Genomic DNA, 115343 nt, shown 5'->3' on the forward strand with positions numbered 1-115343 from the left:
TTATAAAGGATAGCATAATCACAATAGACGCTATGGGTACACAAAAAAAGATAGTCGAAAAAATAATAGGAAAAGAAGCAGATTATGTACTCTCATTAAAAGGGAATCAAGGTAATTTTAATGAAGAAGTAAAAAGTTATTTTGAAGATGCAATTGAATCCAATTTTAGAGATTACCCAGTAAGTAGAAAAACAACTCTAGAAAAAGGTCATGGAAGAATTGAAAAAAGAGAGTATTATCAGACAAACGATATAGAATGGTATGTAGAAAAAGACAAATGGAAAAACTTATCAAGCATAGGTATGGTAAGGCGCACAGTGACCACAAAAGGAAAAGAAAGCGTAGAAGTGAGCTATTTCATATCCAGTTTAAAAACACCAGAAGAAGGACCATGTGAAGTGTTTGCAAAGGCCGTGAGATCACATTGGGGTGTAGAAAGTTGTCATTGGATACTTGATGTTGTTTTTAGAGAAGATCATAGCCGAGTAAGAATGAATAACGGTGCTGCAAATCAATCCATGTTGAAGAAGATAGCCATGAATATTTTAAAACAAGAGACCATCACGAAAAAGAAGACCAGTTTAAAGTTGAAGCGTTATAAAGCATCAATAGATGAGTCTTTTCTAACGAAAGTAGTATCTGAGCTGTAGAAAAAAGGCTGAGTTATACCATTCGTAGGGTAAGTCGGCTGTAGTGATACAAACGGTTTATTAGTTGTGCCCTCAAAACTGTAAAAAGGATTGAGCTCTGCATTAAAACATAAGTCATGCCACATAATCCAATAGCGCAATGCTATTTTTTTAAGACTTTGAATAAAAGCCTTGATTATGGTAGATTTTCATGCGATAGCCGTGGAGGGAATGGACTAAACGCTTTACAAATCATAGAAAAAGGGATATAATTTAATCAGATAATAGATCTCGTGAGTTGAACACGTACCCACTTCAACCGACCGTTTGCCTTTTGGCATGAAATGATATATCATCCCGCTAGTGATTGTATATCATGAGGACCTGCAGTGAATATGAAGTTAAGGATTCACAACTAGCTCAAATGGTAATTTATGCACCTACTTTTTTAAGAGTAGGTGCATTTTTATATGGGGTATATGATGGCCAAATTTGATGAAGTGATTTCAGAATACAATAGACTAATAAAGTCAAGATGCGAGTTTCTATTAGATGATGGTACATTAATCAATCTTGTGTTTGAAGAGAAAAATTTGCCACACTTATTAGGTTTTCAGTATCTTAGTGACGCACATACAGTTTTTAGAGTGTTCAACGATAAGAACGATCGGAGTGTTATTGCTGAAAACATTATGTCGAAAATAATAACTGAAAATGTATCATATGAGCAGCTGACTGCGCTGAATAAGGTTGATGGGGATGTCAGAAGAAGGATCGAAGAATTTTCATATACAAATATTATCGGACTTCTTCGAGGGATTACAACTTTTAAATTTATATATGAGCCTAAGCGTCAAATAAGTAATAAAGCAAGATTCGTATTCATTGAGCATAGAGATGAATTATTTATACATCTTTATATAGGATATGATAAACTTCAAAAAAATTATTTTCCACTTTCGTTTCAGCCTTCAAAGAGGAAAGAAGTGAGTCTCGAGAGAAAGCCTCATTACATTATTAAAACCACTATTTATCACGACAAGGAAAACGGAGTTGAGATAGAGGTATTGGATCATGTGGTCATGCGACCTGTAATTAGAGATTTATCTGAAGGTGTAAAAAAATACAAATCAATAAATGATCTATTGTATAAAAAAATTTCTGATGGACAAGAGACATCAAAATTTCTTAATGAAGTTAATGAGTGCTTTAGATTTATTGAACGAAAATATAATGAATTAAGCACGTTGATTAATTTAGATGAATTTTTGATGCGGAGAAGCAATGCTAAAATGAAAAGTTTTTTTGATGATTACCGAGATAAATTTTGTAAACATTAAGATGTGGATTATTGACTCCATTTTGACTCCATTTAAAATAAGAGTCAAAAAAACTAGTGCAAATAGCGATAAATTTGGTATGAAAAACAAGATAAAATCAATAAAAAACCCCGATGAACAAAGTAACCTAGTCGAATGGGAGTGATATAGTAAAACCCTAAAAGCCCTACAAATACAAGGTTTGTAGGGCTTATTTTTTGTTAAGTGTACCAGAAGTGTACCACTACTTTTCGGTACTACTCATATAAATCATTCAACCTAGATTCTCGGCCTTTCATGACGAGGCCGGAATCGATACATTTAGCGCTTCGTAAATCACCTCTTGCTTTGTAAGAATTTCTTCAACTCTTAACGAACGACCAGGTGACTCAAAGCATTCAATCACATCAAGTTTATCTAGTAGTTGCTTATAAATATCTGGAAAACAGGTGCGTAAATCCGCGGTAAGTCCTAATTCTTCAGAAAAAGCTTCAACCCTTCTGATTCTCGTCATGAGTTTCGAGAATCTAGCTTGCATAGAAGACATCGAGTACCATCGAGACTGTAAATTAAAACGAAGTGAAATTTCGCTCATTCAAAATATTAACAGCCTAGAGGAAGAAGTTGTCAGGTGGCGTTATGCATTAATCCAATATTTACCCACCAAAGAAGCCGATGAACTTCGTTCAGATATCTTCTCAAATCTAACTGGTGGTATTGATTGTGATGAAGCATACCAATTTTATGTCGAAAAAATGTGCGGTGGTCACAATCCAATGGATGATGAGGAACATTTTAATAAAACGCTTCGACTACGGGATGGCAGAGATGACACGACAATAACTCTATAGAACAAATAATACTAACAACTGCATGCTGTTCGGAAAGCCTGTACTGGATTTCCGGAAGGCGTGCACTGTTTTACCGAAAAGCATGCACTATTTAAACAGTATATTCAATCATTTGAAAAATATATTCAAAGAAGGTGAACTCAATGAAGCAGTGGTTATTTCCAAAATGGAAAGAACCACTATGCACGGTGCAATGCCCGAAAAAACACAAACGAAAGAAACTAATTATTATAATCCTGATGCCATTATCTCAGTGGGTTACCGTGTAAATTCGAGAAGAGCTACAAATTTTCGAATTTGGGCGACAGGCATTTTAAAAGAATATATGACCAAAGGCTTTGCCATGGATGACGAACGTCTAAAGCAAAGCAAAACAGTATTTGGAAAAGACTATTTCAAAGAATTATTAGAACGCGTCAGATCAATTCGTGCCAGCGAGCGTCGAATGTGGCAGCAGATTACAGATATTTTCGCTGAATGCAGTACCGACCAAAAAAATGATTGTATTTGAGCTCGGAATTGAATAAAAACAATTGATTTGGGTATAAAAATAGTATTGTTATAACCCTTGAGGAGATGTCCCCCACTTCTCAAAGTGGGGGTTCATATTCCTAATTCAGTGGGAGTCCAAACGCCCACTGAATGCAATCCGATAGGATTGTGCAAGTGTTACGAAGGTAGCGAAGCGGACTGAGTATACGCTTTGATTTAAACATGTATTAATGCTCGTAGGGCGTATTAATATATATTAAAATTATAAAAGAACAAAGGGGTAAAGCAAAAAAAGCAGAAGGAGGTTTAAACGCTCATGTTTAAAAAAATCAAGAAGATTAAAAGCAAAATTTTATGGGGAACGCTTCCAATTGTAGTGATGGCATTTTTAGTGATGGCGATTATTGTTTCATTAAATGCGAACCGTGTGATCTCCAGTGAAGTCATGAAAAAAGTAGAGACTCAAGCCGAGCTCGCCAATAAGAAGATCGTATCACATCTTACGGCAAACCAAAAATTGCCAATTGGGCTATCTAAAACGGTTGAAGCGATGGGCATTAAGCAGGAGAATAAAAGCGCCTACATTGAGTTGGTTAAAAAAATGCCTTTAACAAATGTGGATACACTTGGAACAGGTATTTTTATGGCACAAAAGTACGATGGCAACTATTTTGCACCTTATGCTTACAAAAATAGTGGCGAGATTACCTACACCGAAGATTACTTCGTGGATAATACAAACGAAGGGTGGTACGTTGTAGCGGACACTGAACAGGCTGTCGCTTGGACAGATCCCTATTTTGATCCTATCTCTGGCATCACAATGGTTACAGCTGCATCACCGATCAGGGATCATAGCAAAAAACTTATAGGGGTAGCTACTGCAGATATGGAGATTACAAGTATTCAAGAATTTGTTGCGGAAACTCAAGTGGGCAATGAAGGCTATGCCATTTTGATTACAAGTGCAGGGGCATATCTCAGTAAGGGCACAGAATCCATAGTGGCGAATGAAGAGGGCATTTTTCCGAGTGTTTTAGAAGATCAAAATGAATCATTGGCATCACTTGGAAAAGAAGCTGTCAGTAAGGGCAATGGATCCGGTACATTTACAGATGAAAAAGGTAAGAATTTTGTCTATTACTCCAAAATAGAGGAAACGGGCTGGATTGTTTTGCTCTCCATTCCAGAAAGAGAAATCATTGCACCGATAATGTCCCTCGTATTAAAAATCGCTATAGTAACTGTAATCGCAATCATTGCATTAATTTTGTTTTTGGTTTTTATCGCTAAAAACATCACAAAACCTTTGAATCCACTCAAAGAAGAAATTTTATCGATTTCAAAAGGTGATTTTACAAGGGCTATAAATATAAATTCTAATGACGAAATTGGTGAGATTTCTAAAGCTGTAAACCATATGGTCATTGAACTTAGAGCCACTATGAACGATATTTTATCGACATCTTCAACGGTTGCATCAACTGCAGAAGAACTGGAAGCCTCTGCGACTCAAAACGGACAAGCTGTTGAACAAGTTGCCACAGCTGCCACTGAAATATCGGGATCTAATTTTGAAATCGCAAAGGTCACTCAAGAGCTTGATGGCGCCATTGGCATAGTGCGTGAACTCGCTCAAAATATTTTAAGTCAAATGAATACGGTAACCTCTTCTTTATCACAGGTGAACAAGGAATCCAATGAGAGTCAAAAATCCGTTGAACAACTGATCGCAGTGATGAATGAAATCTTTAAAGAGGTGAGCAGTTTATCGGTTGTAATGGATAACTTATCTGATAAATCCAATCAAATTGATTCGATTGTAGAGACGATTCAAGGCATTTCCACACAGACGAATCTACTGGCATTAAATGCCTCTATTGAAGCGGCCAGAGCAGGAGAAGCTGGAAGAGGTTTTGCAGTTGTAGCGGATGAGATTCGTAAATTGGCAGAGCAATCCTCAACATCTGCAGATCATATTGCAGGCATCATATCAGAGGTAAGTCTTGTGACAAAATCAGCAAATGAATCCTCAACAGCCGTTGTAGCATCTATAGGAAATGGCAAAGATGTTTTAGCATCCGTCGGGGAAGCCTTTTCAAGAATTGTATTGAGTATCTCAGAAATTGATGGTCTCGTACATGATGCGGATAGCTTGGCTAAAAAAATCAGTTTTAATTCAGACAATGCCAACAATTCTGCGTCTAGATTGACTAAAATAACAGATTTATCAGCAGAAGAAGCGGCTTCTATAGCGGCGGCTACAGAGGAACAGCTTGCATCTGTGGAGGAATCCACGGCTGCAACAACTGGACTTGCACAACTTGCGGAAGAACTGCAAACTAAGATCAGAGCATTTAAGTTGTAAAACAAAACCCTTAGAAAATTTTTAAAATGAAATTTTCTAAGGGTTTTTAAGCGTATCCTTTTATTTTTCGCTTGGCTTGGCGTCAGAACAGGGAACGTGTTTTGTATAGTACACTTCTCCCCATGTGCACATACAACTGATAATGGGCATAAGTGTTTTGCCGGCTTCTGTTAATTTTTGGATACTATGATACAAATAAGTGCGTACTTGCTTTAGTGGAATTCAATGTATACAATAATAGCATAAGTCACTAACAGACACAAGAAAGATGAGGAGCATAAAATTTATGAAGGTAATCGCAATTAACGGAAGCCCTAAAAAAGAAGGTAATACTTATCACGCTATCCAATTAGTAGCAGAGGAGCTCAAAAATGAAAATATTGAGGTGGAGATTATCCACGTGGGCAATCAAGTGATTAGAGGATGCTTGGCATGTAATGCTTGTATGAAAAACAAAGATGGAAAATGTATTATTGATAATGATCCTGTAAATGAAGTGATTCAAAAAATGAAAGAAGCGGATGGCATTCTTTTAGGTTCACCCGTTCATTATGCCGCAGTTAGTGGTACAATGAAATCGTTTTTAGACAGAGCCTTTTATGCGGGCTCAGGTCTCTTTAGACATAAAGTGGGCGCTGCAGTGGTGGCCGTAAGGCGTTCTGGGGGTGTTCCAACATTTAATCAACTGAATAATTTTATCAACTATGCTGAAATGGCAATGCCTTCTTCTAATTATTGGAACGTGATCCATGGGGGTGCACCCGGTGAAGTGTTGCAGGATGAAGAGGGCAAACAAATTATGAGAGTTCTTGGAAAGAACATGGCTTGGCTCATGAAAACCATTGAGAATGGAAAACAAGCCATTCCTGCACCTGAAAGAGAGCCTAAGACTTATATGAGTTTCATTAGAAAATAGACATCGTAAGTTGTTATTTTAAGAATCCCCCTACACATAGACTCTTCAAAAAGTAAAAAGGGCTATGTGTAGGGGGATTTTTGAATGTGATTGTGTTTTTTTAGAATACGAACTGGATCATCAACATATAGCTGGCAGTACCGACACCTATACTGAGTAAGTTGTTGCGCTTCCAAAGGTGTAATCCCGCTACTATAAATACTGCGATAAATTCTGGGACAAACGTACTAACCGCTGCAAATTGGACGTTTTTTAAGCAGTAGACCACTAAAATTGCAATGACAGATGAGGGTAAAACTTTCCCAAGGTATCTGACAACCGCTGGAGGTTGCTGATGTCTACCAAAGAGTGCAAAGGGAAATACCCTTGTCAAAAATGTAAAGAGGGCTATAGTGCTAATGATACCAATATCTCGGATTAAATTCATGACGATGCCTCCTCTTTGGATTGTATTGGTTTTCTAAAAAGAAGGATTAAACCAATGGTAAAAATGAGTGAAGGTAAGATGAAACTGCTAGCACCAAAGAATATGAGCGCAATAACACCACAGAAAATGCCAATGAGTGCTGGTATATGAACAGTGGCAGATCGCCATTGCTCTATAAAAATCACCACAAAAAGAGCCGTCATGGCAAAGTCAATACCCGTGGTATTAAAGAAAATCATCTCACCAAGGAGTCCGCCCAGCACTGAGCCAACGACCCAATAAGACTGGTTGAGGCTGGCGATGGCAAAAAAAACTTTATCTTCTTGTAAATCTGATGGAATTTGTGTACCGCATAAAAGAGAATAAGTTTCGTCTGTTAAAGAGAAAATCATATAGGGATATGCTTTGCCCATATGCTTGAATTTTTCGATAAAGGATAGGCCATAGAATATATGTCTGCTGTTGATGGAAAGTGTCATCAAAATAATGGATAGAAAGCTCGTGGAAGTCCCTAAAAAACTGATGAGTACAAATTGCATAGAGCCAGCGAATACAAAAGTGCTGATAAAAAAGGACCAGATAAAGTTGTAGCCAGCTCTTTGCAATAAAAGGCCAAATGCGATGCCTAAAAAAAGATACCCAAATAAAACGGGAATGGTTTTTATAAAAGCAAAGCGTAATGTTTTGTTCATGGATGAATCCTCCTAAAAAATACGATTGTATTCAAAGTAGTCTTGTTAATGGATCACTTTACTTTTTACATTTCGAACGATATAATGATATAAAATGAACGATAAAAAAACGACGTGATATAATAATACAATTTGTACATTATATTGTCAATAGGAGGGCTGAAAATTGATTCCAATGAATTTAACGATTGCAGGAAATATTAAAAAACGGAGAGAAGCATTAAAACTGAGCATGGAGGAACTTGCAAGATTAAGTGGTGTGAGCAAAAGCATGTTGGCACAGATAGAAAGAGGTGAAGGTAATCCAACGATTACAACGCTTTGGAAGATTGCAAATGGTATGAAAGTGCCTTTTGACGCGCTCACAGTGAGACCCAAATGCGATTTTGAGATTATAAAGACATCCGAGTTAGAACCAATCCTTGAGGATAATGGTCATGTGAGGAATTATTCGATTTTTCCAGATGATGAAAATCGAAAATTTGCGATCTACTATGTAGAAATTGACCGAGGTGCATATTGGAATTCAGAAGCACATCTTAGAGGCTCCTCTGAATTTGTCACGGTACATAGAGGGCAGTTAACCATACGCTCATTAGAGGATGAATATACAGTGCGTCAAGGGGAGAGTATCCGGTTTAGGTCTGATGTGCCACATTCTTATCATAATTCGGGTGAATCAGAAGTGCTGGTTCACATGGTGCTGTATCAGTATTGAAATAGATGAAGGCACTTTGCATCAATCTGTTTAAGGCATTTAAAATAGTGGTAGAAATAGGTTATTAAGAATTGGGATACTATTTTTGAGTCTATTTAGAGGTCTAACATGGAAGAAAAAAAATCAATACGCCAAATTATCTATCACGAGTATGTAAAATTCGCACTGCTTCCTATTGTAATTGTGGCATTTATTCTCATGCTTATGTACTTTGTTATCATTTACTATGTTGAAGGCCTCCTTAAGGAGACGCTTTTAGAAGAAGCCAAATTCAACATAACAGAAGTTACCTCAAGGGAAGTTAAAAATATCAACTTGATGATTGAGCAGATTATGGCATATGCCGAGATTATACAAAATGAGAATGAAAGATTGTTTACAACGCCAGAGGCTTTTGGACTGACAAATGGCATGCCCCTATTCGATGTAGCGGAAAATGGTGTCACTTATAAAACGATAGACAATGGCGGTGCGTCTGTTTGGTACTCTAATTTAACCCCTATGAATGATGTAACACTTAATAAGGCGATTAAAACAGAGGCGATGGATCCGATTTTCAAAAATATATTGGAGGCAGATGATAAGATTGTAGGGATTTACTTCAATTCATATGATTCGATGAATCGATACTACCCCTTTTTAGAGGCTGTTTACAATGTGTTTGAGCCCAATATGGATATTCCTAACTTCAATTTCTATTATTTAGCAGATGAGCATCATAACAAATCACGTAAACCTGTTTGGACGGATGTCTATCTTGATCCTGCTGGGCAAGGGTGGATGGCATCCTGTATCGTACCTATTTATAATCATGAGCATTTTTTAGAAGGTGTTACAGGAATTGATATCACCATTGAGAGTATAGTAAACAATATTTTAGACTTGAAATTACCATGGGGCGCTTCGGCCTTTTTAGTAGCGCCAAATGGGGTTATTTTAGCGATGCCAGAAACAGTAGAGGATATCTTTGAAATTAAAGAACTCAGAAATCAAGTCTATAGTGAAACCATTAAACAGGATACTCTAAAACCAGAAATTTTCAACTTATTCAAAAATAAAGACCCTCAGATTGCATTTCAAATTGAGACTTTTTTTAATTCAGGAAGTGAAATTGGTGATTTTGAAGTGAGTGGCAAGTCCTATTTCTTAACCAAATCTATTATCTCAGAAACGGGATGGTCACTTCTTGTTTTAGTGGATAAGAGTATTATTCAAGAGCCTGTAGTGGCAATTGATAAAGTTGGCAAGCAATTAGGTGTGACGGCCTTTATAATTATGTTTTTATTTTACATGGTATTTTTATCTTATCTGCTTTTTAAGACAAAGAGGGTGGCGAATAACATTTCAGGTCCAATTATTCACGTAGCAGATAAGACAAGCGAGATGATCTATAATTTGCAAAGTGTCAACTTTGAGAGTGAAGACACAGAGATCAAGGAAATTTATTTGCTCAATGAAAATTTCAATACCATGGCAAAGGCATTATCGGATGCCTATAATGAGCTTGAAAATAAAGTAAAACAGCGCACGATGGAGCTCACTAAAATGTATGATAACCTTCAAGAGGTCAATGAAGAGCTGAAAAGTGCAAATCTTCAGTTGATCCATCAAGAAAAAATGGCTTCTATAGGACAACTCGCTGCTGGTGTTGCGCATGAAATCAATAATCCAATGGGATTTATCATAAGTAACATTGCCCTATTGCAAGAGTATATTGCCAAACTCATTAAATACATGAAATCAATGGAAATAGCCTTTGATCGGTTCGAGAATACGGCAATCACTCAAGAAATCATATCGGTGATAAAAGCAGATATGAGTGCACTTAAAAAAAAGCTAGAGATCGAGTATATTCAAAACGATGTTGACGATTTGCTCGTGGAGACGCTTGAAGGCACAAACCGCGTTAAAACCATTGTCCATGAGTTGAGAGTTTTTTCCAGAAGTGAAGCAGAAAAAACGTTGGCAGATATGAATATTGCTCTTGATAATGTGATCAATATGATCTGGAGTGAACTGAAGTACAAAGTAGAAATTATCAAGGACTATGGTGAAATTTCGCTTACTTATTGTCATGTGGATCAACTCAAGCAAGTTTTCATCAATATACTGCTGAATGCAGCACATGCGATTCAAGAAAATGGCACAATTACTTTAAAAACTTATGAGCAAGAGCAAAAAATTATAATCGTGATATCGGATACCGGAAAAGGCATCCCAGACCTTATCATCTCAAAAATATTTGATCCTTTTTTCACAACAAAAGAAACGGGTGAAGGCACTGGACTTGGATTGAGTATTTCTTATGAAATTATAAAATCGCATGAAGGTTCTATATCTGTAGTCAGCAAAGAAGGTGAAGGTACCACTTTTACATTGTCTTTTCCTATTGTAACGGTTGAAAATCAAAAGAATCCGAAATCGTAAAAACCGCGAATTTAAATCTTCGCGGTTTTTTTTTTAGACATATGAGTGTCATTGTCTATTGAATAATAGTTGTTAAAAAAAGTACAATGTATACTATAGGTATATACTAAAGACGGAGGTAGATCTGAATGGAAAAGTATAAAGTACTTGAAATCAAAGAGAGCGTTTTTGAAGACAATAATCATCAGGCCAATTTACTTAGAACACATCTAAAGAAAGATAAGACCTTTCTGCTCAATTTGATGTCTTCACCGGGATCAGGTAAAACAACTACTGTTCTCAGAACAATTGAAGCGCTTCATGCAGAAATGAAAATTGGCGTTTTAGAAGCGGATATAGATTCAGATGTAGATGCAAACACAGTATTCAAAACAGGGACTAAAGTCATTCAGCTACACACAGGTGGCATGTGTCATTTAGATGCGGATATGACAAAGCAAGGCCTTGAAGGCCTAGGCACAGATGATGTGGATTTTGTTATTCTCGAAAATGTGGGCAATCTGGTTTGTCCAGCAGAATTTGACACAGGAGCTTCTAAAAATGCCATGATCTTAAGCGTTCCAGAAGGTGATGATAAGCCTTTAAAATACCCTTTGATGTTCACCATTGCAGATGTGCTTTTGGTCAATAAAATGGATACGATAGGCATTTTCGATTTTGATCTTGAAGCGGTTAAAGCACGTGCTCAGAAGCTCAATCCCAATATCAAAGTGATTCCGATTGTGGCGAAAACTGGTGAAGGTATGGCAGAGTGGACAGAGTGGCTCAGAAATGAAGTAAACTCTTGGAATGAAAAATAGAATTTCAAATGAAAGCAAGGGGGCATTTGTATGGCGAAGAAAAAGGTACTACAGCTTGCCAATAAGATCGCAGCGGGAATAACAGGTGGCGTCATAAAGGTAAGGGAAACGGACCCAGAGTATAAAATTTTAGAGGCTGTGACAACCGATGAAATGGCAGAAATTGCACTACATCTCGAAATCAGAAAACCAAAGCATATCAAAGAAATCGCAAAACTTTGTGGGAAGCCAGAAAAGGAAGTAGAAGCTGTTTTAGTTAAAATGGCTATAGATGGCTCCGTTAAATCCGAAGTAGAAGAGGGTGAAACCTTATATTTTCTCGAACTCTTTGTACCAGGCGTCATGGAGTACATGGTTGCCAACAGAGAAAATGTTCAAAAACACCCTGTTATCGGAGAAAGTTTCGAAGCGTACACCCGAAAAATGGGTAAGTTAATGGCGGGAAACCTGCCTGTTGGCCTTGGTGTCATGAGGGTAATACCAATCGAAAGTGCTATTGAAGGCGATACCAGAAGAGCATCCTATGAAGAAATTTCTTATTTGCTCAATAAGCATGATCTGTTTTCTGTTGCAGACTGTTCTTGTCGAACTTCCATGCGTATTATAGGCGAAGGCTGTGGTCATACAGTAGAAGAAATGTGCATACAGCTTGGGCCAGCAGCCGATTATTACATCAGAACAGGTAAAGGGCGCGAAATTACAAGAGAAGAAGCCATTGCCATTTGTCAAAATGCAGAAAAAGAAGGGCTTGTACACCAAATTCCAAATCTTTCTGGTCCTGGAAAAGCACTTGCGATCTGTAACTGCTGTGGTTGTTCTTGTTTTGGACTTAGAAATACGACTTTCTATAACAATCCTGATTTTTCAAGATCAAACTATGTGGTTAAAGTAGACCAAGATAAATGTGTGGCTTGTGGCGCTTGTGTGGAAAATTGCCAAGCCAATGCGCTTGTTTTAGGACAGAATCTATGTACCAATACACCATTACCACCAAAACCCGTAAAAGATATCCCCTATGATACAAAATGGGGTGAAGATAAATGGAACTATGATTATAGAAATCGAAAAATCGTAGAGGATACTGGAACGAGCCCTTGTAAAGCAGAATGTCCAGCTCATATTGCAGTTCAAGGTTATATCAAAATGGCTTCTCAAGGCCGTTATAAAGACGCACTTGAATTGATTAAAAAAGAAAATCCATTCCCAGCGGTTTGTGGTCGTATTTGTCCTAGGAACTGTGAATCTGCATGTACACGATCTGATTTAGATGAGCCACTGGCAGTAGATGAAATCAAAAAGTTTATTGCGGATCAAGATTTAAATGAAGCACATCGTTTTATTCCTGAGCAAAGAGCCATGAGACCTGAAAAAATAGCTGTAATCGGTGCAGGACCAGCGGGACTATCCTGCGCATATTTCTTAGCATTAGACGGTTACCAAGTCACTGTCTTTGAAAAACAAACGAAACTTGGTGGCATGCTCACTTTAGGGATTCCGTCTTTTAGACTTGGCAAAGAAGTTGTCAATGCTGAAATAGAGGTTTTAAGAGAAATGGGTGTCCAGTTTAAAACAGGTATGGAGATCGGAAAAGACATCACGATTCCGAAGTTAAGAGAAAAAGGGTTTAACGCTTTCTATCTTGCAATCGGGGCACAAAGCGGTAGATATCTCGGCCTTGAAGGCGAACATGCTAAAGGGGTCATTACAGGCGTTGAGTTTTTAAGAAATGTAAGTTTAGATGAGGCTTCAAAATTATCGGGACCAGCCATTGTCATCGGTGGGGGTAATGTTGCCATAGACGTGGCGAGAACGGCCACAAGAATGGGCGCTGCTCAAGTGGATTTATTCTGTTTGGAAAGCAGATCAGAAATGCCTGCACTTGAAGAAGAAATAGAAGAAGCTTTGTCAGAGGACATCGTGATTAACAATTCATGGGGGCCAAAACGCATCATTCATGAAAATGGTGTGGTAAAAGGCGTGGAATTCCAAAGATGTTTAAGTGTTAAAGACAGTGATGGCAAATTCAATCCCAAGTTTGACGAAAGTGAAACCCAAATGGTGATGGCAAATCACGTGTTGATTTCGGTTGGACAAGGTATGGATTGGGGGAACTTAATGGCGGATACTCAAATGCAATTAAATCCAAATAAGACGCTTAAAGTAGAACCTTTGACTTATCAAACCGGTGAAGCCGATATATTTGCAGGTGGGGATGCGGTTACTGGACCTAAATTTGCAATAGATGCCATCGCTTTAGGTAAACAAGGGGCAGTTTCGATCCATAGATATGTCCATGGTGACAACATTACAATTGGTAGAGAAAAAGAGTATCGAGCACTAGACAAAGCGAACTTGGATATGAAGGGTTATGATCTTTTGCCAAGACAAAAAACAATCCATGTTGAAGGTCAAAAATCTAAAGAGACTTTTGTAGACCTCAGAACAACCTTTACTGAGGCACAAGTTCAAAAGGAAACAGAGAGATGTTTAGGTTGTGGTGCAGTTGTAGCGGATGAATATCAATGTGTAGGTTGTGGCGTCTGTACTACTAAATGTAAGTTTGAAGCGATTACACTTGAAAGAAGATATGATAGCCCAGGTGTTGAATTTAGCGAGATGAAGTCCACTGTAATCAAACATGCAGTAAAACGACAAGGCCGAATTGCCGTTAAAAATGTCAAAAATATGTTTTCTGGTAAAAATTAAAATCTCGAGCATTCGAAATGACTCGAAGTTAAATATAAGGAGTGTTATCACTTGCATGAGATCGGTGTTGTCATAGAGGTTATTAAAAAGGTTGAACAGTTTGCAAAGCAAAATCAGGTGACTAAAATTGATACTTTAGTTTTACAAATCGGTGAATTGTCATCTATGATTCCAAGATATGTGGAAGCGTGTTATCCGGCAGCCATTGAGGGCACAATCTTAGAAGAAACTAAGTTGAGAATTGAAATCATGCCGGCAAACGCACTTTGTAAAAATTGCAAAAAGGTCTTTAATATCGTCGAGCACAATAAAATTTGCCCAAATTGTAATGGCGAAGACTTCGATTTGCTCAGCGGAAGGGAATTTATGATTAAAGAGATCATTGCTTGTTAAAGAATAGGAACCAGTGCCTACTATGCAATAGCGCCCTTTATTGGCGTTCTGATCTCTTGGATAGTGCTTCACGAGGGCATCACAGAGCGGTTTGTGTTTGCCCTAGTCCTGATGATAATAGGGACTTATTTTGCAGTCTCTGAAGATCACAGACATGTACATGTACACTCGAGAGAGACACATGAACATAGACATCAACACGATGATGACCATCATAGCCATCATCATGAGGAGGCTATATTAGGAGCGCATTCACATATTCATACCCATGAGGAGAAGGCGCATAAACATCCTCATTTACCAGATTTACACCATAGACATTCTCATTAAAAAAAGCACGGACAAATGAAATTTTAAATTTATTTGTCCGTGCCCTTTTTTATTCAGAAAGTGCCGAAGCTGACTGATAGACTGCTTCTTTGGATTCAGCAGTTAGCATCTTTTCAATGAGCAATGCCCCGATTAAAAATACCGTTAAATTCGTGGTGATGTGTAAAACGGTAAACAGTCCCCCAAAGGAGGTGTATTCAAACATGACCATAGGCAGCTTAGCAGTGGACCAAACCCCGAGAAAAAACATGACGTAAGATAGGCGAGCGCGTTTTTTTAGAAGAATTGCTGCCACAGGGAAGGCTGCATAAAGTGGTCCCGCAGCGAAAGAGCCTAAAAGGAAAGCTATGACAAGACCTTTTATCCCCGAATTTTCGCCCATGTATTTGATCATGATTTCTTTTGGCACCCAGACATCTAAGAGGCCGATTAAGAGCAGAATAGGGGGGAGCACCCCGAACATCGTCAAAAAGTTGGAGAGCGTCAGTTGATTTGCATTTGTGCCAAGTGAGGGCAATGTCATATTGATCACCGTGAGGATTAGTATTGTTAAAATGGCCCATTTGTATTTTTTTGTAAAAATTATAATATTTGAATTCATAAGAGTGCCCTCCAGATGACAAACACAAAGGCAGAAGATGCCACAAGTGCTGTGAGATTTCTAATAAGTGCAGTTTTCTTTCCAAAATACTTAATTTCCAGTCCAAGTGACATAAAACCAACCGCCATTAAGCTAGAGATAAAAGCTGCAATCTGTGGATAACCAGCCCCATGCGCTAATAAATTGGCGCCTAATGGAAATGCTACAAAACTCGGCATAAACGCCACAGAACCAATCCCTAATCCTATGAGGACACCTAAAAAACCCGATTTTTCTCCGAGTATTGAACTCACGGTTTCAGGACTTAAAAGGGATAAAACAATGCCGATGCCAATCATCATTGGGATGATGGAAGGTAAAAGTTTTTTAAAAGAATTAAAACCAATTTTAAAGGCTTTTTTTGTTTTTTGAGGACTTTTAATAAATGAAATAATCATTAAGAAAGTCACAACTGAATAGATTATTATACTTGTCATTGACGTCCCCCCACTTCATGGTAAGTCTTTAAAAAATACTCCATATTTTTAATGCGCATTTGAATATCTTCACAGAATTGATCTAAAGCTTTAAAACCTTCATCGGTAATGGTATAGAAGCGTTTTGCAACACCACTTTCTATGTCTTCTGTATAAGAGGTTACAAATCCACTGGATTCTAAACTGCTCAGTGCACGGTAGACAGCAGCGCTATCCAGCTTACAAATCGGAAGGTTTTCTTTGAGTTGATGTAATATCTGTAGGCCGTAGTTTGGACCTTTAGAGAGTTCTAGAAGGACAAAAGCGGGCGCGTGTCTACCTGGTTTTCCTTTCATAATATAAAGCCTCCTTTTTATATATGTAGTTGACATATATGCTAACTACATAATACAAATATAAAATGGGTTTGTCAAATCTTTTTTTATAGATCATAGGATAGAGGGGGGCGTGCAAAACTAGATTTTGACACTTTAAATGTTTCTGTTTAAATAAATAAGGGTATCAAATAAAACTCGAATTTGATAAAATAGAAGCAGTTGAGCACTATTTACAGCAGAAGAGGAGATCGATATGTCAGAAAGCAAAAGTAAGCGATTTATGGCGCTTTGGAAAAACAACTTAGGTCTAAAAATAATGATGAGTTGCCTTATTATTGGATTAGTAGTCGTTATGACTTTGCTCTTATTTCTCATGAAAGAGATCAAAGCCATGAATTCAGAAATCGGATACATAAAAGGGAGTGTAACGAGTATCAGTGGCAATTTCAATGCTCAGTCCCAGAGTTTTTTAAATGAATTATCCGATACTTTAGATTCAGAAGCGAGCTTAATCGCATCTTATGAGGTAACAGCAGAGACTTACAAAACGGAGAACAATCAATTGCCACTTAGGATTAGTCTCATTCCAAAGGCAGATTATGAGGATTTAGCAATTGAAATTAAAGTGATTGGGTTAAAGACATACACTCAAATGGCTGCTCTAAATAAAGGCATTTATGTCGCTAAAATACCAATTGATATCATTGAGCAAGATTTAAAGTTTATAGTGAAGTTTACACATTCTGAATATATAAACAATGAAGAACTGGATGTCTACGGTGATATCCTCCAGACTTTTTTAATGCGGACGGATGCAGAGGCAAATCTCACCTTTACCAAGCGGGATTCGGATTTAGAGATATCGGGTGAAGTGATTTCGATCTATGACCCAAAATATACGCATGACCGTAATTATGTAGCCAGTCTGCAATGTTACCCTGTGAGTGGACAAGTTGTGATTAAAGTGAATGGTCAAGAGGTCATTAATAACGCTATTTTACTAGACACTGATCTTCAAAATGGCGAATATTCAAATTGTAGCGTTTATACCCAGACTAACGAGGTTATAAAAAACTATAAAGCGGGTGACCAAATTGAAATTGTCAGTGTTCTTGTGGATAATTATGGCAATGAATACACGCATGTGACCCATAAATACCCAGAGTAAGGTGTTGTAGTTGACACATGAATTGAAAAAGGACCAAAGTAAATCTTATGCGATTTGCTTTGGTCCTTTTTTTCAACATTGAAAGTCTTGCGAAACACTTATATAATGTTGATAATTAAGAAAATTACATTTATGTGATGTTGATTTTAGGGAGGTATGAAATGGGGTTACTGCTTCAACGCTTATTAATTGTGCTCAATGACGAGGACTACAATTCAACGCCGTATTATATTGCAATGACAATGCTGAACAATTTCTATTTGATCAATGAGTTGACCATTAGTGAGTTGGCTAAACTGTGTAACGTTTCCAAATCGACCATTTCCAAATTTATCAGAGAAATTGGCTTTGAGGATTACACAGATTTTCGCGTGGCAGCGCCCTTTATAGAAAATCGCTATAAAAATGAGCTGAATTACAATACCAATGTGATGGGCTACATGAATGAGCATGGCTTGGAGGGCTATTTTGAGGCAATCATTGGCGATATTAAAGACTACAGGCATGACATGGATATGGATAAGATCGATGAACTGGCTAAAGATTTGGTGAAATATAAAATTGTAGCTTCTTTTGGTCTTATGTATTCGGAGTCAGCGGCTATAGATTTTCAGACAAAACTGGCTTATAATAAAAAATTTATCATTACCAAATTAAGTGATGTTAAACAAGATGAATTCATCGAAAATGCAGGTGAAGATACACTGATCATCATTTTTACGAATTCGGGAAATTACATTAAAAAATATCAAATTACAGAAGGCAATTTAGAAAAGAGCGTTTTCGATCGGACAAAGGCAAAAGTTGTGGTGATCACATCCAATAAGGCGATGGCGCAAGATCCACGTGTTGACCTGTGCATTTTATTCAAGCATACTGCTAAAATGCAAACACATCCCATTATGTTCCAGATTGTGAGTGATTTAATTGTGCATAGATATAGACTGTACTCTAAAGACAATGAATGCCTCTAACCCCCATCCTTAAAGCATATCATTATTTTTGGTATTTTCAGAATAGTTTCCAAAAAACGAAATATCAAGCGCTTCAAAAGCACCGTGATAAAATGAACTCAAGTCAAAAAAATCGTTTTGGGAGGAGTTGGGTCATTGTGAAAAAGAATTATGAGGCGTTATCAAAACAGATTATTGAAAACGTGGGTGGGATCAATAATATTATAAGTTTGTATCACTGTGTGACGCGATTGAGATTTAAATTGAAAGAGGATTCAAAAGCAAATAAGGCAGCGCTTGAAAAGATTGAAGGGGTACTTTCAGTGGTTGAAGGGAATGGTCAGTATCAGGTGGTTATTGGAAATGCTGTTTCAGATGTCTACGAAACCATCATGGGCATGTATCCAATCAAAGGAGAACAAGAATCAACAGGAGCTGCACTAGAAGCACCTACAGGCAATGTGCTGACGCGATTGTTTAATACGATGTCCTCGATTTTTAATCCAATTATCATTGCACTTGCTGGTGCAGGTATGATTAAGGCTTTATTAGTGGTCTTTACAACTTATGGGTTACTAGACAACACAACCAGTACTTTTAAGATATTATCAGCAGCAGGCAACAGTGTTTTTTATTTTTTACCTTTATTTTTAGCCATCAGTGCAGCAAAAGCTTTCGGTGTGAATCCGTATATTTCACTGGCGATTGTGGCGGCACTCATTGAACCTAATTTCATGGGATTGATTGAAAATACAGGTGACGTGGTGAGCTTTTTAGGGATACCCGTTGTGTTGATGAAGTATACGGGGACTGTTATTCCTGCGATCTTATCGATCTATGTCTATTCGAAATTAGAGAGACAACTTAAGAAATTTATACCTAAGAGTATTGAGTTGTTTGCACTTTCTTTGGTGTCTTTGCTTATTATGGTGCCGCTAACCGTTCTTGTGATCGGTCCGATTGGTGTAACACTTGGTAATGGACTGGGTGATTTGATTAATTTTGTAAGTCAAAAGAGTGGTCTTTTGGCAGGATTGATTATCGGTGCAGGTTGGACTTACCTCGTGATCATGGGCATTCATTGGGGCGTTGTTCCGATTATGGTTAACAACTTGGCAAACTATGGCTATGATGTGATAAGACCTATGATTGCTGCAGCTACGTTTGCCAGTGCAGGCGTAGCATTAGGCGTATTCCTCAGAAGTAAGCGAAAAGAAAATAAAGCATTTGCATTGTCTTCTATGTTACCTGCACTTTTAGGTGGCATCACTGAACCCATTGTTTATGGTCTATCCATAAAGTATAGAAAACCACTGATTGCGCAGACGATTGCAGGTGGTATTGCTGGGGCCTTCATGGCGGCGATGAAAACAAAGGCGATTGTGTATGTCTTTCCTGCGTTAACCACGCTGCCTGCTTTTTTCGGTGACACGTTTGGTTATTATTGCATCGGTATTTTTATGGCATTTTCGATTTCAGCAGCACTGACTTATATTCTTGGATTTGATGAAGAGGGTGAAGCTGTAGAAACTGAAGATTTGATGTTGAGTATGAGTGCCTGTATCAACGGCGAAATGATACCTTTGGAACAAGTTAATGATCCTGTCTTTTCATCTAAAGGGATGGGCGATGGCGTGGCTTTCATTCCAAGTGAAGGCATTCTGTATGCACCTGCTGATGCTGTGGTAGAAATGATATTTCCCACTTTACATGCGATCGGTTTAAAAACTTCAGGCGGTGCGGAGTTACTGATGCATATCGGCATAAACACTGTAGATCTTAAAGGTGAAGGCTTTACAACGACTTTAAAACAAGGCGATTCTGTTAAAAGAGGACAGGTTTTAATTGAATTTGACTTGAAAAATATAATTGAAAAGGGCTATGACCCAACGACAGTACTCTGTGTGACCAACATGGATCAAGTCAATAAAATAGAACCTATAATCCAAAAAAATATCACAAAGAATGACACCGTGCTAAACGTAGTCATGGAAGGAGCATAAGCATGAACGCGTTTCAACCTGATTTTTTATGGGGTGGTGCGATTGCCGCAAATCAGGCCGAGGGTGCTTTTAAAGAAGATGGAAAAGGACTGAGTATCGCGGATATTTTACCCGTGGGCAAGCATCGGTTTGACAACCTAAATCTAGAGATTCAGGAGGACGTCTACTACCCGAGTCATGAGGCTATTGATTTTTATCATACGTATAGAGCAGACATTAAGTTATTGGCTGGAATGGGCCTTAAATGTTTTAGAACTTCCATTGCATGGAGCCGTATATTTCCAAATGGAGATGATGCAGTTCCCAATGAAGCGGGTCTAAAATTCTATGATGATTTGTTTGATACCTTGCGATTTTATGACATGGAACCGATCATAACCATTTCACATTTCGAGACGCCCCTCAATCTCGTTAAAGCCTATGGCGGTTGGAAAAATAGAAAGTTGATTGATTTCTATGAAAAGTATTGTGAAGTTATTTTCAAGCGCTATCAAGGTAAAGTGAAATACTGGATGACCTTCAACGAGATCAACCATGCCCATACCTTGCCCTTTCTTGCAGCGGCTATTGTCGTTAAAGAAGATGAGCATAAACTTACAGATGTCTATCAGGCAAGTCATAACATGCTCGTGGCAAGTGCAAAGGCGGTTATTTTAAGTCGCACGATAAATCCCGATTTTAAAATAGGCTGTATGCTATCGTTAAGTCCGATCTATCCTGCGAGTACGAAACCCAATGATGTTTTTTCATCTTATGAACTCAGAAGGCGCTCGCTTTTTTACAGTGATGTTCAGTTGAGAGGTCAATACCCTTCTTACTTTGATAGAATTCGCAAAGAAAATGAGATTGAGCTCGAAATTGGCGATGAAGATATGGCGCTTTTGAAAAGAGGGACTTGCGATTATTTAGGGTTTAGCTATTATCGAAGTTCATTACACGAGGACGGCATGCGAATTCTAGGCAATACAGGGGGCCTTATGGGCAAGAAGAATCCCTATCTAAAAGAGACAAAATGGGGATGGCCAATTGATCCCATTGGTCTGAGATATGTTTGTAATGAACTCTACGATCGCTATCAAAAACCCCTTTTTATAGTTGAAAATGGACTAGGTGCAAGAGATGAACTCGATCCTGAGGGTGGGATCATAGATCCAGAGCGTATGCAGTACTTAAAAGATCATGTGATCATGATGAACGAAGCCATCCGTGATGGTGTTGAAATATGGGGTTACACATGGTGGGGACCGATTGATATTGTCTCTGCGGGAACCGGTGAAATGGAAAAAAGATATGGTTTTGTCTATGTGGACAAACAGAATGATGGGCGTGGTGATCGGAAAAGGCTCATCAAAGAGAGTTATTATTATTACAAGCAAATTATCGAATCCAATGGCCAAAAACTTGATTTTGCAGAATTTGTTTGAAAATTCAGATTATTTCAAGTGTATAGTGATATAATGTATAAAGAGGATTTATTCAAAATTGGACTTATATTTTGAATAAATCCTTTTTATATTATAGGGGGTTAGAGTAATCGTGGATCGATGTGATTTAAACTGAGAAATGGGTATTTATAAGGATGTAAGTAATTATAGTTAGGCAGGTGATCTCATGGATGACAAATCAATAGAAAAAGTTTTAAAGCATATTTTAGAGATTGATGATAAAACTGAATCCGAAGTTCAGCGCATTAAATTAGAAATATTAGAGAGAGAGAAACAACTTAAAAACATTAAAAGAGATATTGAAGAAAATTCTAATAAGTTAAAGACTCAGCAAAGTAAAAAACTGCAGGATCTCATTATGGATGAAGCAAACCGTGAGAAAATAAAGATAGAAATGGCATGTTCTGAAGAACTTGAAAAAATGGACGCTTTATTTGAAGCAAAAAAAGAGTTGATGGTCAAAAAAGCGATCCAAAGGCTTTCTTTGGAAAAAGGGGGCGCATAATGTATAAAGTGAGAACACATGCGGCTTCAAATGCTAAATCTAAGGCCATATTAGGGCGTTTGCTAAAAGAGGCAGATTATCTCGAGTTATTGAAGCTTGAAAAGGTTGAGGAAGTCATTGAATATCTTAAGAGATATACGCATTACTCAGAGGTATTTTCTGATATCGGCATGAGCATAGGGGATCATGAAGTTGTCATCAAAAAATATTTTTTTAATACTTATGAAAAACTTTATCACTTTTATATGGATGCGTACCGCAATTTTTTTAAAGCGATGTTTTGCCGATATGAAGTGGAAAATTTAAAGTTGTTTATTAGGGTTTTATCCAGAAATGAACCCTTAAGTGATCTTAGAGCATCTCTTATTTATTCTGAACTCTATTCAAATTTAAATTATGATCAACTTGAAAAGGCTGTTAATATGCAAGACCTTTTGGATATGATTGGGCATACGATTTATTATGAACCCTTGGTTGTTTTTTTAGAAGAAGATTCTGAACATATGATATTTCATATGGAAATGGTTTTAGATCGGTGCTATTTTAGTCAATTAAGAAGTTCTATTGAAGCCTTAAAAAGTGAAGATCGAGAGCTTATGCTAGAACTTTTGGGGATCAATGTCGATATTTTGAACGTTCAATGGATTTATAGAGGCCGACAATTTTTTGACATTTCATCAGAAGAATTGTTTAACTTCACTTTAGAAGGTGGTCGCAGATATGATTATAAGATATTGAAAGAGCTTTGCTATATGGGTTTTGATGCTTTCAGAAGTTATATATTGGGCGGTGATTACAGTGATATTTTCCAAGATCGTGAGTATATGATGGAACGTGCCATGGAGAGACATTTGTTTTATCGATTAGATGAATATATCAAATCAACGAAGCTCTCAATTGCACTACCTGTGGTCTTACTCTTCAAATTTGAATACGAAATGAGAGATTTATTTACCCTCATGGAAGGCAAAAAATATCAGTTTGAAAACCTCAAAGACCTATTGATCAGAGAACTGGGGAGGGCATGATAGTGGCTATAAAAAAACTTGCCATGGCTAATATTGTCTGTCATAGAGAAGGCCTTGATGAGCTGCTTCGAGACATGATTTTACTCGAGAAGTCCGAGTTCATTGATACATTTCTTGAAATTAATGAAGGCGAATTTAGCATAGGGATATCAGAAGAACACGCAGATGAGATCTTAGATATGGAGGATATCGTATCTCTTAAAGAAAACAAAGAGATTAAACAGTATATTCAAAAGCTTGAGGTAACCTTAAAGGGCATGCAGTATACACCTAAACTTCATAAAAACCATATGAAGGGGTCGCATCACTTTGAAGTGATCAAAGCAGAAATTGATGATCTCAGTTGCAAATTTGAAAACTTAACTGAGGAAGTGAGTCATATAACAGCGCGGCTAAAATCCTTGGATGAGATTCAGTATATTGAACGCTTAAAAAACATTGATGTCGATATTGGAAGACTTATCAAAATGAATTATTTCACCATGAAATTTGGTTATTTAACACGTGAGAAAGCACGAAAAATTTCACAGAATCAGGAGAATATTAAGGCGATTGTCCTTCATATAGGCACTCATGATGAAAAAGAATTTTATATTATACTCTCACCCAAAAGTTTGGATATTGAAATTGGCCGAATTTTAAGAAGTACAAATTTTATGGAAATTGTGATTGACGAATCTTATTGGGGCACGCCTAAAGAAATGTTGGAAAAGATTGACCTTGATACGCAAAGGTATAAGGAAAGGCTTAAAGAAATTCAAGAGACGACAAAGAAAGACATTGAGGCGCACAGTGAAAGTATGGATCGACTTTATTCAAAGCTCATCATGGAGCGTAAAATTGATCAAGTGCGTGTTAAAGTGGGGGTGACCCAAAGTTTTGCCTACATCTCTGCATGGATTCCAGAAAGTAAGCTGGATCATTATAATAAAGCATTTACGCAACATCAAGATACTTTAGTGGCCTATAAAAAGGCGGATGAAGTGTCTGTGACGATACCTGTTCCAACAAGAATAGAGAATAACTCTTTTTTTAGGCCATTTGAGATGCTCGTGAACATGTACGGCGTGCCCTCTCATGATGAAATCGATCCCACTGTTTTTTTCGGCATTGCATACATGTTCCTTTTTGGAGCAATGTTTGGAGATTTTGGACAGGGGTTCCTCATTACACTTGCGGGGTGGTTTTTACAGAAAAAAGTGAACCCACAGTTTTGTGGCATATTGATGCGCATTGGTATGGGGTCTATGATCTTTGGCATTTTTTATGATTCCTTTTTTGGCTATGAACACGTGATTTCGACGTTAATCCCACTTAATATTTATTTAAGACCCATGGACAATATCAATCTGATTCTTTTTTTAGCTATTTTAGCAGGTCTTGTACTGGTTTATATCAGTTACGGGTATAGTGTGGTCAATAAGTACAGAGCAGGTGACCTAGAAGAAGGCGCTTTTGGGAGAAATGGTATAAATGGGATCGTCCTATTATCATCTGTGCTTTTGCTTGTCTATAAGCAAGTTGCAAATGTGGCATGGATACCGATTTTTCCAATCAGTTTGGTCATTCTACTCTGTGTGGTTCTTTTGGTGATCAAACACCCTTTAGCTTCATGGATTCAGAAGAAGGAACACTTATATGAAGAGCCCCCTGGTGAATATTATATTGAAAGTGGTTTTAATCTCTTTGAAACTTTTTTAAGTCTACTCAGTAATAGCGCTTCGTTTATCAGAGTTGGCGCATTTGCACTTAATCATGTGGGGTTATTTATTGCTTTTCATACACTTGCAGATATGACTGGGACTCTTGGAGGCAATGTGATCATGTTCATCATAGGTAACGTGATTATCATCGGACTGGAAGGCTTAGTCGTCTTTATTCAAGGGCTTAGATTGTTTTATTATGAGCTGTTCAGTAAATACTATACGGGCGAAGGTGTGTTATTTGCACCAGATAAAATATAGGAGGATTATTTTATGTTATTTGTAATGATATTGGTGTTGATTATTATAGCAACTATAGGACTTGGTTTTTATTACTATTTTCAACCTTCAATTGAAACGGCAAATCAAAAATTAAAAGTAGCGCTTAGTATAAATGTTATAGCCTATGGCTCTGCGTTGATTTGTGGCACGGTCTTTGTGTTTTCAGGTGCATCCTATGCAGGGGTTCAAGCCACTGCAGCAACGACGACTCAAATTACCGCCGCAACTAATAATTCAGCTGGACTCGGTTATATTGCAGCTGCCATTTCCACAGGACTTGCCACAATAGGGGCGGGATATGCAGTTGGTAGCGTGGGTTCGTCAGCACTTGGTGCCGTTTCAGAAAATCCTAAGATTTTGGGAAAGACACTCATCTTTGTAGGGCTTGCTGAGGGGATTGCCATTTATGGATTGATCATTTCAATCTTGATTTTAGGGAGACTCTAATGAAATCGTATTGTCTTTGTGAAAAAATTGAAACTTTAACCGCCATGAGACTCGGGGGTGTAGAGGGTGAACTCGTGCATTCTAGTGAAGAGGTCATAGAGACTATTGAAGCGCTTTTAGCGGATCGATCCATAGGTCTTATTATGATTTCAGAGCATATTTACAACCAACATAAAGATTATATTATGGATAAAAAATTATTTAGAATGGATACTCTGATCATTCAAATTCCTGAACCAGAAGGTTTAAAAGACAAAGCTTATATTATGAATTATATCAAGCATTCCATCGGTATTAAACTGTAAAGAGGGTGATATTATCATTACAATAGAAACGAAAATGGAACTTTTTTCAAAAATGGTAATGGAAAAAAATCTATCGGAGGATAAAGCGACTTTAGAAGCTCTGAATTTAAAGTATGCCAAAGTTTTAGATGATATGGAGCAGAAATGTTCAAAGGAACGTGATACCTATTTGGAGCACGTCAAGAATAAGGCAAAAGATCAAGAGAGAAGATTACTTTCTAAAGCGCACTCTGAATCACAAAAAAAGGTGCTCATTAAGAAGAATGCACTCTTAATAAAACTCAAAAATGAAATTGTAGAAGCGATTGAAGCGTTTGCGATAACAGAAGCGTACGAAGCTTATTTTCATGAGAGATTTGAACGCGCGTTATCACCACATCAAAATGATGATAATTTAGTTGTGGGTTTAAAGGCGAGAGACTTAGCCTATGTGCCTTATGAAATGAAAACGATTATTGACGATGGTATTATCGGCGGATTTTATATGATTAAGAATGGCAAAATAAAATATGATTACACACTGAATTCCGAAGTGGATGAGATAGAAGAGTATCTCGGATGCATGATCAACGCACTTTTTAACCCATCACAGGAGGCGTGCAGTGAAACCAAATGAAGGTAAAATTATCTATGTAAATGGGCCTGTCATCAAAGGGACTCAAATGGAAAGATTTAAAATGAGAGAAATGGTTCTAGTGGGTGAAAACAAGCTCATTGCTGAAGTGATTGGGCTCAATGATTCCATTGGCACTGTACAGGTCTATGAAGAGACTGAAGGCCTCGAATTAGGCGCAAAAATTTATGGACTGGGCACGCCACTATCTTTAAAACTTGGACCCGGACTAATAGGCAATATTTTTGATGGCATTGGCAGACCGCTCATAAGGATCAATGAAATGAGCCCAAATTTTATGCCGCTTGGTATTGGGCTACTTTCTATAGATCTTAATAAAGTGTGGTCTGTGAAGATGCAGGTTAAAGAGGGGGACAAAGCCAAAGGTGGTGAAGTCTTTGCTCAAATAGAGGAATCGGGGCTTATTATTCACAAGGTTATGATACCAACAACGCTAAAGGGTACCGTTGTTGAAGTCGTAGGTGATGGTGATTATAATCTCGAAACGACACTTATCAAGATTGAAACAGATAAAGGCGAGGTCATGCCTGTGAAAATGTATCAGGAATGGCCCGTTAGGAAGCAGAGACCCATTGAGAAGAGGCTTAAAATATCGAAACCACTGATCACAGGACAACGTATCTTTGATATGTTTTTCCCCATAGCAAAAGGCGGTACTGCAGCAATTCCTGGTGGATTTGGCACAGGCAAAACGATGACGCAACATCAACTTGCCAAGTGGTCTGATGCGGACATCATCATCTACATTGGATGTGGCGAACGCGGTAATGAAATGACAGATGTCCTAGAGGAATTCCCTAAATTGATTGATCCCAAATCGGGTAAGGCTATTATGGAGCGTACGATTTTAATTGCCAATACTTCCAATATGCCTGTTGCAGCTAGAGAAGCCAGTATTTATACTGGGATTACCATGGCAGAATATTTTAGAGATATGGGATACCATGTGGCGATTATGGCGGATTCAACCTCTAGATGGGCCGAGGCACTTAGAGAGATCAGTGGTAGACTTGAAGAAATGCCTGCGGAAGAAGGCTATCCAGCTTATCTATCTCATCGCCTTGCTGAGTTTTATGAAAGGGCAGGCTATGTAAAGACGTTAGGCGGCGAAGAGGGTTCTATCACAATAATAGGCGCTATTTCCCCAGCAGGGGGTGATTTTTCTGAACCAGTTACAGAAAATACCAAGCGGTTCGTCAATGCTTTTTTAGCACTTGATCGGAAACTTGCTTATGCAAGACATTATCCTGCAATCAATTGGCTCAGCAGTTACAGTGGCTACCTTAAAATGCTTGGAGATTGGTATGCTGATAACGTGGATGAAGATGCGATTCTTCTGAGAAGCCAAGTGATGAAACTCTTGCAAGAGGAGAGCAAACTGCTGGATATCGTTCAGCTGGTGGGTGAGGATGTGTTGCCAGACTCACAAAGACTTGTGCTTGAAATTGCACGAATTGTTAAAACTGGGTTTTTACAGCAAAATGCGTTTCACAAGGAAGATGCGTTTGTCCCAATTGAGAAACAATATCTGATGCTCAAAACCATGTGGCATCTTTATGAAAGAGCCTTGGGGTGTGCTGAAAAGGGAATTCCGATGTCAAAGATTAGAGATACTGAACTCTTTGAAAAAATCACAAAGATGAAGTACAATATCCCGAATAACCAATTAGAAGGTATACAGACAATCAATAAAGAACTCGAGGATTATTATGATGCGTTGTTAGCGTCATATAATTAGGTGATGAAATGTTAAAAGAATATTTAAAAATAGACCGAATAGAAGGGCCTCTTATTTTTCTGAAGGGGATAAAAGAAGCCAAGTATGGTGAAATGATTGAAATAAGGCTTGAAAATGAAGATAGACTTGGGAAAGTGATCAAGATCGAAGAAAATTATGTGGTTGCGCAGGTTTTCGAAGGCACATCAGGATTGAGTACAGTCAATGCATCTGTGCATTTTACAGGAGAGCCGTTAAGTCTAAATTTCTCAAAAGATATTCTGGGGAGAATGTTCAATGGCGTTGGAAATCCCATCGATGGTGGGGGCCCAATCTATGCCAACAAAAAGTACAATGTCAATTCAAGACCGATTAATCCGGTGGCGAGAAGATACCCGAGAAATTATATTGAAACTGGAATTTCTACGATTGATGTACTCTGTACTTTAATCAGAGGCCAGAAGTTGCCGATTTTCTCTGGCAATGGGCTTCCACATAAAGAACTTGCGGCTCAAATCGTCAGTCAAGCCAGAATCAGTTCAGAGACCGATGAAAAATTTGCAATTTGTTTTGTGGCTATTGGTATTACAAGAGATGACGGTGCCTATTTTATTGAGAGGTTTGAAGAGAGTGGTACGATTAATAACGTCGTCATGTTTATGAATTATGCAGATGATCCTGTAACGGAAAGACTGAGCATTCCCAAATGTGCATTAACAGCGGCTGAGTACTTGGCTTTTGAAGAAGAAATGCATATTCTTGTGGTGATGACCGATATGACCAATTATTGTGAGGCGCTGCGAGAAATTGCCACGGCTAAGGAAGAGGTTCCAAGTCGTAAAGGCTACCCTGGGTATCTGTATTCAGATTTAGCCTTTATTTATGAACGTGCAGGTATGTTAAAAGATAGAAATGGGTCTATTACCTTTTTGCCGATCTTGACCATGCCAAATGATGATATTACGCACCCAATTCCTGATTTAACAGGCTATATTACTGAAGGTCAGATCGTGCTTTCAAGGGATTTATCCAACAAAGATGTCAGACCGCCTGTGAACATAATGCCTTCTCTTTCGAGATTGATGAAGGATGGGATTGGTGAAGGTCACACAAGGGCAGATCACCCTGATTTGGCCAATCAGTTGTTTTCATCCTTTTCAAAAGTACTTGATATCAGATCGCTTGCTCAAATTATTGGTGAATCCGATTTATCGGAGATGGATAAGCATTATATAGAATACGGTAGGCAATTTGAAGCACAATTCGTCAATCAAGGCTTTTCAGAGAGAAGAACGATGGAAGAAAGCTTAGATTTGGGGTGGAAGATACTTTCCATTCTACCGCCTGAGGCATTGGATCGACTAGATGAAGAGACCATTCGAAAGTATTATGGGAGATAAGTTATGGAAAAATTAACGCCCACAAAAGCCAATTTGATGAAATCCAAATCCATGTTAAATTTCTCAAAGCAAGGGTATCAGCTACTCGACAAAAAACGCAGTGTGCTCATTAGAGAAATGATGTCTATGATAGAGGAAGTTGAGCATCTTCAAGTGGACATAGACACTGTTTTTAAAGAGGTCTATGAGACCCTTCAGCATGCCAATATGACCATGGGGGCTCATGCTGTAAGAGAGACGGCGCTTTCGATTCCCAAAGATGAAAACATAATGATTTTAAATAAGAGTATTATGAATGTAGAGATTCCCACTATAAAACGAGATCAGAAGTCTTCTAAGCCTTACTATGGCTTTTATAGGACAAATTCTGCTATAGATATCACTGTGGTTAAGATGCGAGAGGTCCAAGAACTGGTTTACCGTTTGGCTGAGGTAGAAAATGCGGTGTTTCGCTTAGCCATCGAAATTAGGAAGACAAGCAAAAGAGCCAACGCGCTGGATAAAATTCAAATCCCTAAATACGTTGAGCTGACTAAGTGGATCGAAGAATCTCTGGAAGAGAAGGAACGCGAAGATTTTTTCAGACTCAAACGCATCAAGGGTAAGAAATTTTAAAGGGGTTCTCCTGCTGTGATCAAAGTTTTATGTGTTGTCAGTAAAAGACTTTGGATGACAAGTGCAATCCCAGTGGCAATTAAGAGCCATTCAATCTGAATATAGTCAGATAGGGGACCGAATATAAGCATAGACAGTGGCATGACTGAACTTGAAATCATGCCAAAGACACCGAAAACTCTTCCCATATAGGCCTCTTCGACTTTTTCTTGAAGTATAACCGTGGAAGGCGTGTTGAAAAAAGGTAAACTTAACCCGCAGACGGCCATAAAACCGATATAAATTGGAAAGTGTGTGACGAGTCCAAAGGCGATTGTACATATGCCCATTATAAAACCAGATAGAGCCATGGTGTAAACTCGATTTTTAAAGGCACCTAAAGTCGCTAAAACTGCGCCCCCAATCATCATTCCAGAAGAAAAGGCAATCTCTATAGAGGTAAGCCTCCAAACTTCATCACCGAAGGTCCTCGCGACTTGAAGTGGTGTCAAAAAAGCAACTGGCGTGATCAAGCAAAACAATATGGCAAAATAAACGAAAAATTTAACTAAAAAAGCATGATTGCGAATATAGGCTAGCCCTTCTTTGAGATCGTGAAAATAATTGAGTTTTTCAGGTAATTTGCCCTCCATATGGGATTTGACTTTCATTGTAGACAATACAGATATGCCTAGAATTGCAGTGACCACATCGATTAAAAAGATGTATTGAATTTTATAAAAGGTTAAAAGCGCACCGCTGACCATGGGTGAAATAAATAAGACAGCAGATTGTATCGTGGTACTGATACTGTTCACACGCATGAGTTTATCAGCGGGTACAAATTGAGGTAAAAAGGCTCCCACTGCTGGTGTTTGAACGGCTGTACCAACAGCTCTGATCGCAGAAACGATGAATAAGAGTTCAATTCGGTCATAGCCAAGGAAGAACAATACGGCTAAAATCGCCGTAGAGCTGGCAATCAGCGCGTCACTGAGTATAATAAGACGCTTTCGATCGAAGCGATCTGCCCAGACCCCACCAAAAGGAGACAGGAAGAATATGGGTAAAAAACCACATATGATGGATATTGTCATCATCAGTCCAGATTTTGTCGTGAGGGTGATGTACCACATGATGGCGTATTGAACAAGCGAAGAACCAAATAGAGAAATGATTTGGCTCGATAAAAAAAGAAAAGCTTCTTTTTTCCAGTTTTTATGCATAAAGCCTCCTAAAGCAACTTGAAGATTTTGTTGTACAGAGCAGTGAATTTATAAATGGATTTTTTAAAAGAAACGTCCTAAGATTATTTTATAGGGATTGTAGAGTAAAGTCCATATGAACGACAATATCTTATAAAAAAAAGCATGACAATTTTTTTTATTTTTATAAAAGCAAAAAAAACTTGACTTAATGAAACCGGTTTCCTAAAATGAAAATAGAGTATAGGAGGTGTTCTTATCCAAAAAAAAGAGAAGACTTTGATTTTTAATCAAAGGTTAATGGGTTATTTAGAAGCACTAAAAAGGAAATATGACATACTATATCCTGAGTGTGAGGCAGCGTTTAATGATTTAATGCATATGATGCAGGCCAGTTTTATGGCGAGGAATGACATCTATATTGAAAAAGATTCAGGCGCAACAGATTGGATTGCTTCGGGGGAAACAGTGGGCATGATGCTCTATGTAGACTTGTTTTCGGAGAATCTTAAGCACTTAAAGACACATGTAGATCACTTTAGCAATTTAGGGATTAGCTTGATTCATTTGATGCCAATACTCATGCCTAGAGAAGGCGAAAATGATGGTGGCTATGCGGTAAAAAATTATCGCGCAATAGATCCTAGAGTAGGCAATCTAGAAGACTTTAAAGCTGTGGTATCAGAATTTCATCAAAAGGGCATTAAAATTTGCTTGGATTATGTGATTAATCACACTGCAAATGATCACGAGTGGGCAGTTAAAGCTTTAATGGGAGAGGAAAAATATCAAGATTATTATTTAATGTACGATGACAGTGCGATTCCAAATGCGTTTGAATCTGCGCTTGGAGAAGTCTTTCCAACGATAGCACCAGGTAATTTCACTTTTAATGAAGACATTCAAAAGTATGTCATGACGACGTTTTATCCTTATCAGTGGGATCTAAACTATAAAAATCCCAGAGTTTTTCATGAAATGGTATCCAATCTGCTTTTCTTAGCCAATATTGGGGTGGACATGATTCGCCTAGATGCAATTCCATATATTTGGAAAACCCTGGGAACTGATTGCAGAAACTTACCGGAAGTGCACGTCATACTCAGTCTTTTCAGAGACATTATCAGCGTATGTGCACCTTCTACAGCGCTGTTAGGAGAGGCCATTGTTTCACCAAATGTCATTGTGAGGTATTTTGGTAAGGAAGAGCGCTTGGAGTGTCATTCTCTCTATAATGCTTCCTATATGGTTGAAATTTGGAACAGTATCGCCACTAGAGATGCCAGACATATGGCGTTAATGCCCCAATATGATCTGCCACAAAAAAGTGTCTGGATCAATTACGCGAGATGCCATGATGATATTGGTTGGGGACTTGATGAAAGCAAAATTAGAAATTTAGGATTTGAGCCGCAAGCGCATAAAAATTTTCTCATCGATTTTTACTTGGGTTCACTAGACGGTAGTTTTTCAATAGGGGAGCTTTATGAATACAATCCAGAAAAACAAGATGCTCGAAATTCGGGTACACTTGCCAGTCTAGCAGGCTTAGAAAAAGCAATCGAATCCTCTGACCGATATCAAGTTGAACTCGCTCATAAGCGCATCTTACTGATACATGCTCTAATCTTGTTGAGGAAAGGGATCCCAATGCTTTATGCTGGAGACGAGATGGGTCAACTCAATGATTACGCCTATAAGCATGATCCCAAAAAAATGAAGGATTCCAGATGGCTTCATCGTGGTCGATTTGATTGGTCAAAATCATCCCCAGTATTTGATGCTATAAAAGAGTTGATTGATTTCAGAAAAAAAGCCTATGGACAGAAATACATCGTTGAGGACCAACCGCTTTTGATTGGAAATCAACATGTGCTCTTGATCCAACAGATTATAAAAGAGGAATCTGAGGACTATCTTTTACTTTTTAACATGACCGAAGATCGCCAATGGGTCTATACAACTGATTTGAAGCGTTATGGCTATCATGGTGTTTGGATTGATCTGCTACAGGGCAAGCAACTTTCTTTTGAAGAAGAGAAAATTCTTCTTGGACCGTATGAATTTTTGGTGATCCAAAAAAATATTTTAAAAAAATGAAAAAAAGGCTTGTAAATATGAAACCGGTTTCCTATAATATAATTAACAGATTATTCTTTCAATAATTTGGGTATAGGTGTAATGTTGGTGATGTTAATGAAATTATCAACATAGACAAGTACTATTAAAACAAATTCCTAAAGGGGGAACGAACATGAAGAAGAGTTTAGCGTTAATTTTAGTTTTAGTTTTAGCATTGGCAATGTTGTCAGGATGTTCTCAATCTACATCTAAAAGTGAACAAACCGTCGTTATCTATCAAAACAAAGTCGAAATTGGAGAACAATTATCAGCTTTTGCAGCAGCCTATACAGAAGAAACGGGTGTTAAAGTCACTATTAAAACTTCTGGAGGAGATACACCTTATGCTGAGAACTTAAAGGCAGAGTTTCAGTCAGATCGTCAACCTGATATTTTTGTAATTGAAGGTATGGGCGGTTACAACACTTGGGCATCTAAGCTTGCACCTTTTGAAGGGGATGAGTGGATAGATCTTACTTCACTAGAGTTTGCAGTAGATGGAAAAGTATACGGTTTCCCAGTGGCTGTAGAAGCTTGGGGCATGGCTTACAACAAGGATTTACTAGGTAAAGCAGGCGTAGATCCAGCGACTTTAAATTCTCAAGAAGGTTACAAAGCTGCATTTGAAAAAATTGATGCAATGAAAGCTGAACTTGGCATTGACTCTGTTGTGGCAATGGCAGCTGGTCCAGATATGAGATGGGTTACAGGCCTTCATAACTTTAATGGATACTTATCTGCAGGTTTAGAATATGGAGATACAACTGTACTGGATAAAATGCTCAAAGGTGAACCCGATATGACACGTTTAACAGAATATGCGGATTGGGTAGAATTATTATTTAATTACTCATCTGAATCTGTTCTAATAACGGGTAACTACGATTCACAAGTGGGTCAATTTGCAACTGGAAAATCCGTATTTATTCATCAAGGGAACTGGATTGATCCTTGGTTAATGGACAATGGCGTGACATTCCCTATGGCATTTGCACCGCATGCATCTGTTAAAGGTGAATTTGATGGCATCTTCATTGGTGCACCTTCTTTCTATGTTATTAACAACGAAAGTCAAAATCAACAAGCTGCACGTGATTTCTTAAATTACATGGCTACAAATGAAAAAGGCCATAATTACATGGTTAATGAAGCAAAAATGGTACCCGCGTTTACAAATGTAAAATTGACACCATCGACACCGCTTTCTGCAAACGTTTCGGAATGGCTTGCAAAAGGCACGGCGTATACTTGGTTACAAAATGATATGCCAGATGGTTTTGGTATGGGCACAATAGCGCCATTATATGAAAGCTTCGGAAAAGGCGATATCAATAAGCAACAATTTATTGATCAATTAGCAGGTAAAATTATAGAACTTAAGTAATGTATCACGGCAATGAGAGTTGTTAAATTAAAATGGGGTGTTTGACAACACCCCATTTTAATAAATTGGCATAAACTTGATATTAAGTGAGAAGGGGATAATATGAAGAAACAGAAAAATGACAAATTAGTCTTTTGGTTGTTTCTTGCACCTGCTTTGATTTCGTTTTTAGTGGTGGTAATCATACCGTTCATTATGGGGCTTTATTATTCTATGACGGACTGGACCGCTATTGCAGGGGTGAAACCAACCTGGGTAGGGCTTGAAAATTATAAAGCAATGTTCTCTGATACATCTTTTAGGTATTCATTCATGAGAACGTTTCTATTTACATTGCTGAGTGTAGTCTCAATCAATGTGGTTGCACTGACATTTGCATTTTTAGTAACAAGAGAGATCCGGTTTAAAAATCTTTATCGTGCAGGCTTTTTTATCCCAAATTTAATTGGGGGTTTAGTACTCGGATATATTTGGCAGTTTATCTTTAAAAGCGTTGTCCCTTCTGTGGGTGCACTCTTAGGGATTGAAGCCATTGAGAATTTGTTGATATTGGCAGATCCAAACTGGACATTATTTGGTCTGATTTTAGCATTTACATGGCAATATGCAGGTTATATTATGATGATTTATGTAGCGGCACTGCTCAATGTACCTCAAGAGCTTTTGGAAGCCAGCGATATTGATGGTGCAAACTTCTGGCAAAAACTTGTGAACATTACGATTCCAATGATTGCTCAAGCTTTTACAATTACATCGTTCTTGACACTTGTCAATTCATTTAAGCAGTTTGATATCATCTTGGCACTCACAAATGGTGGACCAACTGCTATGTATAAAGATCAAGTGGTAAACTCGACTGAGCTTTTAGCGCTCAATATTTACAACGTCGCTTTTAAGTACAACAACATGGCCGAAGGTCAGGCGAGAGCGATTATCTTCTTCCTTGTGCTTTCAATCATTTCTATAGGACAGGTTTACTATAATAAGAAGAAGGAGGTTGAAATGTAATGAAGAAAAAGAAAACAATTACAACCATCGTTTTACAGATCATTACAATTACGTTTTTCCTCTTGACCTTGTTTCCTTTTTTCATAGTTGTGATCAACTCTGCAAAGGCATCTCTTGAGATCATCACAGATCCAATTGCATTTCCAGCGCATTGGGGACAAATTTTTATAAACATCAAAACGATTTGGAGTAGCCCAAGCATCCGGTATGCCTCCAGTGTCTATGCATCTGTGCTCATAACGGTTTTATCTTTGATTTCAATCGCAGTATTTTCTGCAATGGCAGCATGGGTTCTCGTGAGAACAAAAACGAGAATGTCGACTTTTATTTTCTTATTGTTTATTTGCGGTCTTATTATTCCGTTTCAAGTGGTTATGTTTCCGCTTGTAGCGCTGTTTAGAGTCATCAATGAAACCATTGGTATCAACATGCTCAGAACATATCATGGGATGATATTCGCCTATATTGGTTTTGGGGCACCACTTGCAGTTTTTATGTTCCATGGGTTTATCAAGTCTATTCCTGTGGAACTGGAGGAAGCGGCCCTTATTGATGGTTGTTCTAAACCTCAAATTTTCTTTAAGATTATAATGCCGATATTAAAACCGATTTTTGTAACGATTTGTATATTAAATGCCATTTGGATTTGGAATGATTTCCTTTTACCATCACTCATTTTAGGCGTGGGTCAAGATATTCAGACGATTCCACTTGCTATTAGGGCATTTGCAGGCTCATTCGTTAAAAAGTGGGATTTGATCATGACCGCTGTTTTAATGGCCGCATTCCCGATTGTTGTAGGGTTTATTATCGGTCAAAAGCACATCATCAAAGGGATGGTTGCGGGTTCTATCAAATAGAATTCAACCTGTGGTATACGCTTTGATTCAATTAACCATGGCAGAATTCTGTCATGGTTAATTTTTGAGTGTGCAATAAGGGATATCGGTTTTATCAGGTGACTTACAATAAAAGGGAGGCATATGGAGATGTGGAAATTTGAAAAGAGAACATACAAACCCGAAGCACAAATGCTTGATGAGAGTTTATTCATGGTAGGCAATGGCTACATAGGCGTTAGAGGGTGTTTTGAAGAGGGCTATCCAGGGGGCGAAACCATAAGAGGCACTTATATCAATGGCCTTTATGATAGAGTGCCCATGATACATGCGGAGATGGCTTATGGATTTCCAACCGTTCAAGATAAACAGCCCCGTTTGATCGATACTCAGACTTGTGTGGTCTATCTTGATGGCGAACCCGTAAGCCTCATCGCAGGCCGTTATAAGGCTTATTTGAGAAGCGTAGATTACCTGAAAGGGGAAACGCTTAGAAGTTATACTTTTGTTACAAGATCAGGCAAAGAAGCGCAGTTGTGCTTTAAACGATTGGCATCATTTGTAGAAAAAAATGTTTTAGTCTATAGCATTGAAGTAGAATACGAGGGTCTAATAGAGCTTGTGAGCATCTGTGATACCAACATTGAAAATTACAGTAACCCTAATGATCCAAGAACAGGACAAAGTCACACCAAATTGATGAAACTCATGGCACTCTCTTATAATGGAAGTGATGTCCATGCGATGATGCAGACGCAAAATACAGAAATAAAACAAGCCACTGCGATTCGTCACAAAGTAAAGTCTGTTTGTGAAAATGAGATGACACACGTTTCAAAGGAACACTTCATAGAAACACATATCAAAGGCAAGAATCAGGTGACATTAGACAAGGTCTGTTTGTTCACAGACAGCTTAAGAGCTGAAAATATTGATGCGGATGTAAGACGGCTTTTGAGTCGTTTAGAGGATGAGCACGATTATGAGTATTTTTCAAAGCGTCAGAGCGCTTACTTAAGTGAATTTTGGGATAAAACAGGGATTGAAATTGAGGGTGCACCTGCAGATCAAATGGCAATTCGGTACATGCAATATCAATTGCTTCAATCTGTGGGGACGGATTTCAATGCCAATATTTCAGCCAAAGGTTTGTCTGGTGAAGGTTATGAGGGCCATTATTTTTGGGATACTGAAATCTATGTACTGCCAGTGATGCTTTTTAATCAACCAGAACGCGCGAAAACACTGTTAAAGTATAGACATCATATATTGCCTCAAGCTAGACTTCGCGCTCAGGAACTTGGTCATCATAAAGGTGCTGCCTATGCGTGGCGTACGATATCTGGAATAGAGTGCTCGGGTTACTTTCCTGCGGGAACGGCGCAATATCATATCAATGCAGATATAGCTTATGCCTTTATTCAATACTATTTATATACAGGTGATTTAGATTTTATGGCATCTGCAGGCGCAGAAGTCCTCTTTGAAACGGCTCGAATTTGGCTTGAGATTGGTCACTTTTATCAGGGCACATTTCAAATTCATAATGTCACTGGACCAGATGAATACACAGCAATCGTCAATAACAACTACTATACCAATGCCATGGCGAAATATCACTTGATGTGGGCGTGCACATTTTATAATCTATTTAAAAATTCAACGGATGCAAACCTTTCTGCGCAAACGGAAGCTCTTTTTGAAAGCATTCAGCTCACTGATGATGAAGTGCAAATGATGCAAAAGGCATCTGATCAGATGTACTTTGAGTTTGACGGAGATTTACAGTTATACGCTCAAGACGATTCCTTTTTAAGCAAGCCAAGATGGCCTTTTGAAACGGCAGATCCCACTAAAAGACCTTTGCTGTTATATTACCATCCGCTGACGATTTATAGGCATCAAGTGCTTAAACAAGCGGATACTGTGTTAGCCCATTTTTTACTGGAAGAATATGCTGATAAACAGGCTATCAAGAATGCCTTTAATTTTTATGAGGGCTTAACCACACATGATTCCTCGCTTTCAAGTTGTATTTATGGCATTGTGGCCTCCAAATGTGGTTTTGACCAAAAAGCTTATGCTTATTTTAAAGAATCTATCGTCCTTGATCTTGAAGATACACATCACAACACGAAAGATGGACTCCATATGGCCAATATGGCTGGAAGCCTTTTAGGGGTTATTGCAGGATTTGCAGGTCTTAAAATCACTGAAAATGGCATTGCGCTTAAACCACATCTACCAAAGCAGTGGCAAAGTCTTAAATTTAAAATTGAATTTAAAGGACGCTTAATTGCCTTTGAGTTGAGCCATGATCAGTTGGATTGTCAACTTTTAAAAGGGAATCCTATAAGCATTGAGCTTCAGGATCAGTTAAAACTGCTCAGGTCAAATTCAGTACCTTACAAGGGCATTGTATTTGACTTAGACGGGGTTTTAACCGAGACCAGTCATGCACACTATTTAGCGTGGAAAGCACTCGCAGAAGCTTTAAATTTCAGTGTGCCTGACACCCTTGAAGATCAAGTAAGAGGCATCTCAAGGCGAGCAGCCCTTGATCTGGTACTGGCATATTCGGAAGATGCTTCAAAATATACTGAAGCAGAAAAAGAAGCCTTTGCCACAAAGAAAAATGAGATTTATCTTGAAAAAATAGCGGACTATACGGCACGTGATTTATGTGAGGGCGCAAATGAACTCCTCTCCTTCTTAAAGCAGAAGGGCTTTAAAATTGCACTTGCTTCTGCAAGTCGAAATGCACCTTTCTTGATCCAAGCAATGGGCATTGAAAGTTATTTTGATGTGGTAGTGAATCCTTTGGAGATTGAGCAAGGGAAACCAGCGCCGGATATTTTTTTAAAGGCATGTGAACTCATAGCCTTAAAGCCCGATGCGTGTATTGGGATTGAGGATGCCTATGCAGGTATTGAGAGCATAAAATCAGCAGGGCTATTGCCCATTGGGATTGGTAATGCTGAAATGCTTTACAACAGTGATATCGTTTTAAAAAATTTGAAAATGCTTCTAGAACTGTTGAAATAAGTATACCTCGGGGACGCCGAATAAATAAAGATTGTATAGTGGTTCATAGAAACATATAATTAAGGTTACAAGTGTACCATTTGAGAGGAGAACCATTATGAATAAAAGTGAAAATTTCACTGTGAACCATTTAAATCTTCAAAAAGGATTATATGTTTCTAAAATGATGAAGTTGGGCGAAGAATCGCTGACATTCTTTGATTTAAGAATGAAATTACCCAATAGAGAGAAGATGAGTGTCAATGGTATTCATACCATTGAACATTTAATGAATGCTTTTTTTTCAACCGATAAAGAAATAGGCGCGCAATTTGTCTACTTTGGTTCAAGGGGTAGCCTTACAGGGATGACTTTGATCCTTCAAGGGACTTATACTGCGAAAGAAATGTTGCCTCATGTAAAACGCGCTTATGAATATGTGGCTTCGTTTAGAGGTGACGTGATCAAAGTCAATAAAACAGAATGTGGCAATCATGAACTTCATAGCTTGACAGATGCGAGACAAGAAGCTGAGGACTATCTCAAGATTCTTAAAAAAGCGGATGACAGCGTTCTCAATTACCCAGTTCTATAAAGGTATCCTTATAAAGCACTCTATAAAGCACTCTTTCAATTCGATTTTAAAATCTTATTGATCAGAGTGCTTTTTTGCAGCCTTAATGTAAAGCTGATGAGGGCAATAAAAAAAATTGACATATATATCACAACGTGATATATTGAACTTAGATGTATCACGTCGTGATATATAAGGAGACGAAAATGTTAGCACATATGATCGACAAATATATACCTATGACTGAGACGGCTTATCTGATTTTGCTTGCGCTTTTTAATGAAAACCATGGATATGGGGTTATTTTAGAGGTGGAAAAAATGACACAGGGCAGAATTCGGATAGGACCTGGGACCATTTATGGCACATTGTCAAAAATGGAGGAAGATGGTTTGATTGTGGCAATTAGAGCAGAAAATAGAAGGAAAATTTATAAGCAAACCCAGATGGCTGCTGAACTCATGCAAGTGGAGATTAAGCGAATAGGGGAATTGTACCAATATGGTCTTGAGTGGAGGTTGAAAAATGAACAATTATAAAACACAGTTTTTTTTATGGTGGGGCTGGAATTGCGAACCCTTTGAAAATCATCTGGAGTCTATGGCATCAAAAGGATGGATTCTAGAAAGAAGTATGCTTGGACATACACGTCTATTTTTTAAAAGAGCAGAACCCTCAAAAATAAGATATTGTGTCGACTATCAAAATGACATTAATTTATCAGGTGAATACCGTCATATTATGGAGGATGACCAATGGCAGCTTATTAACAAGTTAAGCGGGTGGTATCTATGGCAGAAAAGCTATGAGACTCAGCGTCCCTCTATCTTTACGGATAAGCAATCTCTGATAGAGCGGAACAATAGATTGCTTAAGTTTGCGATCATCATTGCGTCAGCTCAGATACCACTGGCAATAATTGTCCTTTCAAATGCAATGCAATGGGCGCACCAGATCGGTTTTTTAGTCTATTGTTTTTACGGCTTGTTTTTTGGCTTAATGGGGTACAGCATTTATAGCCTTATAAAGCAAAATAGAATTTTAAAAGGATAAATCATAAAAGCGTAAAAATAACATAGTGGAAGGTTTTTTGTTAGTTTACATTTTTAGTGGCCAAATCGGAATTTATTCGATTGCCCCTTAGGTGAGCTCTTATGGGTCAAGTGATTTCTTTTATAGTTTTAGCCGATTTGTGCATAAAAGGTCTCCAAAACGGATAAATCAAAATTGTAAAAAGTGAAAGCAAAGTCAAAAAGAAGGTAAACGGCACATATTGAACCGCTGAAATCCCCGTGAGTTGCTTGATGACTAATCCATTGACATTCCACGGGATCAGCCCTACCACATTCAGCCCTACATTGGCTATGGCCATGACTAAAAGTGATCGTGGGACTTGAAATGCATCGTATTTGTCTTTTAGATATTTTCCAGTGATCATGGCAGTCATTGCTTGAGAACAGGTAATCATGGAGAGCACCAGTCCTAAAAGTGCTGTATTTCGAATGAGCTGCGCTTCTGTTTTAACATTTTTCATAAAAGGTTCTATAATCACATCAATGAGTAGATCAGCCTCTAAAATGCCGTTTAAGCATGCACTGAGCAGGATGACTAAAAGCACATTGACCATGCTGAAAAGGCCAGTGGTTTTAAGCATGGAACCTAGGATGAGATGATCCGTATGATAGCCATAGAGCATATAGTCGACGAGCTCCCTAGTGGCAGCACCTTTCGCATATAACAAAAAGGCAGATGTAATGGCAACTAAGGTAAGTACTCTGTTGATAGGCACTTTAAAAATCAACAGTAATATCATCATGATCAGTGGCAAGAGCAAATAGAACTTGATGCCAAATACAGTGGCAATAACCGTATTTTGAATAAGCATTTGAGCATCTATTATAAACGGTTTTCCCATCATGTAAAAAATAATCAAAGTGATGACATATGGGATGATGGAACTCTTTAATAAAAGCGGCATGTTTTTTCTGAAATCGGTATGCGTTACCGAAGAGGCAAGGTGTAATCCTGACGCCAGCGGAGATGTACGATCTCCAAAATAAGCACCTGAAAGCAATGCCCCTGTAAGTAATGGCAAAGCGATATCCATTTGAAAAGCCAAACTCATAAAAAGAGGAATCAAAATAGTGAGTGTACCAATGGCCGTTCCAAGGAGCATGGAAAGCAATGTGGCAAGCACAAATGCTGCTAAGAGCAGATTTTGGCCGATCATCATTTCTGAAAAGTGAACGATGAATGTGGGGAGAGCCCCACACCCCATCATAAGTGGTAAGGTAATACTGATTAGGAAAAGGAGTATGACTGTTTTTCTAATGGCAATTAAATTGTGCAATACAAGTTCTGGCACATCCGCTTTATGCGTACTGAGCGTGTAAGCTAAGATAACCGTTGACAATATGGCAAAATAAAGGGGGACATCTAGTGAAATGGCAAGTGTAACACTTATGATGAGGCCTGAAATTACGATATAGGCTTTTCTCTTTTTTTTAGGTTCTATAAGGGTCATTGAAATACTCCGAAGTTATGTCATCCATATCATGGTACTGAAATCGATCTGAAAAGTCAATGAAACCTTAAAAAACTCATGAATTATTTAAAACGTTTTTTGAGTTCAGCTTCGAGTTCGCTGATATCAATATTTTGATTTGCCAAGAGCACAAGACTATGATAGAAGAGATCAGCCATTTCATAGAGCAGTTCCTCTTTAGAATTTTTGGCCCCAATGATGACTTCAGCACTTTCTTCGCCCACTTTTTTTAGAATTTTATCGATGCCTTTCTCAAAGAGGTAGTTGGTATAACTGCCTTCTACGGGATTTGCTTTACGGTCTTCTATGACTGTCATCAATTGAGTGAAGACATTTTTATCTTCCGGCATTTGGTTAAAGCAAGAATAACTTCCCGTATGACAGGCTGGCCCAGCTTCATCGACCCTCATTAAAAGGGTATCATTGTCACAGTCGTATCTTAAATCCACAAGCGCTTGTTTATTGCCAGAGGTTTCACCTTTAAACCAGAGCGATTGTCTGCTTCTGGAATAAAAATGGGTATATCCAGTTGTGATGGTTTTCTCTAAGGCTTCTGCGTTGACATAAGCAAGCATGAGCACAACACTTGTTTGAGCGGATTGAACGATGGCTGGAATGAGCTTTGCATCAAAAAGAGGTGCAAAATAACTTCGGACTGGGATGCCCTCACGCTGGAGTTCAAATTTAACTTCTGGGATGCTGACCTTTTTAGAGTGAAAGATACTCGCCGCTAAACCCGCAGATATAGTGGTTTCTTTAAAGAGCTTGACGAAGTCCATTTTGTCACCAGCACCACCAGAGGCGATGATTGGAACAGTGACTTTAGATTCAATACTTTTTAAAAGGGGCAGATCGAAGCCCTTTTTACTGCCATCTGCGTCAATAGAGTTGATGCAGAGTTCTCCTGCACCGAGCTGAATGCCCTCTAAAATCCAATCTATAGCCGTTCTACCTGTATTCGTCCTCCCGCCGTGAGTGAAGACAATATAGTCATCGGCCACTTTTTTGATGTCCACTGAGAGCACGACGCATTGTGCGCCATATTTTAGGCTTGCTTCCTTAATCAAATGAGGGTTCAAAAAGGCCTGTGTGTTAATGGAAACTTTATCAGCACCTGATTTTAATAGGGCATCAAAGTCGTCTATGGATTTTACGCCGCCACCCACTGTGAAGGGAATATTAATAGTCTTAGCGATCTCTGAAACAAGGTTTAAGAAAGGGCCTCGATCTTCTGTGGAAGCCATAATATCATAGAAGATGAGCTCATCTGCACCTGTGTCGCTGTAGTATTTGGCGATTTCAAGTGGGTCTGCGATGGTGATGACGTTTTCGAATTGCTGGCCTTTGACGACTTTGCCGTCTTTAATGTCTAAACAGGGGATTATTCTCTTTGCTAACATAGGGGACCTCCTACAGCCTGTACAGCTTCTGAAAAAGTGAATTTCTGCTCGTAAAAGGCTTTGCCGATGATCACAGAAGGCACGCCAATGGATTTGAGAATTTTTAAATCTTCAAGCGAACTCACCCCACCAGAGGCTATAATTTCAGCTGTCGTTAAATTTTTAATCGATTTATAGGTATTGATATCAGGACCCGTGAGCATACCGTCTCTAGAAATATTAGTGACGAGCAGCGATTGACATCCGATCTCTGAAATGGTTTTAATAAAGGTGTTTAGGCTTGTCTTGCTCTCTTGTTGCCAACCTTCGGTCATTACATAGTCATTTTTAAAGTCTATCGCGCAGACGATTTGGGACTTGTAGCGCTCTAAGATGTCTTTGAAAGTATCAAAATCTTTAAGGGCAAGGGAACCGATGACGATGCGATTAACACCACATGCCACAAGGGTCTCAACATCTTTTAGTGATCTGATGCCACCGCCAAATTGGATATTTAAAGCGGTTTCTTTAGCGATTTCTTTTAGATTTGAAAGGTTGACAAATTCACCGTTGAGGGAGCCGTCAAGATCGACGATGTGTATGTCCTTTGCACCTTGTGATTCCCAAAATTTAGCGGCGTCTAGAGGGTTGTCATAATAGACCTTCTTTTGATTAAAATCACCTTGGGTCAACCGAACGCATTTTGAGCCGCTGATGTCAATGGCTGGAAAAATTCTCATAGAGCCTCCTGAGTTAATTTATAAAATTGCTTGATGAGTTTGGCACCCAGTGCACTGCTTTTTTCTGGGTGAAATTGCATGCCGTAGACATTGCCTCTACCGACGATTGCGGGGACCTTGCTCTTTTCATAATCCACATAGGCATAGACGTATTGGGGATCAAGTGGCGCGAGATATGAGTGTACAAAGTAAGCGTATCCCTCTATGTTTGCAAAGGGTGACTTGGCAGTATGCACTAAGTTATTCCAGCCCATATGTGGAATCGTAGAAACGGCATCCTTATCAAAGAGATCAATGGTGCCAGGGATTAACCCCAAACCTTGCCATGTGCCATTTTCCAAACTTTTTTCATAGAGGAGCTGCATGCCGAGACAGATGCCGAGGACTGGAATTTTCATGTCGACCGCTTCTATAAGTGTTTGGTCCAGACCAAGTGTTTTAAGCGCTTTCATCGCATCTTCAAAGGCACCAACCCCGGGTAAGATGATATGAGTTGCCGTTAAAATTGCTTTGGGATCAGCAGAAAGCTTTGTGTCAGGATCTATCTTACGAAAGGCATTTAATACATTAAAGATGTTACCTACGCCATAGTCGATAATAATTGTCATTATAAAACTCCTTTCGTTGAGGGGAGTGAATCACTTGTAACCATCAGTGCGCGTCTGAGCGTAATGGCGGTGCCTTTGAAAATAGCTTCAAGCATGTGATGTGTATTTTTACCTGCCAGTGTTGTAATGTGGAGTGCCATTTTAGCATTTTGTAAAAAAGCTGTCATAAATTCTAGACACCATTCTGTTTCAAAACCACTTGTAACATTACTTGGGAAAGTTGCATCAAAAGCCAAATAGCTTCTCCCCGAGAGATCGATGGCGATTCTGACGAGTGTTTCATCCATGGGGATCAGACTATCTGCAAAGCGTTCAATGCCTGTTTTATCAGGAAGGCTGTCATTAAAAGCCTTTCCCAGGAGGATACCAACATCTTCGATGATATGATGCGGATCATCACCCGTCACTGTGAGTGTGAGATTAAACCGGCCATGCTTTGCAAACTGTTCAAGCATATGTGTGAAAAAAGGAATAGGGGTTTTAATTTCGTATTGACCTTTCCCATAGGGTTCAAATTCAAGTTCAACTTGGGTTTCAAATGTCTTTCTGCTGAGTTTCATTGACCAGCCGCCCTTTCTAAATTTAATGCAGTTTCTATACAACTTAGAACTTGGTTAATTTCAAATTCAGTGCCCACAGTGATTCTAAAATAATAATCAAGATAATCTTTTTGAAAGTATCTGATTTTGATATTTTTTGATGCGAATGATTCTAAAAAAGAGGTTTTTGAGATGCGCGTTGCATTGAGTTTTAGCCAGACAAAATTACTGTAGGAGTCAAACACTTCGAGGTCTTTATATTGTTTGAGCGCTGCAACCAGTTTGTCTCTCATTTCAATAATCTGAAGTCGGTTATTGTCTATCGTTGCTTTAAAGTCAGCTTTCAAAAGTGCGATTCCAAGAGACTGAGATAAATTGCTAATCGTATAAGGGTATTTGCAATTATAAAGTTTGGCCATATTGGTTTCGTTTGAGAGGCCAAATCCGATTCTGAGCCCTGCAAGTCCACAAGCTTTAGAAAGCGTTTTGAGAACGATCAAGTTGGGCAGTTCATCGATCATTTTGAGCATGGAATAATCCATAAAGTCATCGCATATAAATTCGCCATAGGCTTCATCAATGACCACATAGGCATCTGTAGATTTGACGATTTCAATAAGTGTCTTAGGCTCTATGAGCGCACCTGTGGGATTATTGGGATTGCAGATGAAGATAAGTTTTGGCTTTAATATGTTGATGTAATCCATAAAGTCCGTTGGATTCAAGTTATAATACCGCTCGGGCTGATAACGTCTAAACTCGCAATTGTAAATGGAAGCCATAATCTCATACATGACAAATGATGGATCTATCGAAAGGACGATGTCTTTTGGCGTCGTGAAGGCTTTGTAGATGAGATCCAGAACTTCATCTGAGCCATTACCTGCGATGATTTGGCACTGCGACGTGCCAATATAAGCACTATAAGCTTCAATGAGTTCGGTGGCATCTGCATCGGGATATCGATTGAGCGCTTGAAGATCGATTTCAGCGCGTAATTTTTCGATTTGTATATCGGATAGTGGATAAGCAAGTTCATTTGCATCTAGTTTAATCATATTTTGAAGCGTGTTCATAAGTCACCTCACCTATTTAATTGGGTAATCACAGCATCAATTTGAGCTTGATTAAATTTATAGCTGGATTTATTGGCAATGAGCACCGGATTAATGGTCAGAATATCTTTGATGATAGAAAGGCCATTTTCCCTTAGTGTTGTGCCCGTCTCTACGATGTCAAAGATCACATCTGAAAGATTGAGAATCGGTGCAAGCTCCACGGAGCCGTTTAAGTAGATTGTTTTACATAGTGGAAAGTACTGTTTGCATATATTAGGGTATTTGGTGGCGATGGTCATGGGCGCCTCTAAGTTGATATTTTGATCAAATCCAGCGATGGAGAGTGTGCACTTTGAAAAGGGGAACTCAAGGAGTTCATAAAAAGATTCTCCAGATTCCAAAATGACATCTCTGCCAACCACGCCTATATCGGCTACGCCGTTAGCCACATAGGTGGGGACGTCCACGGGTTTTACCATGATCATTTTGATATTGCCAACTTGTACAATCAGTTTTCTGGAAGTCATGGCTTCTTCGGCATCAAAGGCTTTTAAAAAAGCTTCTGCAATACGGCCTTTAGAAAGTGCAAAGGTGATAGATTCCATTGGGACCTCCTCTTAGTGAATGCTTTTATTGGTATCTGCGACGGTTAAATATTGATCAAATGTTGCATAAGGCATTTTCTGCACATTGTCTTTTCGGATATCGATGACCTTAGCGGAGACTTCACCAAAGACGATGACTTTTTCAAAATGCTCTTTCGTGGCAAGGTCGATGGCCTCTTTTTCAGTTTCATAAGTTCTGAGATTGACTTCAAATCCCTTTTGACGATAGTACTCTGCATATTGAATGCCTTTTGCGGTGAGCTCAGTTTCAAGTAGTAGTAGACTATTTTTGCGTGTCATTTTTTTTACCTCCGTATAATTCATTAATAGATCTAGTGTGAGTGCAAAGCCAGCTGCACAATTCGCTTTTCCAAATTCGGTACTGAGTTGATCATATCTGCCCCCGTTTAACACTTCAGAGGGGCAATTCTTGATGAAGCCCTTGAGCACAAGGCCATTATAATATTTGAGTTCTGGTTTTAAAGTGAAATCCAGTTGCGTGTATTCTAAAAGCTCATATGATTTTAAGAGTATGCTGCGAGCTGTAATTTGATCTAGTAGGGTATTCAGTTTTGATTTTAGTGATTGATCCTCAAAAGTAATTTGTTCGATTAATTGCTTTGCATTTTCTAAAACAATTTCTGTGGGACCAAATAATTTAAAAAGAGATTTTAAGAGGTTCCAGGTCTCATCAGTTGTGTTTTGAAAGAGCGTGAGTTCTTTTAAGGTCATCATATTTTTAGAAGGCAATGCTTTTATGAGGGTTTGTTTTTGCTCTGAGTCAAAAGGCATACTCTCAAGCAGTGTTTCCAAGAAATTCACGTCACCGATATCAAGCATGACTTTATCGGTAAAAAGTCTAAGTGATTTTACAGCCAAGACGATGATTTCAAGATCGTGAAGCAATGTGTCTTTTCCAAATGTTTCAACACCGATCTGTGTTTCTTCTGTGAGCTGTCGATGACCCCATTTGTAAGTGGGGGCATAGTAGCATATCTTTTGCTCAATATTAGATGCCGACGAGAGTCTGAGCATTTTCATGACAGATACTGTTGGATCGTTTTGTAGATAAAAAATTTCACCGGATTGATCCATGAATTTGACTTGTGTATGGCTTGGATAGCGTTTTTCGAGTTCGGAAATCGAAGCAAGTGACTCACAGGCTGGAATAGAGACTTGGCGATAGCCGTACTTTGCATATAACTTCATGAGTAAAGCTTGCATAGCGTATTTGTTTTGGTTGATGATTAACAAATTTGATTTCATATAGACCTCCGTGGGTTCGGTAACAATTCATATTAGGTGTATTTTTAACCTTGCAAAATTTTGTATAAAAAAGAGCCATATAGGGCTAGCCTATATGACTCTCGTTATATTTTCGATCATCAACAGGTAAGCCCAATTCAGTAGAGAATAACGAATAGGGCTTTACCTTCGATGATATTAATGCATCGGATGATAAATCCCTGACCTGTGATGATGATGAAATTGTGAAGATAAAAATGTATAATTATTCATGGCGTGAACCTCTTTTCTTGTATTGTTCACTATATTACTGGGTTTTTCACATGTTGTCAATAGGTTTTTGAGAATTTTTATTCAAAGTGTGACATTTTCTTAAAAGTTCTGACTTTTGAGTTTTTTTAAATATTAATGAAATGATCTTTAGAATATCGAAACTTCTCTGTTATAATAAGTTGAATATAGAGCTTTTATTACGAATTGAAAGTGGGGGAATAGAGATGATTCATCAAAAATGGGGCTTATTTATTGCGCTCGTTTTTATAGCGAGTATTGTCACTTGTCTAAGCCTTGGCGTTACATTGCTTTATGGATTTATTGTGACTTTGGCAGTTACAAGTGCTCTGCTAAAAGCAAAAGGGGTAAGAATTAAGGAGACACTTTCTTATGCGCTAGAAGGTATCGGACATGCTAAGACGATTTATTTTGTGGTTTTTATGATCGGCATCAATGTTGCCCTATGGATTGCTTCAGGGATTGTCCCTTCTATGATTTATTATGGATTTTCAATTGTCAATCATGTCAATTTTATTCTATTTGCCTTTCTAGTGACTGCTGTTTTCGCCCTTTTTATAGGCACAGGTCTTGGTACGCTAAGTACCATTGGCGTTGCTATATTTTCTTTGGGACTCAGCGCAGGGATGCCGAAAGCATTTTTATTAGGCGTTATTCTATCGGGTGCTTATGTGGCGGATCGACTCTCACCTATTTCTGCTCTGGTCAATTTTACTATAGAAACGGTAGGCGTGAGTTTTAAAGTCTATTTTGTAAAAACACTAAAACAGATGTTGCCCGCTATGGTTTTAACGGGCGTGATCTATCTCGTCATGAGCTTGAATATTGAATCCACTTTGACGGATGCGGCAATTTCAGGATACAAATCCGTTCTTTCAGAGTCATTTATCATATCTGGGTGGTTCTTTATTGTGCCTGTGGGTGTGCTCGCGCTGTCCTTAATTGGGTTTAAATCCAACCTTACTTTGGGATTTGGTGTTATATCGAGCATACTCATTGCAGCTTTGGTACAACATGTTTCTCTGCCAACACTTATGGGGTTTATGTACAACGGCTTTCATACAGACATTCAAGTGGATTTGATCAAATCACTTCAAATTGGCGGTGGGAAGTCCATGATAGAGGTCGTCTTTATTATCATGGGGGGAATAGCCATGAGTACGATCTTTGAAAAATGTGGTTGGATCAAACCGCTCATCAACTTTGTGACTCAGAATTCTAAGACCAAAACAGCACTCTATTTGAGAACGAGTTTAATGAGTATAGGACTGGATGCTTTAACCTGTGACCAGACGGTGGGCATCATCATTCCAGGTCGAAATTTGAAAGAGGCCTTTATAGAGCATAACCTGGATGCGGGTGACTTAGCGGCTTTAATCGCCAATTCGGGAACGGCGCTTGCACCACTGATGCCTTGGAATGTCAATGCGATTATCATATTGGCCATCACGGGTGTACCCGCAGTTGAATTTGCACCCTTTATGATCTTTAATTTTATGACAATCGTATGGATATTGATGCATACTTTTTTAAAGGAAAATGTCGAGAGGATCAAGGTGAAACCTCAACAGAATTAGTTAAAACCAGTCTGTGAAGTTTGATGAACCGATTTTGAATAAAATTTATAAGAGGCCCTAGGCGAAAAAAATTTTCTCCTAATGGCCTTTTTTTATCGCCAATAAACTGGAGTAGAATAAATGGCATGCAGAAAGTGTTAAAAATTATTTAAGGCCAAGTTAAGTTATTACAAATTAATTAACAATTTATAAAGAAATCAGCTGTAACATTGACTTTATAAGGGCTTCGCCCTATACTGAGACTATCAAATAGTTTGATTGTCAAATTAATATATTAAAAATAGTTTTAAGAAAAGAGGCAATTTATGGATTCAAAAAAAGACATTCTCAATACACTTTTGGTGGAGCTTTTTAACAATATCATGACCATTGAAGAGAAAGTGCTTCACAGTGATAAATTTGATGATTTGTCTTTAACAGAATTTCATGTGATTGCTGCGATTGGGGTTGAAAATATGCTTAAAATGTCAGATATTGCCTCAAAATTAGGGGTGACCGTAGGCACACTGACGATAGCCATCAACAATTTACTCAAAAAAGAGTATGTGGTCAGATCACGCAGTGAAACAGATCGAAGAGTGGTCTATGTGACGTTAACGGATAAAGGGCATGCGGCATACGATCATCATGAAACCTTTCATCAAGAGATGATTGAATTTGTACTCAATACACTGAACGAGACTGAAAGTGAGGTTTTAACGAAATCACTTTTTAAAATTATTCGATATTTCAAAACGAAATATGAATCGTAAAAGGTGCACAAATTGTAATTCTAGAGAAAAGAGGGAAGAATATGAAAATCACATTAGTGACAGATAGTACTTGCGATTTAACGCCAAAAGAACTTGCAGATCAAGGCATTTTATTCGCATCGCTGAAAGTCCTTTTTAAAGATGCTGAATACATTGATAAAATTAATTTAGATACAGCCACTTTTTATGAAAAGCTGAAAGTTTCTCCAGAATTGCCAACGACATCACAAGTGAATCCAAATGAGTTTTATGATATTTTCAGTGCAGAGCTTGAAAAGGGCAATGAGGTTCTAGGCATCTTTATTTCAAGTGAGCTCAGTGGTACTTTTAATTCCGCTCAAATTGCCAAAGAGATGATCAATAGTGATAAAATTCACCTTGTGGACAGTCGAACCACCAGTTTTTCGCTTGCTTTGATCCTTTTAAGAGTGAATCAATGGATTAAAGAGGAAAAATCGATGGAAATCATCCAAGTAGAGCTTCAACAACTTGTTGAAAAGGCTCAATTATATGGGACATTAGAGACGCTTGAAAATTTAAGAAAAGGTGGACGCCTATCTTCAGGGACCGCTATGATTGGCAAGATGCTCAATCTGAAACCCATTATAGAAGTTAAAAATGGTGTCGTTGAAATGGCGAATAAAGTAAGAGGATCACGCAAGGGCATGGCATGGATGATCGAACAATTAAAAAAAGATTATCCAGATGGCATTATAGAGGATATCGCCATAGCACATGCTCATGATCTTAAAAAGTTAGCGGATATTAAAGCCCTTATACTTGAAGAATTCAGTGTTCAAAGGCTATATGAAGTGGAGATTGGACCCGTTGTGGGCACACATACTGGAGAAGGCGTTGTGGGAATTGCTTATTTTAGAAAGTGAATTGTTTAAATTATGAGTAAAAATAGATTAATACAAGAATATATGAGTGAAGTGCGTCCTTTTCAGACTGTAGATCAGCTCATTAAAAACTATAAGAATAAAATGGATATAATTGACATAAAAGAATCTGACTTATCAAAGTTCGAAGAATTTCATTTTAAGTTTCTAAGACTCAACTATGAACATAAATACAATATAGATCCTATGGAAGTCCATTTTCAGTTTTTCTTGGTTCAGAAGAATGAAAAAAGCAAGCCATATTACGACTTGATGGAAAATGAGCTTGAGAGAATTATTGTGGTAATTGAGCAGAGAGTCAATCTAGTTATGTCAAATAGTCGAGAATTGTCATTAGATTTAAAAATCGAAAGAGGTATAGAAGCGCAATATGTTGAAAAAGAAACCATAGAACTGCTTGAATATTTAGTGAGCTTTGATTTGCGAAAGCAATTGTGAATGTGAAGTAGACTCCTAAAAAAAAAATCGGTATACATTTTTGTATACCGATTTTTTTAGGAAAAGGTAACAGAAAATCTGATTAGGATCTAGTTGAGTAAAATATACGATCTTATTTCCGGATTGCCACTTTTTTTATGTTGTGATTAAGTGTAAATACCACGTCGTCACCATGAAGAAGGACAGAATCGCCAATGTGATTTGATTGAAGCTGAGTTCCATTTTTTTAAGTTTCGCAAAGAGCGGATTCTTTTTCACAAGAGCGATATAAGTTAAATAACTTACCCCATAAGTGAGCAAATACTTTGGCCATTTAAGCAGTTGAGAGAAAAAGTTATAGTGTGTGTCAAACGTCGTGAGCGTCTTGAACAGGTAATCACCAGCTATACCGAGAAGAATACAGCTTAGAGCCATAACGCTGAGTGCTATTATAGAATTGTAGGGCAATATTTTTTTGATGATAGGCGATGGCAAAGAGGGCGATTGTTGACTAGAGTCCATAAAAAGCACATGCCAAAATTTGATAAAGGACATCATGGTCCCCATATTGATTACTATGAATAAGATTTCAGCCCATAGTCCCGAAAACCCTTTCATGATAAAGTACTTTGAATAGCCACCACTAAAAAAGGGTGCGCCTGTGATGCTGAGTACAGCAACGATCATGATGAGTGAAAGAAATCTAGAACGCTTAAAGAGACCGTTCATTGCTCGAATATCACGTGTGTGATAAGTCTCAATGAGCAAACCTGCGATCAAGAAGAGCAAGGTCTTAAAAATACCATGAGCGACAATATGGTAGAGCCCACCATGGTAAGAGTCTACTTGTTTAGAACTGAGCCCAATCATCATAAGGCCTATTTGTGAAACAGAATGGTAGGCTAAAATCAGCTTGATATCCGTTTGGGACAGTGCGAATAAAAAACCTGCAATTGCGGTTAAAAAGCCAATCGCAATAAAGAAATCAGATAACATAAAAACATCACTAAACATAAAGGAAACTCTAATGTAGAGATAAATGCCTATTTTTACAAAGATACCAGATAATACACCAGAGACAATCGAAGGTGCACTCGCAGTACCATGTGCCTTAGGTAGCCAACTGAAAAGGGGTAATAGGGCCGCTTTTAAACTGATCCCCGTGATCATAAGTGCAAAGGGAAGGATGAGACTGCGCTTAGAAGCAAGCATTTTTATTGAAGTGGAAACACTATCAAAATCAAGTGCGCCAGTATATTTATAAAGATAACCGATACCTAATAAAAAGAAGGTCATGGCAATCATATTGACCATGAGATAGATCATACCATCATACATGGATTGACTGTCTTTTTTATACATAATGAGAATACTCACCACCACAGTGGCCACTTCTATTAAGATGTAGACGTTGAAAAAATCAGTAGACAAAAAGACGCCATTGATAAGGCCTTGCAAGCTTAAGAATAAAAAGAAAAAGAGTTTATTCATATAAGACTTATGCAGATTAAAGAGGATCATAAATCCAAATAGAAAATTATTGAGGAGTAACATCATAGCAGAAAGTGCGTCGACTTCAATTTTCATACCTATTGGAAATGCAAACCCCGAAAGCAACTGAACAGAAGCCGCCGTATTGGTAAGTATAAAATTTACAGAAATACCAATTAAGACAGCTTCTAAGACGAGCGTTGCCTTCATCAAAAATTTACATTGACAGATGTAGAAAAAAAGACCAATGAGAATAGGTCCAAGTACAAGAAATATCATCTAAGACCTCCCCGTTTGTTTTTAACCTTGTTCCAGTTGGTAGACCCGTATTTATGATAGAGCGAGATAAACATGGTAAGGCTAACAGCAGTGACTGAAATGCCCACCACAATGGCCGTTATCATAAGTGCTTGAGGGATAGGGTCTGCAACCGGTACTGTGATTTGATTGCCAATAGGCGGTACGCGTCCAACATCGTTGTTGATCGTTAGAAAAAACAAGATGATGGCTGCCTGAATAATACTAAGACCCATTATTGTCTTGACGATATTGCGTCTAGAGGCAAGCGCGTAAATGCCAATCATAAATAAGATAAGGCTCACATTTTCGCCATTGATTAAATCGAGAAGTTTTTCAAGAGTCATAGAGTCACCTAGTTTCATAGAATACAAATCTGATAAAGATGATGGACAGACCGCAAGCGACTTTGATGCTGATCAGGAGATTCATCAATATGAGATAATAGAGATTAAAAGTTGGCAATTGTAAATGGATAAAAGTCAGTAGAAAACCTAATGGAAATAAAAATATAAAAAATAATGTGATTTTTTCAAGTGTTCGAATCTTTTTGAGGGGTGTCTCTAAACTGGGATCAATCAAATATTTGAGAATGAGTACAGAGGCGATAATAGCGCCCCCTTGAAAGCCACCACCAGGGGTTACATGACCGTTGAGCACGATATAGAGTCCAAATAACAGCACAAAGGGATAGGTGATGGTCAATGTCTTTGAGATTAAAAAAGAGTGATCATTCATCGAGTTCATCTCCTTCATGAATAGATAGATAGACAACGCCTATGATGCTGAATAAGAGCATGAGTGCTTCAAATAGAGTGTCATAGTAACGATAACTTAAGTAAATAGAGGTTACAATATTGGTGGCGCCTGTGTCCCTGTAGGCGTTTTGAATATAGTGATTTGAAATGTCGTAGGGGACTTGATCGGATGTCGCCGTTAAAAGAGCCATCATGATAAAGCCAGTTAAACACAAGAGTGCAATCCCTTTTCTTCTCATTCAATCACCTCTTCCACTTGAATGAATTCAATGGGCACTTTAAAATGGAGTTCTCTATCAAAAAAGGAAATGAGAGAGTCCATTTTATAGTTTTCAGGATGACCCCAAATTTTGATGTTTGTGGGTTCATTTTGAACGATCAAGGCGTATGGATGATGTTCTATAATAGTTTTAGTCGCATCAACCGTATAGATAATCTGAGGTTCAAGTTCTTGCTTAGCACAGTATTTATCTAACAGTTTTTTAAATTGTAGGTGTTCAGCAGTAAGATGGGATTGATCTTCAAACTCAGCCTCAGAAAGGCAGTAATAGACAGTGAAGATCTTATACTTTTGAAGTGCAACCAGATAGAGAATTGTGGAAAGTGTGCTGCCGATGATGGCCTCGGCAATGGCAACGTCGGGAGCGTTGTAGAGGAGATAGATAAAGGAAATGGTCAAAGAAAACGCACCTAAGTAGACGACTGCGTGTCGCATTTTCTGAGTTTGAACAGTCATTATCGCGAGGATGACCAAGACGATCAAAGAGAGTTTTAGCATAGAATCACTCCTTCTTTATTTTGAAGCCACTGTTGTATGCGGAACGCGTAATGGCATGTGTAATGAGTGGATTTACAATCAGCACCAGAAAGATGATAAAACAAACCTTTAATGAAAAAAAGGAAAAGCCATGTCTGATGATCACACCTGCTAAGAGCAAGATAAAACCAGCAGTATCCACATTTGATCCAATTAATATGCGTGTATAAAAATTTTTAAAGCGGTATAAACCCAATATGCCAAACCCTATAAAGAAAAGACCGCCACTCATGAAAATTAATGCAATAATTTCTCTCATCTAGAATCTTCCTTTCCTCTGAACATAAATGGATAAAAATATAATGCCAACAAACCCCAAAAGGGCATAGACAATAGCTAAGTCGAGATACATAGAAATCCCTTTATAACTGGCATAGAGGACGATGAGCGCTAGGAGCTTTGAGGCAACCATATTGAGACCAAGCAATCGATCCCATAGGGAAGGGCCCAGTAAAATTCTTAATAAGCTTAAAGTGAGTAGTAAAATCAATAGTATGATGATTGTTAACATAGAAGGCTCCTTTATCTATTCAAAAAACGTTCAAATCTGCCTTTAATCATGTTGCCAGCGATGACCGTATTTTTACTTTTAGCGTTAAGCCAAAGGACCTTTAAGGTATGACCTTCAAGGTCTATCGTCACAGTACCTGGGGTCAAAGTAATTGAATTTGCCAATATGCACTTTTGCGTATTGCTTTTAAGGTCAGTGTGTATTTCGACGATATCAGGATTAATCTGTAAGGTTATAATTTGGTGAATAGTGACAAATGCATTGGCATAAATCTCATAGAGTAAAATGAAAAAATAAATTAAAAGCTTGAATGCATTGAAATCTATGATTTGATAGAAATCATCTTTAAGCAGATATTTTTCGGTGAAAAAGATGACTAGAACACTGAAGATCAGTCCTGTAATAAGAGTCATTAAATGAACATTTTCAAAGAGTGCAATCCAAAATAATGTCATCAGTAAATAGAATTGGCCATAAAAGAAAGCCTTGTTGTTCATGTGTTCACCCCCTCTATATAAATTGAGACTCGAATTGTTATATTTCTATTATTTTACCCTTGTTCATGTGTAATAAATCACAAATTGTGTTGTCTATAATAAAAGCCCTCCTACAAGCACAAGGGGGGCTAGTTTAGTGCTATTTAGTTAAATATAAAGTGACCAGCTTCATGGTGTTCTCCATGGCTTCATAATGCGTTCGTTCCATACCATGAGACGCGTGGACACCGGGACCGATGAGTGCACCTTTAATGTTATGCCCTGCATGCAAAGCAGCCCCTACATCCGAGCCATAGTAAGGATAGATATCAACCGCATATTTTAACTTGTTTTCTTTGGCGAGCTGGATGAGTTCTGAAGTCATTTGGTAGTCATACGGACCACCAGAATCCTTCGCACAAATGGATACATCGTATTCAGTACATGTTAAGTCGTCCCCAATACATCCCATGTCAACGGCTAATAATTCAGAAATATCCTCTGGAATGAATGAAGCACCATGTCCCACTTCTTCATAGTTTGAAATTAAAATTTTAGTTTTGTATTTGGGTTTAATGCCATTACGCGATAAATACTGCATAACACCAAATAGGATTGCCACAGAACCTTTATCATCGATGAAACGCGATTTTAAAAAGTCGTTTATAAGTGTTGTTTTAGGATCGATACAGATAAAATCGCCAACACCTATACCAAGCGCAAGCACATCTTCTTTATTTTTAACCTGTTCATCAAGGCGAATTTCCATAGTATCAGGTGTTCTGGCAAGCGTAGAAGCTTCTTTGTAAACATGTGCGGCAGGTGCAGTACTCAAAAATGTACCGTGATAAACTTTGCCATCGCGTGTATGAATCCTACAGTATTCGCTATCTAATGTCGGTACAATGGGACCACCTACTAGAGTGAATTTTAAGGTCCCTTGGCTGGTGATACTTCTGACCATGGCACCAAGCGTGTCCACATGTGCGGCGAGACCTACAGTCTTCATATGATCATCACCTTCAATTGTGATGATGCCACCACCCTTGTGCGTAAGTTCGAAATCATAGCCTAATGCTTCAGCCCAACCACCAACAGTGTTCATAATACTATGTGTAAAACCGCTTGGACTATCCGTATTTAGGAGGGCTACAGCTTTTTCTAGAACATAGTTTTTATTAAATGTCATCGTCATAATGTACCTCTCTCTTATCTTGTTCTACAAATGTGATTTGAATATCTAAATTGTATCATTTTAAAACCGATTGTGCTAGATATTCATCTATTGAAGCTAAAATAGAGTCCAGTGTTTTTTGATCCAGCATTCCAGGATAGGCATATAAATACTCAGCATTAGGACCTAAAAAAACAGTTGTAGGAAAGCCAGTAACACTGAATTGACCTGCAAGAGATTGATCTTCATCAAGGTAAACATTGAGTGAAAGGCCTTTTTCATCTAGATATTTTTGGATGGTATCCGTGTCTTCGCCAACATTTATAGCTAAAACCTGATATTTGTCATCTTGGCTCAATGCTTCAATGAGAGGCATTTCTTGATCGCAGAAATGGCACCAAGTTGCCCAAAAATTGATGACGACGATTTTGTCTTTAAAATCATAGAGTTGAGCAGTTGTCCCATCTAAGTTTTTGAGTTCAAAGTCTTCCCAAATGTAGGGTTCTTGCTGCGCACTAGAAGATTCTGTAGCGCTATCGGAATCTTGAGGGGCTTCATTCGTGTTACTGGATTCAATTTCATCGGTGGAAGCAGTTGTCGCTGGAGTCCCCTCAGAGGGTTCTTCCACTTGGATCGGCGTTTCAATTTCAGAATTTGAGCAAGCTGTTATGAGCAGTAAAGCAAATAAGAATGTTAAAACCAATATTTTTCTGGACATAGGAGATCCCCTTTCTTTAAAGCAAATAATTAACCAAACTGCCAAGTTTCCCTGTTGTCATCAATATGCCTAAAAGAATCATAATGACGCCAGCCACGCGATTAATCGCTTGAGAATGTTGGCTGAGTTTCTGAGTGTATTTTTCAACGGTGCCGATAAAGAGTGCTGTGATTATAAAGGGAATGGCCATGCCCATAGAGTAAATCCCTAAAAGTTTGGCGCCATCGGCAACATTACGGCTCAAAGCTGCTGTAGAAGCTAAAATTGCACCTAAAATTGGGCCAAAGCAAGGTGTCCAACCAAAAGCAAATGCCATGCCTATGCCTATAGAGGTAAAAAAGTTCATTTTACCCTGTGCTTTAGATTTTCTATAATCCTTGCTGAGTAAGGGCATTTTAAACATCCCCATAAGGTATAGTCCAAAAAATGCAATCAATACCCCACTGATCCTCGCCAGTAAGACCTTATGGGTGGCAAAAATCTTGCCAAGTGCGCTTGCAGAGATGCCAAGGAGCATGAAGACGATTGTAAAGCCTATGATAAAACCAAAAGTTCTGAACAAGATCAGTTTACGCTTTTGGGATAGGGTCGGCGCATCATATGCACCTGCCATATACATGATGTAAGCTGGAATAAGGGGGAGCAGACATGGTGAAAAAAAAGAAGCCACACCTGCAGAAAATGCGGTCCAATAGGAAACTTGTAAAAACATAAATACACCTCGATTCTAAATGAGAACGTTCTCATTTAGTATAAACTAAATGAGAAGACTTTTCAATTACGTTATTCTTTTCACAGTTTAAAAAAATAATTATGGGGTAAAAACATGATATTACTGGAAATTAACGCAAGAATACAGTAAAATGTTGAGTAGGTATAACAGTAATACTATAATGTTTTCAATGGGGTGCGATCTATGGGCGAATATCGGATTACGAGACGAGGTAAATGGGCGATTGGTATTGTTGCCGCGCTTGGGTTGATAGCTCTAATAAAGGGTTCTATATTTTTAGCGTTATTTGGACTGTTGTTCAGCACGTTCTTGTTGGCAGTCAGCATATATGAAATCTTTATCAATAAGTAAAGCATCCTTTTCTTCGGATGCTTTTTTTTTATAAAGTGTGCTTTGAAATAATATCCACATCGCCATCTTCGGAGATGACTACTGTAAGACAATCTGAATAGCTTTGATTGTGGGAAATGGTCTCTACGTATCTAATGGCAGAATTGTATCGGGCGCCTCTTGACGGGTCACCTTTTTCAGTTGCCACGCCGTCTAAGATTACGCCAATGCCGTGACAGAACCCCTCAACATCCACTAAGACAGCACCATCAATACTGGTAATTGATTTGATGGTGGAAACGTTTAGGAAGGTTGCATTGATAATGAAACCTTGATTTCTTAGTCTAAAAGCCTCACTACGTGCATTTTTGGAAATGACGATGATGGTGCCTTTGACTTGTTTTAAAGCTTCTAAGATCAACTTGTATAGGTTGAGAATTTTTTTGGTTTCAATTTCTGGAAATACTTTTTTGAACTCATAACTGAAATTGAAATAGCTGATTTTCGGTTTTGGAATATAGACTTCCTCATTGGTTACTTGCATCAATTTGTTATTATTGTGATTTAATTGCCAAGAGTAGTAGGTGTTAAATTCAATGATGAAGTAATGTCTTGCTTTATCAAGATGATAGGATTCTTCAGTGAATTGAATGACACTGTAGATGTATTCCCCATCTGACAAGAGATAGATATCTTTTTTTGAAAGTTCTAAAATTTTACGTATATGCCTAAAACTAGACAGTGGCAATCGATCCTCAAAAGTCAGTAAGAGTTTTATGTGCGAGGAATCCACTACACTGGAGAGCGAATCTTGTTTTAGGAGTAAAATTTTACCATTGCTAAATGCTTTTTCATAACTTAAGGAGGATATTTTACTAAACTTATCAAACGGATTGGAGATGGATTCATCATTTAGGATGCTATTCATAAGCGTTTTTCCAGCATCTTTGAGGAGATCATTAATCCCCTTCGGAGTCATTTCTCGATCCCCGATAAAATTAGTGGCGCATTGATTAACATATTTTGTGACCTCAGATATGATGGCTTCTATGATGGATTTCGTTTGAACATCAATATCGTCTGTCATCTTATAATAAGAATCTAATATTTTACGATCAAATTTATAGGCATAAGCAAAAATAGTATTGTTAAAAACAAAAATATCTGAATAAAAAACAGCACTACTTTCCGAAAAAGATTTTGAAATATGGAGATCCATGAGGTTCTGTAAGAATTTCTTGCGTTGGTAAAGGGTTTCTAGAGTTTCAATCGTAGTGGGTATGCCGATAATATCATTGGCAAATCTCATGTTGATGAGGTCGTTGGCGATATCAAACGAAACCAAATAAAAATCTGGAACCAGTTCAGTGTCTATTTTTTTAAATAGGGTTTGTAAAAATTGATCTAGAAGCTCAGATAATTCATGAACTGTTTTTATCAACATAAGGATCACCTCTTTTTCGACTTATTAGATATATACCTCAAAAATCCATTTTTAAATAAATTTACGCATTTTTATACGCACAAATTTGTGTATAAAAAAAAATGCTAAAGTAAACTTTAGCATTCAAGGAATGACTGTTCAACCGGTATATTTAACTGTAACATAGGGATTTACAGAGGGAGGTACAGCTAAATAGACCATTACTGTTGTTCGTCATAGTAATTTTAACATATTTATATGACTGGTTTCAAGAAAGTAATTTATAAATCTTTAAATCCTTAAAAAATTAGTTGTGAGATTTATTTATGCTAGGGTATACTTATTATGATGTGATGGGTTGACATAACCGATCAAAAGGAGATTGGAGTGCCTAATGAATAGTTTATTGCTTGTATCCAACGACGAAGTGTTTGGAATAAAATTCAATAATAGACTTAGCCATGATGTATACGATTTATCGATGACGTCAACCTTTGAAGAAGCTAAGGTACAACTGGCTCAAAAAGATTATAGAATGGTGCTGGTTGATTTATCCGATGAAAATGAAATTGAAGTCTTATTGAGTTTTCTAAAGCTCAAGTATCCAAAAGTGATTAGACTTGCAGTGATGAATGCCTCCACTTCTATGGACTACTATATGCCAAAACAGCAAAATAGTGCTCAAATGAGTTGGAAGAAAAACATTGATCATGAAGAATTGTTTATTATTATTGATAAAGTGATTGCTATTGATGAGCAGGTGAAAAACAGTGAACTGGTTAATCTGGTCTCAAATTTTAAACATTTACCCACGGTGCCAGAAATTTATCACCAGTTGAATCTCTTAATTCAAGAAAATGCCTCTGTTGAAGAAATTGCGCTTAAGCTTGAAGAAGATCCTGCGGTGACTTCAAATATTTTAAAAATGGCGAATTCGGCGTTCTACAATGCCAAGACGGGGTCTATAAGACAAGCCATTATGTATATTGGTTTGATTAACGTTAAGAATATTATCTTGACCAATGCGGTATTTGGAAATGATGGATTACCCCCTAAAACTAGGCAACTTCACTGGGAACATGTCAGCTTGACGAACAAAATCTTAAATGCTATGTATTTTGAACTGCTGGGGAAGAAACTCAACAATAACATTTCTTCAGTGGGTTTACTGCATGATATCGGCAGTATTGTGCTCATGAGCAATTTTCCAAGAGAATTCAACAAAATAGTGGAAATCGTCAACAGTCAAGAAGGGGTTAATATCAATTCAGTGGAAAAAGAAATGATCGGATTTAATCATGAGGAGCTTGGTGGCCATTTACTCGATTTATGGGGATTGCCTTTTCCAATCATTGAAGCTGCGTTATACCACCATGAGCCCTTTTGTGATCAAGTCATCAACAAAGAACTTGTAATCAGCATGCACATTGCGAACTATTATGCATGGAAGTATATGAATAATAACCATTATCAGCAGAACCTCGATGCAAAAGCGTTTTCCGAACTGGGCATAACTCAAAAAATGTTTGATGTTTTTTTTGAAAATTTAAAGCGAAAGCTATAGGCGTGCGCTGTAAAATTTGATATGATTAGTATGAATAAAATGTGGAAGCTAGCAGGAATGTTGGCTTTTTCTATGAGAAGGGAGACATAAATGTCTAAAGTATTAGTAAAAGTAAACGGTAGAGAAATTACAGAAAATGATTTAAATGCATTTTTTGCAACATTAGGACAACAAGTACAAGGACAATTCCAAGGAGAACAAGGCATGGGACGTCTTTTAGATGAGCTCGTTTATCAAGAGTTGTTCTATGCTGAAGCGGTAGAGACAGATGTGGAAAATAGTCCTGCTTTTAAAGCGGAATTAGATAAAATGAAAGAAAGCTTATTAAAGCAATTTAACATTAAAACTTTAATTGATAGTGTTGAAGTAAGTGAAGCGGAAGCAAAAGCTTTTTATGAAGCAAATCCACACTATTTTGAATCGCCAGAACAAGTACAAGCTTCACATATCTTAGTAGATACAGAAGCAGAAGCTCAGAAGATCAAGACTGAAATCGATGGTGGGTTAAATTTTGAAGAAGCAGCGTCTAAATACTCATCTTGTCCGTCAAGTGAAAAAGGTGGCGACTTAGGCTTTTTCCAAAAAGGACAAATGGTACCAGAATTTGAAGCTGTGGCTTTTGAACTCGATGAAAATGTGGTTTCTGAACCGGTTCAAACACAATTTGGATATCACATAATCGTGAAAAAAGCATCTCAAGCAGGTGGCGTACAGGCATTGCCTATGGTCATTAACCAAATTATGCAGCAATTATTAATTCAAAAACAAAATGAAGCTTATCTTTCAAAAGTTGAAGCTTTAAAATCGAAATATACAATTGAAAAATTCTAGTTTGTCTTAATAAGAAAGGGTGTTAATGTGTTTGTTAAAGATTTAAAGATTGGTGAAGATGTCACCGCATTTTATCTCATCAAAGCTAAAAATGTAAAAACTTCAAGTGCAAATAAACCCTACATTGACTTTACCTTTCAAGACATTAGTGGTGAAGTGAATGGTAAACTTTGGGATGTCAAAGGGGATATTGAAAGTCTTTACAATCCTGGAGAAGTTGTTAAAGTACATGCAAGTGTGACTCAATGGCAATCTTCAGTACAGCTTAAAGTGATTAAAATTAGAACTTTACAAGAGGATGATCAAGTCGATTACAGTCAATTTATTCCCACTGCACCCATTGATGCTGAAACGATGTACAATGAAATTCTATTCTTTGTCAATAAAATGAGTACTAAAGATATTAAAAAGCTTGTATTGGCACTGCTTGAAGAATATAAACCCAAATTGATGTATTATCCAGCAGCAAAATCCAATCATCATGCGATTAAGGCAGGTCTTTTGTATCATATTTTAAGGATGCTCCGCTCTGGTGATGTTCTATGTGACATCTATAAGAATCTAAACAGGGATTTGGTTTTTGCAGGTGTTATATTGCATGATATTGAAAAAATGAATGAAATGGATGCGAATGAAGTGGGTGTTGTGGGCGAATATACCATGGAAGGTCAACTTTTGGGCCATATTATCATGGGTATTAAGAAAATAGAGCAAAAATCCGTAGAACTTAAAATTGATCGTGAAATTTCACTTTTGATACAGCACATGATTCTTTCTCACCATTATGAAGCCGAGTATGGAAGTCCTAAAAAACCCTTGATTCCAGAGGGCGAATTACTTCACTATCTGGATATGATCGATGCAAGGATGTATGACATGAACAAGGCGCTCCGAGATTTAGAGGAAGGTCAGTTTACGGATCCGATTTTTGTACTCGATAGGAGAAGACTTTACAAATCCTCTCTAAGTCAATCTGATATATCGTAGAGGTTCCTCAACGATTGAATTTTGACACTCTAGCAATAAGGTTGAATTAAAAATAGACTGAATGGATGCAGTGCATTCATTCAGTTTTTTTGTATAATCATTAGTTTTCGTCCAGCTTAGAGGCAGGAATGTTCAACCTGCTCTAAGCGGTTAGACGAAAACGTGTCAGCTAAAATGAAGTTTTGGGTGACAATGATGCTGAATAATCATCAAAATTTTAATATGTATTTTTTTAACTTTTAATTAACAACAATTTTTATTATAATAGTATAGTATGTACTGATTGATCGTTAGAATCAAATTTTATACATGGAGGCAAAATGGTATTAGAAATCACACTGGTGATGATCACATTTTCAATTATCACTTATATTGCTATAGGTATCAAGTCGGCTTATAAGGGGAGGGATCCGTTTAAAGATTTTTTTACATTTGGATATTCTTGGCAAATTATTGCTACGATCGTTTGCTATCTCATGTTCTACCCTAAGATTGCATGCTATATACAGCAGCAATGGTTGGTTTCTTTATTGTTAAATGGGATATTGTTTAGTGCTATTTTTTCTTATGTTAGATATGTTCGCCAAAGTAGGATTGAAAAAAAATACATAGCGAGCGTTCTTTCAATCATCTTAAGCTTAAATGCGTTAATGTTTATTCCCGTGGCATTTAAAAAGATTGACACGTCCCAATTACTAATATTGGGTAGCTTTATTTTCTTTGTGTTTTTTACGATCCTTTATTTTTTTAGAGATTATAGACAAAAAAATCTAGCCTTTGTGCAAATGTTTGTAGGCGGAGTCGTCTTTTTATCAGCAGCGATTATAAGACAAAATGAAATTGATTACTATTTAGTTGGAATCTCGAATGCAGCTCTATTTTTGATTGCTTTTGGCATTATTTTTTATTATATGGAGTATTCACATCTTAAATTAAGTGATAGCAAATTGAATTATAAAAATGAAAGCGAAAAGTATAAAAGGCTTAGTGAAAAATATGACATTGCGATGAAAGCTGTGCAAGAAGGCATATGGGAATATGAATATGAAAATGATATATTTCACATTACAGAAAGCATGGCAGCTCTATTGGGCATTAAAGAGGGCATACTGGTAAATGCACTGAAAACCATCAGAAGTAAGATCCATGTGGAGGACCTAGCCAAATGGGAGGGATTTGCATCTGCAAACCACACCGAACTCGTAGCCTTTATAAAAAAGAGTAGTGCGTACAAGGCTGAAATGGAATACAGAATAGAATTTCCAGATGGCGTCTATAGATGGGTCAGACAAAAAGTGTCTATACAGAGAGATGAACAAAGTGGCAAACAGAGTGTTTTCGGAGTGCTTTCAGTTATACAAGAGGTCAAAGAGGCTCAGCATGAAATCTACAAATTGGCATATGTGGATGGGTTAACGGAACTAAAAAATTTCACTTCTTTACGATTAGAGCTCGATAAAATGACAAGAGCGCATGTCGATAAAGCATTTCCAAAGATCAGGTTGATTTTATTGGATATAGATCGATTTAAATATATCAATGATATAAGAGGGCATCAATTTGGAGATCTGGTTCTTGCTAAAGTTGCACAGGAGCTCATAAAGAGCCAGGATCAAGTCTATCGTGTAAGCGGAACAGAATTTATGATTATACAGAAGATAGATAATGTCGTTTCTGGAAGTGAAGTCATTTTCAAGTATTTTGAAAAACCTTTTAACATCAACCGTTCTGATATTTACTTATCGGTGTCTATGGGCATTTTAGAAGGACCTGATTTGAATAAATGCAAACATTCTGATGAACTCCTGATGAAATTAGATCTTGCCAAAAATAGAGCTAAAGAATTAGGCGGAGGCTGTTTTGTAACCTTTGATGATACTTTGATTGAAACCATAAGTGAGAAGGTGAAAATCAGCGAAGCCTTAAGGGGTGCGATTTTAAATAATGAATTGGTCATGTTTTACCAGCCACAATTAGATTTGATCTCTCAAGAGATTGTGGGTTATGAAGCACTTTTGAGATGGACACTAAACAATCAAGAGATTGCTCCAGGAACCATCATAGAGATTGCAGAAGAAACAGGACAGATATCAGCTTTGGGAGATCATATTATTGAAATGGTTTTTAGAGATTTTAAATTATTAGGGCCCCATATGAAAGTGGCTATTAATCTATCCGTATTGCAATTGGAAGACACCCGTTTTTTAACACAAGTGGAAGCCTTGAGGGAAAAATATCAAGTGGATCCTTCTCGTGTGTATTTTGAAATCACAGAAAATATTTGGATTAAATCACAGCAGGAAAAGATATCTGTTTTAAACTTGTTAAGAGATAAGGGCTATAAGATTTCGCTTGATGATTTTGGAACAGGTTACTCTTCGTATAGTTATATCGAATCGCTGCCTCTGGATGAACTGAAACTGGACATGTCCTTTACGAAAAAAATGATGACTTCAGAAAAACACAAGCAGATGACAATCAATATCATTCAGCTGGGTAAAATATTTAATCTGTCGGTTATCTGTGAAGGCATAGAAACCGAGGAAGCTTTGAAATTTTTAACACTAAATGGTTGCGATATTGGACAGGGATACTTAATTAGTAAGCCTAAAGCAATCGCTGATTTAAGAAGTTAAAATGAAATTTGAATAAATGAAGTAAACCTCTATGAGGTTAGGCCATATAAAGCCTAACCTCATAGAGGTTTTTTTTTATCAAAAAAGATAAAGTATCTATTTGACATAAGAAATGATTTTGTGTACTATATACTTAGCAATGGTAAGCATATGATGCAGTAAAGGAGGTATCTCTTGAATATAATTAATCAGCAGCTTAAAAAAGGTGCTTTAGAAATTATTGTTTTAAAGATTATAAGCGAAGAAGATGTCTATGGATATGAACTTATAAAAAAATTAGAGCTTTATAGTGAACAGTATTTTTCTCTTAAAGAAGGTTCTTTATACCCGATATTGTATAGATTAGAAGATAAAAAGATGCTTGAAAGTTATCAAAAATCATTTGATGGCGAAAGAAGGGTACCACGTAAATATTACCGCATAACACGGGTCGGTTTGGAATGGCTTGAAAAGACAATGGATGAGTGGTATTTTTTTCAGTCAAAAATAGAGGCGATTTTGAAGCGATGAGGAGGTCAAAATGAAAATTAGAGCATTTGAACGCTATGTAAATCAAATTATAAATCAAATTCCAACGTCTTATAAAGTGAGAAGGCGAATTAAAATGGACTTGTTGGAAACGCTTTACGCTCAAGCTGAAGCAACTGACGTCAAAGATCCAATAGAAGCGATGGGGCCTGTGGCGGAAGTCGCAAGGGAGTTTACAGAAAACTTATTGGAACATCAAATAAAAAAGGGTCACTATCAATCGGAATTTAAAAGTGAAGTTAATTTTTTTGGTATACCGCTAATACATGTAATTAGAGGCAATTTGGGTACTGCATTTGGCATAATTGCTATTGGTCCAAAGTCAGTTGGGTTGATCAGTGTTGGCGGATTGGCACTAGGGATAGTCAGTTTTGGTGGCTTATCTGTTGGAATGATAACTTTTGGTGGCATTGCCTTAGGGTATAACTTGGCGATAGGCGGTATGGCAATATCAAAAGTATTGGCAGTGGGAGGCCTTGCAGTAGCCAATACATTGGCTATCGGAGGCCTTGCAATTTCAAAAGAGGTTGCGATAGGTGGACAAGCTTCAGGTGTATTGATGGGCTACACAGATACTTTTAAAGCACTTCATGGAAAAGAGATTTATGCGTTTCGATTACCTGCTCAAAGCGAAGCCTTTATGCTTAAAGTTAGAAGTCTTTATCCAAATATGAATGCATTTCTTAAGTGGCTAATACAACTTTTTCTATAATAAATAAGTTAAAAAAAGCTTATTACGAGTGCATGATAACACTGGTGATAAGCTTTTCTAGAATCAGTGGATTATTTGTTTAAGCAACATTTTTTGTATTTTTTACCGCTGCCGCATGGACAAGGATCGTTACGCCCAATTTTCTCTTCAATACGTACCGTAACAGAATCACCATACGTTCTCTTGATTTCTTTCTGTTTTTCTTTTGTTAAAATTTCATCCCATACTGGAATCGTGTAGAGCCACTCTGCTTTTGCTTTATGCATGTTAAAGTAAAGTTTTTCAAGATCAATTGAAAGTTCAAAAGCACTTTCTTCAGTGATCGTCTCTAAATCGACCTCAGTTTCAAGACTCGTATTGATACCATCTAAAAACCCTAAACATAAAACAGGTTCTAAATCGTACGTCTTGCAGAAATCAGCGATTGTACTGCTGATTTTAGTAGATTTGCTCTCTAAAATGGCCGCGTAGATATCTTTCTCTTTTGACAGATATTCATTCCAAAAAGCATCGGATTGTGCTTGATCTATGCCCTTACCTTCGAGTATTTCATTCCATGAATCGTATAGCGTCATATTGAATCTCCCTTCACTAAAATTCCAAAAATAAGTTTATCACAGAAATTAAATGGTTTCAACTTTTATATTTTTTGGTATAATCGTATAGTATAAGATTCATTATAACATATTGATATTTTCGTAGAACTGAAGGGAGCATAATAAAATGAATACAGATCAGATCAAGGATGCATTACATAGATTCGATGAAGCTCAGGGCAAGATTAAAGCTTTGAACTATGCGATGTCTATGTTGTTTTGGGATGCTTCGACTGGAGCTCCTAAAAGTGGCGCCGATGCAAGAAGTAAATCTATTGGAACAATGAGTGGTTTTTTATATCAATTAACTGTAAATGATCAACTAGATCAAGACTTGATACTCCTGATGGCAAACCTCGAGTCACTTGATGAAATAAGACGTGTCTCCGTGAGTGAAGCCAAAAAAGAATATGATAAACTCACAAAAATACCAATGCATGAATTTCAAGCATACAATGAACTGATTTCTAAATCTTCGATGGTTTGGGAAGAAGCTAAAGCACAATCTGATTTCAAGATGTTTGAACCTTATCTCGAAAAGGTGATCAACACGCTTTTGAAATTTGCGGATTACCGAGGATTCGAGGGGCATCCTTATAACTTATATATCGATGATTTTGAACCAGGGATGTCAGTGGATCAACTCAATGTTTTTTTTGATGAATTGAGAGCACGAGTGGTCCCTTTGCTCAAAAAAATATCGGATAAACAGCTTGAAATTCAAACGGATTTCATAAATAAAAGTTATCCGACGCATTTACAAGATCAAGTTTCAAGGCAACTTTTAGACCTAATGAAATTTGATTTGGACAGAGGTATGCTCAAGGAAAGTGTTCATCCCTTTACGATGGGTGTTGACATTGATGATGTGAGGTTAACGACGCACTATTATGAAAACGACTTAGCATCAGCCATGCTGAGTACAGCTCATGAGGGCGGACATGCCATTTACGAACAAAACATTGATCGTAAATTACAACCGACATTACTTGCGACGGGTACATCAAATGGGATTCATGAATCTCAATCGAGGATCTATGAAAACAATTTTTGTAAAAGCAAAGCGTTTGTTTCATATTTCTTACCGTATCTAAAGTCTGTCTTCCCTGAGCAATTAGAAGCGATTGACGTGGAAACCTTCTATAGGGGGCTCAACAAAGTTGAACCTTCATTTATCAGGATCGAAGCAGACGAATTAACCTACTCACTTCACATTATGATCAGATACGAAATTGAACTGGGATTAATTGATGGCACTATCAAAGTAGGTGAATTGCCGAGCGTTTGGAACCAAAAAGTTAAAGACTACTTAGGCATTGTCCCCAAAAATGATGCTGAGGGCGTCCTACAGGACGTACATTGGTCAGAAGGCTTATTTGGCTATTTCCCTACCTACGCGCTAGGAAGTGCTTATGCCGCTCAAATTGCGCACTATATGGGCAAGGAGATCGATATCGAAGCCTGTCTTTCAAGAGGTGATTTTGAACCGTTGACAAAATGGTTAAACAATAAAGTGCATCAATATGGTGCCTTAAAAAAACCAAATGAGTTAATTGAGCTCATTACAGGAGAGCGTTTAAATTCTAAGTATTACTGTGACTATTTAGAAGAGAAGTTTTCGAAGGTTTATGAACTTTAAGCCTCGAACAAGAATTGTGATTAGGAGGAAATAATATGAGTCAACAAGTATTAAAAGGTAATTTATTAGTCGCACAAGGTGGCGGTCCAACAGCGGTGATCAACCAGTCCATGGTAGGTGTTGTCCTTGAAGCTAGAAGATATGCTCAAGTGGAAAGAATTTATGGTGCAGTACATGGCGTTGAAGGCATCGTAAACGAAGAATTCATGGATTTGACTAGGGAAACGGTTGCTAACCTTGAAGCGGTTGCAGCGACACCTTCTTCAGGATTACTATCCACACGTGTTAAGCCGACACCAGAATTTTGTAAAAAAATGTTTGAATCTATGAAAGCACATAATATCAGATTTTTCTTCTACATCGGCGGTAACGATTCTTCTGATACCGTTAGAATTGTCAATGAAGAAGCAAAAAGTCAAAATTATGAATTCAGAGCGGTTCACATTCCTAAAACAGTGGATAATGACCTCGTAATCAACGATCATACGCCTGGCTTTGGCTCGGCTGCAAGATATGTTGCATCAGCATTTGCAGGCATTAATTATGACAACAGAGCTTTATCTGGCGTTTATATTGGCGTGATCATGGGCAGACATGCAGGCTTTTTAACAGGTGCTTCTGCACTTGGTAGAGTGTTTGAAGATGATGGTCCGCATTTAATTTACTTCCCAGAAAAACCCTTTATCATCGAAAGCTTCCTTGCAGATGTCAAAGGTGTTTATGAGAAACATGGCAGATGTATCGTGGCAGTTTCTGAAGGGATTCAAGATGAAACCGGCGAAGCAATCGTCACGAAACTCCAAGATAATGTCGAAAGAGATGCACATGGTAATGTTCAATTATCAGGTACTGGTGCACTTGGCGATTTATTAGTAGCAGAAGTTAAAGCGAAACTTGGCATTGGTAGAGTTAGAGCGGATACTTTAGGTTATATGCAAAGATCTTTCTTAGGTTGTGTGTCTGATACGGATCAAAAAGAGGCTAGAGAAGTTGCTGAAAAAGCAGTTCAATATGCTCTAATTGACAACCTAGATGGTTCAGTGGTTATGGAGAGAACAGGCGATTATGCAGTGAGCTATAGACTTGTTGATCTTAAAGAAGTTGCTGCAAAGACGAAGCATATGCCAGCAGAATTTATGAATGCAGAAGGCAACAATGTGACAGATGCATTTATCAAATATGCAAAACCCTTGATTGGATCTGGCTTCAACCCAGGCGCAAAATTAAGAGCGCCAATGGTTGCGAAAATATTAAATAAATAGGGCTAAATATCCCTTTCCTAAAACGGTACACAAAATGTGTGCCGTTTTTTTAAAATAGATCATAAGATGATTTTTTCAACAGTTTAAGGGTATCCATCCTATATTGAGTATGATGAAATCAATGGACAATGTGGAATGCAACTATTTCCGAAGCTTTATTGGACAATGATAGATACAAGGAGGCAATAAATGAAAGTGCTATTTAGACAGCAACAAAATTTTTATAAGAGTGGCTTAACACGATCTGTAAACTTTCGGATTAACCAATTGACGAAGCTCAAAGAGGGCATTTTGGTGTATGAAAAAGAAATATTGGATGCTCTTCAAAAAGACCTTGGGAAACCCCACTTTGAGGGCTATGCCACAGAAGTTGGATTTGTACTCGATAGTATATCGGATATGATCAAACATTTGCCTGAGTGGTCCAAGGATCAGCATGTTAAAACACCATTGCATCAGCCCATGGCGAAAAGTTACTACAAGTACGATCCCTATGGAACCGTTTTGATTGTAGCGCCTTTCAACTATCCGTTTCAACTCTTAATAGAGCCATTAATTGGTGCAATGGCTGCAGGAAATACCGCTATTTTGAAGCCATCGGAGTATACACCTTATACAGAGGCTGTTATTTTAAAATTGATCTCAAAATTATTTGATCCGAATTACATTGCTGTGGTTACAGGGGGGCGTGAGGCCACAACAGAGCTGATTAACTTACCCTTCGATTATATATTCTTTACAGGGAGTGTGCCTGTGGGTAAGGTTGTTATGAGAGCCGCTGCAGAAAATTTAGTGCCTGTTACACTTGAACTAGGAGGCAAAAGTCCTGTTATTGTCCATAAAGATGCTCATGTTAAAGTTGCAGCAAAACGCATTGCTTGGGGCAAATTTATGAATGCAGGACAAATCTGTGTGGCACCAGATTATGTTTATGTACACAAGTCGATAGAAAAAGCTTTCATAGATGAACTTACAAATGTTCTTGTGGATTTCTATGGAATCGCGCCTATAAAGAGTCCAGATTATTGCCGCATTGTAAATGAGAGGCATTTTGATCGAATTACGGCACTTATAGATCATAGCAAGGTAATCATTGGCGGACAATACGATCGCGCAGAACGCTTTATTGCACCAACTGTGATGAAGGGGGTCGAGTGGTCAGATGCAGTGATGAAAGACGAAATCTTTGGTCCAGTGCTCCCGCTTTTAACTTATGAAAATCTAGAAGAGGTCATCGATGAGGTGAGAGCACACCCGAAACCACTGGCATTTTATGTGTTTTCGGAAAATGAAAAGATACAGGACTTGCTCATGGAACAGATTGCTTTTGGTGGTGGTTGTATCAATGATACGATTTCACATGTGGCATCCTCATCGTTGCCATTTGGCGGCGTTGGGCATTCCGGTATGGGGTCTTATCATGGACACGATAGCTTTTTAACCTTTTCACATCGCAAAAGCATCTTGAAAAAGTCAACGAAGTTGGATTTGTCGTTGATTTATCCACCTTATAAAAACAATATAAAATGGGTGAAAAAATTATTGAAATAAAATAACCGCCCATTTCCAGCACTCACTTAGAGTAATTGGAAATGGGCGGTTTTACATTTAAATGATCTTGTATCCAACGCCCCAAACGGTTTCTATGAAAGTGGTGTTTGGCGAAACGGCTTCTATTTTTTCCCTTATGCGCTTGACATGTACTGTAACCGTAAACGCATCTCCCAACGAATCGTATTTCCACACGCGTTCATAAATTTCTTCTTTTGAGAACACACGACCTCTATTTTTAGCGAGAAGCACGATAATTTCAAATTCTTTTGGCGTGAGATCTAAAAGTTCGCCCATTACCGAAAAAGTTTTGGTCATTTCGTTGATGACCATATCTCTGATGACGATATTGGAATCTTCATAGGAGCCATCTTGAGCTGATTTCATCTTCTGATAACGTCTGAGATGTGCCTTCACTCTGGCGATGAGTTCACTGGTACTAAAGGGTTTCGTCATGTAGTCATCCGCACCTACACCGAGGCCAAGGACGATATCCATATCTTGATCCTTGGCAGAAATAATGATGATGGGGATGTCTTTAACCGATTGAATGCGTTTACAAATATCAATCCCGTTGCCTTTTGGGAGCATTAAGTCCAAAATAATGAGGTTGACATTTTCAAGCATGGGAATAATCTTTGTTAAATCGCCAGTTTCCTCGATGACGACTTCGTAACCATTGATTTCAAGATAATCCTTTTGAAGACGTGCAATACTCTGATCATCTTCAATAATGAGTATTTTTTCCATATATTCTCCTATTCTTCATCGTAAGCCATTAAACGCATTGAAACCGTTAAACCTTTAGAATCATTACTATATGCGCTTATACGACCACCATGTGATTCGATAATATCTTTACAGATGCTGAGACCAATACCACTGCCTTTGATATTGAGATTTCTAGATTTGTCAGATCGGTAGAAGCGCTCAAAGACTTTATTGAGGTCGTCTTCATTGAGGCCGATACCATTGTCTGAAATATTGATAAAGACACCGTCATCATCTTGATTCGCTAAGATGATTATTTCTAAAGGCTCATTGCTCCTGTATTTGATCGAATTTCCGATGATGTTGATAAAAACACGCATGAGCTTTTCAGGGTCAGCGAAAACATGAGTATCTTTAATGATGTAATGGAGCGAAAGGCTCCCCCCAATCTTCTTAACATCGGATTCAAGGGCGTCTAAACAATCGTATAAGAAATTTCTGAGATTAATCTTTTGACGATTGAGCTGAATACCTTGCTGATCGTATTTGGCGATTACGGATAAATCGTTTATGAGGCTTTCGATCATATAAGTCTTGGCCTCGATGGTATCCAAGTATTCTTTTTTCGTAATTTCCGTTTGGGCAACGCCGTCTTTCAAACCTTGGATATAGCCTCGGATAGAGGTGATCGGTGTTCTTAAATCATGTGATATATTGGCGATGATTTCTTTCTTTTCAAGTTCTAAAGTCTGTTGTTTTTCGACAGATTTCTTTAGAGACTGTCTCATGCGTTCAATACTGCTTGCAAGCTCATCAAAGTCGTCGTTCTCATAATATTCTAGATTTGCATTGAGGTTACCTCGACCGATCTCATTCGTGGTAAAGGTCAATTTACGGATACTACGCTTCAGCGGATTTGAAATCCATGAAAGGATAATGGAAAGCACGGCCACGTTGAATACGGTATAGAGCATTAAGAAGACCCGCTCGGATAGTGAGTAAGCCATGTCCAGTCTCGTGCTGTCAATTAAGAGCTTTATATCAATTGGACCTGCATTTAGACGTTCATAATGATGATGTTGGAGCGAGTATCTTTCATGTGGCGCATTTTCCAGTCGACCATCGAATAAGAATTTTTCAAAAATATTATTGTACTGAATTTGCTCAGAATACGTTGAATAATATAATGCGTTGTTCTCATAAACTTCAATGATTAAAAAAGAGGTGCTGTAGTCTTTTGATTCGTGCTTGAACCTTTCAGTGAGAAAAAATTCTGATGAATTGCTGTAGGGGGCAACGAATCCCTCAAATTCACTAGATACTTTTGAAAAATTGTTAAAAATATCATAGTAAGTGTCAAAAAAGTGAATGAAATTCAGATTGTCGCTCAAAAAATTACTGGTGACCATTGTTGTGGCAATGGCAGGAATCACAATGATCAATATGAGCGAGATGATAAATTTAGTTCTTATTTTCATGATTACCTCATTTGTATCTCAAAAGTGGTCAGCGAAAGTCGCTTTATTTGTCTTCTCCTTTATTATATTATAACATCCTGTCATTTTTCTAAATGAAAAATTACAAATTAATAAATAAATTAGGTTTTCTTAAAGAATTGGACTTTCAAAAAGTGCTATAATAAACCATAATCATGTGATGAGGAGAGACTAATGTTCAAAAAAAAAGAAAATCAACCTTTGAGTTTAAAGGAAGCACACTACAAGTATGTATTGGAAGAAGACTTTGCGCACTATGCTGAATTTAAATCAAAGTTGGTTTATAAAACAAGAACCATCAGAGATCATGAAGTGCGTTATATAGAGAGAGGGGCAGGTCCACTACTCTTGATGTTACCGGGTTCAACTGGAAAAGCATTGTCTTTTTATGAGTACATAGAAGCATTTTCTGATAATTTCAGAACGGTTGCTATAGATTATCCCATCGTTGCATCGCTCAGTGAAATGAAGACGCTCATAACAGCCTTTATACTGGAAATTAAAGTGCCTGAAACGCCGGTATACGTCATGGCAAATTCATTTGGCACTGTGATTCTTCAAGAAATACTGATAGAATCGCCTGAATTATTTGATCAAATTTTCTTTATTCATGGGATTAGTAAGGACGACTTAGTGTCTAAAAAAACCGTTAAGCTACACCAACGTTCTATCAAGAGCTTTTTAAAATCGGTTTCATTTCTCAATTATGAAAGTTTTCAGAGGAGATTTGGCAAAAGAATTCGAAAAAGTGTCAATATCTACCCAGATCATATCAGCATGAGACTTTTCTGGGAAGGGTTCTATGAAGAAATGATTTATGACACGACTCAAAATGAGATGATTTCAAATTATAGGTTCATGAAAGATTTTTGGACGAATAGGACTTATGATAAGGCTCAGTTTGAAAAAGTAATAAAGCCAGTCTTCATCATTGAATCTTTAACGGATATGGATGCAGAACGCTCTGAAAAATTGGCGCTTTGTTCGCTTTTTAAGGGACATGAGCTGTTCGTATTAAAAGGGGATGCCAATTTATCACTCATCAAAAATAAAGATGAAATTGTTGACTTGGTGCATCATAAGATTATTAAATAATGCTTAAAATAATATTATGATTCATTTACAGGGCACTATTTTAAATTTTATTATGTTAACATGGTATTAGGTATTCTAACTTACAAATTATAAGATAGACGATCAAGGACTTTCCGTAAAAACATCATATGGTAGCGGGTTGCTCAACTTTTGGACTTTGACACCCAAGCCATCAGTACAAAAAGAAAATTAGGAGGTAGAGATTATGATTCAAATGATACTCAGCATGAATCCTATTGGTCAGTTGATCATAGGTGTGATTGTGATTATTTTGGTATTAACTGTTGTGGCACTTTTTAGAATAAAGGCAAGATATCTTGGCCTAATTTACGATATTGCTGAACATGAAAATCGAAATAATGCCGTTTTTAAAAATGAGATCAACAATGCCATTGTGGATGATTTTAAATCGGCACAATCTTTAAAAATTCAAGAAGTGAACACACCCTCTATTATTGATAAAAACATTAATCTATTCTTGAGTAAGACCTTGTTAGCAGAGCGATTTGCTCAGAGAGCTTCGGCCCTTATGATCGTTTTAGGATTAGTGGGGACCTTCTTTGGTTTGACACTTTCCATTTCAGAACTGGTATCGCTTTTGAGCAACACCAGCGAGGCGATTATTGGAGATGTGAATATGATCACGGGTGGTCTATTAAGCTCAATAAACGGGATGTCTGTGGCATTTGTGACTTCTTTATTTGGTATTACAGCTTCCATTTTAGTCAATCTATTGACGATTATATTTGGGATTCATGAAACACGAGAAAGTTACATTGCAGTCGCTGAAGAATATTTAGACAATGTTTTAGGCCTTAAAATTCAAGACTTAACACATACTGATGAAAATGGTAAAACACCGCTTGAAAATGCATTTGAAGCACTTGGAGAGCAACTTACAAAGAGCCTAGATGATGTTTCGCAACAAATGAGCTATCGCTTAACGGTGGCCTCTTCCAATATGAAGGATACCGCTGAAACGATTGAGAAGAGCCTTTCGACATTTGATCAGTCCATTCAAACTTTTTCTCAAAACACGAGAGATTTTGCTGAGTTCAATCATCATTTAAAAACCAATATTCAAAGAATGTCAGTGGCATTTGAAGATTTGACGGATGGCATTAAGGAAAATCGGAAATAAGCTTGAAGTTTTAAGGAGGAGCATATGAAAGCGAGAAAAAGACGCATTCATCAGGTTGACCAAGAAAATTTCTGGCCTTCTTTTACAGATATGATCTCCACAATTGCCATTATTTTATTCTTCGTCATGTTTTTGATGTATATCAATAACATTGTCACAGGCAAGAGCTTGGAGTTCATGAAAAAAGATCTTGATGATACGCAAAAGCAATTAGAAGCAAGTAAACTGGAAATCAGTCAGGCTCAAGAAAATTTGAGACTTTTAAAGATTGATTTAGACAGTACCATGGCAGAGGTTCAACAGGGGCAGATTGCACTTAAATTATCTCAAGAAGAGATTGATGCTCAAAAGCAAATTATTGCCAGCAGTAATCAAGAACTGGGTAATTTGAGACAAAAACTTCAAGGTATAGCCGTTTTGAGATTGGATGTCCTCACAGCAGTTAAAGACAGTATAGAGGCGAATATTGGTAAGACGAATACGGCTGGAGAGCCACTGGTTACCATAAGTGATACTGGTAATATCATTATCAATGAAAGCTTGGTTTTTGATACCGATTCTTACGTCATTAAAGAAGGTGGAAAAGCACTATTAGATCAACTTGCAAAATCTTTTGAAGAAGTGCTTAAAGATCCTGAAATTAGATCCAGTATAGATTCGATCAACATTCAAGGTCATACAGATGAACGGGGAACAGGTTCATATAATAGAGACTTGGGTTCTAAAAGAGCAACTGCGGTTGTCAACTATTTGATGGTATCCAATTCAAACCTCGAGAGCCAATTTGGGAAGTACTTCTTAGCAAGTTCGTTCTCGGAATACCGAAAAGTGGTGACGGGTACAACAGACGAAGCTTATGCGCAAAATAGAAGAATTGAAATCAGTGTGATTCTAAAGGATTCGCATATTCAAGATGTTATTAATGAGTACTTACAAGAATCACTAAAAGCCTTTGAAAACACACAGAATTCGGGGCAATAAAACCAATTGAAGTGCGTCGTATAGGTCGCATAAATTTATAAAATTAAAGGTGCATGATTCAGTGTTAATGACACGTGATATGCACCTTTTTTATAACCCTAAAATGTCATTAACTCGTAATCTGAAATTCATTGCATGGACACAATAAAAATGTATAATGTAAGAGATAAAATTTATACACAGCATATAGAACAGAAACGTTTGGAGAGGGAGATATGAAAAAACGCATTAGTTTGTTATTGATTATTATGATGATTTTATCGCAATGTTTAACATTTGCGGATTATGTTACGGTTTATGAAACAAAGAGTGATTTAGAGTATTTGGCAGATGGTGTTACCAAACAAACCATCATGAGATATACCAACGAAGGTTGGTTAAATATCAATGTGGTCAGAGTAGATCTTACAAAGCAAATGGACCTCACGGTTTTAACAGACGATAAGTTGTCCAGTAGAGACACGCTGTCTAAATTGCTGGATAAAAACAACGCGGATCATTCTGTGGTAGCTGCCATCAACAGCGACTTTTTTGATACCGCAAACAACACGACTATGGGGAACTTAGTACGAGATGGCAAAGTGCTCACGACAAGTGTGGGCTTAGATGAATTTGCTTCGTTTAATGTCACGAAAGACAACGTGCCCTATATAGGTTATATCAATTCGCCCAATAACAGCTTTACCAATGGTGTTTACACACAGAAGTTGACTTATATCAACAAGCCTTACTTGTCTTATGATCGAAGCATCTTATTTACATCAGATTGGGCATTACAGTCTTATGGTAATACCTTAGAGCAGGACATCGTTGAGCTTTTGGTCCAAAATGATGTCATAAAAGAGATCAGAAGAAAAGGATATCCTTTTACGATTCCACCTAACGGATACGTGATCTCATGTGTGGGACAGGATATTAATACAGCCTTATCCAATTTTAAAGTTGGAGATCCAATCACAGTAAATTATGATGTCAACTTTAGATATATGGATTTGAGCATCGGTGGTGGGGCGCAGATCGTTGCCGAAGGCCAAGTGCTTAAAACCTTTTCTCAAAATATAACGGGTAAACATCCTAGAAGTGCTGTTGGTATTTCTAAAAATCGGAAAGAGCTTACGATGGTAACCATTGATGGTAGAACGTCTTCGTTTAGAGGGGTTACTCAGACGGAACTTGGCAACATCATGATTGGGCTTGGCGCCTATGAAGCCATTAATCTCGATGGTGGGGGATCCACTCAAATGGTGGTTCAATCCCCGTGGGAAACATCTCCAACGATTGTAAATTACCCATCTGATAGTAGCGAACGTAAAATGTATACGGGACTTGCAGTGGCAAAAGTGTTATCGGATACACCTGTGTTGCTTCAAACGAAGATCGATCTGGACAGTCCTAACCTTGTTCTGGGCACTAAAACACCGATTGGGCTCAAAGCAATTGATTCTAACTATGTGCCGATGGACATCAATGCAGAGCATATAACTTGGAGCTTAACAGGTGTTCAGGGCAAAGTTGAAAAGGGTATTTTGACAACGCAATCTGAAGGGGAGGGTGTTCTTAAAGCCGTCTATGAAGGCCATAGTGCGGAATTTGTAATTCATGTTTATGACAACGCGGTGAAGCTCAACGTTTTCCCCTCTATTATAAAGGTAGACAAAAATGAGCGCAAAGCACTTTCGTTTTCTGTGACAACAAATGATGGCAAGAACATTGACTTGTCGAAAGACTCCGTAAAAGTGACCATGCCTGAGCTCGTGGGAACTTATGATCCTGAATCGGGTAGTTTTATAGCTGGAAACGGTGCACAGCAAGCTTTGGCTACATTTGAGTTCAATGGTCTTGTGAGTTATGTCCCTGTGGCGGTGGGCACTCAAAAGGTGACACTGGCAAGCTTTGAAAAGCCTACAGGAAAATTTGTAAGTTATCCAACGACTGTAGCGGGCAAGTATAGAGAGATACCAGTGCCTAAAAATGGCTTACAGTCTGGTATTTTAGAATATGATTTTACGGGATCTTCGGATACAAGAGCGGTCTATGTTGAATTTAACGAACCACTTGAATTGCCTGAAAATACGCAATCCATAGGGATGTGGGCTTTTGGTGATTATGGAAATGATCACTGGTTGAGAGGTAAAATCACAGATGCAGCAGGAGTAGCGACAAACATTACGTTCGCAAGACATGTGGATTGGGAGGGCTGGCAGTATGTCACTGCAGAACTTCCAAGTGATATGGTCTATCCACTACAACTCAGCAGAATTTATCTTGTTGAAACAGATGCTGAGTTAAAAGATCAGGGCACCATTTTGATGGACGATATCACTGCTATTGTGGGTCAAAATATCATCCTACAGGTACCCGAGCCTATTACCAAAATCAAAGCGCTATCTTCATATAGCATTCCAGCAGAACTCAAGAGTAAGACTTTGAAATTTGTCTTTAGCGATCTCAAAAACGATTTGCTTGCCTCATATGATCAAGTTGTGCTCAAAGACAGTAAGGCAAAGATGAGTATAGAAGAAAAACAAGGTGCTTGGGTGATTCGTATGAACAATATAGGCTCCAGTATCAGAACGAATGATTACACACAATGGACGAAGCTCATAGCCTTTGCTCAACAAAGTATAAAAAAGCCAGTCATTGTTGTGATGAACGATATCAATAAATACAATGATTCCTATGAAGGGGAATTGCTCATTAAACAATTGGGTATCATAAAAGCTCAAGGTGTTGATGTGGCAGTTATCTATCCGACAACGAATCCAGATTATGATATTAAGAGCAATAATGGGATTACGGTGATCCGTGTTCCTAAGGTTAAAACTTCTGTGTATGGTCTATCCGTAGCAGCAAGCCAATCTAAACTACACTTTGAAATTATTAAGTAGATAATGTCTTAAAAAAGTAATTTCATAACAAATAGATGACAAAAGAAGATGTTCACTGGACATCTTCTTTGCTTTGATATAATATAACCCTTAGGGGAGATAGCCTCCACTTCATAAAGTGGAGATGCCACCTTTTGATGAAGCATAAAAATAATGGTAAAACAGGAGGATTTATGACACCTTCAATGAACTAATCCGATGGAACAAAATAAGCATGTGGACCCTTATCCTTAAGGGTTATTAAATATGCTTAGAGGGATTAGTTGTGTCATGACTTTATACGATAGATAGTTGTATAAGACAGGGATGACCTGTTTTTTTAGTGCTAAAACGACAAATACCTCTAAGCTTAAGAGGAGGACGATTCTATGAGAGAACCCATATCGCTGATTATAACGGACACTTTATAATCAGGAGGTATAATAGATGATAGCCAAATATTCGATTCAATTTATACCTCTGCAAACCATGAGAAGAGGTATAGAAATAGATGAAATCGAAGCAGATAAATTGGGTTATCCAGACGAATGGCGCTTCAGAAGTGACACGCTATTGCCACAATTGTGGCCAAAAAGTGGTCTTTAAAGATTCACTTGTGAGAAGACAAAATGCAAATGGCAAAAACATTCACCATTTTGCAATTTATAAATGTGACAGCGGACATACTTGGAATCAAAAGATAGAGCAGTTTAAGACTATAGAGCACTTAGAGAACAAAAGAGGTTCATTCGATTCAACGGAAGCATCATCAGCGCATTGCGAAGTTGCCATCGAAACCCTCCTCGCAGAGGGGTACGAAATGCTTGAAATTGCATTCGAAAGCACGGAAAAAATAAGAGTGGACAAATTGCTCTCAAAGTCTATTTTAGATCGATCACGGACACAATTAAGTCGATTTTTTACAGAAGAACGTGTGACTGTAAATGATAAAATTGTGAGTGGTTGTTATAAAATCAGTCAAAAATCAATAATCAAAATCAAATTATAATTAAAGGTGCCCTCTTCAAAATGCGTAAAATCATTTTGAAGAGGGCCTTTTTATAGGTTTATTTGAGTAGAGTTTATTAAAGCTATTGCCTAGAGTATGCTTTTACAAATTGATTCTTACCATTCGATTTTGCCTTATACAGAGCGGTATCGGCCTGATGAATAAACATACCGCGTGAAGTGGTCAGACTTGGGATAATCGCATGGATACCGCCACTGATTGTGAGATAGCCTTGGTCGCTGAGTTTATGCGGGATTTTTAGATTTCGGATGTGCTCTAAAAGTTTTTTGGAAATAAATTCGAGCTCATCGATATCTTGATTATAATATATAATTGCAAATTCCTCGCCACCATATCTAGCAGTCATTAAAGCATTATCACAAAAGAGAGCGACTTCTCTCGCCAACATAGACAATGCTTCATCACCTTGAACATGACCATAGATGTCATTATAGGCCTTAAAATCATCCACATCGAAGAGAATTAATCCGATTTGTTTGCGCTCTTGAAATCCCTTTGAAATCAGTTCATCCAACAAATCATCAAATGCAAAGCGATTATGAAGTCCTGTGAGACCATCATGTTCAGCTCTGAAAGCCAAGAGATTGTTTGCAGCTTCAAGTTTGGTATTTATAATTTCAAGAGATGCATTTTTTTGTTCAAGTGCCATTGTCGTGAAAATTAAACGATGGCTTAATTTATGGATATAAAATAAAACGCCCATAAACAGTACCCAAAAGAGCAAATTCACAATTGTCTGTGGACGAATCCAGAAGGCAAGGCGATGCGTATAAAGGGATAAATCAACTTTTGAACCTATGAGCCAGTTGAGCTCTTCAGAATAATAAAAAACGTAAAGATCATGGTTCTCGGTAATTTCAGTAAGGTAGCCTGGCGTTATTTTTGCCTTGTTAAAACGCATCACAAACTCACCCTGAATCATCTGATTAATCTTTGAGAGGTCAGAAGTATCCGCCAATATCAGGCCGCTATCATTTACGATAAAAGAGTCGAAATGATCAGAATTTCTGATCTCCAATAATTTTGAACTGAGATCATCTAGATATAGATCTGTACTCAAAACACCTACGAGTTTATTTTGCACATAAAGGGGGGTACTGATGGCGATTACGGCATTATTGGATATACGGTCTACATAAACATTTGATATAATGGTTTTATTTTTTTTCAGGGCCTCTTTATACCACGATCTTTCCCTTGGATCATAGTCATCAGGAGGCAACCAATCCGTACTCGAAGCAAACTGCCCGTTTAGAAAGCCAATATAGGTTTCGTGTTTTAATTCTGACGAAAAATCATAGCTCAAGTATTTATTTGCAGTCATCGAATAATTGAGTTCAGAAAGCGTCAATTGGTTAAGTTGACTTTTAATCAAATCAACGCCTTTTACATAATCCAATAACCAGGCTTCAAAAATTTTAAGATCGGTGCTCATGGTATTCTTTAAGTGATCTTCGGTTCTTTGAACCTCTTCGGTTTTAAAAGTATAAATATTATATAAGGTAAGCGTTAACATAATCAATGCAAGCAAGAACATTGGATTTTGTCTTTTTAGTTTCATAAAACACCTCTAAATTTCTGTCCTCAAACATTATATCTCATTTGCGCCGATTCTTAAATGAAGAAGTTATGCTTTAAAAGTAAGAATAAGATTAGAGAACCGTAAGAAAAAATTAAGTGAATACTAAACTGCTGTAGGTAGTTGGGTACTTAAAATAAGCGTATCATGAGTTACAGAGGTGATATTAATGCTGAATTTTAAATCCAAAACGCTTAGTGAGCAAGACCTTATGGTGCAACTGAAAATTGTAATTGAAAGTTGCGATAAATCAGATTTTAAAACTAAGAAATTTGTAGGATTGCTTTATGATTATATACCCTATAATAATGGCTTAAAAACAAGGCTCGAGTTGATTGGAAAAACGGGTTATATAGAAGAGGTTATGAAGCTTGGCAAAGAGGCTGATAGCAATACTAAAAAGCTTGAAAGATTTTCTGTTCAAATCGCAAGCGAGTATGGATTTAGACCAGAAGTGATGATCAAAACTTTCAAATTGCTTGCAAAGACGCTTAATATTCCGGTCAAGTTGGAGCAAAGTGAAATTTCAAATGAAGGCAGTCAAATTATTTCAAACGCAGTTAAGGGGAATTTTTCAAAAAATCATAGAAAAGAGGCTGTGGAAAATGAAGTTAAGGGGTTGAGCGCTGTAGCCGCTAAATCGACGTTACCCAGCAAATCCGAAAATACGAGACCGACTTATGCCCCCCAAAATAAAAAAAGGTGGATCAGAAATAAGGGAAATTTGGTTAAAATACTATTTTACCTAGTTGCAGTTGTAGGTGGAGAACTCTACTTGAATAATTACTTCGGTAATGCACCAGTCGCGCTTCGTGCTTTTGAGTCAGTGGTGGTGATGTGGTGGCCTATATTGATCGTTGCAAGTGTTTTAATAAGTTTGATTGTGAACTTTGCATATAAAAAATTCAAAGTCAATTTAGCTAATTTTTTTCCAATCATTATGCTCATCTTCCAACTTGTTGGTATCGCTTTTAAAGTTGAAATACCTGTACTATATGAAAATATACAGGCAACAATTCTTTTGGTGCTAGTCGGCAGTTTTATTTTAACCACAGGATATGCCATTCGACTTCCAAAAGGTGCAACCGATTTTATAGCCCATAAAGCAATTTACAGTTATTATGCAACCGGTATCCTCTTTTTTCTAGGACAATATTTAGTGAGAATATCGGTATAAGTCAATTCAACAATAAGAAAGGAGTAAATTTATGTCAGATGTATTAAATAAAGGCAATCACGTATCCTCCAATACACATCGATACGAAGTGATCAGTGAATTGGGCACTGGTGGCCAAGGCAATGTCTATAGAGTCCGGGGAAATGAGGGTGACTACGCCTTAAAGTGGTATAGCAAAACGGCATCAACACCAGAACAATACGAGGCGATTCAACTTTTAATCGAAAAAGGCAACCCGAGTGAAAAGTTTATATGGCCAATTGAATTATGTGAGGGCGAATCACCGAATCACTTTGGGTATATCATGCCCTTAATCGATACCACAAAGTATACAAAAATGTCTCAATACTTTGCTGGTGAAATAAAAGTAAAGCGATTTGAAGTACTTATAGATGCTTGTATCAGGTTAGCACATGGGTTTAATGAACTTCATTTAAGTGGGCTCTGCTATAGAGATATTTCTTTTGGAAATCTATTTGTAGATTTTGAAACAGGAGATATTCGCATATGTGATAATGACAATGTCACTTTTGATAATTTGAAAGGGACAGATGAAATTTGGGGGACAAGTGGTTTTATGGCACCTGAAATCGTCAGAGGAGAAAGTGCTCCGAGTTCACAGACAGATTTGTTTTCACTGGCGGTTGTTATCTTCAGAATGCTCAATCTACAGCATCCACTACAAGGCCAAAGAGAATATGAAATTGAAATAGCAGATGTCGAATCAGAGCGTATGCTCTATGGCACTAACCCTGTGTTTATATACGATCCTATAGATGCAACAAATCGACCTGTTCCAAAGTATAAAGACATCGCTGAAGCGTACTGGCCGTATTACCCAGAAGGGATAAAAACACTTTTCACAGAGTCCTTTACAGTGGGCTTACACGATCCTCACCAAAGGATACGAGAATCCATATGGATCAAAGCCTTGAGTCAATTAAAGGGACAGGTGACTTATTGTTATCACTGTGAGCATCAAATATTTTATGATAAGCATATGGTGAAACAGACTTCCAAATGTCCTAAATGTCATCATACGATTAGAGTATTACCCCTAAGGATGAAAGTCGAGCATCAAATTATAATGCTCAATCATGATTCTGTGATTTATAAAAATCAGATAGATCCATCATCGATCATGGCTTATGATATTCAAGTTGCAAGAGTTGAGATTCATCCAAAACACCCAAGTGTATGGGGTCTTAGAAATCTTTCAAGTGATATTTGGACCTATACCACAGAGCAACAAGAGATTAGAGAAATTTCAAAGAATGGTGTCATTCCAATAAGAGCTGGCCAAGAGGTAAACTTCGGAACTGTGATTGGCATTATTCGATAAAAAAGAAACTGGATTTGGACACTTTAACTAAATGTGAAAACTAAAATAAATGATGAAATGACAAGGAGGCTATTATGTCAGTAGAACGTGAAGGTAGAATGGGCGCAAGAGACTTACACTTATTTTTTTTAATAGATGCATCGGATTCAATGAGTTACGGTGGTAAGGCAGAAACACTCAACAATGCCATAAGAGAATCAATCCCACATATCAAAGAAATTGCAAAAGAAACAGAAGGTACCATTAAAATCCATGCTCTTTCTTTCTCAACAGGTGCAAGGTGGATTGTTAGAAATGTAGATGTCAGAGATTTCTCTTGGGAAAATATAGTGACAAAAGGTGTGACCGATATGGGCCGTGGATTTGAAATCCTAGCGGAAAAACTTGAAACAGAATTTCAAGGCGCAAGGGGATATCAACCGGTTATGATTTTATTATCCGATGGATTGCCAACAGATGATTACGAGCAGGGGCTGAAGAAACTCAAAGAAACCAAGTGGGGCAGTAAAGCCATCAGAATTTCAATTGCAATTGGTTCAGAAACGGATATGGACGTCTTACAAGACTTTATTGGAGATTCTTTTAGAGGTGAATTGAAACCGCTACTGGCTAAAAATGCGAGCGAGCTTAAGAATTATATCAGATGGGCGTCTACCACGGTTTCAACAGCTTCTATCAATCCTGTAAAAAACACGATTCCACTTCCACCTACACTAGAATCTAATGTAAATGTTGAAGAATTGGATTGGTAAGTCCTATGAAAAATTGGAAGGTGATGAGCCATAGCCAAATTGGCTCATCACATGTTAAAAGTGAAAAACCAAATCAAGATGCTTATCTTTATAAAGAAGTGCCTAATTTTATAGGAGCGGTAAGCGATGGTCACGGTAATCGCGCACATGCACGAAGCGATATTGGATCGAGATTTGCAGTGGAAACTGCGATTGAATCTATTGACGAACTTCTCAATGGAGACGCTTTCAAATTATTTGCAGATGCTTTTTTTAATACCCTTACGGGGGATCAACCCCATGAGGAAGCTGAAAAAATGGAAACGCTTAAAATATTGATCTCCAACTGGCTACCGGATAAAATGGTTTCCAATTGGAGGCAAAAGGTTTTAAGGCATCATGAGGCACAAGAAAATTCAAATGCGGCAGATTCTGAAGCCTCAATCTATAAACTATACGGTTGCACTTTACTCTGTGCCTTTGAATACAATTCATACATGATTTTTATGCAAGTAGGGGATGGCCTCATTGGCATCTATGAACAAAATGGAAAAGTGATTCATCCAATAGCTGAGGATATCAGACATAGAGACAATGTCACAACTTCTATTTCAGACCTTTATGCACCTTTATCCTTTAAAACGGCAGTTTATCCCTTAAATGAGACCATAGAGTTTATCGCTTTGACCACAGATGGCATAGAGAATGCTTATCCGAATAGTGTAACAGATTACGTCTATTTTTATCATTCTATACATGGGTTGATTGTAGAAGAGCTCCCCGAATTAGAGCGACTGCTGGAACGTACGAGCCGTTATTCAGGTGATGATTCAACGGCTTTAATTTTATACAAGCCTTTGCAGACTGAATTAGATTTACAAAAGAGTGATGAGAGCTCAATTTTGTACACAAGCGTTTCAGAAGATTATGTCCCCATAGAACATTTTTTATGTGATTCGACGAGCAGCCGTTTTTTAGAGATTGCAGGAGAGCTCTGTTATTCCTTTGATCAATTTGAAACTTCTGGACTTTGTGTGATGGGGTTGGCCCTTCAGGATATTTGGTATAACCCTAAAGAGAATAGAATGTTACTGGTCAGTCGAATTTTGAGAGAAGTAACGCCGAAAACCCTTTATACATCGAGAAAACTCTTGGCTGATTTGCTTTATCTCATTTTATATAAAGTCAAGCCCGTATATAAACCCCAAAAGTGTATTCTGAAATTTGACAAGGCGTATGCAGAAGTGCTTCAAACGGAGATCAGTCATTATTCACCTAGGGCTTGGTCCCTTATCATAGACCAAATTAGACAAGAGACGCACTATGATTATGAACTTGGGACGTTTACCTTTGATGGTCTTCACGATGAGACTCAACTGAGTATTGTGACCCAATTGAGTCGTTACGAGATTTTTCACGATAGCACGCTCTATTTACACCAAATTTTGAAATCCAAAAAAATTACCAATCATAAAATCGCCAACGTGGTCGTTCATCCTAAAAAGCCTCAGATATGGGGACTTCAAAATTGTTCGAATCACGAGTGGGTTCAGTACGTAAAGGGAAGTGCTACACCCAGATATATTTCTAGAAATAAAACCGCAACCCTAATTGAGGGCAGTGTTATTTTCATGTATGGTATTCCAGTGAGCATTTTATCAAATGTTGACAGAAAAGATGCAAAAGAAGAGTTGTCTCAAAAATGATTTTTAATCATTTTGAGACGGCTCTTCTTTTTGATATAATACTATTATAATAGTAATGTAATTAAAATTGTGTGAGAAATGATTAATGGGGTATACTATTTATCATATAGCCTAAGATTTTAAGATGAATATTATAGATGTAAAACAGTTATTGACCATGATGTAAAAATATGGTATTATCATAGGAGAGAGAGATGCACAATATTTTATTAATTGCGATTGGCCCATCCATAGCATTGTTACTTTTTTTCTATTTTATTGATCGATATGATCGAGAACCTTTGGCATTACTTGGAAAATTGTTTTTAGGAGGGATGATAAGTGTTGTTCCAATTTTGCTTATTGAGTTAGGGTTACAAAGTCTTAATGTTTTACCGGGTATATTAGGTGTTGCCTATACTGCATTTATTGTAGCTGGCTTTACCGAAGAATTTTTTAAGAGATGGGTTGTTATGAAGATTGCCTATAAACATGAACACTTTAATGAACGCCTAGATGGTATTATTTACTGTGTATTTGTATCTCTTGGAATGGCGACTGTTGAAAATGTTTTTTACATATTTGGGAATGAAAATCCAATTTCAGTTGGGATTTTAAGAGGTTTCATTAGTGTTCCCATGCATATGTTGTTTGCAGTGACGATGGGCTATTATCTCTCTTTCGCTAAATTTACAACAGAGGAGGTTAGAAGGAAAAAATATTTGAAAATGACGTTATGGCGACCCGTTTTCTTACATGGTGTCTTTGATTTTCTGTTAATGAGTGGTCAAATATTGCTTACAATTGCCGTGGTTCCATTTGTGCTATGGTCATGGAAAGTAAATTTTGTAAAGTTAAAGAAATATTATAGAGATTCAAAAGGAATTCAAAATATGGACTATCTTGATGATTAAATAAAATATATTTTGGTATATATAAAAGAAAACATAAACTAAAAGGATGTGAATTGGGTGAAAACACAAAATTATGAATTACTAACCGAGTATATGTTAAAGCTCATGCCAACGATGAATAAGCGATTTTTCAGAGATGATGAGGTTTTTAAATCTGAGGAGCTCTTCCCATCGCATATACAAATTTTACTGGTTCTTGCGAATCACAAGCAATTGACGATGTCACAAATTTCAAGACAAATCAATGTCATTAATTCCAATTTGACACCATTAGTAGACAAACTCATCAAGTTTGGCTATTTAAAACGTCAACCTTACAAAAAAGACAGAAGAGTTGTACACATTTCTTTGACCACTTCAGGGAAAACATTTGTTGAAAAACACAAAAAGTACGTGGAATCATTGCTTGAAGAAAAATTAAGCACACTTCCTGACGCAAAAATAGTGGCACTTGAAGCACATTTAGTAGCAGTGTATGATACGATTATTGAATGTTTAGGAGAGAAGTAAAAAAATGAAACTACAATATTGTAAATTCGAGGTCTACATTCCCGAAACACATGTTTCACTGTTAATTGACGCGTTAAATGAGAAGCAGTTACTTAGGGAAGGTCATTACGATAGCGCTTATTGCTCTTATCCTGTTGAGGGACATTGGAGAGCACTGCAAGGTGCAAATCCATATGAAGGTGAAATCGGAAAAATGAAAACCTTGAACGAAATAAAACTTGAGTTTAGAACAATAGAGAGTCAAGCAGAAATTGCGTACGATATCATTAGAGCAATACATCCTTATGAAGTACCGGTGATCAATCGGATGATGGTGTTTTAGAGGGGATTGTATGAGCAGGACACATTTTGATATGATGAAATAGGATTAATTTATTTTAATCCTAATTTTTTTGGAGAGGGCTATATTGTAGCTGGGTAATAGCCTTCTAGAGGTGAAGTATGATCATTAGAAAAGCAGAAAAAGCAGATTGCCAAGAGGTGGTAAATCTGATTAAGTTAGCAATTGAAGACATGGCAAGTGTGTACACGGGCTATGAAAACGAAACACAGGTCAATGAGACTTTAAATGCCTTGTATTTAAAAAAACGAACAAGATTTAGTTTCCAAAATATTCATGTGCTCCACTATCAAAATAATGTTGCTGGTCAAATCACCGCTTATCCTGCGGCTATTTTACCAGAGCTCAACAAAGGCTTTGAATTTTTTTACAATCCTATGGCTAAAGACCGCAAGGCTCAATTAGAGGCGCTATTGGCTTCAAGAGAAGGGTTTGAGGATGAATACTACATTGATAGTCTAGCAGTCTATGAAGCCTGTAGAGGTCTTGGCTTTGCACGACATTTGATCAATGAGATCGAACTGATTGCGGCAAGTGCGGGCTATAAAAAATTGTCCTTATTAGTAGATCCTGACAATCAAAATGCAGAACGCTTATATGAAAAATGGGCTTTTAAATCGGATAAACGGATGGTTGTTTTAGGGCATTCTTATAAGCATATGGTGAAAGATATAGGTTGACGAATAAGTGAATAGAAGGGGATCATTTAATTGATAAGTTTTTGTAACGATTGAATGAATCCCTTTTTTTAAGGTATATAGTCAGTAGATGTAAATGTATTTATATAAAGGTGGTTATTATGAAAAAAACAATAATGATAGCGGGAGCTGCAGGTGAGGGCATCAATACCTCAGAACTCTTTCTTGAAAGGATGCTAAAGAGAGAGGGTTTTTTCGTACTCTCTTATAAAAACTACATGTCTAGAGTTAGAGGCGGTTTTAATTATGCCACAATTACTTTAGGCACTGAAATGGTTAATTCATGTGAAGATCGAGCGGATATTATCATTGCGTTAAACCAAGAAGCGCTTGATAAGAGTCCGATGATGCTTAAAAAAGAAGGCTTTATTTTAGCCAGCGATCAATTGAAAACGGATGCCGTAGAGGCTCATAAAAGTATTTTGTGGATAGAACAAGAACCTTTAAAAGCAGTTTCAAGTTCCAAAAATGCATTTAGCATGTGTGCCATAGGTGTGGTTTTAAAGAAGCTGGGTCTTGAACAAGAGGCCTTAAAAGGCATGACGCTTAAAAAATGGTCAGAAGAGGTTAATCAAACCAATCTAGCGGCAGGCACTTATGGATTTAGCCTTTTAGAATCTCAAATTAAAACAGAGATAACACATCAAAAAGAGACAATTTTAGTAAATGGCAATCAAGCGGTTGCACTTGGGGCGATGGCATCAGGGCTAGGCTTTTACAGTGCCTATCCAATGGCGCCTTCCACAGGCATAATCACTTATTTAGCAGCACATGAACGTGAGATGGGGCTTATTGTCGAACAAGCTGAAGATGAAATTGCAGCGATAATGGCAGCAATAGGTGCGGCCTCAAATGGCGTTAGAGCCATGACAGGCACTTCGGGCGGTGGCTTTGCCTTAATGGTGGAGGCACTTGGCTTTGCGGCGGTGAGTGAAGTCCCATTGGTTGTATGTAATGTTCAAAGGCCAGGGCCAGCAACAGGGCTCCCAACGCGTACAGAGCAAGCTGATCTATCTTTTGTAGTGACAGCATCTCAAGGCGAGTTTGCTCGAATTGTACTGGCACCTTTAACGGTGGAAGATGCTTTTTATACCACATTTAGAGCTTTCAACTTGGCTGAAAAATATCAAGTGCCTGTTATTATACTCACAGATCAATTGCTAGCGGATTCAACTCAAACCATTTCGAAATTCAAAACGAGTGGCCTTAAAATAGAGCGTTATTTGATGGAAGAGGTACAAACGCATTATAAACGTTATGATTTTGATCAAACTTTTGGAGGCAGAAAATACCCTGGGCTAGACGATCAAACATTAGTGATGACGGATTCGCATGTTCATGATGAATACGGCAATGAAACAGAAGATGAACAAATGACGATTAAACTCAAACATAAGTTTATCAGACGTATTGAAGGAATCAAAAATGAACTCAATGCGCCAATCTTTTATGGAAGTGAATCCTATAAAACGCTTTTGATCTGTTGGGGATCGACGTTTGGTGCCCTTAAAGATGCCGTGAATGCGCTCAATGATCAAGGCGAGTCCGTTGCAATGTTGGCATTTTCAGATGTCTTCCCAATAAAAGAAGATGTCTTAAAGGTCTACTTGAAAGAAAATGTAAATGTGATCAATGTGGAGGGAAATGCTTTTAATCAGTTCGGCAAGATACTCCGTATGGAAACGGGTGTTACTTTTACAAAATCCATTAATAAATACGATGGTAGACCGTTCAATGCGAGCTACATCATTGAAGCATATCGAAAATGAGGTGAATTTTATGACGAAAATCGAGACAATTAACAACCCTTTTGTAATGAATCATCCCACATCGTGGTGTCCAGGGTGTGGCAATTTTAGTATTTTAGAGAGCATCAATGAAACTTTAAATGATCTGGGGCTCACGCCTCAAGAAGTGCTTATGGTATCTGGTATTGGACAGGCAGCAAAATTACCACATTATATCCACGCACATGGTTTAAACTCACTTCATGGAAGGGCGCTTCCGGTCGTAATGGGTGCTCATGCGGCAAATCATAATCTTAGGATTATCTTGACCTCTGGTGATGGCGATACCTACGGTGAAGGGGGCAATCACTTTATTCACGGCATTAGACGGAATATGGATATCGTGCATATCGTTCATGACAACCAAATCTATGGTCTTACCAAAGGACAAGGATCCCCGACGACTGCTTTTGGTCAAAAAACGAGATTACAAGTAGATGGCATGAGACCTGATCCGCTTAATCCAGTTGCTCTAGCCATCAGTATGGATTGTAGTTTTGTTGCTAGAAGTTTTTCAGGAGACCCTGAGCATCTTAAAAGTATGATCAAGGCAGCGATGGCGCATAAAGGCTATGCCTTAATCGATGTGCTTCAACCTTGTATTTCATTTAATGAAGTCAATACGTTTAAGTGGTATAAAGAACGCGTTTATAAACTAGATCCCTCTTTTGATGCGACAGACAGAGTAAAAGCTTTTGAAAAAGCGCTTGAATTCGGTGACGAAGGTATTCCAATGGGCATACTCTATAAAAACGAGAAAGCGACATTTATCGAACGGATAGCGCACATAGATGAGCCACTTGTCTATAAAAAAAGAACGCCAGATGACGTTCAAAAATTACTCGAACAATTTGATTAAAAAGGGCACTATTAAAACCGTTAGAATGCCACAGAGACCGATTGCTGTACCGCTGAGTGCACCTTCGGTCTCTCCCATTTCAAGTGCTTTAGAAGTGCCGACTGCATGTGAAGATGTCCCGATGCCTATACCCCGTGCAATTGGATTTAAAAAAGGAAAGAGCTTAACGACATAGGGTGCTGCAAAAGCGCCTGTTATACCTGTTACAACAACCATGACCACTGTAATGGCAGGAGACCCCCCAATGATTTCGCTGAGGCTTATCGCCATAGGTGTAGTGATGGATTTAGGATAGAGAGAGTATAGTAATTCTTGAGGTAAGTGGAATAATGTCCCCAAGAGTTTGAGTATTAAAAACGAAGTAACAATGCCAGAACAAATCCCAATGATTAAACTTAAAAAGTATTTCTCAATGACCGCGCGTTGACGGTAGAGCATGTGACCGAGTGCCACTGTGAGCGGACTTAAAAAGTAATGGATCATGTTGCCGCCAATCATGTATTGCGTGTAAGAGATGCCTGTAAGGGTTAAAAAGATAATGATTAAGATCATGGCAATCAGAAGCGGATTGGCAAGATCGGATTTTGTCTTTTTTTTGATGATTAAACCGATCTGAAATGCAAATATAGTGATGAGAATCCCAAAAGAGGGGGATGATGTGAGCATTTAGCGATCTCCTTTCGTCAAAGCTTGGGTGACAAACATTGTGACGATCATGGTAATAACCGTTGAAGCAATACCGATTAGGATAAGCACCACGAGATCAGAAGTAAAAACAGCCATAACCCCAACACTTGCAGGAATGAAAAAGAAGGCAATGTTGTTGAGTAAGAAGTCACAGGTTTCTTCAATGTGTTTTTCCTTTAGAATGCCTAAACTTAAACCTAGGAAAAGTAGGATCATTCCGAGAATTGAACCCGGTATTAGTATGATTGGCCCGAGTAATATACTTAAACATTCACCGAGAAACCAGAAAAATAGCAATATTGCAAATTGAATTAAATAGATCATTTTACGCTCCTTTTATTAAAGTTAAAACTCATTATAGCGTATTGTTTTAGATAAAACAATCTTTCGCCGTGAAAAACTTCTGGTATTGAGCGATTCAATTCATCTTGCCTATAAGAACATTTCTTATTGTCTATAATACAAAAAACTGGCCCAATTGGACCAGTTTTTTGTATTTAGCGGGAGTTTGGACTCCTATCGGATCAAAAGCGTATACTCAGTCCGCTGCGCTGCCTTCGTAACCCTTGCAATCCTATCGGATTGCATTCAGTAGGAGTCCAGACTCCCATTGAATTAGGGAGATGAACCCCCACTTTTTAAAGTGGGGGTTCATCTCCCCAAGGGTTATAGTAACCTTGATAAAAGCGTGTTGCTACGTTTGATGAATTTGGTCATCGCATCTGGAGAGAGTTGAGAATGTGCAATTAATGCCAGATCGTATAACTGTTCCATGATCAATTGGCCCATTTCATCTACGTGATAATGTGTTTCAGTAACGGTTTTGGTAGCGGGTTCGACAACTTCTGCTGCATCTGAATCCTTAGAAGCTTTGGCATCTGTATTTGGGACCTCTTTTTCGATGGTCTCTTTGTATTCGCCAATGTGTGACATTAGATATTTTACAAGTGGATGCTTATGGTTGAGCAGTAACGTTGTTTCAGGTTTAAACATGTTTGGATCAAGACCGCCCATGCTACCCATACCATACATTTTCATCATGTCTTGCATTCTTCTTGCTTCTTCAGAAAGGGTCATCATACTTGCAATAGAAGCATCCTTCATGTTTTCAATTTTGAGTGTGACTTTTTCAAGACCCACTGCTGATTTGAAAGCACCTGTTAAGTCTGCCTGTAATGTTTTGATGTGTTCTGGATCTATGCTATCATCAGACTCTTTCATATGCTCCGTTAAATCAGAATCAACTCTTGTAAAGCTAACGCCTTCATTTTTAGCTTCCATGTGTGAGATGAACGCCGTATCAATACTGTGTTCCAAAACAACTGCGTTGAGCTCATGTGCTTTAAAGAGGTTAATGTACTGAGATTGCAAGAGTCTGTCGGTTACATAATAAATCTTTTTCTCTTCAGAATTTTCAAGATATTCGTCCAGTGTGACATATTTATCGTATATGCTTTTGAACAAGTAAATCTTTTGAATACTTTCAAAGAATTTTTCGTCTTTAAGCCCACCAAATTTTATGAATGGGTTAATATCATCCCAGAAGCCTTCGAATATTTCACGCTCTGTTTTAAATAAGCCATTGAGCTTATCGCCAACTTTCTTAGTGATATAATTGGAAATCTTACGGACAAAGCCATCGTTTTGAAGGAAACTTCTTGAGACGTTAAGCGGTAAGTCTGGACAATCAATCACGCCTTTTAAGAGCAATAAAAATTCAGGAATAACTTCTTTGATGTTGTCGGCAACAAATACTTGTGAGTTGTATAGTTTGATTTGACCTTCAAGACTGTCAAATTCAGTATTAAATTTAGGGAAATACAAGATCCCTTTTAAATTGAATGGGTAATCCATATTGAGATGAATCCAGAATAAAGGCTCTTTAAAATCTTTAAAAGTTGTTCGATAGAACTCTTTGTATTCTTCATCAGTACAATCGCTTGGCGCTTTAGCATAGAGCGGTAAAACGGTGTTCAGAGGCTTTGGTTCTTCAATGATCACATGACCCTCTTCATCCTCTTTGAGCGCTTTGCCGACCACAGTGAGGTAAATTTCGTATGGCATAAAAGAACAATATTTTTGAATGGTTTCTTTTAAAGTGAATTCATTTAAAAAGTCTTTGCCATCATCGCCCACGCGCAAGATAATTTCCGTACCTCTAGTTTGGCGGGTACCTTCTTGCATTTCGAATTCAGTACCCCCTTCACAATGCCAAAGCACTGGTTTGGCATCCTTCTTATAAGAAAGGGTATGGATTTCCACTTTTTCTGCAACCATGAAAGCGGAGTAAAAACCTAAACCAAAATGACCAATAATCTGTTCTTTGTCAGATTTATCCTTATATTGATTGAGAAAGTCCTCGGCACCAGAAAAAGCAATTTGATTGATGTATTTTTTTATTTCCTCATCCGTCATCCCAAGTCCATTATCCGAAATGGTGATTGTCTTTGCAGCTTCATCAAGCATCACATCAATTTTGAATGTAGGGTTTTCCTCAAGTTTAGTTTCGTTCATCATTGAAAGTTGCTTTAATTTTGTAATGGCATCACTGGCATTTGATATGAGTTCTCTTACGAAGATATCATGATCTGAGTAAAGCCATTTTTTAATAATTGGGAAAATATTTTCACTGTGAATGGATAAACTCCCTTTTTCCATTGACATAAAATCACTCCTTTTCTAAATCGTTTTGTCTCAAATGAGACTTTCTAAAAATATGATAGGCTTTTAGAGGCAAAATGTCAAGTAAAAATTAGCACTCGATAATATAGAGTGCTAACAATTCTGAAGATTGTTCGATTTGAGCATCATAAATGTAACAAAAGTTCTCATACTATAGACATTAAATAAATGATATAATTGTTATGTTGTAAAAGATTTGGGCATAAATAAATTAATATTGAAATTATAGTTTTTGAAAGGAGATACAGGATGAGAATTAGAGCAATTATGACACCCGTTAACAAATTACTGGTATTATCGACTACGGATTCTGCTGGAAAAGCACTCAAATTGATTGAAGAGAATGATTTTTTATCTTTGCCAGTCGCTGAAGAACGTCACTTTATAGGATTTCTTTCAAAACAATTTATCTATGAAACGTATTTCAAGGAAAATCAATCGGACTTTGAGGCCTTTTTAAAAAGACCTGTCAAAGAATTTATTCACAACAGAGTAGAATGTGTTAAGCAGGATTTATTAGTAGAAGAAGCGGCGGATATCTTCTTTAAAAATAAAGTTAGATTTTTACCTGTGGTAAATGAGCTCAATGAGTTTATAGGTATTTTAACACAAAAATCACTTTTTGGTGTAATCACTAAAGTGTATGGTCTTAAAGATCCTAAAATATCCATATTTACAGATGATTTCAAGGGTACTTTGGCTAAAATTTCAGAAATTATATCCAAAAATGGTGGCAATATAACTAATATTGCCTTGTTTGATACCGAAGTCATGGGCATTCAAGAGATTTCTGTGCGCATTGTAGGGCAAGATATTCATGTGATTGCAAAAAAACTTGAAGACAGAGGTTTCAAGGTTAGAGATATCGTTGAGGGCATAGTGGATTAAGATCTGTATGCGCCTAAAAAGAGAACTGTACTCATAATTTTCACAAAAATTATGAGTATGGAGCTCTTTTTTTTTGAAATTGCAAAGTGGTGTTGCGCCCTAAGACACGTAATCGTGTATAATAGGACTATAGTTTGAATAAAAGTGAACATTCTGATAAAAAATAGTTCGAAAGTCATGAAAAAACTATTTTATATATGGAAACATAAAGAAATAAAATATATAATAAAGAAGGCTGTGTCTAGAAAATTTCGAAAGGTGGTGATTCAATGAACAAATTTTATCGACCTTTTATGTTTACTATTGTGATCTTTGCAATAGGTTTTTTTGTGGACGCTTTGAAACAACCCGTTGATTGGTCCGCTTTTGATATGAGCTTTGTATTGATCGTGCTCGTCTGTGTGATTTCAGAGACAAATTATCGGTTCAGTCAAAGTTCGATTAAACATTCATTGACAGCACCACTGACTTTATTTCTTATATTTTATAAGCCCTTATTGCTGTGCTATTTTGGGGTTCTTATCTTTGAAACGATTGGAAAGGTTGTTAGTGTCAAAAGAGAAGGCGGGTCAAACCACATTCTTGATGAAAAATGGCTTTTTAATGTAGCACAATTTATATTGCTTATAGCACTTTCCAAATATTATATTGCTCAATTAACCATTTTACCAACAGTTGAGTTTATAACCCATTTGATGATATTAGTTTTTGCATACAATTTGATCAATACGCTTTTGACGCATTTGGTAATTAGCCTTCATAATAATACCAATCATTTTAAAAGAGGCATTATAAGAAATTTTATAGCCTATAGTTTCAGCTATTTTATTATTGTAATGGCCCTTATTTTCACTTATGAAGCGTATAATCTATTTGGGTTGATCGTGATCAGTATTTTCGTATTGCAGACTCAGGGATCAGCGCTTACAAGTCTCACAGCAAAAGAGCTCAATCAACGGTTGAGCGTGGATAAGATGACAAATGCTTTTAATCGAAACTTTTTTGATGAGGTTGTTGAATTGAATTTGATTCGGAAAAAGCCGTTTTCTATTTTGTTTATAGATTTGGATGATTTTAAACTCGTAAATGATGCCTATGGTCATGTGATCGGAGATGCGTTACTAATCGATTTTGTGGCGATTATAAAGAGTCTTTTAAGACGGGAAAATAGAGTTTTTCGATATGGTGGCGATGAATTCTGCATTATTTTCGATAATATGGAGCAGGCTGAAAGTGTTCGGAAAAGACTTGAAGCATTTGTTTTTATGTTTCAAGATGAAAAAAGTGAGACGATGATCTATTATCATATCTCCTTGGGGTTATACGACTATACCGCAGATTCAGACATCACATACAATGAGCTCATCCACCAAGTGGATCAAAATATGTACGATGACAAGCGCCGAAAAAAGGAAAAAGAAAAGACAGAAACTGTTTTTGAACTATTGTAATGCGTGGCTCAAAGAGATCACGATTAAAAGAGCTGATGGCATCATTTCTTGAACCACATAGAAAGATGCATCAGCTCTTTTTTATAAAGATTATGTGAACATGTGTTTTTTTCGCTTAGAGCGCCATTGAATCACAAGGTAAATCAAAAGAAAACCTGCATTGATCAGAAAAAGTGTTCCTAGGCAGTAAACGGTGAAAATCATAAAAAATTCAAGTGGCATCATCTGAAGTAACCGATCTTTTGCAGGATTTAAAAGCCAAAGATCATTGTAGAATAAGAGTTCGTGAAACTTTCTGAAAGCCATATCAAAATCAGACTGATATAAAATGCCGAGTATAATGAGCGTTATAAAACTGGATATAAAAGTTGAAAGCAGTATTTGGGAAAACCGAACCCAAGTTTTGCGCATTCTGTAGAGGGCTAAAACGCCTAGTGTTCCTGTAATACCGAGCAGAATATTTCTAATTTTTCGAGCTTTTCGGATCAAATTTTTGATATCATTTAAATGTGCTTGTTCTTTTGCGTTAAAATATTCAATTTCTTTGCCATCAAGGGTTGCAGTGACATGGATATCACCTGCACCTGTATTGATATACGTCACGAGTTCATATGTCACTTTTTCCAAATCTGTAGTGGAAATACCTACGATTTCGTTGACTTTTAATGCGTTGAAATGTTTAGTATAAAACGAATCGTTAAATGCATAAGCTTCAAATACATATAAATAAGTCAAAACTGAAATGAGGATGCCGATCAGAATAATGAGTGCGGTATCAAGTCTATTTGATGGATGTCTCATGTTGCCTCCTATATGAAATCAGAGTCGATGAAAAGCTCTGATAAGCTAAATAATAAAAGTTTTAATCCCCAAAAGAATGATGAGGTGAAGTGGATAAAAAGCATAAAAACTGAGTTTTAGAGTGCCTCGCGTACCATTGTATTTGGACAGCAAGGGAACCGCTAATAGGGAAGCGTTTTGAATCCATATATGGGGTTGTGACCAGTCGTTATACAAGTAGAGTAGTAAGACCTGATAAAACCCTAAAAGCAGTACAAGGCTAAAATAGAGCTTAGTGGGTGCTGCTCTGTAATATCTAAAAATCAAGATCATGCCAATGGCTAAGAAAAAACTATCAAATTGAAAAAAGGTGACAGCTAAACAAACCATTAGGGTTAAAACAAGCTGAATATACTTGGATTTAATTTGATCCAGTGTCCAAAGTAAAATCAAGCCCGTCGCAAGTGTGAAAAGAATATTTTGATAGTCGCTTTCAAAGTAATAGGCATAGGGTATCATGCTAAGAATACCCCAAAAAAGCAATCGCCCCACATAACGTTTTAAGTCATGTGTTTTTTCATACCCAATGGCGATGAAATAAGCCATTATAGGGAGTGTTAAGCGACCGATAATCCTCAGTACATAGAGATCTTCAAATAATACAGCACCTATATGATCGATTACCATAGCGATTATGGCAATACATTTTAATCCCATGGATGAAAACAGTCGCTTTTGCATGCGAATCCCCTTATTTTTAGGCTATTATAACATATTAATTCGAATATGACACGCTGAGTTGTTGTATTATTCATTTCATAAAATTATAATGGATACTAGGAGGATGATATCATGTTGAGAATTCTAATGGGTAAAGCTAAGAGTGGTAAAACCTATACAGTGTACAATGAAATTGAAAAAGCAATTAATTCTGGATTATCAGATCAGGTTATATTATTAGTACCAGAGCAATTCACATTGGAAGCAGAAAAAGGACTCCTAAAGCATATTGAGAAGAGCGGTTTTTTAGGCGTTGAAGTGTTGAGCTTTAAGCGCCTTATCCATAAATTGTTAAATGAAGTGGAAATGCCTCCACATAAGGAAATTACAACACTGGGGAGAACGATGCTACTTCGAAGTGTCTTTCAGAAAAGTGGTAGATCACTGACATACTATAGTGCTGCAAGTCAAAAAAAAGGATTTTTGAATCAATTTAATGATTTTTTAGATGAAATGAAGCACAGCCTTGTGGATGCAAGTTTGATACAAACGGCGTGCTCTCGTTTAGAGGAAACCTCGCTATTGAGTATGAAATTAAAAGATTTGGCGTTTTTATTAAATGCTTATGAAGAGGCTAAAACAGAAACCTACATGGATTCTGTGGATGTGATCACATTTGCACTGGAGCGTATGTCTGAATCCCAAAAACTCAAGCAGTCCCAAATATGGGTGGATGGATTTGACAGCTTCTCTAAAATAGAGTACCAAATTTTAGAACAACTTTTGTTATTGTGTGATCATTTAACCATAACTGTACCCTATGGCGAAAATCCTGTTTTTACGCATACGGGGATTTTATACAGACAATTGATGACACTCGCAAATCAGAATCAGATAGAGATTGCACAATATCTTCTAGAAAGAGCACATTCCAACTGGGAAATTGCACATTTGAGTGAACAATTGTTAGTATATCCTTATGAGCGTTTAAATAGACCTACCGATTCAATAAAACTTCACATGGCCAACACGGTGGCTTCGGAAGTGGAGCGCGTGGTAATTGATATCGTTGATTTAGTGAGATACAAAGGGTACAAGTGGCAAGATATAGCTGTAGTCACCAATGATTTGACAGGCTACGAATTTGTGATTAAACAACTTTTTACGGAATATAAAGTGCCTTTCTTTTTAGATCGCAAGATGAATATCCTTTCACATCCTTTGGTTCACTTGATCGTCAACAGTTTAAAAACGGTTCAAAGTCGATTCAAAAGAGAATATGTGATGAGCATGCTTAAAACAGGTTTGCTTGGATTTTCTGTGGATGAAATCAGTATTTTTGAGAACTATATCATCGAATTTGGCATACAAGGCAATCATTATAAAAAAGCCTTTACTAAAAACTATCAGAAAAGTAGAGCTTATGATTTAGAGCATATCAATCGATTGAGAGCAAAATTACTTGAAAAGTTGACGCCTTTATTGGAGATTTCCTCTTCTAAAAAACGAGTAGTGAAAACACTTTTAGAGGAAACCTATGCGTTTCTGGTGCTCAATGATATTGCCACGATTATCGATCGAGAAGTCCATGATTTTACAGAGAAAGGAGACTATGATTCGGCTCAACTCTTTGCGCAGATTTGGAATGTCGTGATTGAAACCTTAGATCAAACAGCAGAACTTTTAGGGGATGAATTGCTGTCGCTTGACGAAATCATAGAATTGCTTGAAACCGGTTTTGAACATGCGGAGATCGGTTTATTACCGCTTTATGAGAACCAAGTGCTCATAGGTTCCCTTGACCGATCAAGAGCGCACGCCATCAAGGCGTTATTTATTATGGGCATAAACGACGGTATATTACCAGAAACGGGAGGCGATCAACAGTTAATTGCAGAGTATGAAAAAGAACAACTCAAAGAAAAAGGCTTTAATATGATGCTTGATGGTAAAATGTTTGCAGATAAAGAAAACTATAATATCTATAATGCACTTACAAGACCGAGTGCATCTATTTACTTAAGTTATGCACTCACAAGTAACGCGGGCACTTCGCTTAGGCCGTCGTATCTCATTCAGAAATTGGTCAAAATCTTCCCTCAATTAGAGCCAACCCATGAGAGGGTACGCGTAGACATGGCTCATAAACCACATCATATTGCCACAGCTGAGGGCACTTTTAAGCACCTTGCCATCGAAATGAGAAAATCTGCAGATGGACATAGGATTCATCCCGATTGGGAGACAGCTTTTAAGTGGTATGCGCAGAATGCGCCAGAGAAGGCGTCTTTACTGCTTGAAGGGTTAACCTTTGAAAATCATGTTGAAAAAATTAACCGCAAAGTGATCGACACGCTTTATGAATTACCCATTAAGACCAGCGTCTCTCGTTTGGAGCAGTTTATGTGGTGCCCTTTTAAGCATTTTGTATCCTATGGCATAAAGCCGATCACGGTGAAACGCTACGAAATTACATTCCCCGATGTGGGCATATTATTTCACGGCGCACTTGAGCAATTTGGCAGGACGGTTTATGATCAAAACTTAGTCTGGCAGGATTTAGATCAAAAGACCTGTGATCAAATGATTGAAAAAATTGTGGAAGACATGGTCGATCATGATATATTCAGTTCGAAATTTCAATATCAATATTTGGTTCAAAAATTAAAACGCGTTTCTAAACGCGCAATATGGACTTTGACCAAACAACTTAAGCAAGGTGATTTTGTACCGATTGCTTTTGAGATGGCTTTTTCGGACGAAGGCTATGGTGCGCCACCGATGATCATAGAACTTGCAAATGGGGAAAAATTGATGCTTCGCGGGGTTATCGATCGCGTGGACTTACTTAAAACAGAACAATCGAGTTATGTAAAGATCATCGATTATAAATCGGGAGGGACCACTTTATCTTTATCGGATATCTATCATGGACTTCAAATGCAATTAATGGTTTATCTGAAAGCGTGTCTTGATAACCCAGACTATTTTAGAGTAGCAGATTTAAAGCCAGGGGGTATTTTTTACTTCAAGATTGACGATCCTATGATTCAGTCAGCTGAAGCGCTCTCGGAACTCATTGAAGCACAGATTGAAAGTCAGTTGAGACTGGATGGGATAGCACTTGAAGAACCCCTTATTTTAGAGAAAATGGACCGGATGCTCATCGAAGAGAACAAGTCAGTGGTGATGAAAGTGAGTTATAAAAAGGATGGCGCATTTACAAAAGATTCAAAGGTGCTACCACTGGAAACTTTTTATCATATGATTGATCATGTTAAAGAGAAAATTAAGGAAATCGGTATGACGCTACTTGAAGGGGAGATCAGTCCATCCCCCTGTCAAACTGAAGGCAGAATTGCATGTAATGCATGTGATTATCAATCCTTTTGTCAGTTTGATCCTAAATTTGAGGGCAATTCATATCGCATGTTGCCAAAACTGGATCAAGAAAGTATTATTCAAAAAGTAAAGGAGAAATCAAATGCCTAGTTGGACCAGAGAGCAGGAAGCCGCAATCTATTTAAGAAACGCAGATATGCTTGTATCAGCTGCTGCTGGATCAGGAAAAACAGCAGTACTCGTGGAGCGCATCATACAGATCGTCGTTCAGCAGCGCGTACCCATTCAGAATATTTTGGTGGTGACGTATACCAATGCAGCTGCTGGCGAGATGCGCGAACGCATAGAAATCGCTGTTTCAAAGGCAATTGAAGCCGAGGACGATCAAGACCTTAAGGCATTTTTAATAGATCAACTCAGAGTGCTCAACAGAGCGAGTATCAAAACTTTTCATGCTTTTTGTATGGACATCATCCGCAGTCATTTCCAGAAAATCAACATTGATCCAAGTTTTAGAATGCTCAACGAGACGGAACGAACAATACTTATAGAAGAAGCCATTGATTCAGCTTTTGAAAAGGCCTATGAAGCTGGGGAAGAGCGCTTCATCTATCTTGTGGAAGCTTATAGCGGCAACCGCGAAGATCAAAAGTTAAGAGAAATGATTAAGCAGATTTACAGATTTGTCATGAGTCAACCTTATCCGATGCAATGGCTCGAAAATCAGGTGAAAGCTTATAGACAAGAAGACCATCCGCTGCGCAAGACATGGGATGAACTGCTGTTAGAACAAGCGAGGACCAAAGTAGAAGGCGCGTTTGAACTCATAGAAGAGGGCCTCGAAATTTGCGAATTGCCAGGGGGGCCATTGCCTTATAAAGAAACGCTCCTCTCAGATTACAATCAATTTAAAAACGTTGATGAGGCAATTGCATCAGGTCATGTCAAGCAACTTGAAACCGCTGTTCTCAATTTTTCATTTGTAAGACTTAAGAGCATCAAAAAAGATGAAAAAGAGCTTATGGATGAAGTGCTCGTAGATACCGTTAAAACTCAGATTAGAGACAAACTTCTTAAAAAAAGTATTTATGAATCATTGATGGCACCTTTTAAAGAAAAATCAATGGACCGTTATTTTGAAGAATTCGAAAGATTGGGAATGGCACTTGGCATGATGAAGGCGCTCGTTGAAGCTTTTGATAAAACCTTTATGGATCTTAAAAATTCAAAAAATGTTTTAGATTTCAATGATTTAGAACATTATGCTATTCAAATATTAGAGGATGATATTATTGCAGGTACTTATCAAAATCAGTTTCAGTACCTCTTTGTAGATGAATATCAAGATGCAAGCAGCATTCAAGAGACGATTTTAACGCGCATTAAAAGCCCAAATAATCTCTTCATGGTGGGAGATGTCAAGCAGAGCATATACAAATTTAGATTAGCAGAACCAGCCCTTTTTTTAGAGAAGTTTAAAACTTACGATCAATACGACCAGATTTTAAGACAGTTTGAAGTTGAAACCGTACACGATTTGAATCCTAAATTAATAGGGACACATCAGATTCGGATTGACCTCAAAAAGAATTTTAGAACGAGAACTGAAATTTTAGAAGCTGTAAATTCATTATTTTCAAACATGATGTCAGAGCGCCTTGGAGAAATCACTTATGATGACTCCGCGCATCTTGTGGGTGGCACAGCATTTGAAGCCGTAGGAGGCCCCGCAGTTGAAATCAAAGTGATTTCTAAAAAAGCAATGCGCTCTGAGTGGGATCGTGCAACAGATGATATAGAGGCAAATGAGGTCGATTTAGATGCGGATGCGGATTCGGATTCGGATGCGGATGTCATGTCATTGGGACATCTGAAAACAGATGAAATAGAAGCGAGAACCATTGCGAGGCAAATAAAGTCTATTATCGGTAAACCCATTTTCTTTCCAAAGACACAGTCTTGGAAGCCTTGTACTTATAAAGATATTGTCATTTTGATCAGAAGCTTTAGATCTTGGCAAGAGACTTTTGACAGCGTTTTCGCAGAAGAGGGCGTTCCCTTTTATGCAGAGAGTAATTCTGGCTATTTTGACACTTTAGAAATCAGGTTGATGATCGACTACTTGAAAATATTGGATAATCCTTACCAAGACATATCTCTCATGGCGGTTTTAAGGTCGCCTATGTATCGGTTTACAATTGATGAACTCATTCATATACGCCAGCAAGGGACTGCAGGCGCTTACTTTTATGATCAGCTCGGAAGTATCCTTGTTCAGGCAGAAGACGCTGAAATTTTAAATGGAGATCTGAAACAAAAAGTTGAATTTTTCTTAAATCAGCTCGAGGCAATTCGAAGATTTGCAACTTATCATCCCATTGATGATGTGATTTTAAAGATTTTACAAGATACACAATTTTTAAACTATGTGAGTGTGATGCCCGGTGGTGTTTCAAGACAGGCGAATCTAAAACTGTTAATTGAAAGGGCCACACAATTTAAGAATTCTAAGATTGTGAGTTTAACCTTGTTTGTGCAGTTTTATGAGCAACTTTCAAAGACGAGTGGTGATATGGGCGTTGCCAGCAGTATAGGCGAAGCGGATGATGTGGTCAGGTTGATGAGTATTCATAAGTCAAAAGGGCTTGAGTTCCCTGTGGTTATGGTTGCAGGCCTTGGGCGCAAATTCAATCTAATGGACACCCATGGCGATTTGATCATGCATAAACACATCGGTATTGGATTATCCTATGTGGATGTTCCCATAAGAGCAAAATCCACGTCACTGGTTCAGTGGCTCTTAAAAGAACAACTTAAAATTGAAACGCTTTCAGAAGAGATGCGTGTGCTCTATGTGGCCTTAACCAGACCTGTGGATCGTCTATATTTATTTGCGACAGTTGCCGATGCGGAAAAGCGGTCTGTAAAGTGGCAGAGGGGCTGCTCTTATTATAATTTACTCACGGCAGGTGGTTTTATCGATTGGATTCTCAGTGTGGCGCCACAAAAATGCGAAATTATCGACCCGACCACTTTGATAGCCATTGAGCAAGAGGCCACCCAGACCAATCAGATGTCGATTGAAAAGTGGGCGATTTTAAAACAGCAATCAAAGGATCAAGTGCAGGCTGAAATCGGATTATCAGAAGTATATAAGCATTTGAATGCCCCTTTACCAGTCCCAGAACGGATCTATGAACCTCAGAAAATAGCGGTTTCTGATTTGAAGCAAAAAGACTTTGCGTTTAAGGCGCCTGCATTGACACAAACACCTCGGTTTTTAATTGAGAAAATCCCTTTGACACCGGCTGAAAAAGGGACTGCCATGCATAAAGTACTTGAAAAAATAGATTTCACTCAAACTTATACGGACAAAAGCCTTTTGGATTTTGTGAAACAACTTGTTGAATCTCGGTTTTTAACGGACCAAGAATTTGAAGCCATTGAAATTTCAAAAATTGATCAATTTTTAAACTCAGAATTGGGTATAAGGATTAAAAATGAACGCCATTATAAAGAAACGCCATTCGTTATAAAAGTAAACGAACAACTCATTCAAGGCATCATAGATCTCTATTTGGAAACAGATAAGGGCCTTGTGCTCATTGACTATAAGACGGATTTCGTGAGGGAGAGTGAGTTGCAAAATGTGGCAAATCGGTATAGAATACAACTTGATGCTTATGAAATGGCTCTTGAATCCATACTCAATAAACCCGTAGTCGAAAAAGTGATTGTATTTTTGAATCACAACAAAGCAATTGGTATTTAAATTTTAGGATGGGCTTATGAAATGTAAATTAGAATTAGAAGCTGCGATTGAAGCGGCAATGCTTGCAGGAGAAAAGATACTTGAAATTTATACAAAAGATTTTGAAGTTTGTTACAAATCTGATAAATCTCCAGTGACAGAAGCGGATATTGCTGCAAATGTAGTCATAGAGGCTATCCTTAGAAAGCACTTTCCCTCTGATGGCTTTTTAACTGAGGAAGCTGTTGATGACGACTCGCGGTTTACACAAAAGCGCTTTTGGATCATTGACCCCTTGGATGGCACGAAAGAATTCGTCAAAAAGAATGGTGAATTCGCAGTGAATATTGGATTAGTTCAAGAGGGTGAAATTTTATTAGGGGTTGTTTATGTGCCGAATACCAAAACACTTTATTATGCAGTTCGTGGCTACGGCGCGTATCAAGTGTTGGATCAGGTAACTCAGCGCATTCATGTTTCTGATCGAACAGCTTCATTTAGACTCTTAATCAGTCGATCTCATCCATCAAAGAGGACTTTGAGCCTTTTAGAGGCTTATGATGACCAAATTCATACCGTCACCAAGATGGGCAGTTCACTGAAAGGATGCTTAATCGCAACTGGGGCGTATGATGTGTATTACAACTTTGGACGCTCTATGAAATGGGATACTTGTGCAGTGGAGTGTATTGTCAAAGAAGCAGGTGGCATTTTCATGAAGCTAGACGATCGTCCCATTGACTACATGGAAGAAAATAAGGTCAATCATGGTTTTTATATCATCAATAGAAGCGAGAACAAAGTCGATGTTGAACAATTGAAAGCATTCGTTTCTCATAAATAGCTCAATCTGGAGGATTACGATGGAAAAAGGGTACATTCATATTTATACAGGTGATGGCAAAGGCAAGACGACGGCTGCTTTTGGTGTGGCGTTAAGGACAGCGCTTTTAGGGAAAAATGTCTTTATCGGACAGTTTATTAAAGGCATGAAGTACACTGAAACAAAAATATCTGAGTATTTGCCTCAAATTGAAATTGTACAGCTCGGTGAAACTTGCTTTATTGAAAAAACGCCTAAAGAAGAAGATGTCGATAGAGCTGTGCAAGGCTTAAAGCTGATGCGAGAAAAGTTGATTTCAGGACAATACGCTTTGGTGATCTTCGATGAAATTTCCATTGCGCTGTACTATAAACTGTTTAGTGAGGCAGATTTAATTGCTGTTTTAAATGAAAAACCATATGAAACGGAAGTGATTTTAACAGGACGCTATTGTTCGGAAGATTTGATTGATCTTGCAGATCTGGTTACAGAAATGAAAGAGATTAAACATTACTACCATCAAGGCGTCCTTTCGAGAGCGGGTATCGATTGTTAAACGGGCACATCATTTACAGATAAACTTCATATACAGAAGTGGAGGCTATCATAAAAGCCGATTTACCACAGAGCAGTATGACGGTTAAAGACTATTGTCTCGAGAAAAACCTAGAATTCTCTGTGATAAAAACGGCTTTAGAAAGTCTAATGGAGTGAAAGAGAGGCATTTGTAGTTTTGAGACCTGTGAGTTTGCCTATGGGAAAAACATAGAATTGGTTGAGTTCTTTAACATAGAGCATTTCGTAGATTTTGGGATTGATTTCACGGGTTTCTCCAATGATATTATATCCTAGGGCATTTGCATTAGCTGCGGCCCAGCCTCCAAGATTTGAAGTGTCCTCACTGACAATAACCTCTATATCAGCATCGATCATATAATCTGTGGATGAAAAAACTTGTGTGTTTATTGAACGGCGATTTTCATTGGTTTCAATTCTTGCGACGATATCGATTGGAAAAATAGGATCAGTTGCATATAACGCTTGTTGAAGATCTCCCCCACGGCAATTGGACAGATCGTATACGAGTTTATCAAATTGACCCTCATATTGATTTAAATCTCTGTAAATATTACCAGAGAGCCCATAAAAAAAAGCGTTAAATTTCAGAGTGAGCACGCGGTTTTCTAGTGTAGCAGTGTATTCAGGTGCAATCAGTTTCCGATAAGCAGATTCACAAATTGCATCTTCCCAGTCGAAAACAGCAAATTCAAGCACATTATCTCGACTCACTTTAGCGCCACCGATCTTTTCAATATAGGCGGAATAGAGAATCTCAAGTGTATCAAGAGGTTCGTCTGTATCCGCTTTTCCCCTTGTCACGGCAAGCATTGAATCTATCTCGGAATACTTGAGTGCAGTTTCATTGAGAAATTGGTATTCATTTTTCTTGACCAAAAGATCAGCACTTTTGGGAAGATAGACAGCTTTATAATAGAACATGCCAAATGTTGTGGAAAACAGGATAATTATAATCAAATTGATCGGTGTTATACGTCTTTGTATACTGGTCGTCATATGATGGTATGTGTATTTTTGAACAGTTCTGTAGAGTAAATAAGCCACAATAAAAAATAATGGAAATAGGACACTTTTAAGTACAATGGCACTTGTTTTAGAAAAAACCACAGTGATGATTAAAAGTGTTAAACACGTTAGAAAAGTAATAGAAAGCCCTTTCACACCAGTTGCATCAATTTGTTTTTGGGTGTCATCTATGTAACTTTTTTTCTTGGTGGGTTTAAAAAGTTCTTCAATGAAAACGACGCAGGTTAAAATCAATGCAACCGGAAATGCATTTGCGAAGAATAAATACCCGCCCTGAGTATCAAAAAAAGTAAACACAAAGAGTGAGATTGTTAAAAATATGATGAGAAAATGTTTTGTGAATGTCATACGTACCTCCTTTTTTAATATAACATGTATTCAAATCCATGTAAATTTTAAAATTGAGGTTCCCTTATTTGGATTTTCACGATAAAATAGAATTAAGAGAAAAAGAGGGATAATGCGTGTAGCGGGTAATTTTTGGGGGGATAATATGAAATATCATTTGATCGAAAAGGCACATCAAAAAAAGACAAACTGGTCGGGCGGAGAAACAACAGAAATCTTTATTTATCCTGAGCATGCCAATTATGCTGAAAGACAGTTTTCTTGGCGTGTGAGTAGCGCAACGGTTGAAAATGAAGAATCAGAGTTCACCCCTCTCTATGGCATCAAACGTTGGATTATGCCATTGGATGCACCTCTTTTGTTGAAACACAGAAATCAACAAAAATTATTATATGAGATTTTAGTAAAACCTTATGAAGCCCATTGTTTCAAAGGCGATTGGGATACAAAGAGTATTGGGGTAACACGTGACTTCAATCTCATGTTGAGAGAAGGTAGTTATGGTATCTTGAAACATTTCAAACTCGCAAAAGAAATTGATGTTGATATAGAATCCATATTTCCAGAGATATTTGACAATAGACTCGTTTTGATAGACAAGCTTTTTACGCTGGGGGTTTATTGCATTGCAGGACAGTATCGCGCACATCTGGGAGACTCTGATATTCCTGTGAAATCAAGCGAACTTTTACTTGTTGATAATGATTCTAAAATGATTCGTGAATATAAAACACTCAGTGTAAGCCAACAAAATGTCAATTTTTTAGATTTAGTCGTTTTTTTTGTAGCATATGATGCAGAATAAGAGGATTGAACGCATGATTTCAAAAGACAATAAAAGGATAGGCCTCATTAAGGATTTTACGTCTTAAGGAGGCCTGTTTTTATTTGAATCACTTCAGATGGATGTTCTAATTGGAAAACTGTTCTATGGGTACTTTTGAGATTGGAAGCATGATCGTAAAAGTAGTGCCATGATTGAGTTCGCTATCCACGTGGATGGCACCACCGTGTTGTTCAATGATGATTTTAGCAATTGACAGTCCAAGACCTGTTCCGCCATGTTGGTTATCTTTCAGCTTTGTTCTAGATTTATCAGCTCGATAAAATCGGTCGAAAACATGAGGTAAATCCTCTTTTGAGATGCCGATGCCGTTATCTGAGAACTCGACAACGTATTGACTCTGGGTGGCGCGAAGTGAAATTTTAATTTCACCTTCTTCAGGTGTATATTTAATACTGTTATCTACAAAAATCCTCAATGCTTGTTTAAGTTTGTCAATTGAACCGTAAATAAAGAGATTCTTATCGATATTTTCTACAATGGCATGTTGTTTATCAATGAGGTTTGTCTCTTTGGCGATTTCACAGATCAGATCTGATAAATTGAATTCGGCAAGATCCATTTTTAGAGCGCCTTTATCATTTCGCGCTATAAACAGTAAGCTCTCCACTAAACTGTGCATGTTTTCAGTTTCGCCAAGAATAGCTTGAATACTCTCTTCTAAAATAGCGGGATCATCTTTACCCCAACGATTGAGCATGCCAGCATAGCCTTTGATAACAGCGATAGGTGTTCGGAGTTCATGAGAAGCATCGGATACAAATTGTTTTTCACGTTCATAACTTTTCTGTATGTCGTCTAGCATTTGATTAAAAGTAAGTGCAAGATCTTTGAGTTCATCTTTGGTGCCACTGACATTTAAGCGCGTGCTTAAGTTGTTCACAGACATATCTTTCACTTGATCAGTCATGACTTTAATGGGTTTTAAATGTTTTCCTGCTAACTTTGAAGCGGAGAGGATGGAGGATAACATCAGCACAAAACCGAGCACAACACCAATGGGTAAAGTTGCCTCTATGGTCCCTCTGGATTTATTCATGTTTTTACCGAGGACGAAATAACGGGTCACCCCAGTAGCGTTCATATATTTTCCAGATTGATAAAGCGTGGGAAAGTTGGGGAAATCTTTAAAATCATAGGGCGCATAAGCCATGGCAGTATCATAATGAACACTTTGCTCTGTATTTTTAAAAATCAGATTCTTGTGCGCATCATAAAAATAAAAATAGAGGTCTTCACTGGCGATATAGTGAGTGACCACCGTGTCATTATAGACAAAACCGTCTTGAAGTAAACTTTGAATATACACCTCATTTTTTGAAAGCGATCCTTGAGTTTGATAATATAAAAAGTAAGAGAAACTCAAATAAGAGGTCGCAAATAAGAAGGCGATGAGAAAAATAACTCTAAAAGTATAGCCCAAAGTAAGTTTAAAGGTGATGTTGAATCTCAACAGAGAAATAAAACGATCATAGGATTTTGCCATATAGGAAGGTTCTGAGATTTCCACCGCTATAGGCACTGAAACTGCTTTTGGAGCTACAGTTTTAACCTTTGTAATAGCAGATTCTTGCTTTGAATCTCGAGCGTCCGATTTATTTTTTTTGTTGTTTTGAGTTTGCTTTTTTTGCTTTTTAAGGGTGCGTTTATATTTTTCCTTCTCAAGATAGGCTAATCTTTGCTTTACAATTTCTTCTGAAGCTTCATGCTGCTTGCTTTTTTTGCGTGCTTTTCTTTGATCTTGATAAGATTCAGTATCGCCCTTGTGATTGCTATTGACTTTGATTACAATAGGTGTTGAGTTTGGAACGCGCTTTTTTGAAGGCGTGCTCGGCTTGACGAAACGATTAGAGCCCGTTGTATCGCCATGCCCACTTTTAGGCTTATTTAACCCTGAATTAGGTCTCGTATTAAGTTCTTCAACTTGGTTTTTACTTATGATCTTCATCTTTAAATAAATAACCTACCCCTCTAACGGTGTGAATG

General features: G+C 37.7%; 107 protein-coding genes and 1 pseudogene (1 of these 108 running past the window's edge). 68 read left to right on the top strand and 40 right to left on the bottom strand.

The genetic code is table 11. The features are described 5' to 3' along the window. Together F3D3_RS12180 and F3D3_RS12185 are read left to right on the top strand one after the other, a co-directional pair. Positions 1 to 650, top strand: a 650-nt coding sequence (locus F3D3_RS12180; RefSeq protein WP_139132080.1) for an ISAs1 family transposase, incomplete at its 5' end; no start/stop codon positions are given. Positions 651 to 1099: 449 nt separating this feature from the next. Beyond that, the gene (locus F3D3_RS12185) at positions 1100 to 1969 is read left to right on the top strand and encodes a PBECR4 domain-containing protein (RefSeq protein ID WP_139132081.1); all 870 of its coding nucleotides are present in this window, start codon (positions 1100 to 1102) and stop codon (positions 1967 to 1969) included. Positions 1970 to 2243: 274 nt separating this feature from the next. Here the strand turns inward: F3D3_RS12185 and F3D3_RS24145 are convergent, their stop codons facing one another. Further along, positions 2244 to 2462: a hypothetical protein gene (locus F3D3_RS24145; protein WP_069874298.1), complete on the bottom strand. Its 219-nt coding sequence runs from the start codon at positions 2460 to 2462 to the stop codon at positions 2244 to 2246. Here F3D3_RS24145 and F3D3_RS12195 point away from each other — a divergent pair. The 3 genes and pseudogenes from F3D3_RS12195 to F3D3_RS12205 all read left to right on the top strand — a co-directional run bounded on the left by F3D3_RS12195 (position 2461) and on the right by F3D3_RS12205 (position 5659). Beyond that, positions 2461 to 2799, top strand: coding sequence for a hypothetical protein (locus F3D3_RS12195; protein WP_069874300.1), 339 nt, complete (start codon positions 2461 to 2463; stop codon positions 2797 to 2799). The two genes, F3D3_RS24145 and F3D3_RS12195, sit on opposite strands and share 2 nt — an antisense overlap. A gap of 97 nt (positions 2800 to 2896) precedes the next feature. Next, a pseudogene (gene rhuM / locus F3D3_RS12200) lies at positions 2897 to 3289 on the top strand (RhuM family protein); the annotation flags it as partial. Between the two features lie 318 nt (positions 3290 to 3607). Continuing rightward, complete coding sequence (locus F3D3_RS12205; RefSeq protein WP_069874301.1) at positions 3608 to 5659, top strand: methyl-accepting chemotaxis protein; 2052 nt, start codon at positions 3608 to 3610, stop codon at positions 5657 to 5659. Between the two features lie 60 nt (positions 5660 to 5719). On the opposite strand, the gene F3D3_RS25185 is transcribed toward F3D3_RS12205, so the two are convergent. After that, on the bottom strand, positions 5720 to 5854 hold the full coding sequence (locus tag F3D3_RS25185; protein ID WP_175438365.1) for a winged helix-turn-helix transcriptional regulator: 135 nt from the start codon (positions 5852 to 5854) through the stop codon (positions 5720 to 5722). Positions 5855 to 5945: 91 nt separating this feature from the next. On the opposite strand from F3D3_RS25185, the gene F3D3_RS12210 reads away from it, so the two are divergent. Then, positions 5946 to 6575 (top strand): flavodoxin family protein, encoded by a 630-nt coding sequence (locus tag F3D3_RS12210; protein WP_069874303.1) that lies wholly within the window; start codon positions 5946 to 5948, stop codon positions 6573 to 6575. 100 nt (positions 6576 to 6675) lie between these two features. Here F3D3_RS12210 and F3D3_RS12215 read toward each other — a convergent pair whose 3' ends face one another. Both F3D3_RS12215 and F3D3_RS12220 read right to left on the bottom strand, forming a co-directional pair. Beyond that, the gene (locus tag F3D3_RS12215) at positions 6676 to 7002 is read right to left on the bottom strand and encodes a branched-chain amino acid transporter permease (RefSeq protein WP_069874304.1); all 327 of its coding nucleotides are present in this window, start codon (positions 7000 to 7002) and stop codon (positions 6676 to 6678) included. Continuing rightward, a complete protein-coding gene (locus F3D3_RS12220) occupies positions 6999 to 7694 on the bottom strand; it encodes an AzlC family ABC transporter permease (RefSeq protein ID WP_069874306.1) in 696 nt (231 codons plus the stop codon). The genes F3D3_RS12215 and F3D3_RS12220 overlap by 4 nt, the downstream gene beginning before the upstream one ends. 175 nt (positions 7695 to 7869) lie before the next feature. On the opposite strand from F3D3_RS12220, the gene F3D3_RS12225 reads away from it, so the two are divergent. The 5 genes from F3D3_RS12225 to F3D3_RS12245 all read left to right on the top strand — a co-directional run bounded on the left by F3D3_RS12225 (position 7870) and on the right by F3D3_RS12245 (position 14738). After that, positions 7870 to 8412 carry a helix-turn-helix domain-containing protein gene (locus F3D3_RS12225; RefSeq protein ID WP_069874573.1) on the top strand — a complete coding sequence of 181 codons (543 nt, stop codon included), beginning with the start codon at positions 7870 to 7872 and terminating at the stop codon, positions 8410 to 8412. A 108-nt stretch (positions 8413 to 8520) separates the two neighbouring features. Further along, positions 8521 to 10839, top strand: a complete 2319-nt coding sequence (locus tag F3D3_RS12230; RefSeq protein ID WP_069874307.1) for an ATP-binding protein — start codon at positions 8521 to 8523, stop codon at positions 10837 to 10839. Positions 10840 to 10967: 128 nt separating this feature from the next. Continuing rightward, on the top strand, positions 10968 to 11639 hold the full coding sequence (hypB, locus tag F3D3_RS12235; protein WP_069874309.1) for a hydrogenase nickel incorporation protein HypB: 672 nt from the start codon (positions 10968 to 10970) through the stop codon (positions 11637 to 11639). Between the two features lie 30 nt (positions 11640 to 11669). Further along, complete coding sequence (locus tag F3D3_RS12240; RefSeq protein WP_069874311.1) at positions 11670 to 14345, top strand: FAD-dependent oxidoreductase; 2676 nt, start codon at positions 11670 to 11672, stop codon at positions 14343 to 14345. A 51-nt stretch (positions 14346 to 14396) separates the two neighbouring features. After that, on the top strand, positions 14397 to 14738 hold the full coding sequence (locus F3D3_RS12245; RefSeq protein ID WP_069874312.1) for a hydrogenase maturation nickel metallochaperone HypA: 342 nt from the start codon (positions 14397 to 14399) through the stop codon (positions 14736 to 14738). 379 nt (positions 14739 to 15117) lie between these two features. Here the strand turns inward: F3D3_RS12245 and F3D3_RS12250 are convergent, their stop codons facing one another. The 3 genes from F3D3_RS12250 to F3D3_RS12260 are packed head-to-tail and all read right to left on the bottom strand — an operon-like array spanning position 15118 to position 16480. Next, a complete protein-coding gene (locus F3D3_RS12250) occupies positions 15118 to 15669 on the bottom strand; it encodes a permease (protein ID WP_069874316.1) in 552 nt (183 codons plus the stop codon). After that, positions 15666 to 16145, bottom strand: a complete 480-nt coding sequence (locus F3D3_RS12255; protein ID WP_069874317.1) for a hypothetical protein — start codon at positions 16143 to 16145, stop codon at positions 15666 to 15668. The genes F3D3_RS12250 and F3D3_RS12255 overlap by 4 nt, the downstream gene beginning before the upstream one ends. After that, positions 16142 to 16480 (bottom strand): PadR family transcriptional regulator, encoded by a 339-nt coding sequence (locus F3D3_RS12260; RefSeq protein ID WP_069874318.1) that lies wholly within the window; start codon positions 16478 to 16480, stop codon positions 16142 to 16144. The genes F3D3_RS12255 and F3D3_RS12260 overlap by 4 nt, the downstream gene beginning before the upstream one ends. A gap of 235 nt (positions 16481 to 16715) precedes the next feature. Between F3D3_RS12260 and F3D3_RS12265 the strand changes: the two genes are divergently transcribed. The 13 genes from F3D3_RS12265 to F3D3_RS12325 all read left to right on the top strand — a co-directional run bounded on the left by F3D3_RS12265 (position 16716) and on the right by F3D3_RS12325 (position 30667). Next, entirely contained in the window at positions 16716 to 17630 is a 915-nt protein-coding gene (locus tag F3D3_RS12265; protein ID WP_069874319.1) for a hypothetical protein, read from the top strand. A gap of 161 nt (positions 17631 to 17791) precedes the next feature. Continuing rightward, a complete protein-coding gene (locus tag F3D3_RS12270; protein ID WP_069874321.1) occupies positions 17792 to 18604 on the top strand; it encodes a MurR/RpiR family transcriptional regulator in 813 nt (270 codons plus the stop codon). A gap of 137 nt (positions 18605 to 18741) precedes the next feature. Further along, positions 18742 to 20586 carry a beta-glucoside-specific PTS transporter subunit IIABC gene (locus F3D3_RS12275; protein ID WP_242877131.1) on the top strand — a complete coding sequence of 615 codons (1845 nt, stop codon included), beginning with the start codon at positions 18742 to 18744 and terminating at the stop codon, positions 20584 to 20586. Between the two features lie 2 nt (positions 20587 to 20588). Continuing rightward, entirely contained in the window at positions 20589 to 22010 is a 1422-nt protein-coding gene (locus F3D3_RS12280; protein ID WP_069874323.1) for a glycoside hydrolase family 1 protein, read from the top strand. Between the two features lie 187 nt (positions 22011 to 22197). Then, positions 22198 to 22536 (top strand): hypothetical protein, encoded by a 339-nt coding sequence (locus F3D3_RS12285; RefSeq protein WP_069874324.1) that lies wholly within the window; start codon positions 22198 to 22200, stop codon positions 22534 to 22536. Next, positions 22536 to 23564 carry a V-type ATPase subunit gene (locus tag F3D3_RS12290; RefSeq protein WP_069874326.1) on the top strand — a complete coding sequence of 343 codons (1029 nt, stop codon included), beginning with the start codon at positions 22536 to 22538 and terminating at the stop codon, positions 23562 to 23564. The genes F3D3_RS12285 and F3D3_RS12290 overlap by 1 nt, the downstream gene beginning before the upstream one ends. Positions 23565 to 23566: 2 nt before the next feature. Continuing rightward, positions 23567 to 25528 (top strand): V-type ATP synthase subunit I, encoded by a 1962-nt coding sequence (locus F3D3_RS12295; protein WP_069874328.1) that lies wholly within the window; start codon positions 23567 to 23569, stop codon positions 25526 to 25528. Between the two features lie 12 nt (positions 25529 to 25540). Next, a complete protein-coding gene (locus tag F3D3_RS12300; protein WP_069874330.1) occupies positions 25541 to 25996 on the top strand; it encodes an ATP synthase subunit C in 456 nt (151 codons plus the stop codon). Beyond that, complete coding sequence (locus F3D3_RS12305; RefSeq protein ID WP_069874331.1) at positions 25996 to 26301, top strand: V-type ATP synthase subunit F; 306 nt, start codon at positions 25996 to 25998, stop codon at positions 26299 to 26301. The genes F3D3_RS12300 and F3D3_RS12305 overlap by 1 nt, the downstream gene beginning before the upstream one ends. Positions 26302 to 26335: 34 nt before the next feature. Next, positions 26336 to 26917, top strand: coding sequence for a hypothetical protein (locus F3D3_RS12310; RefSeq protein WP_069874332.1), 582 nt, complete (start codon positions 26336 to 26338; stop codon positions 26915 to 26917). Then, the gene (locus F3D3_RS12315; RefSeq protein WP_084388998.1) at positions 26904 to 28673 is read left to right on the top strand and encodes a V-type ATP synthase subunit A; all 1770 of its coding nucleotides are present in this window, start codon (positions 26904 to 26906) and stop codon (positions 28671 to 28673) included. Before F3D3_RS12310 ends, F3D3_RS12315 begins: the two co-directional genes overlap by 14 nt. Before the next feature lie 8 nt (positions 28674 to 28681). After that, the gene (locus F3D3_RS12320; RefSeq protein ID WP_069874333.1) at positions 28682 to 30052 is read left to right on the top strand and encodes a V-type ATP synthase subunit B; all 1371 of its coding nucleotides are present in this window, start codon (positions 28682 to 28684) and stop codon (positions 30050 to 30052) included. A 3-nt stretch (positions 30053 to 30055) separates the two neighbouring features. Continuing rightward, positions 30056 to 30667: a V-type ATP synthase subunit D gene (locus F3D3_RS12325; RefSeq protein ID WP_069874334.1), complete on the top strand. Its 612-nt coding sequence runs from the start codon at positions 30056 to 30058 to the stop codon at positions 30665 to 30667. Here the strand turns inward: F3D3_RS12325 and F3D3_RS12330 are convergent. Continuing rightward, positions 30664 to 31872 carry an MFS transporter gene (locus tag F3D3_RS12330; RefSeq protein ID WP_069874335.1) on the bottom strand — a complete coding sequence of 403 codons (1209 nt, stop codon included), beginning with the start codon at positions 31870 to 31872 and terminating at the stop codon, positions 30664 to 30666. The genes F3D3_RS12325 and F3D3_RS12330 overlap by 4 nt on opposite strands. 279 nt (positions 31873 to 32151) lie before the next feature. Here F3D3_RS12330 and F3D3_RS12335 point away from each other — a divergent pair, with 279 nt between their 5' ends. The 8 genes from F3D3_RS12335 to F3D3_RS12370 all read left to right on the top strand — a co-directional run bounded on the left by F3D3_RS12335 (position 32152) and on the right by F3D3_RS12370 (position 41854). Next, positions 32152 to 33951 carry an alpha-amylase family glycosyl hydrolase gene (locus F3D3_RS12335; RefSeq protein ID WP_175438367.1) on the top strand — a complete coding sequence of 600 codons (1800 nt, stop codon included), beginning with the start codon at positions 32152 to 32154 and terminating at the stop codon, positions 33949 to 33951. A gap of 154 nt (positions 33952 to 34105) precedes the next feature. Then, complete coding sequence (locus F3D3_RS12340) at positions 34106 to 35356, top strand: ABC transporter substrate-binding protein (protein ID WP_069874337.1); 1251 nt, start codon at positions 34106 to 34108, stop codon at positions 35354 to 35356. Between the two features lie 102 nt (positions 35357 to 35458). Further along, positions 35459 to 36364 (top strand): carbohydrate ABC transporter permease, encoded by a 906-nt coding sequence (locus tag F3D3_RS12345; protein ID WP_069874338.1) that lies wholly within the window; start codon positions 35459 to 35461, stop codon positions 36362 to 36364. Then, positions 36364 to 37224: a carbohydrate ABC transporter permease gene (locus F3D3_RS12350; protein WP_069874342.1), complete on the top strand. Its 861-nt coding sequence runs from the start codon at positions 36364 to 36366 to the stop codon at positions 37222 to 37224. Before F3D3_RS12345 ends, F3D3_RS12350 begins: the two co-directional genes overlap by 1 nt. 129 nt (positions 37225 to 37353) lie before the next feature. After that, complete coding sequence (gene pgmB, locus F3D3_RS12355) at positions 37354 to 40248, top strand: beta-phosphoglucomutase (RefSeq protein WP_069874344.1); 2895 nt, start codon at positions 37354 to 37356, stop codon at positions 40246 to 40248. A gap of 97 nt (positions 40249 to 40345) precedes the next feature. Next, positions 40346 to 40822 (top strand): S-ribosylhomocysteine lyase, encoded by a 477-nt coding sequence (locus tag F3D3_RS12360; protein ID WP_069874346.1) that lies wholly within the window; start codon positions 40346 to 40348, stop codon positions 40820 to 40822. A gap of 185 nt (positions 40823 to 41007) precedes the next feature. Next, positions 41008 to 41340, top strand: a complete 333-nt coding sequence (locus F3D3_RS12365) for a PadR family transcriptional regulator (protein WP_069874347.1) — start codon at positions 41008 to 41010, stop codon at positions 41338 to 41340. After that, positions 41327 to 41854: a DUF2812 domain-containing protein gene (locus F3D3_RS12370; RefSeq protein WP_069874349.1), complete on the top strand. Its 528-nt coding sequence runs from the start codon at positions 41327 to 41329 to the stop codon at positions 41852 to 41854. The genes F3D3_RS12365 and F3D3_RS12370 overlap by 14 nt, the downstream gene beginning before the upstream one ends. 106 nt (positions 41855 to 41960) lie before the next feature. On the opposite strand, the gene F3D3_RS12375 is transcribed toward F3D3_RS12370, so the two are convergent. From F3D3_RS12375 to F3D3_RS12410, 8 genes are all read right to left on the bottom strand, one after another. Further along, positions 41961 to 43325, bottom strand: coding sequence for a Na+/H+ antiporter NhaC family protein (locus F3D3_RS12375; RefSeq protein WP_069874350.1), 1365 nt, complete (start codon positions 43323 to 43325; stop codon positions 41961 to 41963). A gap of 83 nt (positions 43326 to 43408) precedes the next feature. After that, positions 43409 to 44746: an imidazole glycerol phosphate synthase subunit HisF gene (gene hisF / locus F3D3_RS25050; RefSeq protein WP_069874351.1), complete on the bottom strand. Its 1338-nt coding sequence runs from the start codon at positions 44744 to 44746 to the stop codon at positions 43409 to 43411. After that, positions 44740 to 45465, bottom strand: coding sequence for a 1-(5-phosphoribosyl)-5-[(5-phosphoribosylamino)methylideneamino]imidazole-4-carboxamide isomerase (gene hisA, locus F3D3_RS12385; RefSeq protein ID WP_069874352.1), 726 nt, complete (start codon positions 45463 to 45465; stop codon positions 44740 to 44742). The genes hisF and hisA overlap by 7 nt, the downstream gene beginning before the upstream one ends. Continuing rightward, positions 45462 to 46073 (bottom strand): imidazole glycerol phosphate synthase subunit HisH, encoded by a 612-nt coding sequence (gene hisH / locus F3D3_RS12390; RefSeq protein WP_069874353.1) that lies wholly within the window; start codon positions 46071 to 46073, stop codon positions 45462 to 45464. Before hisH ends, hisA begins: the two co-directional genes overlap by 4 nt. Beyond that, complete coding sequence (hisB, locus tag F3D3_RS12395) at positions 46073 to 46633, bottom strand: imidazoleglycerol-phosphate dehydratase HisB (RefSeq protein WP_069874355.1); 561 nt, start codon at positions 46631 to 46633, stop codon at positions 46073 to 46075. The genes hisH and hisB overlap by 1 nt, the downstream gene beginning before the upstream one ends. Beyond that, positions 46630 to 47688: a histidinol-phosphate transaminase gene (gene hisC / locus F3D3_RS12400; protein ID WP_069874356.1), complete on the bottom strand. Its 1059-nt coding sequence runs from the start codon at positions 47686 to 47688 to the stop codon at positions 46630 to 46632. The genes hisB and hisC overlap by 4 nt, the downstream gene beginning before the upstream one ends. A gap of 8 nt (positions 47689 to 47696) precedes the next feature. Further along, complete coding sequence (gene hisG, locus F3D3_RS12405; protein WP_069874358.1) at positions 47697 to 48275, bottom strand: ATP phosphoribosyltransferase; 579 nt, start codon at positions 48273 to 48275, stop codon at positions 47697 to 47699. Between the two features lie 12 nt (positions 48276 to 48287). Further along, positions 48288 to 49541, bottom strand: coding sequence for an ATP phosphoribosyltransferase regulatory subunit (locus F3D3_RS12410; RefSeq protein ID WP_069874360.1), 1254 nt, complete (start codon positions 49539 to 49541; stop codon positions 48288 to 48290). Positions 49542 to 50017: 476 nt separating this feature from the next. On the opposite strand from F3D3_RS12410, the gene F3D3_RS12415 reads away from it, so the two are divergent. The 4 genes from F3D3_RS12415 (at position 50018) to F3D3_RS12430 (ending at position 53480) form a co-directional block, all read left to right on the top strand. Further along, entirely contained in the window at positions 50018 to 51388 is a 1371-nt protein-coding gene (locus F3D3_RS12415; protein WP_069874362.1) for a Na+/H+ antiporter NhaC family protein, read from the top strand. A gap of 305 nt (positions 51389 to 51693) precedes the next feature. Beyond that, entirely contained in the window at positions 51694 to 52140 is a 447-nt protein-coding gene (locus F3D3_RS12420) for a MarR family winged helix-turn-helix transcriptional regulator (protein WP_069874364.1), read from the top strand. 41 nt (positions 52141 to 52181) lie between these two features. Beyond that, positions 52182 to 53024, top strand: coding sequence for a DegV family protein (locus tag F3D3_RS12425; protein WP_069874365.1), 843 nt, complete (start codon positions 52182 to 52184; stop codon positions 53022 to 53024). A gap of 12 nt (positions 53025 to 53036) precedes the next feature. Next, positions 53037 to 53480, top strand: a complete 444-nt coding sequence (locus F3D3_RS12430; RefSeq protein WP_069874366.1) for a hypothetical protein — start codon at positions 53037 to 53039, stop codon at positions 53478 to 53480. Positions 53481 to 53615: 135 nt separating this feature from the next. Here the strand turns inward: F3D3_RS12430 and F3D3_RS12435 are convergent, their stop codons facing one another. The 12 genes from F3D3_RS12435 to F3D3_RS12490 form a co-directional block, all read right to left on the bottom strand. Continuing rightward, complete coding sequence (locus tag F3D3_RS12435; RefSeq protein ID WP_069874367.1) at positions 53616 to 55229, bottom strand: complex I subunit 5 family protein; 1614 nt, start codon at positions 55227 to 55229, stop codon at positions 53616 to 53618. Continuing rightward, positions 55226 to 55594 (bottom strand): sodium:proton antiporter, encoded by a 369-nt coding sequence (locus tag F3D3_RS12440; RefSeq protein ID WP_084389002.1) that lies wholly within the window; start codon positions 55592 to 55594, stop codon positions 55226 to 55228. The genes F3D3_RS12435 and F3D3_RS12440 overlap by 4 nt, the downstream gene beginning before the upstream one ends. 4 nt (positions 55595 to 55598) lie before the next feature. Further along, a complete protein-coding gene (locus F3D3_RS12445; protein ID WP_069874369.1) occupies positions 55599 to 55985 on the bottom strand; it encodes an MnhB domain-containing protein in 387 nt (128 codons plus the stop codon). Beyond that, complete coding sequence (gene mbhE, locus F3D3_RS12450) at positions 55978 to 56244, bottom strand: hydrogen gas-evolving membrane-bound hydrogenase subunit E (protein WP_069874371.1); 267 nt, start codon at positions 56242 to 56244, stop codon at positions 55978 to 55980. Before mbhE ends, F3D3_RS12445 begins: the two co-directional genes overlap by 8 nt. Further along, positions 56241 to 56783: a DUF4040 domain-containing protein gene (locus F3D3_RS12455; protein ID WP_069874373.1), complete on the bottom strand. Its 543-nt coding sequence runs from the start codon at positions 56781 to 56783 to the stop codon at positions 56241 to 56243. Before F3D3_RS12455 ends, mbhE begins: the two co-directional genes overlap by 4 nt. Positions 56784 to 56787: 4 nt before the next feature. Beyond that, entirely contained in the window at positions 56788 to 57081 is a 294-nt protein-coding gene (locus tag F3D3_RS12460; RefSeq protein WP_084389004.1) for a monovalent cation/H(+) antiporter subunit G, read from the bottom strand. Further along, positions 57082 to 57333 carry a monovalent cation/H+ antiporter complex subunit F gene (locus tag F3D3_RS12465; RefSeq protein WP_069874375.1) on the bottom strand — a complete coding sequence of 84 codons (252 nt, stop codon included), beginning with the start codon at positions 57331 to 57333 and terminating at the stop codon, positions 57082 to 57084. It lies immediately after the preceding gene. Positions 57334 to 57344: 11 nt separating this feature from the next. Then, complete coding sequence (locus F3D3_RS12470) at positions 57345 to 57830, bottom strand: Na+/H+ antiporter subunit E (protein ID WP_069874376.1); 486 nt, start codon at positions 57828 to 57830, stop codon at positions 57345 to 57347. A 139-nt stretch (positions 57831 to 57969) separates the two neighbouring features. Beyond that, positions 57970 to 58998, bottom strand: coding sequence for a M42 family metallopeptidase (locus F3D3_RS12475; RefSeq protein WP_374700074.1), 1029 nt, complete (start codon positions 58996 to 58998; stop codon positions 57970 to 57972). A 61-nt stretch (positions 58999 to 59059) separates the two neighbouring features. Next, complete coding sequence (locus F3D3_RS12480; RefSeq protein ID WP_069874380.1) at positions 59060 to 59701, bottom strand: TlpA disulfide reductase family protein; 642 nt, start codon at positions 59699 to 59701, stop codon at positions 59060 to 59062. 16 nt (positions 59702 to 59717) lie between these two features. Continuing rightward, a complete protein-coding gene (locus F3D3_RS12485) occupies positions 59718 to 60413 on the bottom strand; it encodes a cytochrome c biogenesis CcdA family protein (protein WP_069874382.1) in 696 nt (231 codons plus the stop codon). Between the two features lie 400 nt (positions 60414 to 60813). Further along, entirely contained in the window at positions 60814 to 62208 is a 1395-nt protein-coding gene (locus F3D3_RS12490; protein ID WP_069874383.1) for a DNA integrity scanning protein DisA nucleotide-binding domain protein, read from the bottom strand. A 373-nt stretch (positions 62209 to 62581) separates the two neighbouring features. Between F3D3_RS12490 and F3D3_RS12495 the strand changes: the two genes are divergently transcribed. From F3D3_RS12495 to F3D3_RS12520, 6 genes are all read left to right on the top strand, one after another. Next, positions 62582 to 63751 carry an HDOD domain-containing protein gene (locus F3D3_RS12495; RefSeq protein ID WP_069874385.1) on the top strand — a complete coding sequence of 390 codons (1170 nt, stop codon included), beginning with the start codon at positions 62582 to 62584 and terminating at the stop codon, positions 63749 to 63751. A gap of 90 nt (positions 63752 to 63841) precedes the next feature. Then, entirely contained in the window at positions 63842 to 64582 is a 741-nt protein-coding gene (locus F3D3_RS12500) for a peptidylprolyl isomerase (RefSeq protein WP_069874387.1), read from the top strand. 27 nt (positions 64583 to 64609) lie between these two features. Then, a complete protein-coding gene (locus F3D3_RS12505) occupies positions 64610 to 65569 on the top strand; it encodes a 3'-5' exoribonuclease YhaM family protein (protein ID WP_084389005.1) in 960 nt (319 codons plus the stop codon). A gap of 320 nt (positions 65570 to 65889) precedes the next feature. Next, complete coding sequence (locus F3D3_RS12510; protein ID WP_069874390.1) at positions 65890 to 68205, top strand: EAL domain-containing protein; 2316 nt, start codon at positions 65890 to 65892, stop codon at positions 68203 to 68205. Between the two features lie 174 nt (positions 68206 to 68379). Beyond that, on the top strand, positions 68380 to 68715 hold the full coding sequence (locus F3D3_RS12515; RefSeq protein WP_069874392.1) for a PadR family transcriptional regulator: 336 nt from the start codon (positions 68380 to 68382) through the stop codon (positions 68713 to 68715). A 10-nt stretch (positions 68716 to 68725) separates the two neighbouring features. Continuing rightward, the gene (locus F3D3_RS12520) at positions 68726 to 69445 is read left to right on the top strand and encodes a hypothetical protein (RefSeq protein WP_069874393.1); all 720 of its coding nucleotides are present in this window, start codon (positions 68726 to 68728) and stop codon (positions 69443 to 69445) included. Positions 69446 to 69516: 71 nt separating this feature from the next. Here the strand turns inward: F3D3_RS12520 and F3D3_RS12525 are convergent, their stop codons facing one another. After that, positions 69517 to 70020: an SEC-C metal-binding domain-containing protein gene (locus F3D3_RS12525; protein ID WP_069874394.1), complete on the bottom strand. Its 504-nt coding sequence runs from the start codon at positions 70018 to 70020 to the stop codon at positions 69517 to 69519. Between the two features lie 148 nt (positions 70021 to 70168). Between F3D3_RS12525 and F3D3_RS12530 the strand changes: the two genes are divergently transcribed. The 3 genes from F3D3_RS12530 to F3D3_RS12540 all read left to right on the top strand — a co-directional run bounded on the left by F3D3_RS12530 (position 70169) and on the right by F3D3_RS12540 (position 74493). After that, the gene (locus F3D3_RS12530) at positions 70169 to 71680 is read left to right on the top strand and encodes a carboxypeptidase M32 (RefSeq protein ID WP_069874396.1); all 1512 of its coding nucleotides are present in this window, start codon (positions 70169 to 70171) and stop codon (positions 71678 to 71680) included. A gap of 35 nt (positions 71681 to 71715) precedes the next feature. Further along, positions 71716 to 72942, top strand: coding sequence for a 6-phosphofructokinase (locus F3D3_RS12535; RefSeq protein ID WP_069874398.1), 1227 nt, complete (start codon positions 71716 to 71718; stop codon positions 72940 to 72942). Between the two features lie 189 nt (positions 72943 to 73131). Further along, positions 73132 to 74493, top strand: coding sequence for an aldehyde dehydrogenase (locus tag F3D3_RS12540; RefSeq protein WP_069874399.1), 1362 nt, complete (start codon positions 73132 to 73134; stop codon positions 74491 to 74493). 57 nt (positions 74494 to 74550) lie between these two features. Here F3D3_RS12540 and F3D3_RS12545 read toward each other — a convergent pair whose 3' ends face one another. Both F3D3_RS12545 and F3D3_RS12550 read right to left on the bottom strand, forming a co-directional pair. Then, entirely contained in the window at positions 74551 to 75243 is a 693-nt protein-coding gene (locus F3D3_RS12545; protein WP_069874401.1) for a response regulator transcription factor, read from the bottom strand. 8 nt (positions 75244 to 75251) lie between these two features. Beyond that, entirely contained in the window at positions 75252 to 76682 is a 1431-nt protein-coding gene (locus F3D3_RS12550; protein WP_069874403.1) for a cell wall metabolism sensor histidine kinase WalK, read from the bottom strand. Positions 76683 to 76874: 192 nt separating this feature from the next. Here F3D3_RS12550 and F3D3_RS12555 point away from each other — a divergent pair, with 192 nt between their 5' ends. The 6 genes from F3D3_RS12555 (at position 76875) to F3D3_RS12575 (ending at position 83793) form a co-directional block, all read left to right on the top strand. Further along, complete coding sequence (locus F3D3_RS12555) at positions 76875 to 77795, top strand: alpha/beta fold hydrolase (RefSeq protein WP_069874404.1); 921 nt, start codon at positions 76875 to 76877, stop codon at positions 77793 to 77795. A gap of 205 nt (positions 77796 to 78000) precedes the next feature. Further along, entirely contained in the window at positions 78001 to 78936 is a 936-nt protein-coding gene (locus tag F3D3_RS12560; protein WP_069874406.1) for a hypothetical protein, read from the top strand. 24 nt (positions 78937 to 78960) lie between these two features. After that, positions 78961 to 79917 carry an OmpA family protein gene (locus F3D3_RS12565; RefSeq protein ID WP_069874408.1) on the top strand — a complete coding sequence of 319 codons (957 nt, stop codon included), beginning with the start codon at positions 78961 to 78963 and terminating at the stop codon, positions 79915 to 79917. 215 nt (positions 79918 to 80132) lie between these two features. Further along, the gene (locus tag F3D3_RS12570; RefSeq protein ID WP_069874409.1) at positions 80133 to 82805 is read left to right on the top strand and encodes a phosphodiester glycosidase family protein; all 2673 of its coding nucleotides are present in this window, start codon (positions 80133 to 80135) and stop codon (positions 82803 to 82805) included. A 426-nt stretch (positions 82806 to 83231) separates the two neighbouring features. Further along, positions 83232 to 83390: a hypothetical protein gene (locus tag F3D3_RS24150; RefSeq protein WP_175438368.1), complete on the top strand. Its 159-nt coding sequence runs from the start codon at positions 83232 to 83234 to the stop codon at positions 83388 to 83390. A gap of 10 nt (positions 83391 to 83400) precedes the next feature. Continuing rightward, positions 83401 to 83793 (top strand): hypothetical protein, encoded by a 393-nt coding sequence (locus F3D3_RS12575; protein ID WP_207645377.1) that lies wholly within the window; start codon positions 83401 to 83403, stop codon positions 83791 to 83793. A gap of 82 nt (positions 83794 to 83875) precedes the next feature. Here the strand turns inward: F3D3_RS12575 and F3D3_RS12580 are convergent, their stop codons facing one another. Further along, positions 83876 to 85375: a sensor domain-containing diguanylate cyclase gene (locus tag F3D3_RS12580; protein WP_069874412.1), complete on the bottom strand. Its 1500-nt coding sequence runs from the start codon at positions 85373 to 85375 to the stop codon at positions 83876 to 83878. A gap of 187 nt (positions 85376 to 85562) precedes the next feature. On the opposite strand from F3D3_RS12580, the gene F3D3_RS12585 reads away from it, so the two are divergent. The 10 genes from F3D3_RS12585 to F3D3_RS12630 all read left to right on the top strand — a co-directional run bounded on the left by F3D3_RS12585 (position 85563) and on the right by F3D3_RS12630 (position 95436). After that, positions 85563 to 86570 carry a hypothetical protein gene (locus tag F3D3_RS12585; protein WP_069874414.1) on the top strand — a complete coding sequence of 336 codons (1008 nt, stop codon included), beginning with the start codon at positions 85563 to 85565 and terminating at the stop codon, positions 86568 to 86570. Positions 86571 to 86601: 31 nt separating this feature from the next. Continuing rightward, a complete protein-coding gene (locus F3D3_RS12590; RefSeq protein ID WP_069874416.1) occupies positions 86602 to 87912 on the top strand; it encodes a protein kinase in 1311 nt (436 codons plus the stop codon). Positions 87913 to 87986: 74 nt separating this feature from the next. Continuing rightward, positions 87987 to 88664 carry a VWA domain-containing protein gene (locus F3D3_RS12595; RefSeq protein ID WP_069874417.1) on the top strand — a complete coding sequence of 226 codons (678 nt, stop codon included), beginning with the start codon at positions 87987 to 87989 and terminating at the stop codon, positions 88662 to 88664. Positions 88665 to 88669: 5 nt separating this feature from the next. Next, on the top strand, positions 88670 to 90349 hold the full coding sequence (locus F3D3_RS12600) for a protein phosphatase 2C domain-containing protein (RefSeq protein ID WP_139132082.1): 1680 nt from the start codon (positions 88670 to 88672) through the stop codon (positions 90347 to 90349). Positions 90350 to 90543: 194 nt separating this feature from the next. Next, entirely contained in the window at positions 90544 to 91242 is a 699-nt protein-coding gene (locus F3D3_RS12605) for a PrsW family glutamic-type intramembrane protease (protein WP_069874421.1), read from the top strand. Between the two features lie 57 nt (positions 91243 to 91299). Continuing rightward, positions 91300 to 91752: a MarR family winged helix-turn-helix transcriptional regulator gene (locus F3D3_RS12610; RefSeq protein WP_069874423.1), complete on the top strand. Its 453-nt coding sequence runs from the start codon at positions 91300 to 91302 to the stop codon at positions 91750 to 91752. A gap of 4 nt (positions 91753 to 91756) precedes the next feature. After that, positions 91757 to 92074, top strand: coding sequence for a hypothetical protein (locus F3D3_RS12615; RefSeq protein ID WP_069874424.1), 318 nt, complete (start codon positions 91757 to 91759; stop codon positions 92072 to 92074). Between the two features lie 119 nt (positions 92075 to 92193). Then, positions 92194 to 92772, top strand: a complete 579-nt coding sequence (locus F3D3_RS12620) for a GNAT family N-acetyltransferase (protein WP_069874426.1) — start codon at positions 92194 to 92196, stop codon at positions 92770 to 92772. 119 nt (positions 92773 to 92891) lie between these two features. Beyond that, entirely contained in the window at positions 92892 to 94559 is a 1668-nt protein-coding gene (locus F3D3_RS12625; RefSeq protein ID WP_069874428.1) for a 2-oxoacid:acceptor oxidoreductase subunit alpha, read from the top strand. Between the two features lie 10 nt (positions 94560 to 94569). Next, the gene (locus tag F3D3_RS12630) at positions 94570 to 95436 is read left to right on the top strand and encodes a 2-oxoacid:ferredoxin oxidoreductase subunit beta (protein WP_084389006.1); all 867 of its coding nucleotides are present in this window, start codon (positions 94570 to 94572) and stop codon (positions 95434 to 95436) included. On the opposite strand, the gene F3D3_RS12635 is transcribed toward F3D3_RS12630, so the two are convergent. The 3 genes from F3D3_RS12635 to htpG all read right to left on the bottom strand — a co-directional run bounded on the left by F3D3_RS12635 (position 95416) and on the right by htpG (position 98787). Further along, positions 95416 to 96102, bottom strand: a complete 687-nt coding sequence (locus F3D3_RS12635; RefSeq protein ID WP_069874430.1) for an LrgB family protein — start codon at positions 96100 to 96102, stop codon at positions 95416 to 95418. The two genes, F3D3_RS12630 and F3D3_RS12635, sit on opposite strands and share 21 nt — an antisense overlap. Beyond that, positions 96103 to 96447 carry a CidA/LrgA family protein gene (locus tag F3D3_RS12640; RefSeq protein ID WP_069874431.1) on the bottom strand — a complete coding sequence of 115 codons (345 nt, stop codon included), beginning with the start codon at positions 96445 to 96447 and terminating at the stop codon, positions 96103 to 96105. A 342-nt stretch (positions 96448 to 96789) separates the two neighbouring features. After that, the gene (htpG, locus tag F3D3_RS12645; RefSeq protein ID WP_069874433.1) at positions 96790 to 98787 is read right to left on the bottom strand and encodes a molecular chaperone HtpG; all 1998 of its coding nucleotides are present in this window, start codon (positions 98785 to 98787) and stop codon (positions 96790 to 96792) included. Positions 98788 to 99054: 267 nt separating this feature from the next. On the opposite strand from htpG, the gene F3D3_RS12650 reads away from it, so the two are divergent. Together F3D3_RS12650 and F3D3_RS12655 are read left to right on the top strand one after the other, a co-directional pair. Continuing rightward, positions 99055 to 99693 carry a CBS domain-containing protein gene (locus F3D3_RS12650; protein ID WP_069874435.1) on the top strand — a complete coding sequence of 213 codons (639 nt, stop codon included), beginning with the start codon at positions 99055 to 99057 and terminating at the stop codon, positions 99691 to 99693. A 269-nt stretch (positions 99694 to 99962) separates the two neighbouring features. Next, the gene (locus F3D3_RS12655; protein ID WP_069874436.1) at positions 99963 to 101144 is read left to right on the top strand and encodes a GGDEF domain-containing protein; all 1182 of its coding nucleotides are present in this window, start codon (positions 99963 to 99965) and stop codon (positions 101142 to 101144) included. Positions 101145 to 101234: 90 nt separating this feature from the next. On the opposite strand, the gene F3D3_RS12660 is transcribed toward F3D3_RS12655, so the two are convergent. Then, complete coding sequence (locus F3D3_RS12660; protein WP_069874438.1) at positions 101235 to 101945, bottom strand: TIGR01906 family membrane protein; 711 nt, start codon at positions 101943 to 101945, stop codon at positions 101235 to 101237. Positions 101946 to 101990: 45 nt separating this feature from the next. After that, positions 101991 to 102665, bottom strand: coding sequence for a TraX family protein (locus tag F3D3_RS12665; protein WP_069874440.1), 675 nt, complete (start codon positions 102663 to 102665; stop codon positions 101991 to 101993). Between the two features lie 111 nt (positions 102666 to 102776). On the opposite strand from F3D3_RS12665, the gene addB reads away from it, so the two are divergent. From addB to F3D3_RS12685, 4 genes are read left to right on the top strand one after another with little or no spacing between them, the layout of a single operon-like run. After that, positions 102777 to 106136, top strand: coding sequence for a helicase-exonuclease AddAB subunit AddB (addB, locus tag F3D3_RS12670; protein ID WP_069874442.1), 3360 nt, complete (start codon positions 102777 to 102779; stop codon positions 106134 to 106136). Then, the gene (addA, locus tag F3D3_RS12675; protein WP_069874443.1) at positions 106129 to 109758 is read left to right on the top strand and encodes a helicase-exonuclease AddAB subunit AddA; all 3630 of its coding nucleotides are present in this window, start codon (positions 106129 to 106131) and stop codon (positions 109756 to 109758) included. Before addB ends, addA begins: the two co-directional genes overlap by 8 nt. 16 nt (positions 109759 to 109774) lie before the next feature. Then, the gene (gene cysQ, locus F3D3_RS12680; protein WP_069874444.1) at positions 109775 to 110581 is read left to right on the top strand and encodes a 3'(2'),5'-bisphosphate nucleotidase CysQ; all 807 of its coding nucleotides are present in this window, start codon (positions 109775 to 109777) and stop codon (positions 110579 to 110581) included. 13 nt (positions 110582 to 110594) lie between these two features. Then, a complete protein-coding gene (locus tag F3D3_RS12685; RefSeq protein ID WP_207645378.1) occupies positions 110595 to 111116 on the top strand; it encodes a cob(I)yrinic acid a,c-diamide adenosyltransferase in 522 nt (173 codons plus the stop codon). A gap of 146 nt (positions 111117 to 111262) precedes the next feature. Here the strand turns inward: F3D3_RS12685 and F3D3_RS12690 are convergent, their stop codons facing one another. Beyond that, positions 111263 to 112513 (bottom strand): hypothetical protein, encoded by a 1251-nt coding sequence (locus tag F3D3_RS12690; protein WP_069874447.1) that lies wholly within the window; start codon positions 112511 to 112513, stop codon positions 111263 to 111265. Between the two features lie 145 nt (positions 112514 to 112658). On the opposite strand from F3D3_RS12690, the gene F3D3_RS12695 reads away from it, so the two are divergent. Further along, positions 112659 to 113318 carry a HutD family protein gene (locus tag F3D3_RS12695; RefSeq protein WP_175438369.1) on the top strand — a complete coding sequence of 220 codons (660 nt, stop codon included), beginning with the start codon at positions 112659 to 112661 and terminating at the stop codon, positions 113316 to 113318. A 106-nt stretch (positions 113319 to 113424) separates the two neighbouring features. On the opposite strand, the gene F3D3_RS12700 is transcribed toward F3D3_RS12695, so the two are convergent. Next, complete coding sequence (locus F3D3_RS12700) at positions 113425 to 115305, bottom strand: HAMP domain-containing sensor histidine kinase (RefSeq protein ID WP_084389007.1); 1881 nt, start codon at positions 115303 to 115305, stop codon at positions 113425 to 113427. Beyond that, on the bottom strand, positions 115289 to 115343 hold the final stretch of the coding sequence (locus tag F3D3_RS12705; protein ID WP_069874451.1) for a response regulator transcription factor. It continues 635 nt past the right edge of the window; the window shows 55 of its 690 coding nt (coding positions 636-690); its start codon lies off the right edge, out of view; the stop codon is at positions 115289 to 115291. Before F3D3_RS12705 ends, F3D3_RS12700 begins: the two co-directional genes overlap by 17 nt.

This window comes from Fusibacter sp. 3D3, from assembly GCF_001748365.1.
Taxonomy (GTDB): Bacteria; Bacillota; Clostridia; order Peptostreptococcales; family Acidaminobacteraceae; genus Fusibacter_A.

Coding starts and splice junctions, on each gene's coding strand:
- F3D3_RS12595 (WP_069874417.1), top strand. CDS start 87,987: ATGTCAGTAGAACGTGAAGGTAGAATGGGCGCAAGAGACTTACACTTA.
- hisH (WP_069874353.1), bottom strand. CDS start 46,073: ATGACAATTATTATCGACTATGGCGTAGGTAACATCTTTAATGTATTA.
- F3D3_RS12320 (WP_069874333.1), top strand. CDS start 28,682: ATGTTAAAAGAATATTTAAAAATAGACCGAATAGAAGGGCCTCTTATT.
- F3D3_RS12225 (WP_069874573.1), top strand. CDS start 7,870: ATGAATTTAACGATTGCAGGAAATATTAAAAAACGGAGAGAAGCATTA.
- F3D3_RS12485 (WP_069874382.1), bottom strand. CDS start 60,413: ATGTTTTTACAAGTTTCCTATTGGACCGCATTTTCTGCAGGTGTGGCT.
- F3D3_RS12430 (WP_069874366.1), top strand. CDS start 53,037: ATGAGTAAAAATAGATTAATACAAGAATATATGAGTGAAGTGCGTCCT.
- F3D3_RS12545 (WP_069874401.1), bottom strand. CDS start 75,243: ATGGAAAAAATACTCATTATTGAAGATGATCAGAGTATTGCACGTCTT.
- F3D3_RS12455 (WP_069874373.1), bottom strand. CDS start 56,783: ATGCTAAAACTCTCTTTGATCGTCTTGGTCATCCTCGCGATAATGACT.
- F3D3_RS12605 (WP_069874421.1), top strand. CDS start 90,544: ATGCACAATATTTTATTAATTGCGATTGGCCCATCCATAGCATTGTTA.
- F3D3_RS12620 (WP_069874426.1), top strand. CDS start 92,194: ATGATCATTAGAAAAGCAGAAAAAGCAGATTGCCAAGAGGTGGTAAAT.
- F3D3_RS24145 (WP_069874298.1), bottom strand. CDS start 2,462: ATGACGAGAATCAGAAGGGTTGAAGCTTTTTCTGAAGAATTAGGACTT.
- F3D3_RS12625 (WP_069874428.1), top strand. CDS start 92,892: ATGAAAAAAACAATAATGATAGCGGGAGCTGCAGGTGAGGGCATCAAT.
- F3D3_RS12290 (WP_069874326.1), top strand. CDS start 22,536: ATGTATAAAGTGAGAACACATGCGGCTTCAAATGCTAAATCTAAGGCC.
- F3D3_RS12330 (WP_069874335.1), bottom strand. CDS start 31,872: ATGCATAAAAACTGGAAAAAAGAAGCTTTTCTTTTTTTATCGAGCCAA.
- F3D3_RS12425 (WP_069874365.1), top strand. CDS start 52,182: ATGAAAATCACATTAGTGACAGATAGTACTTGCGATTTAACGCCAAAA.
- F3D3_RS12230 (WP_069874307.1), top strand. CDS start 8,521: ATGGAAGAAAAAAAATCAATACGCCAAATTATCTATCACGAGTATGTA.
- F3D3_RS12440 (WP_084389002.1), bottom strand. CDS start 55,594: ATGACTCTTGAAAAACTTCTCGATTTAATCAATGGCGAAAATGTGAGC.
- F3D3_RS12525 (WP_069874394.1), bottom strand. CDS start 70,020: ATGACGCTATACGATTCATGGAATGAAATACTCGAAGGTAAGGGCATA.
- F3D3_RS12335 (WP_175438367.1), top strand. CDS start 32,152: ATGGGTTATTTAGAAGCACTAAAAAGGAAATATGACATACTATATCCT.
- F3D3_RS12700 (WP_084389007.1), bottom strand. CDS start 115,305: ATGAAGATCATAAGTAAAAACCAAGTTGAAGAACTTAATACGAGACCT.
- F3D3_RS24150 (WP_175438368.1), top strand. CDS start 83,232: ATGATAGCCAAATATTCGATTCAATTTATACCTCTGCAAACCATGAGA.
- F3D3_RS12365 (WP_069874347.1), top strand. CDS start 41,008: ATGTTAGCACATATGATCGACAAATATATACCTATGACTGAGACGGCT.
- F3D3_RS12350 (WP_069874342.1), top strand. CDS start 36,364: ATGAAGAAAAAGAAAACAATTACAACCATCGTTTTACAGATCATTACA.
- hisB (WP_069874355.1), bottom strand. CDS start 46,633: ATGAAACTCAGCAGAAAGACATTTGAAACCCAAGTTGAACTTGAATTT.
- F3D3_RS12255 (WP_069874317.1), bottom strand. CDS start 16,145: ATGACAAGTATAATAATCTATTCAGTTGTGACTTTCTTAATGATTATT.
- F3D3_RS12615 (WP_069874424.1), top strand. CDS start 91,757: ATGAAACTACAATATTGTAAATTCGAGGTCTACATTCCCGAAACACAT.
- F3D3_RS12535 (WP_069874398.1), top strand. CDS start 71,716: ATGAGTCAACAAGTATTAAAAGGTAATTTATTAGTCGCACAAGGTGGC.
- F3D3_RS12310 (WP_069874332.1), top strand. CDS start 26,336: ATGGAACTTTTTTCAAAAATGGTAATGGAAAAAAATCTATCGGAGGAT.
- F3D3_RS12205 (WP_069874301.1), top strand. CDS start 3,608: ATGTTTAAAAAAATCAAGAAGATTAAAAGCAAAATTTTATGGGGAACG.
- F3D3_RS12500 (WP_069874387.1), top strand. CDS start 63,842: ATGTCTAAAGTATTAGTAAAAGTAAACGGTAGAGAAATTACAGAAAAT.
- addB (WP_069874442.1), top strand. CDS start 102,777: ATGTTGAGAATTCTAATGGGTAAAGCTAAGAGTGGTAAAACCTATACA.
- cysQ (WP_069874444.1), top strand. CDS start 109,775: ATGAAATGTAAATTAGAATTAGAAGCTGCGATTGAAGCGGCAATGCTT.
- F3D3_RS12695 (WP_175438369.1), top strand. CDS start 112,659: ATGAAATATCATTTGATCGAAAAGGCACATCAAAAAAAGACAAACTGG.
- F3D3_RS12650 (WP_069874435.1), top strand. CDS start 99,055: ATGAGAATTAGAGCAATTATGACACCCGTTAACAAATTACTGGTATTA.
- F3D3_RS12600 (WP_139132082.1), top strand. CDS start 88,670: ATGAAAAATTGGAAGGTGATGAGCCATAGCCAAATTGGCTCATCACAT.
- F3D3_RS12585 (WP_069874414.1), top strand. CDS start 85,563: ATGCTGAATTTTAAATCCAAAACGCTTAGTGAGCAAGACCTTATGGTG.
- F3D3_RS12540 (WP_069874399.1), top strand. CDS start 73,132: ATGAAAGTGCTATTTAGACAGCAACAAAATTTTTATAAGAGTGGCTTA.
- F3D3_RS12420 (WP_069874364.1), top strand. CDS start 51,694: ATGGATTCAAAAAAAGACATTCTCAATACACTTTTGGTGGAGCTTTTT.
- F3D3_RS12550 (WP_069874403.1), bottom strand. CDS start 76,682: ATGAAAATAAGAACTAAATTTATCATCTCGCTCATATTGATCATTGTG.
- F3D3_RS12445 (WP_069874369.1), bottom strand. CDS start 55,985: ATGAATGATCACTCTTTTTTAATCTCAAAGACATTGACCATCACCTAT.
- F3D3_RS12530 (WP_069874396.1), top strand. CDS start 70,169: ATGAATACAGATCAGATCAAGGATGCATTACATAGATTCGATGAAGCT.
- F3D3_RS12360 (WP_069874346.1), top strand. CDS start 40,346: ATGAATAAAAGTGAAAATTTCACTGTGAACCATTTAAATCTTCAAAAA.
- addA (WP_069874443.1), top strand. CDS start 106,129: ATGCCTAGTTGGACCAGAGAGCAGGAAGCCGCAATCTATTTAAGAAAC.
- F3D3_RS12415 (WP_069874362.1), top strand. CDS start 50,018: ATGATTCATCAAAAATGGGGCTTATTTATTGCGCTCGTTTTTATAGCG.
- F3D3_RS12325 (WP_069874334.1), top strand. CDS start 30,056: ATGGAAAAATTAACGCCCACAAAAGCCAATTTGATGAAATCCAAATCC.
- F3D3_RS12340 (WP_069874337.1), top strand. CDS start 34,106: ATGAAGAAGAGTTTAGCGTTAATTTTAGTTTTAGTTTTAGCATTGGCA.
- pgmB (WP_069874344.1), top strand. CDS start 37,354: ATGTGGAAATTTGAAAAGAGAACATACAAACCCGAAGCACAAATGCTT.
- F3D3_RS12580 (WP_069874412.1), bottom strand. CDS start 85,375: ATGAAACTAAAAAGACAAAATCCAATGTTCTTGCTTGCATTGATTATG.
- F3D3_RS12260 (WP_069874318.1), bottom strand. CDS start 16,480: ATGAAAGGAAAACCAGGTAGACACGCGCCCGCTTTTGTCCTTCTAGAA.
- F3D3_RS12215 (WP_069874304.1), bottom strand. CDS start 7,002: ATGAATTTAATCCGAGATATTGGTATCATTAGCACTATAGCCCTCTTT.
- F3D3_RS12185 (WP_139132081.1), top strand. CDS start 1,100: ATGGGGTATATGATGGCCAAATTTGATGAAGTGATTTCAGAATACAAT.
- F3D3_RS12470 (WP_069874376.1), bottom strand. CDS start 57,830: ATGAACAACAAGGCTTTCTTTTATGGCCAATTCTATTTACTGATGACA.
- F3D3_RS12370 (WP_069874349.1), top strand. CDS start 41,327: ATGAACAATTATAAAACACAGTTTTTTTTATGGTGGGGCTGGAATTGC.
- F3D3_RS12305 (WP_069874331.1), top strand. CDS start 25,996: ATGAAATCGTATTGTCTTTGTGAAAAAATTGAAACTTTAACCGCCATG.
- F3D3_RS12220 (WP_069874306.1), bottom strand. CDS start 7,694: ATGAACAAAACATTACGCTTTGCTTTTATAAAAACCATTCCCGTTTTA.
- F3D3_RS12635 (WP_069874430.1), bottom strand. CDS start 96,102: ATGCTCACATCATCCCCCTCTTTTGGGATTCTCATCACTATATTTGCA.
- F3D3_RS12250 (WP_069874316.1), bottom strand. CDS start 15,669: ATGAATTCAAATATTATAATTTTTACAAAAAAATACAAATGGGCCATT.
- F3D3_RS12480 (WP_069874380.1), bottom strand. CDS start 59,701: ATGTCCAGAAAAATATTGGTTTTAACATTCTTATTTGCTTTACTGCTC.
- F3D3_RS12475 (WP_374700074.1), bottom strand. CDS start 58,998: ATGACATTTAATAAAAACTATGTTCTAGAAAAAGCTGTAGCCCTCCTA.
- hisF (WP_069874351.1), bottom strand. CDS start 44,746: ATGTTAGCAAAGAGAATAATCCCCTGTTTAGACATTAAAGACGGCAAA.
- F3D3_RS12690 (WP_069874447.1), bottom strand. CDS start 112,513: ATGACATTCACAAAACATTTTCTCATCATATTTTTAACAATCTCACTC.
- hisC (WP_069874356.1), bottom strand. CDS start 47,688: ATGAACACGCTTCAAAATATGATTAAACTAGATGCAAATGAACTTGCT.
- F3D3_RS12345 (WP_069874338.1), top strand. CDS start 35,459: ATGAAGAAACAGAAAAATGACAAATTAGTCTTTTGGTTGTTTCTTGCA.
- F3D3_RS12565 (WP_069874408.1), top strand. CDS start 78,961: ATGAAAGCGAGAAAAAGACGCATTCATCAGGTTGACCAAGAAAATTTC.
- F3D3_RS12520 (WP_069874393.1), top strand. CDS start 68,726: ATGAAAATTAGAGCATTTGAACGCTATGTAAATCAAATTATAAATCAA.
- F3D3_RS12280 (WP_069874323.1), top strand. CDS start 20,589: ATGAACGCGTTTCAACCTGATTTTTTATGGGGTGGTGCGATTGCCGCA.
- F3D3_RS12555 (WP_069874404.1), top strand. CDS start 76,875: ATGTTCAAAAAAAAAGAAAATCAACCTTTGAGTTTAAAGGAAGCACAC.
- htpG (WP_069874433.1), bottom strand. CDS start 98,787: ATGTCAATGGAAAAAGGGAGTTTATCCATTCACAGTGAAAATATTTTC.
- F3D3_RS12570 (WP_069874409.1), top strand. CDS start 80,133: ATGAAAAAACGCATTAGTTTGTTATTGATTATTATGATGATTTTATCG.
- F3D3_RS12510 (WP_069874390.1), top strand. CDS start 65,890: ATGGTATTAGAAATCACACTGGTGATGATCACATTTTCAATTATCACT.
- F3D3_RS12655 (WP_069874436.1), top strand. CDS start 99,963: ATGAACAAATTTTATCGACCTTTTATGTTTACTATTGTGATCTTTGCA.
- F3D3_RS12300 (WP_069874330.1), top strand. CDS start 25,541: ATGTTATTTGTAATGATATTGGTGTTGATTATTATAGCAACTATAGGA.
- hisA (WP_069874352.1), bottom strand. CDS start 45,465: ATGAGAATTTTTCCAGCCATTGACATCAGCGGCTCAAAATGCGTTCGG.
- F3D3_RS12265 (WP_069874319.1), top strand. CDS start 16,716: ATGTCAGAAAGCAAAAGTAAGCGATTTATGGCGCTTTGGAAAAACAAC.
- F3D3_RS12465 (WP_069874375.1), bottom strand. CDS start 57,333: ATGTTAACAATCATCATACTATTGATTTTACTACTCACTTTAAGCTTA.
- hypB (WP_069874309.1), top strand. CDS start 10,968: ATGGAAAAGTATAAAGTACTTGAAATCAAAGAGAGCGTTTTTGAAGAC.
- F3D3_RS12240 (WP_069874311.1), top strand. CDS start 11,670: ATGGCGAAGAAAAAGGTACTACAGCTTGCCAATAAGATCGCAGCGGGA.
- F3D3_RS12410 (WP_069874360.1), bottom strand. CDS start 49,541: ATGAAATCAAATTTGTTAATCATCAACCAAAACAAATACGCTATGCAA.
- F3D3_RS12210 (WP_069874303.1), top strand. CDS start 5,946: ATGAAGGTAATCGCAATTAACGGAAGCCCTAAAAAAGAAGGTAATACT.
- F3D3_RS12495 (WP_069874385.1), top strand. CDS start 62,582: ATGAATAGTTTATTGCTTGTATCCAACGACGAAGTGTTTGGAATAAAA.
- F3D3_RS12435 (WP_069874367.1), bottom strand. CDS start 55,229: ATGATATTTCTTGTACTTGGACCTATTCTCATTGGTCTTTTTTTCTAC.
- F3D3_RS12590 (WP_069874416.1), top strand. CDS start 86,602: ATGTCAGATGTATTAAATAAAGGCAATCACGTATCCTCCAATACACAT.
- F3D3_RS12460 (WP_084389004.1), bottom strand. CDS start 57,081: ATGAGAGAAATTATTGCATTAATTTTCATGAGTGGCGGTCTTTTCTTT.
- mbhE (WP_069874371.1), bottom strand. CDS start 56,244: ATGAGAAGAAAAGGGATTGCACTCTTGTGTTTAACTGGCTTTATCATG.
- F3D3_RS12640 (WP_069874431.1), bottom strand. CDS start 96,447: ATGATCTATTTAATTCAATTTGCAATATTGCTATTTTTCTGGTTTCTC.
- F3D3_RS12490 (WP_069874383.1), bottom strand. CDS start 62,208: ATGTTGATAAAAACAGTTCATGAATTATCTGAGCTTCTAGATCAATTT.
- hisG (WP_069874358.1), bottom strand. CDS start 48,275: ATGGAATCTATCACCTTTGCACTTTCTAAAGGCCGTATTGCAGAAGCT.
- F3D3_RS12560 (WP_069874406.1), top strand. CDS start 78,001: ATGATTCAAATGATACTCAGCATGAATCCTATTGGTCAGTTGATCATA.
- F3D3_RS12375 (WP_069874350.1), bottom strand. CDS start 43,325: ATGACCCTTATAGAACCTAAAAAAAAGAGAAAAGCCTATATCGTAATT.
- F3D3_RS12660 (WP_069874438.1), bottom strand. CDS start 101,945: ATGAGACATCCATCAAATAGACTTGATACCGCACTCATTATTCTGATC.
- F3D3_RS12270 (WP_069874321.1), top strand. CDS start 17,792: ATGGGGTTACTGCTTCAACGCTTATTAATTGTGCTCAATGACGAGGAC.
- F3D3_RS12195 (WP_069874300.1), top strand. CDS start 2,461: ATGAGTTTCGAGAATCTAGCTTGCATAGAAGACATCGAGTACCATCGA.
- F3D3_RS12630 (WP_084389006.1), top strand. CDS start 94,570: ATGACGAAAATCGAGACAATTAACAACCCTTTTGTAATGAATCATCCC.
- F3D3_RS12665 (WP_069874440.1), bottom strand. CDS start 102,665: ATGCAAAAGCGACTGTTTTCATCCATGGGATTAAAATGTATTGCCATA.
- F3D3_RS12285 (WP_069874324.1), top strand. CDS start 22,198: ATGGATGACAAATCAATAGAAAAAGTTTTAAAGCATATTTTAGAGATT.